Raw genomic sequence first — 115,343 nt, 5'->3', positions numbered from 1 at the left:
CCCTGATACAGATGCGATCGTAGCAGCTAAAGCATATGCATACCTTCAAAATGCATTAGGTAACGAAGTAGAAGCGGTTGCTTTAGGCGAACCAAACGAAGAAACAAAATTTGTGTTAGACTATTTTGCTGAATCAGCACCACGGGTGATCACTAAAGCAAGCCCTGAAGTAGCAGCTGTAATGCTTGTGGATCACAACGAAGAACAACAAAGTGTGGATGATATTGCAGAAGTTACAGTAACAAATGTGGTTGATCACCACCGAATCGCTAACTTTGCGACTGCTGCACCATTGTATTACCATGCTGAACCAGTTGGTTGCACAAGCACGATCATTTATGGTGAATTTGTGCAAAATGATGTTGAAATCCCAGCTAAATTAGCTGGCTTGATGCTTTCAGCTATTATTTCTGATACATTATTGTTCAAATCACCTACAACAACTAAAAAAGATGAAGTAGCAGCTAAAACTTTAGCTGAAATTGCTGATGTTGATCTTGAAAGCTATGGTTTAGAAATGCTTAAAGCAGGTACAAACTTGGCAAGTAAAACAGAAGAAGAATTGATCACAGCTGATGCTAAATCATTTGAAATGGGTGGTAAGACAGTGCGGGTCGACCAAGTTAATACGGTTGATTTGGATGAAGTCTTTGCTCGTGAAGATGCTTTACGCGCAGCCATCACTACACAATGTGAAGCTGAAGGCTATGATTTATTCTTATTGATGGTAACTAATATTTTAGATTCCAATACTCGTTTATTAGTTGTCGGCGAACCAAAAGAAATGGTAGAAAAAGCTTTTGATAAGGCTTTAACAGCTGATAAAGTTGATCTTCCTGGTGTGGTTTCACGTAAGAAGCAAATCGTACCACAACTTGAAGCTGCTTTTAACTAGAAAGTACTTTATAAAAATGAGTCCTGCGGGGCTCTTTTTTAGTGTGCTCTAAAGTAAGGAAAGTTAATGATGTTAGTTTTAGTTTATAAGCACTTTTAATTATATATATGTAACGGTATAATGAATTTAGAGAATAATTTAAGAGGTGCTGTTCGTATGAGTCAGGAAAAAAGAATTGAATTGATCAAACAATTGCTAGAAGAACGTCAAGAACTATCGACCAAAGACATTATGCAAGAGTTTGGGATCTCACAAGATACAGCACGACGTGATATTGTGTTGCTGACTAAAAAAGGTGAAGTGAGACGAACACATGGGGGAATCTTACCGCTTGATTTTGGTAGAAGTGTCCCTAATTTTCAAAGTCGGTTGACTCGTTTTACTAAGCAAAAGACACAAATCGCATTAGCGGCCGGACAATATTTTAAACCTCATCAAGTCTATTTTGTCGACTCATCGACGATTTTGCTCAAAACTTGTCAAAATCTCAATATGCCATTAACGATCGTAACCCATTCGTTGGATAATTGTATGGCATTAGCCGAGCATAACAAGGTTAAAGTTAAAGTCTTGAGTGGAACTTTAAATCATGAAAATCGATATTTTTACTCCAATTTAGCAATCGAAGAATTACAAAATATCGTTTTTGACACAGCCTTTATTGCAGCTTCGGGTATCGATGCAAATGGAGCCTATTTACTTGATCAAGATGATGCTCAAATTGTGGGGATGGCGGTAAAGCGGGCGCGTAAAGTCATCTTAGTGGCAGAGCACCATAAGTTTGTTAACCAATCCTATTACCGGATTTGTCCGTTAGATAAAATATCGCTATTTATCACAGATGAGGAACCAACACCGGCACAAAGAGCAATGTTTTCACCTGAAACTGAGATAATTATCACTGCCGAAAAAGAAGAGGTCAAAGAGTAAAAAATAACAGGCAAATTGCCTGTTATTTTTTTATGGCTATAGTTAACCTTTGTGATTGTTTAGGTTGACAAAAAGCTGGGTAAAAGTTATGCTTGAGAAGATAAATTGGTATGTAGGAGAGAAATTTTTAATGAAAAATCGTTTATTTTATTTGTCTTTATCTGGCGTAATGTTAGCTTTATTGATTATTTGTTCGCAATTGACGGTGCCATTTTTTATGATTCCATTAACACTTCAGACGCTAGCAGTTGGCTTGATCGCTACGCTTTTGCCTTTGAATTTTGCGCTTGAAACGATCCTTGTTTATTTATTGATGGGAGCTTTGGGGTTACCAGTCTTTGCAAACTTTAGAGGGGGAATCAGTGTCTTTCTCAGTAGCACAGGGGGCTATCTTATTGGTTTTATTTGCTATGTAGTAGCATGTGGCTTGCTTTTAAAGCAAAAGAGCTTTAGCAATATTTTACTGGCTAATCTCGTTGGGGCAACGATCCAATTGCTGCTAGGATCTCTCTGGCTGATGATCGTAAGTAATTTAACGCTAAGCCAGGCGTTGTTGATCGGCACGGTTCCTTTTATTTTACCGGGACTTATCAAAGTTTTACTAGTTGGGATGTTAGGAAGACCGTTATCTCGACAACTACAAGTCAAATTGAAAAATTAATGGAACTAAACTTCTCTTTTTGGTGTTAGACTGCTATAATAGAGAAAATTTAAAAAAGTGAGGTCTTGTGTGATGAAAGATAGATTCAATAAAAAAGTTCAAGTGATTGCTGTTTCTGATATTCGTCAGTTTGACTCTGAAGTAAGCCAAATCGATGGAATCATTAAACTCACACTTGGAGAACCAGATTTTAACACCCCTGAACATGTAAAAGAGGCTGCTATTGAGGCAATCAAAGCAGACCAATCTCACTATACACCTAATTCAGGGATCATGGAGTTACGCCAAGCTGCTGCCGATTATTACAATGAAAAATATGGTCTATCTTATAAACCACAACAAGTCATCACTACGGTCGGTGCTACTGAAGCGATCGCTGCGAGTTTACAAACAATTCTCAACCCCGGCGATACGGTCTTAATGCCCACGCCAGTCTTTCCCATTTATGCTCCGATCAGTGAGCTAAATGGGGCAAACGTAATGCAGATCGATACGAGTGCCGATGGTTTTGTTTTAACACCAGAAAAATTAGCTCAAGTTTTACGCGAAAACAGTGCTAAAAATATTAAGGCATTAGTTTTAGTATACCCAAGCAATCCAACCGGAAATACGTATTCTAAAGAACAGTTGGAAGCTTTAGCAAAAGTAATTAAAGAATATGATATTTGGGTCTTGTGTGATGAGATCTATGCGGAATTAACTTATGAAAATGATCATACTTCAATGGCAAAATTTATTCCTGAAAATGTAATTGTTATCAGTGGGTTATCCAAATCACATGCGATGACAGGCTGGCGCTTAGGTTTTATTTTAGCCCCCGATGATTTTAGTGAACAAGTGGTCAAATCGCATCAATATATGGTTACAGCACCAACAACTAATGTTCAATATGCTGCTTTGGAAGCTTTAACTAATGGTAAAGATGATGCTGCTAAGATGCGAGTCGAATATAAAAAACGGCGTGACTATATGAAAGATGTTTTGCAAGAGGCTGGTTTTGAAGTGGTTGACCCTGCAGGAGCTTTTTATCTCTTTGCTAAGATCCCTGAAAAATTTGGAACAGATTCTTGGAAATTTGTGCGGACCTTGGCTAAAGAAGCAAAAGTAGCCTTGATCCCAGGTGTTTCCTTTGGCGCTGGTGGGGAAGGCTATGTTCGGTTAAGTTACGCCGCTTCCCTAGATGAACTAAAAACAGCTGGTGAACGTATCAAGGAATTTGTAAAAAATTATTAAGGCTATTTCTCATCGACAAAAAGTGTTACAATAAGTAATTGTGAATAATGTAGTAGCAAGAGATGAGGAACGAAAATGACTAAAAACAAGGCTTCGGCTCCAATTGGAGTTTTTGACTCTGGTCTTGGTGGCATTAGTGTTTTACGTGAGATGTATAAATTAATGCCAAATGAAGATTATTACTTTTTTGGTGATTCTAAAAATGCACCATATGGAACTAAATCTGTCGCCCAAGTCCGGCAATTAAGTGAAGACATCGTTCAGAAATTTATTCAAAATGATGTAAAAGCTATCGTGATTGCTTGCAATACTGCAACTAGCGCAGCCGCAAGTTATTTGCGTGAAAAATACCCAGACCTTCCGATCGTTGGTTTGGAACCAGCAGTCAAACCAGCTGTATTGCATCAAGAAAATTCACGTGTTTTGGTGATGGCAACTCCATTGACGTTAAAGGAAGAAAAATTCAATAATTTGATGGGTCGTTTTAAAGATCAAGCACAGATCATTAAGCTACCTGCCCCAGAAATCGTTGAATTTGTTGAACGTGGTGAGTTAAATACACCTGAGCTTTATACTTATTTAGAAGAGATCTTAGCTCCGTATAAACAACAAGTTGATTCTGTTGTCTTAGGATGTACGCATTTTCCGTTTGTAAAACGGGCAATTCAAAATGTAATCGGTGAGAATGCTTATATTGTAGACGGTGGAGCTGGAGCAGCACGAGAATTGAAACATTTATTAGATATAAAGGACTTACGTAATTTACGACCAGAAAATGGAACGATAACATTTGAAAATAGTCGTGATACTGCGGCCGAAATTAAGTTAAGTAGAGAATTGATGGACTTATCAGATTAGGTAAAGGTGCTTTTTTAGCACCTTTATTTATTTTTGATAAATATTAGTTAGCATAAGAGAGGAATAAGATGACAAGGCAACAAAAATTATGGACGTTACTAACGATCATTTCAACTATTTTGTGGGGGATCGCTGGATTATTTGCTAAACAAATTTTTCTAAGCGCGCCTAAGCTTACCCCAATGTTATTGACACAGATCAGAATGATCGTTGGCGGAACGATGCTACTCATATTTTCAACTATTAGAAAAGAAAATACCTTAGCGATCTGGCACAATAAAAAAGATGCCCTGACTGTTATAGCTTATGGGCTAGCTGGGATGATTCCTGTACAATTCTGTTATTATAAAGCGATACAATTAGGGGATGCTTCGATCGCGACGATTTTGCAATTCGTGGGGCCATTCTTCATTATTTTTTATTTGGCGCTATTTAGACGACAAAAACCCAGTCGGATCGAAGTTATCAGTACACTGATCGCGTTTTTAGGCGTTATTATTTTAGCGACCCATGGTGACTTGACCCAATTTGCAATTACGCCGGCAATTTTGATCTGGGGATTATTATCAGCGGTGGGGAGCGCTTCAAGTGCTTTGATCCCACAAAGTTTATTGAACAAATATTCAGCGATCGCAGTCACAGGTTGGGGCTTGATCACAGCTGGGATCGGATTGATCATTTTGCAACCAACATTTGTGAAGATAGATTTAAATTTTGAAACGATTTTATTACTATTAGGTGTCATTGTTTTAGGAACAGTTATTCCTTTTTACTTATTTACTAATGCACTTAAATATATCAGTGCAACTACGGCAAGTATGTTAGATGCGTTTGAACCGATCTCAGCTACAGTAGGGTCGATCATATTTTTTGGTATGACGTTAAGTCGCTTTGATCTGATCGGGTCACTTTTAGTGATCGGAGCAGTCTTGTTATTAAATTGGCAACCTAAGCGACCTAATTTTGAAAATAGGTCCGAATAGCAGTAGAATATACCTATACTTATAATAAGTGTAGATATTTTTTGTATAATAATAAAACCGTTTACAATCAGCATAGCTAAAAGTTATAAAAAATGATAGTATAATAATATAAAATAAGGTCCGGGGGTGACATTTTGTTAGAAAAAATTCGTTTTAGACGTAGCTTGAATGAGTCAGTAAGTATTGGGGACGTGATATATTACCGACAGGCTAATTTTGTAGTCATCAATATCATTAGTGTTAATGTTGCGTTAAAAGCTAGTGGTAATATTTTATATGATTGTCTTTGTCAACAAGTCCAAACACCGGATCTTTCTGCTGAATATATGACAACGCAAGCAGAGATCGTATATCAACCACATGAATTTAATGAGATCTCTGAGGTGGGAGAATTTATTTACGATGAAAGTACGGGTATCTGGGTCCAAATCAATGCGATTATTAGTGTAAGATTTGAAGATAATAATATACACGTGAAATATGAATTTACGCCAGTCGTTGAATGGTCCGATAACGAGATCAAAGTCGCACTTAATAATAAACGACGTAAACAAATGAAATTATTAAAGTCAACTAAAGATCATTTAGCAAATAATAATTAGGCGTAAAAGAGATGGAGTTTTCGAATTTGAAAATAGCAGTTATTTCTGATATTCATGGTAACTTAACCGCTTTAGAAGCGGTTGTTGCTGATATTTTAGCCAAAAAAGTAGATGAAGTTTGGGTCTTAGGAGACTTAGTCATGCCAGGGCCAGGAGCAAAAGAAGTTTTAGAACTATTATTTGGATTACGACCTACAGTTTTTATTCGCGGAAATTGGGATGATCTTTTGCTAAAAGGGGTAGCGGGGAAAATAGCCCTAGCTAAACCGAGCCATGTGTATTTTTCAAAGCTAGCTCTTTTTAGTGGGCAACAACTGACACAAGAAACCTTAGATTTTTTAGCAAATTGTCCGATTCAAAAGACACTTAAAAGAGGACCATTGACTCTCAGCTTAACGCATAATTTACCTAATTTAAATTATGGTCAAAACCTTTATCCAACTGGATCGCAAGTTGATCTTGATGAAATTTTACAAAATATTTCAGCTGACGTAGCGATCTATGCGCATGTTCATCATCAACTCATGCGCTATACTACAAACGAACAAATCGTTTTAAATCCAGGATCTGTTGGGGAGCCTTTTTGTAATTGGCAAAAATTTCAAGCAGATTTGCGTGCGCAGTACTTGTTACTTGAGATCGATGAGGTAGGGTTAACTAACATTGATTTTTGTAAAGTAGATTATGATCGTAAAAAAGAGCAAAAAAGGGCCCTAAGATCTGATCTGCCATACTTAGATTTATATCTAGAACTGTTAAAAACAGGTAAAGTTCATACTCATGATCAAAAATTATTGCGCAGTTATAATGAAAAATACGGTTATACAAAAGAAATTGAACGCTATCGCCAACAATGTAATGTAGATAAGACTTAACGTTTGATATTTTTTTATAAGTATTATAAATAATAAAATGTTACTTTAACCAAAATAATAAATCACGCCGCTCAAAAAACGAGCGGCGTAACTAAAACAGATCAATTTCTAGGATAGGAGCATGAATAACTATGGACTTGATCAACGCTTCCAGTCAACCACTAATTACTGTTGACAGCAACTATTTGGAGCAATTTATCAATTTTATTGACGCATCACCTAATACGATCAGAACATATAAAGCATCATTAAAACAATGGTTCAATTACACTTCAGCACAAAACATCACTCGCCCAACACCCCAAAATGTTAAAGCTTACCGTGACTATTTGCTTGCAAGTGGACGTCGCCCGACCACAGTACAGAGTTATTTGATGGCGGTCAAGCAATTCTTTAAATGGACCGAAGAAATGGGATATTATCGTGATATTGCGAAAAATGTCAAAGGTCTAAAATTAGGGACTGGGCATAAAAAAGATTATTTGACTTCAAAACAGGCTGCTGCAATTTTACGTAATATTGAACGGAAAACATTAAAAGGAAAACGAGATTATGCGATGCTATCTTTAATGTTGACCATGGCATTAAGAACGATCGAGGTCAGTCGGGCTAACATTGAAGATATGCGGATCAGTGGTGAGGTGACAGTTCTTTATGTTCAAGGTAAGGGACATATTGAAAAAGATGCACCGGTAAGAATGCCTGAACATGTTGAAGAAGCGCTCCGCGATTATCTTCGTTTACGGCGCGAGCTGAAGAGTTCAGCACCGTTATTTGCCTCAACTTCAAATAATAATTTAGGTAAACGTCTGTCAACACGAAGTATCCGTGGGATCGTAAAGCAATGCTTTATTAATGCAGGATATAACAGTCCACGTCTAACAGCACATAGTACTCGTCATACAAGTGCAACTTTAAATTTACTGAATGGGGCGACTTTAGAAGAAACTCAACAACTTTTACGGCATACAAATATTCAGACAACTGAGATCTATGCTCACCATTTGAACAGTTTAAATAATAAGAGTAGTGATCGAATCAGTAATGCGATCTTTAAATAGACGTTGATTTAGAACCAGCGTCTTTTTGATAGCATAAAATATGACTAAAGGAGTGTGAAGCTATGACAGCTTTCAGAGTGGAACGCATCCCGAAGATTAGAACTACTTTCTTGCGGCACTGGCCTCACTGCCTTTATCGCTGGTCTAAAAGCCTTGAAGTCATATTGTGGTACTGGTCTTTTTGCTATGATCATTCACCCTATTACATTCTACTATTCACCTTTCCTTTTAGATATGGTTCTATCAGTTAGCCAATTTGGGGAGATAAAATCCTGACCTTTACGTTATGTCAGTATGAAAGTATCTTATGAGCGCTCCTCTGAACAAAAAGAATGACATTTATCTGTATGAACTAATGATACTTTGACAAGGCTGGTGCAAAGGAAACAGGAGATTTTGTTAAACAATCTATTACGGTGTATTGGTAAAAAAGCAGGTGTATCAGTGGCTTTTTGTAGCAGTTAATACAGCTAAATCGATCACTAACAATACAAGTAAAAATAATTTAGGTGATGTAATTAAGTTGTCCGAGTGTACTAGCACCGGTCAAATTCAGCATGAGTTTGATATTATACAAGACAAATTCGGACGGGAGGTTTTCTCCCAAAGGTATATCCTGTTTACCTTTATCTTTGTTAGTAGCTAATTATGCTGATCAAGAGCTTTCAAATGAAGATAGAGAATTGATCAAGCAATATAATACAGTTGAAATTTATTTATTATACGAAATTTAGAAATTTCCACTTATCGTACAGAACAAATACATCATCAAAGAGCCAGACGCACGGCCGACAGACTTGTAAGAAATCACAGTTTGTCGGCTTTCTTTATGTAAAAAAATTAAGTTGTTTCTTTCTATCCTAAAAAGTGTTGTGTATTATAAATGTCAATGATATACTAGAATTGGAAACGGTTACCAGCGTTATAACACAGTGGTAATTTGGATATCTAACGTAACTATAGCTTTAAGATATAAAAGGAGTGTATTAAAATGGAAACCAAGCTGCTGACGTTGGAATGACAAGTTAAGAATTTTAGTTGTTACTCTTATTTCAATTGTGAGTGTAAAATCTTCTCAAGATTTAACGAATAATGAAATGAATACTTCTGAAAAAAGCGTTTCAACCGGAGATAGATATCCAAATAGTGGGAGAATCAATCTATGACAAAATATCTAAGGATCATTGATAAGTGGATAGTTACTATAATATTTGCTCTTATAATGCTTGGAATAATACGTCTACTAAACATCGATTTTAATGGAAAACGATATATTGGTATGGTGTTAGTATCTGTATTGGTATGGGCTCTGATCGATATTATAAAAATAAAACGGTCTCGATAGATTTCATTGGGTTTAAATTTTCATGCTAACTTTGTAGACAATACAGTAGATGGTGTAGTTAGCTGGCTACACTATTTTTGTGCCTTAAAATTCAACTTCCGCAAATTAACATTTGCGGAAGTTGGGTAAGAAAATAGCCGGGTTTCCAATAATCTGACTATTAAAATTTCAAATTTGACATTTACTGGTCAAATTTGACAAATCATGTTAGAATAATATACGAAAAAGGAGTTATCGAGGCCAGTCGATAACTCCCACCGTGGATAAGACTATTAGTTATTGGAAGCTAATCGTGATTTTTAAAATCATGGTTAGCTTTTTTTATTATCCAGTAGGCATGGGCAAGGCTTAAAGCAAGCTTTCCCAGTGCCAGGATAATTACGGCCAACGCCAAACCAAAACCTCCAGTCTAATACTAATTTCCATACTACCCACTCCCTCCCGTAGATAATGGTGAAAAGAGGTGCGATAGTCTTCATTAGATCCACTAAGCTAAGCATCTAAGGGAGCGACCCTGCAATGCTAGCCTACCACCATTATGCTAGGTGCTAAAAATAAATTCAAACAATAACACTGGTAACATCTACTTAATCTTTGTATAATATAGAATGTATGTTCGTATGTATGATATCATTTGATATTTTGCAGTTAGATTGATAATCTATTAAGTAGGATGCGAACGCTGCGTTTAAATGCGTTTCTCAGCGTCGCAAAAAAGGAGGAAATAACTGTTAATAAAAAATAATATACAAATGTAAGTTATAATAAACCGCAGAAATAGAAAATGTAGGTGGTTTATTATGACGATGATGAAACCAAGTGAAATGGCTAAAAGTTTAGGCGTCACAGTTAGAACTTTACAAATTTGGGATAATAAAGGTATTTTAAAAGCTCATCGAACTCCCATTAATCGAAGATATTGCTCATGTTAGAGTATCAACTAATGAGTAAAAAGATGATTTGAAGAATCAAATTGACTTTATTAGACAATATGTTAATGCTAAAGGTATCATCTTAGATGAAGCGATTACTGATATCCAAGCATAAACTCGAAAACGATAAATCTTTAAAAGCTGGTAAAGAAGATGGTGCTAAGAACCCAAAAAGTTAGACTTTATCCTAATAAAACCATGCGCAAAGTCTTGGATGCCTTGTGTGATTATCGGCGCTACTGCTAGAATGAAGGTTTATCTTTATGGAATGACATGTATGCAGAATCATTGATTTTAGGGGACAAGTGTCTTAAACCTAATGAGTATAAGGTTCGCAATGAGTTAGTGGCTAATAAAGCTGACTGGCAATATCGTTTTTCAGCCCGTTGTTTACAACTAGCGATCAACGATTTAAACAAAGCTTGGAAAAACTTTTTCAACAAATCACTACCTGATTGGGGTAAACCACAGTTTAAATCGAAGAAAGCACCTAGACAAGGTTTTAAAACTGATAGAGCAAAGATCGTTAGTGGTAAGTTACGTTTAGATAAGCCCAGAGAAACAGGCTATCAGTGGTTTGATATTCGCTTTAAAGGCGCTGAGAGTATAGATGGTGATTTAAAGACTATCTCTGTTTATCGTGAAAATGGTAAATACTGGGCGAGCCTGCCTTTTGAAGTTGATATCGAAAGAAAAACTAAAACTAACCATGTAACGGCTGTTGATGTCAATGTTGGGCACATTAACTATACGGGAGGTAAGATCAACACTTTACCAGCTAACCTGAAACGTTTATATAAGCGTATCAAGCATTATCAACGCATGTTAGCTAAAAAGCGTGTTGTAAATGGAAAACGAGCTACTAAGAATGATAATTATGTTAAGACGAGAGCCAAGTTACAACGTGATTATCGCAAAGTAGCAAATATCCAACATGACATTATGCAGAAGTTTACAACCAAGTTAGTAACTCAATATGACAAGATCGTAATTGAAAACTTGGCCGTTAAAGAAATGCAGATGACTCATGTCGCTTCCAAAGGTCTACAACGTTCAATGTTTGGCTATTTCAGACAGATATTGAGCTATAAGTGCGATCAGTACGGTAAGAAACTTATCTTAGCGGATAAATTTTATCCAAGTACGCAGCGCTGTTCTAAGTGTGGTCATGTTAAGACTGGTTCAGAAAAAGTCGGGCTTAATGGTAACTTAAAGCATGGAACTAAGCATAACGAATATATCTGTTATGAATGTGGTTTTAATTGTAATCAAGACGAAAACGCAGTGTTAAATTTATTGGCACTGATATAAAAATAACGGGGTGGGCTACACCCTTAAGCTATCAGAGTTAGTCAATGTCGTTACCCTCTAGTTAGGCTGTGAGAATACTAATGTTGACAGTAGTAAATAAAATTAAGAAAGGAAAAACTATATTCTTTCTAACAATATAGCAGTATGTATTGGAACTTCTATATTATTCTACATTTTATATAGCAGGCATTTGATGTCACGAACAGAAACTGTTGAGTTAACAAATATGTGTTTATTACGTGAAGGTGACAAGGTATTAGTTGAAGACCGCCAGAAAAAAGAATGGCCTGGGATAACTTTTCCTGGTGGCCATGTTGAACCAGGAGAATCTTTTCATCAAGCGATGATCCGAGAATTTTTTGAAGAAACAGGTTTGACGATAAAAGATCCAAAACTCTGTGGGATCAAACAATTTTTCTTAAATAATACTCGCTATCTCGTATTGTTATATGAAGCAACTAAATACTCAGGAAAAATCAAAGCATCTGATGAAGGTGCTGTTTTCTGGTTACCGGAAAAAGATCTACTACAACAAGATCTCGCATATACATTTGATGAAATGTATAAAGTTTTTGTAGATGAAAATCTTTCTGAGGTTTATCACGTAGCTAACAACATTGATTTATATTGATACTAGTGAGTAAAATGCGTTATGATAGATAACGTGACTTTAAATTTGATAAAGGATTTGAATATATGAGTAAAGTAAAATATAGTGATGATTCGATCCAGGTTCTAAAAGGATTAGAAGCAGTTCGGAAAAGACCAGGGATGTACATTGGCTCTACTGATGGGCGCGGATTGCATCACTTAGTGTATGAAATTGTTGATAATGCGGTTGATGAAGCTTTGTCTGGATACGGAAAAGAAATTGATGTAACGATCCATGAAGATAATTCGATCACAGTAGTTGACTATGGTCGTGGAATGCCAGTCGGAATGCACTCGATGGGAATTCCCACGGTGGAAGTTATTTTTACGGTATTGCATGCTGGGGGTAAATTTGGCCAAGGTGATTATAAAACTTCTGGTGGGTTACACGGGGTCGGTGCCTCTGTTGTTAATGCTCTTTCAACAAGTTTAAAAGTTAACACTGTCCGCGATGGCGTCGAATATGAAGAAGATTTCGAAAATGGCGGTCAACCAATCGGAACGCTTAGAAAAATTGGTAAGACTAAGAAAAATAGTGGGACAACGGTTACTTTTAAGCCAGATCCAGAAATCTTTTCAACTACAAAGTTTAACTACGATACGTTAGCCGAACGGTTACGCGAATCAGCCTTTCTTTTAAAAGGTGTTAAGATCGTCTTGACCGATGAAAGAACAGATACCCAAGACGTTTTCTTTTTTGAAGAAGGAATCAAGGAATTTGTTTCCTATTTAAATGAAGATAAAGACTCCATTGGCGAAGTCATGTATTTTGAAGGTCAAAAAGATGGCGTCGAAGTTGAAGTTGCAGGGCAATATAATGATGGCTATTCAGAAAATATCATGTCTTTTGTCAACAATGTGAGAACAAAAGATGGCGGGACACACGAAGCTGGGATGAAGGCAGCTTGGACTAAGGCTTTTAACGAATATGCTCGTAAAGTCGGTTTGTTAAAAGAAAAAGACAAGAATTTAGAAGGTAGCGATGTCAGAGAAGGCCTATCGGCAATCGTTTCGGTGCGCATCCCTGAAAAATTATTACAATTTGAAGGCCAAACTAAAGATAAGCTTGGTACCCCTGAAGCACGTGCGATCGTTGATGCAGTAGTCAATGAACAATTGACATACTACTTGATGGAAAACGGTGATTTTGCTAAGGACTTAGTAAAGAAATCTTTAAAAGCAAGGGAAGCAAGAGAAGCTGCCCGTAAAGCGCGGGATGAAAGTCGTAACGGCAAGAAGCGCCATAAAAAAGATCGTTTGCTTTCTGGTAAATTAACCCCAGCGCAGTCGCGTAATGCCAAGAAAAATGAACTTTTCTTAGTCGAGGGTGATTCGGCGGGCGGTTCTGCTAAACAAGGGCGCGACCGTAAATTCCAAGCGATCCTACCGTTACGTGGTAAAGTTTTGAATACGGAAAAAGCGAAATTACAAGATATCATGAAAAACGAAGAGATCAATACGATGATCTATACGATCGGTGCCGGTGTAGGGGCTGAATTTGATATTGAAGATGCTAATTATGATAAGATCATCATCATGACCGATGCCGATACTGACGGGGCTCACATTCAAACGTTACTCTTAACGTTCTTTTATAAATATATGCGTCCGATGATCAATGCAGGCCGTGTTTATATTGCGTTGCCACCATTGTATAAATTGCAAAAAACAGTTAATAAGAAATTGCAAGTTCGCTATGCTTGGACTGACGAAGAATTAGATAAGCAAGCTAAAGCAATGGGAAAAGGCTATACGTTGCAACGTTTCAAAGGTTTAGGTGAAATGAATGCCGACCAACTTTGGGAAACAACAATGAATCCGGAAACAAGAACCCTAGTTAGAGTTAGGATCGATGATGATGCTTTAGCAGAAAAACGTGTGACAACTTTAATGGGTGATAAAGTCGAACCACGACGTAAATGGATCGAAAAAAATGTTAAATTCACCCTTGAAGAAGATGGTAGCTTGTTAGATACGACCTTAGCCAATCAAGCTCATCAAGACGAAAAAGTAGAGTTAGGAGAATAATATGGCAGAACAAAATATCCAAGAATTATCATTGGAAGCTGTTATGGGAGAACGTTTTGGGCGTTATTCCAAATACATCATTCAAGAACGTGCACTTCCAGATATCAGGGATGGTTTAAAGCCGGTGCAACGGCGTATCTTATATGCAATGCATGAAGACAAAAACACCTTTGATAAACCATTTAGAAAATCAGCTAAGTCTGTTGGTAATGTTATGGGTAATTATCATCCCCACGGAGACAGTTCGATTTATGAAGCCATGGTGCGCATGAGTCAAGCTTGGAAATTACGTGAACCATTGATCGAAATGCACGGTAACAATGGTTCGATGGATGGTGATCCACCAGCAGCTATGCGTTATACAGAAGCTCGTTTATCTGAAATTTCGGCTGAAATGTTAAAAGATATCGATAAAAAGACTGTTGATATGGTGTTAAACTTTGATGACACTGAATATGAACCTACTGTTTTACCAGCGCGTTTTCCGAATCTTTTAGTAAATGGTGCCACAGGGATCTCTGCCGGTTATGCGACCGAAATTCCGACACATAATTTAGATGAAACGATCCAAGCTACCATTTATTTAATGAAACATCCTGAAGCTACCTTAGATGAATTAATGCAATTTGTTAAGGGACCGGATTTCCCTACCGGCGGGATCTTACAGGGACTTGATGGCATCAAAAAAGCTTATGAAACTGGCCGTGGGCGCACAATGTTACGTGCTAAAACAACGATTGAAGCTTTGCGTGGTGGTAAGTCTCAAATCGTTGTTACTGAGATTCCATATGAAGTAAATAAGGCAATGTTAGTCAAAAAGATCGATGAAGTTCGCTTATTGAAAAAAGTTGAAGGTATTGCTGAAGTTCGGGATGAAAGTGACCGTGACGGTTTACGGATCGTGATCGAGTTAAAGAAAAATGCTAATGCTACGGGGATCTTAAACTATCTTTTCAAAAATACTGATTTACAGATCTCATATAACTTCAATATGGTTGCAATTGATCATAAACGTCCTGAACACGTGGGCTTAAAGCAGATCTTAACATCTTATTTAGAACACCAAAGAACCGTTACTACTAAACGGACAGAATTTGATTTGGATAAGGCTAAGCAAAGAGAGCATATCGTGTTAGGTCTGATCAAGGCTTTGTCGATCTTAGATCAAGTTATTAAAGTTATTCGGGGTTCCAAAAATAAAAAAGATGCTACCAAGAACTTGATGAGTAACTTTGATTTTACCAAAAAACAAGCTGAAGCAATTGTTTCTTTGCAATTATATCGGTTAACTAATACCGATGTGACTGCATTAGAAAAAGAAGCTAAGGATTTACAAAAGCAGATCGCAAGTTTTGAAAAGATCTTGGGTGATCCTAAAGAATTAGATAAGGTCATTCGTAAGGAATTACAAGCAATCGCTAAAAAGTATGCTTCACCGCGGAAAACAGAGATCCAAGAAAAGATCCAATCGCTTAAGATTGAAACTGAAGTTATGGTCGCACAAGAAGAAGTTGTTGTTCAAATCTCGCGTGAAGGTTACGTTAAACGCTCTTCTTTACGCTCATTTAATGCTTCGGATGCTAATGATAATGGGCTACGTGACGATGATGAACCAATCTTACAAGATACGGTAAATACACTAGATCATCTCTTCATCTTTACAAATAAAGGAAACTTGATCTATCGTCCGATCCATGAGATCACCGAAGCTCGTTTCAAAGATACTGGCGAACACCTTTCCCAAACAGTTGGGCTAGATAATGATGAACGAGTTATTGCGGCTAAAGTCTTTAAGAGCTTAGATGAAGCTGGTAACTTTGTTTTTGCAACTAAAGAAGGCTATATCAAACAAACTAGTTTAGTTGACCTAAAACCAGGACGTACTTATAAATCACGCGCAAGCCGGTATATCACGCTAAAAACTGACTCAGACGAAGTAATATCATTGTATTACACACAAGATCAGGCTAAAGAACTTGTCTGTGTCTCATATAATGGGTATGGTTTACGCTATAACTTAGATGAAGTACCAGTAACTGGCGCAAGAGCAGCTGGGGTAAAATGTATGGATCTACGGGATGATACTTTGAAGGCTGTTTTGTTGACCGATGAAGCGGGTGCAGTAGGTATCTTAACGACCCGTGGTTCATTTAAAAAGATGAAAATAACAGAGATTCCACTTACTTCAAGAGCACGTCGTGGAGTACAGATCTTAAGAGAATTAAAGACTAAGCCACATCGAATTGCGTATGCCTTTTTAGTTGAAGCTGGTCAAGAAATGTATATCAAGACAACCACTGATAAGGAATTTAACTTTGACCCGGTAGACCACGGATTTAGTGAACGTTATTCAAATGGTTCATATATCTTTGATGCTAAAAATGACGGTGAACCACAAACAGTTAAATTGTTACAAACTAAAGAAGTAACAAAATAAAAAATAAGAGCTAAGCAGGTCAAAAACCTCTTGGCTCTTATTTTTTATTGATGCATTTTTTCTACTAAAGTTTTATCAGGAGTAACATAAAGCGTTTTTTGACCTTCATAGATCACATAACCTGGCTTAGCTCCATTAGGCTTTCTAATGTGACGCACTTGTACATAGTCAACTGGGACATTAGCGGAAGCACGTGCTTTTGAATAGTAAGCTGCTAAATTAGCTGCTTCGAGTAATGTTTCTTCAGTTGGTTCATTTGAGTGAACGATCACATGTGATCCAGGGATGTCTTTAACATGAAGCCAATAATCATTTTTATTAGCCGTTTTTAACGTTAAACGGTCATTTTGTAAATTGTTTTTTCCAACGGAGATCTCGGTCCCATCAGAAGCCAAAAAGTGTTCGGGCTTGCTTAGTTTTGGCTTTCTCTTTTTATTTTTTTGTGTTTCTTTTAAATAGCCTTCACTGCGTAATTCCAAGGCGATATCGGTTAGATCACTTGGGGCTGCAAGTTCGAGCTGAGTTTGAACACTTTCCAAATAATCGAGCTCTGCTTTAGTCAGTCGTAATTGTTCGTTGATATGAGCAATTGCATTTTTTAGCTTCTGGTATTTTTTAAAGTATTTTTGCGCATTTTGTGCGGGGGATAATTGTGGTGAGAGAGTGATTTCAACAGGACGTTCTTCATCATAATAATTTGGCAATGTCACCGTAGTATCACCAGGTTTTAGCTGATAAAGATAGGTCGTCAATAATTCACCTTTTATGCGATAACCGTCGGCCTTTTTAGTTGTTTGCAGATCTTTTTCTAGGCGTGAAAGCTTAGTTTTGTTTTTAGCTAACTCCTTTTTTACAACATGAATCAATTTGGCGCCTTGGTGAGAAACGCGGTCATGTTCAGCTTTTTCTTGATAATAATTATCTAAAAGCTCGCTTAATGTCGTAAAAGTGGCAACTGTTTTAGGTTGGGCAAAGATCCCAAAAGCTAACTTTTTTTCTATTTCAAAGATAGTTGGCGTTGGCTGTTTAGTTTGTGCTAAAAACTCGGCAAAAGAAGCTGTTTCAGCTTGGTCTTGGTGTAAAAAACTTGCTAAAACAAGGGCGCTTTGACGCGAAAGACCTTGGTAAGTTCGCATCAATTGAGTAGCTAAAACGTCTTTATTAGGATACATTTGGACTAATTCTAGATACTTTTTCTCAGGATCGTTAAAGGGATCGCGCTTATCTTGTGCTGGTGGAGTACGATAACTTGCCCCAGGTAAAAGTGTCCGATAGCGATTTTGATCCATCCCAACATGTTTAACAGTATCTAGGATCTTATTGGTAGCTTGATCGATTAAAATAATATTGCTGTAACGTCCCATGATCTCAATGCTTAATTTTAAGGGGAGACGATCACCTAATTCATTACGTGTTACAAACGATAAGTAAAGCACCCGATCACAGCCAAGCTGTTCGGTCGCCACTAATTTAGCACCTTCTAAATATTTACGTAAAACCATGGTAAAATTAGTCGGAACTGGGGGATTAGTATAAGGGATGTTTGTGATTTGAACGCGAGCATAATTAGCATGTGCCGATAATAATAGGGGATAATTATGCCGATTTTTGCGAATCGTCAAGATAACTTCATTTGGATAAGGTTGTGAAATTTTCATTACACGTCCGTCTAAGAGAAGCTCGTTTAATTCGTTAGTCATTGCACGGGTAAAAATACCATCAAATGCCATGAAAAAGCCTCCTTTTATAAAAAATACTATACTTAATATTGTAGCTTGTCTTCTATAAAAGTGCTACTGTTAATCTAAATCATCAAGTAAAGAGCTTTCAAAAGGAACTGTGCTAGTATCATCGGCTTTTGTGTGTTATGATAAGATTTGCAATAATATTTAAAGTAGGTGTAATTTTATGAAAATAGCTGTTGTTACCGACAGTACAGCCTATCTAAGTCCTGAACAAATCAAGGAAAACGACATTCATATCGTGCCGATTCCATTTATTGTTGACGGTCAAAGCTATGATGAAGGTATTGATATTACTACTGAAGAGTTTTATGAAAAATTAAGAACCTCAGAAACATTCCCTAGCACCTCACAACCGCCAGTAGGTAAATTGATTGAATTATATGAATCTCTAGGCGATCAAGGTTATGATGCAGTTATTAGTATTCATTTAGCAGGAACCATCTCAGGTTTAGTGCAAACATTAAACTCACTCAAAGATACAGTTGATAATATCAAAGTTGTCCCTGTTGATTCCGAAATAACTGTTATGCTCATGGGAACGATGGCGATCGCTGCTTCCCAGATGGCTAAAGCCGGAAAAGATTTAGATGATATTTTAGCGCGTTTAGAAGAATTAAAGCAAACTACAAATGAATATTTTGTGGTAGATGATCTCCAAAACTTAGTTCGTGGTGGGCGTTTATCAAATGCAGCAGCTTTTGTTGGTAGTGTTTTAAAAATCAAACCGATCTTAACGTTTGATGATGAAACTGATAAAATTGTTGCTTTTGATAAAGTTCGTTCCACTAAGCGAGCTTTAAAACGGGTCGAAGATCTTTTTGAAGAAGATACTAAAGATTTAAATTACCCAATCAAAATGTTTGTGATCCATGCTAACAATGAACCAGCAGCCAAAGATTGGGCTGAAAAACTTGCTAAGAAGTTTCCTAATAATTCGATCGAAATTTCTTATTTTGGACCAGTTATTGGAACTCACTTAGGTGAAAATGCGCTAGCTCTGGGCTGGATACAAGATATTGACAAATAAACTAAAACTGGATCGGTATTACCTATCCAGTTTTTTTAAGGAGAGATGTTTTAATGAAAAATATTGACTTAGGGCTAAAAGCAAGTTCTGATGAACAACAAATTGCTGACCGCCTTAAATATCACCCAAATGTTTTTGAATTTTATACATCTGAGACCGATTTCTCCAGGGATGGTTTAAAAAAATTAGCTTATGCGATCGATCAAGTTAAAGATTTCGGTGTTAAACAGGTGATTTTACATCATCCAATGCGTTACCAAGAATATTTCACAGAGCTATTGACGCCAGAAGATAAACTTCCTCAGTTATATCGTTTTATCGAACAAAGCTCATTAGATTTATTACAACTTGGTTTTGATAAAGATGTCCAAGTTCTGATCCATGGCTCTTATTCCCGCCAAACCAATGAATTTTTAGCTCTATATCCTAATTTATCGGCTGCTGAGGAGTATGTTTATCAACGCTTAGATCACTTTCAAGAACTCGGTAAAGAACATGTGATGTTTGAAAATTCGATCTCGCCGATTTTTTATTACGGGGATGCTAAGATCGATGATTATATCTTGGCTAAAAATTACCGCTTAGCCTTTGACACTTCCCATTGTTTTATTAAATGGCAGGGTGATAACGAAAAATTAGTAGCTGCATTAACACATTTACGGAAAAATGTTGTACACTATCATTTGGTAGATTCATTAGGTGCGACCCATGATAGTTTAGAGGTCGGCAAAGGTAAGATCGATTGGCAACGAGTCTTACCACTACTTAATGAAAATGCGACAAATATTTTTGAGATCGTTTTAAAGGATCAAAATGATGCTATTGAGCAAGTGAATAGCTATAAATACTTGCAAAATTTGAAAGGAGAATAGTATGTCAACCTTTAAAAATATTATGAGTTGGGTTTGGCCGATCGTTGTGGGTTTATTGATCGCTAAACTTATCACGATGTTTGTTTTATCCATTGTTAGAGTCGATGGGCTTTCAATGTACCCTAATTTACAAAATAATGAACGCGTTATTATGCTGAAGATGGCTAAGATCAAACGAAATTCAGTCGTCGTCTTTAATGCCCAAGGGGTCGATAATCGTTCAGGTGTAACTAGCAATACTAAATATGTTAAGCGGGTGATCGGCTTGCCCGGTGACAAGATCGAATATAAAGATAACGGAAAATTATATGTGAATGGTAAATACCAATCACAAAGTTATATTACGGAAGAACAACGAAAAGAAGGGACCCTTAATTTAGTTAAATCATCGGCTAAGGGCGTTACTTTAGGTACAGGTAAGACATTTACTGTTCCTAAGGATAAATATTTTGTTCTAGGTGATAATCGTGAAAACTCCAATGATAGTCGTTACTATGGATTTGTTCCGCGTAGTAAGATTTTAGGGGTCGTTAAAGTACCTTTCTGGAAATCAGGGCATGAACTGATAAATTCATACGGTAGCTAAAAAAACTCGACTTAGGCTTTGATATAGCTTAAGTCGAGTTTTTTTATTGAGTTCGTAATTTTTGACTTTTAACTGGCAAGCTTTAAAATAAAAAGCAAATATCACATAGTAGGGGGAAAAGACATGATTCCAGCACGCCTTAAAACAGGGGATGAAATTAGGATAATTGCGCCCAGTGCTTTTAGTGGCAATACAGACAGTAATTGGTGGATACACTTCTAGCTAAAATATATAGTTAGTATATAATGCTAACTATATATTTTAGCTACCAAAACTACTTTATATAATATAGATTATGTAAACTAGAATACATCGGGCGAATGTCAAGAAAAAGCGCAACAAAAAAGTCGACCCACTCTCCTGGTCGACTATGGATATATTATTCAAATGTGATCTCTGCATCAATAGTTATACTAGAGTCACTGGAGCTATGCGATCCATAATGTTGTTTGGCGTGCAAATTCCTAAAAGAACTGTAGTCAACATTTTCGTTTTTTACTAATTTAAGATGTTTATCAACGTACTCGTAATTGTCGTTTGTTAAATCTACGGTAACACTGCCTTTCTCATCTAAACAATAAATTATATCAACTAACTCTGGATCTTTAATATAATCAAAATTAAATTTAAAATACCCTTCTTTATCTGATGTGGTAAAGTCAACAACATTATCATTAGCGTTATCCGTTGCAGCGGAAAGAATATCTAATTTTACTTTCTTATTAGGAGCAGTTTTGCCTTCTATGATAATCGTACCATCATCTTGTGGCATAATTTCATCATTGGGAGCATTATAAATGTCTATTGGATCAAATTTTATAGAACTACTACTTACTTTTTTGTTACTTGCTTTTTTACTGCTAATTTCTGCTGTAGCATTGCTGTTTTCGCCACCAGATTTATTTGAAGATAAATAATTAACTAGTAATACGATCATTGCTAGGACACCTATAATAATTAACGCAATCGCTTTCTTTCTTACTTTGTCTGGCTTGTTATCCACTAATTATTCCAACTTTCTCTCTTTCTCTATAATTCTTTCAACTGCTCAGCCACGTGTATACATTCAAGCTGAACATCTTTTACAGTCCAAGCAGCGCTACCTGGGATCTTGTCTATGTCATGAACAGTATCAAAACCCAGATAACTTCCACTAAAATTACTATCATTGCATCTTATGTACCCACTAAAGCTAAATCGACCATGCACGTCTAAACTCCAGTACAGTTCATTATCGACTTCTTCTGGTAAATTATCTGGTCTTTCAATATAACCATTCAACGAAAATTCTGATTTGAGTATAATATAACGCAACCCTTCAACTACACCATCTTCAAGAATATCATTTACAGAAATATCTTTAACCAACTGCATGTTAAATTTCCTCCAAAAATCGTTTTTACTAAATACCCAACCCCCAACGAATAAGTGCAATAGCTACAAAAAATAATATACCGTACCAAATTAAACCGAATAAACAGCCAACTGCGCTTGCAAAAGACTCTATTGCACCATAAAAGAATCTCATTACATTTCACCACCTTTAACACCTATACGGAATCCTTTAAGACTTGATTTAGCATCATCATCAGTGATCCCGATATATCTTTTGGTTATTTTTTCGCTACTATGATTAAATAGATACATCAGCGTAGCAATATCATGCGTCTTTAGATAGTAAAATCTTCCGTACGTTTTTCGCAGTGTGTGGCATCCTATATCGTCTCTACCTAGTTCATGTCCTATTTTGATATACAATTTGTATACGGTATTAACTGTTATATGTCCACCCTGTCTGGACGGAAACAAATAATCATCATCTTTCATATCTTTTATGTATTCCTGGACAATATCCTGGATTCCGTCTAAAAACAGTCGTTTCTTCTTACCTGTTTTCTTTTCAGTAATAATTGGCTCTGGTTTATTTATGTCTCCCACCCTAAGTTTGACAATGTCTGACATACGCAAACCTGTATTGAGTCCAAATAAGAATAGAAAAACATCTCTTTTTGAATTTTTGGTTCTCCGTAAAAAAAATAAAAAATCATCGATCTCTGTTTCTGATCTAAAAGGCTGAACATTATAAGTAGATTTTCTTGCCATAATTTTTCACTATCCCTTAAATTACCTAAAATTTTATAATTATATTACCTCGGTTCTAGTTCCTTATTACATATATATAATAACATAAAAAGGAACTCACATCCATAGTAGATTTTAAATACTATAAAATAAGGTTTTTGAGTTCCATATTTTACATAAATATGGAACTCGATCAAACCATAATAAAGTTTATACTTTGTATATATAATATACATACATAAAAAAACAAAGTATTTAACATTTAATTCGTGCTACATTGTCATACCAATGTGATATAATATATCTAGAAAGTGAGGGATTTTAAAATGTCGGTTATTAGTATCAGACTTAACCAACAGGAAGAAGAACTCTTCCAAAGTTATGCAGCGATCACTGGAGAGAATTTATCTACTCTCTTCAAAGAAGCTCTTAAAAAAAGTATTGATGATGAATATGATCTTCAAGTATATAAAGAGGCGCACGAAGAATATCAGCAAGATCCAGAAACAATTTCACACGCTGATTTTAAGAAGGAGCTAGGTCTTTGAAAGAATATCATGTTGAATACTCAAAAAGAGCACAAAAACAAATCAGGAAATTAGACAGACAGATTCAACGTCTATTATTTGCCTGGATAGATAAAAATCTCGAGGGTGTATCTGATCCACGTTTGCACGGTAAGGGGTTAACTGGAAACCATGCTCATGAGTGGCGATATAGGATCGGAGACTATCGACTCTTATGTGATATTCAGGATGATAAAATGATAGTCTTGGCTTTGGAATTTGAGCACAGAAGATCTGTTTATAACAAAAAATAACACCACCCTATTTTCGGAGTGGTGTTATTTTTATTCTAGTTTAGTTTCATTTTCTAATTTAGCAAAGCAATTGTGATCTTTTACTTTCTTATATGCCAGATCTAATTTGTCTAGACTTTGTTTCAATCTTTTTTTACCATCGGGCTCTCCAACTTCTTTTTGTAAATCACCAAGTGGTTTCTGGCTATGTTTATTAAGTTGTTTCATTTTCCTCAAAATATTTTGGTAGCGATAAAGTTCCCGTAAAACTAGTTGATACTGCATTGCAAATTCGCTATGTATCCAGCATCTTTACAATTAAATAGGAGCTTAATATTTGACCCCATTCGACTAATATTATCTAGCTCAATTAATAAATTCATATGCTCCGATGAATTTATTGGTTTATCTATAACTTTAGAAATATCTTTAAGCTCTGGAGCATTGGTTAATGACAAAAATTTGAACTTTACCGCAAAGTCTGGACTTTTGTTATTAAGATATTCATCAATAATGTCTGCTTTATTGTCACCATATATGTTAAATAAATTTCTAGCATAGCCCATAACCTTTATACGTTGATCGAAAAGTGCTTGTTTATTTGATTTACGTATTTGTACCCAGGTCATCCAAATTCCAATAATAGCTGTTACTGCCGTTACAAACGAAAAAATCATTTCCCAATCCAATTTTCTACCTCCTAATTACATGTTATAATAACTATTGGAAAAGTTGAGATGGTGACTTCTGGACTGAAAGGTCGTGATGCTTATGGTGTAAATACTATAAACTCAGATCCCACAGAAAGGAAGAAAAACGTGTCTATTTCAGATGCGTTACAACTAATGCTAGCGTTTGGAACTTTTATCCTTACGTTTATTGGCTTAGTTGTTGAGTTAATCAAACTGATTAATAAAAAATAAACCATCCTTAACTTTGACGAGTAAGATGGTTTATAGGTTATTTAATAAACTGTCTAAAAGTCACCGTCTTTAACGGTTTCCACAGGAGATGGTGTTGGTAGCACTATCTCTTTTCTTTTATCATTATAACACTTAAATGGTTAAGTGTATAGAAAAGATCTTAAATCTTCGAATATGTAAAAGCCCCAAGGAGCTGTAATCTTCTTGGGGCTTTAGCGTACAAGCGTACTATCTTTTCAACGTCCTATATATCCTAGATAGAGATTTTATCCTTAATTTTTCTCAATAACCATTCATCATGATACGTTTTTAAATCTCCCAACTGTTTATCGAGATGTAAAAAGAAGTAACTATTTTGTTGAATTGAAAACAGTATTTTATTTTCCTCTTTAGCTATATCGATTAATTCTTCCAGGGTTCTAGGTGTATAATTCATGTATGGCATCATACACCCGACATTTAATGACAGATTTTTATTAACAGTTTTTTTATGATACATACGAGCAAGTTTTGAAAGTTGAAAGAGCTTCTCTTCTTGAGAATTATGAACATGTCCATACAAATGAATGGTTCGTTTATTGTTTGAGTTAAAAGTATTCTTGTTTGCCAGCATTGGATAGTGGCTCAATATAACTTCCCAACCATCGATTTTAAGAACTTCAGTATTTTTATAGGATAGAATCTGAATAATTGATTCATCTTCACAATGGTGTAGCATTCTTGTAAGCCATTCACCACGCATTTGCTCAACAGTCTCTTCATGATTACCTATAATATAGTACTTTTTACCATTTAGTTGTGACAAGATACTTTCAGCTTTTTCTACGGAAACACTCTTATGAAACATATCCCCTAGAATATAAACCTTATCATTATCAGATACTCGCTTATTCCACCTTTGTATCATTGTCTTTTCCATCTCATCAAGTGTCTCAAATGGTCTTTTATCATATTTGCTCATAACACTTTTATCGCCAAAGTGCATGTCTGAAATAAAAAAAGTTGTCATATTCTCTCCTTCAATTAAACTTCAAAACTATATTGTGTCCTCTGCCTTTATAACAATGGTGATTACCACGTTTTTGTTAGCTCTTCTAAAAAATATGCCACGTTTGCAAGGAGCTAGGGTGAATAGCCTGGCATACTTTTTACAATGTAATGGATCACCATTATTATAATTTTAGTGCTGAGAGACGTCTTTATTTGCTGCGTTCATATATTAGAATAGTAAATTGTAAATTAATAAACTGCACCTTCATAGAAGTTGAATTCTGGTTTGTTGAAATCAAAATTTTCCAATTCCGACATCTTAATAGATTTATCAGCAACACCCCAACTCATCAAATTAATCGGTTTGCCGTAATCTTCATCTGGAATAACTACCACAATATATTTTCCTAGACTCTTAGCTAATCCAAGTTCAACACCATACCCAATATCTTCTTCATCTGGAATGTACGTGCAAAGAAAAATATCAGAACTCTTAATTCCCAAACAATCACCATTAAATGTAGCAGTTGCCCATTCCTTGTCTCCCAGTAGTTCTGGATGTTCATCTACACGCAAGCCTTTATATTGGTGTTCCAGGGGAACATAGCTATTTTCTCGATCGATAGTTGGATTCTTTTCGATAGCATCCATAGCTAATTTATAAGCTTTATTTTGCTTATCTGTAAACCATCCTGCTGCAAAATAAACTGTTTTAGCTACATTATTTGTGTTAGGGGGATATTGTACATATACGAAGTCCCCTGGTACTACCGTAGGTTTAGGTTTGTTATGGGGATCTGGAAGTTTACCCTTGTTCTCATAATAAATGCCATCTTTTCTTCTACGTATTCTAGCTAAGCTTTCATCTAGAGTATTCTGGAAGCTTTTACGAACAGTCTCTAGATAGTCTTCTTTAGTATTATTATAATTTTGAAATCGCATACTATCTTCCTTTCTTAATATCACTAAACTCTTCTTTTGTTAAATTACCTAGATCGACAAGTTTGGCTTCGATCATATTCAATACTTTATTGTGGTCTTCTTCATTATTTACGAAATCATATTTATCTCCGTCAATAACTAATAGCGGAGATGCATCATATTCTTCCTTCCATGAATCATAATAGTGCAAGAGACGCTGATAATACTCAACTAATGCCGGATCGTTTTCAACTTGTTCGTATTCTCGACCACGTTTCTGGATACGCTTAATCATGGTGTCGTATGATACATAGATCATAACCATAAGGTCAGGTGATTTCTTATGAGCAGCGTATGGTAATTCTTCTAACATATTATCCAGTAATTTTTGATAAATATCATACTCAACCTTAGTAGCGTTCCCCATGTCAGTGTTCATCTTCATGAAAATTGCATCTTCGTAAATAGACCGATCAAGCACATTATTGTCTTCTTGCATAGCTTGCTTAATCATTTTAAATCTTCTATTTAAAAAGAAGGTCTGTAATAAGTAGGCATACGGATTGGTGGCTTCCTTATCACCCTCTGCACGTTTCTTCGCAGCGATTTCATTCCCCTTATAAAATAATGGTAAAACGGGATTATCTTCTACTGGTTCGTAGAAAGCCTTTGTTCCCAACTCTTTTGATAAAATTTCTGTCAGACTCGACTTTCCCGATCCAATAATCCCAGCTAATGTAATCAAAATTTTGATTCTCCCCTTTTCTTATGCTTATATGTAACGATTGCCAGCCTTAACCTGTCGTAATTTTCCATCCTTTTCTAGGAGTTGGCTGTTTAAATCCTTTATAGTATTCTTTTAACCCTCATTTTCAATACTAAGTCGGTTTTTATTTCTAGGTATTTTCTCTATAAAAAGAGCCAAGTTGATAATAGCAACTTGACCGAAATTATTTATAAAACTAAGATTTTATAATGCAAATAGACGTTCTTATTTGCAGCGTTCAGTTTTAATGTTATGACTAGTATATTTGAAAACAAAATAATAAATAAAAATAAGCACCTGACCAGTATTTTTCCAATTAGGTGCTTATTTACTATATGAATTGCCGTTCATGTAGTATTGGTGCAACATGGTATCAAAAACCTCAACCATATGATTATGATATAGTAATCTGTATGAACGAGTCAACTACAAGTATTTACATTATATTTTTAAAGTATATACCTTCTTTTTATAAATGATAATCACTAGACAGATAATATCTAAAACAAAATGATATCTTAATCTTTTATTCAGTTTAGCCACGATATGATATCCTCTCCCCATAAAAGGTATACTACTAAAACGATATAAAAACCTGCATGGAGAGTTTCAAATAAATCCCAACCTTTTAACCTATCTCTAAATATAAGATACATAATTGGTAATGACAAAATAGCAACTAACATTTTATCACCTCTCTGATGTAATTCTATCATCGTTACACGAATCTGTAAACGGTTCCGAGATATGCGACATCCCTACTTAATTTTAAAAATTTATCGTTTTTATTAGTAAATATTTGTCGGAATTCACAAAAAGTGCCATAATGAAGGTACAGTTAATGTTTTTTAGGAGATGGTTTATATTGAGTTCACGTTTATCTTTTGCAATTTCATTATTAGTTAGTGTGGTTTTACTGATCATCGGTAATCTCACTAAAATACCAGTCTTTGCGCTAATCGGCTATTGTGTCATGAGTGTCTTGTTCTTATTAGCCGGCTTTAACTTAGCGGTTTTAAGACATACAGCTTCGCTTACTGGCAATGATGAAAATATTGCTTGGGATGAAGCTCCCGGCGAACTTAAAGCTTTGACCATAGTTATCGGGATCGGTTTCTTATTAGCAGGTCTTTTTGTGATTTTTGCTTACGTTCTTTAGTATTACAAATGTAAATAGGTTTAAATGGTGTTGAAACCTATTAAAAAAATGAGTACAATAAAGCGTATCGTTTTTTTAGGAGGCGTATTTATTGTCTGAAACATTAAAAATAGCAATTATGCTAGTTATCGGATATCTTTTAGGTTCCATCCCTTCTGGCGTTTGGGTCGGAAAGTTAATGTATGGTAAGGATGTTCGAGACTATGGTAGTGGGAATATGGGGACTACGAATACCTTTCGTGTCCTAGGTAAAAAAGCAGGTATCATCGTTTTAGTGATGGACATGCTTAAAGGAACGTTAGCAGCCCTACTACCATTTGTTTTTCATTCGAATGCTAATGTTTTATTGATCGGGCTATCAGCTATTATTGGGCACGTTTTTCCAGTATTTGCTAACTTTAAAGGTGGTAAGGCAGTTGCAACTAGTGTGGGGGTCTTGTTAGTATATAATCCCCTATTCTTCGTGATTGCCTGGGCGATCTTTTTGGTCACACTATACCTTTCCAGTATGGTCAGTGTTGCAAGTATGTTAGGTTTTTTGCTCATTACGATCGTATCACTATTTTTCCATGACGTGATCCTTTCCATCGTAGCAGCAGCTTTAACAGTCTTTGTCTTTATTCGCCACTTTGGAAATATTGAACGGATCAAAAATGGGACTGAAAATATGGTACCATTTGGTCTTGGATATAAAAGAAGACAACAACGTAAATAAGCTTGTTTGACTAGAGCAAGCTTATTTATTTTTGCTATAATCTTAGGGGGAATGCATCCCTAAATAAATATATTGAAAGGACGCTAAAACATATGGCAGTTATTTTAGAAAATGGTAAATTACGTGCTGTGATCAATGAACATGGTGCAGAATTAGTAAGTTTACTTGCAAAAGATACACAAATTCAATATATGTGGAGTGGTGACAGCAAGTATTGGGGACGTCACTCCCCTGTCCTTTTTCCAATTGAAGGACGAGTAAAGGATGATACATACCAAATTGATGGAAAAAGCTATCACCTTACGCAACACGGCTTTGCGCGTGATATGGATTTTATGGTGATCGAGCAGACAGAAACGAGTGCTTGTTTTGAATTACGTGCTACAAAAGAGACCAAGCAAAAATATCCTTATGATTTTGTGTTGCAATTAGCATATCAGCTTGATGATAATGGGATTTCGGTGACTTATCGTGTTGTTAACCCAATGGAAGAAACGATTTATTTTGGAATTGGCGCTCATCCTGCTTTTTCAACTAAATTAGAACTAGCTGATCAATATACTGATTATGAAGTTCAAATTTCTCCAGCAAAGAAACGCCTTCATATCCCATTAAAAGATGGTTATCTTGATCTTGACCAAACTGCTTTAAAAGATACGGATTTAGCAGTTTCGCATGAATTATTCAAAGATGATGCTATTATCTATAATTTGGAACAAGAGCCTGCAGTTATTACACTAAAGAGCAAAAAACATGGTCATGGCGTAAGCATTGAAGCAGATGATGCTAAAGCAGTCGGAATTTGGTCTTGCTATCCTGCTAAGGGCGATTTTGTCTGTCTTGAACCGTGGTGGGCATTATCCGATCCAATCACGGCTGATGGTGATTTTAAGCACAAATACGCAATCAATGAATTAGCTGCTACTGGTGAATTTAAAACTGGATTTAAAATTAATGTCTTTTAAGACAAATAAAAAGATGCTTTTCAATTACGAAAAGCATCTTTTTTGTTTATTTGCGAACAAATATTAGTTTTGAACACTTTATTGTTCGTTAGATTATCAAATTTTTCCGAGGCTAGACTTTTAAGGAAGTCAAAATTGTTCGGATTAAAGGATATATTGACTAAGATCCTTATCTGCCACGATCTTACCGACTTTTTCTTCTACATAAGCTTCCGTGATCGTGATCTCACCCATTTGCATATCTGGACCTTCAAAGAGTAGGTCTTCGAGTAATTTTTCAAGGATCGTGTGTAATCGACGAGCCCCGATGTTATCTGTTTCATGGTTAACTTTATAAGCGATTTCTGCAATTTTTTCGATTGCTTCGATCGTAAATGTTACCTTGATATTATCTGTGCCGATAATCGCAATATATTGTTTGATCAAAGCATTATTTGGTTCAGTTAAGATCTTAACGAAATCATCTTTGCTGAGATCTTCTAATTCGACGCGAATCGGGAAGCGCCCTTGTAATTCAGCGATCAAATCGCTTGGTTTTGTTTGAGCGAAAGCACCTGAAGCGATAAATAAGATATGATCAGTCTTAATGATTCCATATTTAGTTTTGATCTGTGAACCTTCCACGATTGGCAAGATGTCTCGTTGGACCCCTTCACGTGAAACTTCACCAGCATTTTGTTTTGATTTTGATGTGATCTTATCAATTTCATCGATAAAGATGATCCCAGTATTTTCAGCACGTTTGATTGCAGCATTAGCAACGTCAGCTGTATTCATCAATTTTTCTGATTCTTCACGAACCAAAACTTCACGTGCTTCTTTAACCGGCATTGTTCGTGTTACCATCTTTTTAGGTGAAAGTGCCCCTAATGTGTCAGAAAGATCGATCCCCATTTGCCCTAACATCCCATCGGAACCTTGGAATTTTTGTGCTGGGTCTTCCATTTGGATCGTAACTTCTTCATTTTCAAGTAAGCCACGTTGAAGTTTTTCAGCTACACTGAGACGTTTTTGTTTTACGTCTTCAGTCACGTTTTCTTCTTCTGCTTGTGCACCAGGCATTTCAGGTAATTTACCGTTTTGCAGATCACGCATTAATTTCATAAAGTTTTCTTGGTTATTTTGACGATTTTGCTGTTTTTGTGCAGGCACAAGTAACTTAACTAAGCGTTTATCAGCTTTTTGAACTGCTTGGCTTCGGACTTGTTTAAATAATTCATCTTGTTCCATTTTATATGAAACTTCAACAAGATCACGAACCATTGATTCAACATCACGACCAACATAACCAACTTCAGTAAACTTGGTTGCTTCGACTTTGATGAATGGAGCATCCACGATTTTTGCTAAACGCCTAGCAATTTCAGTTTTACCGACCCCAGTAGGTCCGATCATCATCAAATTCTTAGGGGTGATCTCTTCTTGCATTTCTTCTGGTAGTTGCATTCGACGGTATCGATTACGCAAAGCAATAGAGATCGCGCGTTTTGCTTGATCTTGACCGATAACATAATTGTCTAATTCAGCAACGATTTGTTTAGGTGTCTTTTCACTATGTTTCAAAGTCTTCACTCCTTAGTTAAAGTTCTTCAACAATAATATTGTGATTAGTAAAGATATCAATATCTCCAGCGATTGAAATTGCATTTTGGGCAATCTCAGCTGCACATAAGTCTTTAGCGTAAGCTGTCATTGCTTTAGCTGCAGCAAAGGCGTAATTACCACCAGAACCAATCGCAAGAACATTGTCATCAGGTTCGATAACTTCACCAGAGCCCGAAACTAATAGGAGATTATCTTTATCCATCACGATCAATAAGGCTTCAAGCTTTTGAAGGGCTTGATCACTCCGCCATTCTTGGGCTAATTCAACGGCAGCCCGTTGGAGATTACCGCTGTATTGGTTGAGCTTTTTTTCAAAACGATCTTCGAGATTAAACGCATCTGCTACGCTTCCAGCAAAACCAACAACGACTTTATTATCGTAAATGCGTCTAACTTTACGTGCAGAGCCCTTCATAATAACTTTTTCGCCCATGGTTACTTGGCCATCCCCAGCCATAGCTGTATGTCCATTGTGTCTAACAGCACAAATTGTAGTAGCATGAAATGATACTGGCATATTTATTCCTCCTAAAATTACGCCCGTGGAAAATACTTACGATAATCACGTTGTAAGTGTTCTGGCGTGACATGTGTATAAATTTGAGTTGTCGATAAACTACTATGCCCCAACAATTCTTGCACTGTTCTAAGATCTGCCCCATTACTTAGCATATGTGTTGCAAAAGTATGGCGTAATTCATGGGGATGGATCGAGCTAGAAAGTGAACTACGCATTAAAATTTGGTCTAAGACATATGAGACTCCCGCTGGTGTGATCGGTTCACCATGATGATTAACAAAAACATATTCATGCTCATGGTGATATTTTTCCATAAGTGGCTTACGTGCTTTAGTTAAATAGCGTTTGAGCGCTTTATCACAATATGAGCCAAAAGGTACATAACGATCTTTGCGCCCTTTACCATGAAGAAGCATCGTTTTTAATTCAAAATCAATGTCATTGACTTTTAATCCGGTGCACTCACTGACCCGCATCCCAGTTGAATATAGTGTCTCTAATAAAGCATTATCGCGGATAGAAAGTTTATCGTTTCCATTTGTTTCCTCAAATAATAAGGTCAGTTCTTTTTCGTAAAAAAAACGTGGAAGTCGGCGTGGATTTTGTTTGATTTGAACATAAGCAAATGGATCTTGTTTTACATAGCCATTGCGCATCAAAAAATGAAAAAAGGCACGTAAACTCGATACTTTACGAGAAATACTCGTCATCTTTAAATTACGATCGTATAACTCACTCATAAAGACATGGACATCAAACTTAGTAATTTCTGTAAATGACTTAGTTTTACCAGTCTCGGTTAAAAAATCACAAAATTCAGTGAGATCTTCTAAATAAGCTGTGATCGTTTTAGGCGAATATTGGCGTTCAACACGTAAATATTCTTTGAATTCATTGATCCATTTTTGTTCCATTTACCTGGCTCCCTTACCTATATAAAGCTATTTTCTAACATTGGTCAATATTAGTCAAGATACTAACCCTATGAAATTTTGGCTTAATGGTTATAAAAAAGTCAACTATACTTTTCAAAAAAGCAAGTTGACCTACTTATAACTATAATTCTGCTTTTATTTTAAAAGTTTCTAAAACGTCTAACGCACGATTTGAGAGCGCTAAGTTACGTTCACGCTTATCGCGGATCCGTTTGTCTAGTCGTGGAATGATCCCAAAGTTAGCATTGATCGGTTGGAAATGCTTTGGACTAGCATGCGTGATATAATATGCCATTGCTCCCATCATCGTTTCTTCTGGGAAAATGACCGGAGCTTTGCCTTGAGCGATCAAAGCAGCATTGATGCCTGCGTAAAGCCCACTAGCAGCACTTTCAACATAACCCTCGACCCCAGTCATCTGCCCTGCAAATAAAAGATCTGAGCGTTTTTTCGTTTGATAAGTTGCGTTTAAAAATTCAGGTGAACGCAAGTAAGTATTACGGTGCATAACACCATAGCGCACAAATTGAGCATTTTCTAAACCAGGGATCATTGAAAAGACGCGCTTTTGTTCACCCCATTTAAGGTGTGTTTGGAAACCGACTAGGTTATAAAGATTACCTGCTGCATTATCTTGACGTAATTGAACAACGGCGAAAGGCTCTTTGCCTGTCTTTGGATCTTCTAGACCAACTGGCTTTAATGGGCCAAAGAGCATCGTTTTTTCACCACGTGAAGCCATTTGCTCGATCGGCATACATCCCTCAAAGAACTTTTGATCTTCAAAATCATGTAATTCTGCCATTTCAGCGTTGATTAATTCATGATAGAAGTTATAGAATTCTTCTTCTGTCATCGGGCAGTTGAGATAAGCCGCTTCTCCTTTATCATACCGCGATTTTAGATAGATCTTATCCATATCAAGGGATGATTTTTCAACGATCGGCGCAGCTGCATCGTAAAAGTAAAGACCTTCATCATCAGTCAATTTTTTGATTGCTTGTGCTAATGGATCAGAAGTCAATGGACCAGTAGCAATAACCGTTAATCCTTCAGGAATCTCAGTTAATTCCTCTCTGACAACTTCAATATTAGGATGATTTGTCAATTTTTCCGTGACTGCACTTGAGAAAGTCTCGCGGTCAACGGCTAAAGCGCCACCAGCAGGAACATTATGTTTATCTGCTGCTTCCATGATAATTGAATCTAAGCGACGCATCTCTTCTTTTAACAAGCCAGCACCATTTGTTAATTGGTTTGCACGTAATGAGTTAGTGCAGACCAATTCAGCAAAATTTTGTGTATGGTGAGCTGGGGTCTTTTTTTCAGGCCTCATTTCGTAAAGTCGAACTTTGAGGCCACGTTTTGCAATTTGCCATGCGGCTTCACTACCGGCTAAACCGGCACCAATAACATTAATGCTAGTAGTTGTCATTTAAAACTCCTTAATTCTTATTTTTGAATAGCTTCTTCATAATCGCCATTAGGACACTTAACTTGTTGTCCTTGTTTAGTCTTTTTATAAACTAGGTAATGGTCACATTTTGGACAATTACGCCCTACAGGTTTATCCCAGGAAACAAATTCACATTCAGGATAGCGTGAGCAACCGTAAAAGACACGGTTTTTCTTTGATTTGCGTTCAACCACTTCACCACGACCACAAACCGGACATTTTACCCCAATTTGTTTAATGATCGCTTGAGTGTTACGACAATCTGGGAAACGGCTACATGCATAAAATTTACCATAGCGCCCCATCTTTACGACCATAGGTGCGCCACAGATCTCGCAGTTAAAACCAGCTGGTTCATCTTTGATCGTGACTTTGGCTAATTTTTCTGAAGCTTCTTTAACTTCATTTGAGAATGGTTGGTAGAATGCATCGATGATCGAGACCCATTCTTGTTTTCCTTCTTCGATCTCATCGAGTTGCCCTTCAAGATTAGCCGTGAAATCAACATTTAAGATATCAGGGAAACATTCTTCGATCATCGTATTAACGATCTCACCCAATTCAGTTGGTTCAAATTTACGTGCAGCTAGTTTTACATAGTAACGTTTTTGAATGACATTTAATGTTGGCGCATAAGTTGAAGGACGCCCAACCCCATTTTCTTCAAGCGTTTTGATCAAAGTAGCTTCTGTGTAACGAGCTGGTGGTAAAGTAAAGTGTTGGTTTGGTTGATTTTTGACCATTAAAACTTCATCATTTTCCACTAACTCAGGCAAGACATTATCTTTGCGCTTAGATTCAGCGTAAACCTTAGTAAAACCATCAAATTTCAATTTTGAACCATTTGCGCGATAAGTAACGCCATTTTGCGTTAAGTCAACACGCATTGTATCAACGATAGCAGGTGTCATCTGACTTGCAACAAAGCGTGACCAAATCAAAGTGTACAATTTTAATTGGTCTTTAGTGAGATATTGTTCAATTGATTTTGGTGTACGCATTACAGATGAAGGGCGAATTGCTTCGTGAGCATCTTGGGCACCTTCAGAAAGCTTAGTTTTACGTGGTTTTAAGGCTGCGTATTCTTCCCCAAACTCTTCATGGATAAAAGTTGAGGCTTCATGTTTAGCAACCGCAGAGATTCGGGTCGAGTCAGTACGCATATAAGTGATCAATCCAACCGTCCCACTTTTACCTAAACTGATTCCTTCATAGAGCTGTTGAGCGACCATCATAGTCTTTTGTGTCTTGAATTTCAGTGTGTTATTAGCGGTTTGTTGTAAAGTTGAAGTTGTAAACGGTGGCTGTGGCATCCGTTTTCTTTCTTTTTTATCAACTTTAGTAACATTAAAAGGTTGTTTAGTATTGATCTTAGCTAAGATCTTTTGCACATCTTCATTATTTTTGAGTGCTTTTTTCTTACCATTGATTCCATAAAAGCTAGCTTCAAATTTTGCTCTACCCTTTTTAAATTCAGAATCGATCGTCCAATATTCTTCTGGAACAAAATCTTTGATCTCGTTTTCTCGTTGAATGATCAAGTTAAGCGCAATTGACTGCACTCGTCCAGCTGAAAGTCCTTTTTTGATCTTAGCCCAAAGTAAAGGTGAGATCGAATATCCTACTAAGCGGTCTAAGACGCGTCTAGCTTGTTGAGCATCAACTAAATTCATATCGATCGCACGTGGATTCTTGAATGCATTTTTAACGGCATCTTTAGTAATCTCATTAAAGACCACGCGATTTTTATCTTTAGGATCTAGACCCAATAGATAAGATAAATGCCAAGCAATTGCTTCTCCTTCACGGTCCGGATCGGCTGCAAGGTAAACGTGATTGGCTTTTTTAGCTTCTTTACGTAATTCTTTGATCACATCACCTTTACCACGAATGGAGATGTAATGGGGCTCATAGTTGTTTTCAACATCAACTCCCATTTTACTTTTAGGTAGATCCCGAATATGACCTAAACTAGCCATAACTTTATAACGAGAACCTAAGTATTTCTCAATTGTTTTAGCTTTTGAAGGTGATTCCACGATCACCAAATTCTTTTTAACTTTTCGTTTCGTTGTTTTTTTCTTAGTGGCAGTCCCTGTAGACCTAGGCATACCAACAACTCCCTTGATTTAGTATTTATATAAAGTAGATAATTCAAAACGATAACAAGATCGTCATAAAATCGTAACTCATGTTATGCTATTTAAACGTACTTTGTCAAGCGCTTTATATTATAGCACTTATAAGACTACTCAATCTTTAAACGGTAAGTGAGTTAATAATTGAACTCTTCTAAGATATCTGTGCTAGCCAAAACAGGTTTAGCCCCAGCCAAGATCAGCTCGTTACATCCCTGTGATAAAGGATCAGTAATCCGCCCTGGTAAGGCTAAAACATTGCGATTTTCTTGCAGTGCAAGGTTAGCTGTAATCAAACTGCCACTCTTATGTCGTGCTTCAACTACAAAAACACTTTGCGATAATCCTGCGATGATTCGATTACGCAATGGAAAATGGTATTTTAAAGGCGCAACATCAAGTGCATACTCGCTCAAAATCAATCCTGAAGTTTCTAATTCGTGTTGTAATTCTAAGTTACAGCGGGGATAACAAATATTTAAGCCATTTCCAATAACAGCAATAGTCTGTCCGCCATGTTGCAAGGTGATTTGGTGCACCATTCCGTCAACACTTTTAGCTAAACCGCTGACTAAAGTAAGCTTGTGAGTGAGCACTTGTGGTAATAGTTCGGTCAAAACACGGGTTGCATAAGTACTACATTGTCTTGAGCCAACGATTCCGAGCTTTTTAGCACTTTCAAGCAGTCCAATATCACCTCGATAAAATAATACAACTGGTGGCTGATAGATCTCACGTAAATTTTGCGGATAACGCGCATCTAGGATCGTTAAAACATTACTTAGTGCGAGATTATACTTGAGTTTTTGTGCGAGTTCACGTGATTGTAAAGCATCAAATAGCTTTTCGATTCGACTCTTACTGAGAGATAAAAGCTCAAAAAATTCCGCTTTGCTCGGACAATGCTTAAATTTTGTTAAATACTCAGCTAATAACAGTTCATTTTTAAGATCTAACCCACATAAATGTAGCTTTAATAAAAAGTAGTCTAATTCGTTCATGTTAAAAACACCTCTTGCTATATAAATACGCAAAAAAGTGTTTTATTTGTTTAAATAATGCATGACCGGTTCAAAAGTTTTTCGATGAATCGGGGATGCACCTAATTTTTTAAGACCAGCTAAATGATTTTTTGTTCCGTAGCCAGCATTACTAGCAAGGTCATATCCAGGGTAGCACTTATCATAAAATTTCATTAAATGATCACGATTTACCTTAGCCACAATACTTGCAGCAGAGATCGAAGCCGACTTAGCATCCCCTTTGATCAACTTAGTTTGCGGGATCGAAGTATCGATCTGCATTGCATCGATCAATAAGTGTTGGGGCTTGTAAGGTAAAGCTTCAACCGCTTCTTTCATCGCGATGCGCGTGGCTTGATAAATATTTTCTTGATCAATCACATTATTATCAGCTACACCGATCGCAACCCCTACTGCTTGCTCAAGGATCTGACCGTATAAAGCCTCACGCTTTTTTTCTGATAATTGTTTTGAATCATTGACATCAATCAAAGCAAAGTCATGCGGTAAAATAACAGCCGCACTGACAACTGGCCCAGCTAATGGTCCCCGCCCGACTTCATCGATTCCAGCTACATATTCTAAGCCATCATCCCACAATTGGCGTTCTAATTGTAATCTTTTAGCAAATTCTTGCTTTTTTAAGGCAAGTTTTTCTTGTTTGCGATAAAAAGAAGCTAACGCAGCTTGGACACCTTTGCGTGGATCAGATTTTAAAGTGGCTAATTGTTCTTTGGTGGGCGAATTTTTTAGAATTTCTTTGATCTGTGCGATCGTTTGTGCCATTGTATTGGCTCCTCTCTTAACAATTAAGAGGGGCGTGCCTAATTGCAAGTCCCTCTTAGATTATCTGTATTTAAACTTTAGCCGGGTCTTTAGGAACGCTATCTAGCGTATAACGCCCTAGCTTCCCCTTACGACAATCAAAGATCAAGCGTTCACTTGCACGGTCGTAATCGTCTCTAAAGCCAAGTTTTTTAGTTATCTCTAATAGAACTTCAACTGTGGGAAGCTCTAAAGTTTCTGGCGTCAACTTATAGCGTTCGATCAAAGCTTGTGGATTTTTGGCGTTAAATTCTTCGATTTCATATAACGCAACATCGTCTTTAGCATATAGTGTATCTTTGATGGCACCAGTTAAGGCTAGCTTTTTACCGACGATCGGATCTTCAAATTTAGGCCACAAGATACCCGGTGTGTCTAAAAGTTGCAGATCTTTACCAGCTTTTAACCATTGTTGTGATTTAGTTACCCCTGGGCGGTTACCGACTTGAGCAACATTTTTCTTAACAAGGTGGTTTAATAAGGTTGATTTGCCAACATTAGGGATGCCGATACACATAACTTTGATGCGCTGTGATAAGATCCCACGAGCTTTTTTATTTGCTAACTTCTCAGCTAGTACTTCTTTTATTTTTTTATCAATAACTTTTAGCGAACCTTGGACGCTGTTGATCGCAACAGCTGGTTGTCCCATACTTTCGTAGTATTCGATCCATTTCCGCGTTTCTTTTGGATCGGCTAAATCCATTTTTGTTAGGACGACAATGCTTGGCTTATCTTCTAAAAGATCTTTTAATTGTGGATTTCGAGAAGATTCAGGTAAGCGTGCGTCGACCAACTCTAAAACAATATCGACTAATTTTAAATTTTCTTTGACCTGACGCAAGGCTTTGGCCATATGCCCAGGAAACCATTGAATAATTGCCATTTTATCAAGTCCTTTCATAATAAGTTTTTAAATTGTATTTTGCTAATTCCTCAAGTAGGTGCCAAAATTTAATAATAAAAATTATGTAATATTGTATCTTATTCAAATAAATTATGGTTTTTAGCATGTATTGTTTAACTAGAAATATCAACTGTTTTCAATTATAGCATGATTCCTGCCACTTTACCGCTCTCTTTTGCTTTCAGCGTAAAAATTTCAAACTTTATAGTAAAGTCTGTAACTTCTTTATTTTATTGATCCTAATTAACAAAGGATTTCAAAGTTGAAAAGTAAAAAGAGGACATTAAGTATCCTCTCTTTAAAATTTTTTATAATAATAAGATATATTTTTTCGATATCGAGTATAAATTGATACAGTTAAAAAAATGAAAATTAACAATACTATTAAACTACCCTCTATTCCAAAGTCTCCGCCGGTATAGAATTCATGACCAGATATTCTTAATTTGAAAATACTAAACGGTATTTCAATGCCACTTACATTAATCCCTAAAAGTAATGACGGTAAACAGTTCCAAACAAAATGAAATCCACTACTAAGGAAGAGATTATTCACTATTATTCTAAACAAAACCATCAGTAATCCAAAAAATATAAGTGTCAAAAACAAAATAACTGAAGCGCTACCATTTAAGAGATGGACAAATGAAAAAATAATTGCTTGAATAAAACAACTTTTAGTTAACGTAAAGCTACCTAGTAAATTATCAAAAACACATCCTCTAAATAATAACTCTTCCGCTATACTCTGAATATAAAACCTACTGCTAATAGTAATAAAATTAACGCAATTTCTTTATTTAAATTTGAATTATAAATCATAAAGCTTGAAACATTTAAAATAAAAATTAGCCTAATAAAAAATACTATGGTGCCTATAATCATCCCAATAAGATAGCTAATAACTATTCGAAAAAATTTTTTATACTTATATGTCTCAAATCTGTAGTATAGTATCCAAAGCAATGAAACAACAAGAAGATTTGAATATTGAAAATAAATAATATCAACTAAACTTGTCCTAAAATTACTAAATAAAATGGAATAAATTAGTCCACTTAATATCTTAAGGATACTGATATACGTTAACATTGATATAATACCTAGTAATGATTTTTTGTTTCTCATTTCTTCATGTTTTCTTCAATAATATCGTCTTTTTGTACCCTGTTTGCTAAACTCTTCAGCAAAATTATAATAAATACCAACACAATCATTGAAAGCAAAATAATAATGATATTATTTATCTGATACAAATTAGCTAAAAAATTACCCAGAATTGCAACGACAATGATAGCAGCGATAATTGAAGTATTGGTTGACTGGTATAGTTGACCGACAAATGTTGAAATTAGAGCTAGTGTTAATGAAAATAGAGTTGAAAATACTACAATACACACCACTTTAAAAAAAACTAGCAGTTTTAAAGTCAAGCAATTGAGCAGAATAGTAAAATATAATATTTATAAACAATAACACGGGAAATAAGCTGAGAGCAAAGTGAATGCATAAGGCATATAATTTACTTATAAATATTTGTGAACGTCCTCCAGGAAAAAGGTAAGTGATTTCTCTGGAGTTTTTAATATATTCTTTCAATAGTAATCGATTGAAAATTAGTACTCCATAAATAATTGCAATAGAAATTGTTACGGTAATCGATAAGGCCACCACACCAAGTGGATCTTTTAAAATGGAATTAGCTTCTGTAGAGGTATCAAATTTACCAACTAAACTAAAAAATATGAGAGAAACAGCGTTAATAAGTGTATTTGCTAGCAATATTCCTTTAAAATAAGCAGTTTGTTTTTTTAATTCATAAGTGATAGAGCTTACCATATTACATTCCCCCTTTATTTTGTTTATAAAAATCATCTAACTTTTTAAAACCTTGTTGTTTCATAGTTTGGATGCTTGACTGTGCAACTATTTCTCCATTTTGAATCATGATAAGCTGGTCAACCACACTTTCTAATTCTCCAAAGGAATGACTTGAAAGAATAACAAGCTCACCTTTCTCCAATCAGACCATAAATCTGTTTAGTTTGCAAAGAGAGATTTATATCTTTTAATAGAGTTTTATTTCTAGTTACTTTTGTCAAATTTGATATTGTTGTATGCTAATTGTTTCCAATGAAAAAAGAGATGCACGAATTATCTGACTTGAAGGCACAAATGGGAGATAACGATAAAGATTTCCTGTCCAAATAGGGAGTCGATCTGCTGAATAAATAATTGGTGAAAATAATAATCCACCAATCATAATTAATTGTGTTACTAAAGAAACGATATTTGCTGGGAGAATATAGGCAATTGCAAATCCAACAGAAAGTAATGAAAAGACGATCAAAAGAACTGAAAGTAGTGACATAATACTAAAAGAAATATTTAAATCAAACCCAAATTTACTGATAAGTAAGCTAGATATTATACCTGGTAAGCATAATAATCCCCAAATCAATAAATCTGATAATAGTATCCCTACTCTTGAAACAGGTAAAGTTTTTTGATAATCATAAATTCCATTTTGCTTGGCTTCACTAATAATTTGTGGCGCTAATACACAAGTAACGGCAATGATATTAATAGCTATTGCACCTGTACAAAGATATGATCGAGAAACAGTATCACTTGCATTAGTAATAAACAAAAAACCATAAATCACCGCAAAAGAAAGAATAATTTGTACAGCAATAAAAACAGGAATATAAAATTTAGTTTACTTAAAGCACTTTAAAGTCTCGTAAGGGCCAATAAATCATTAAAGCTCGTCCTTGGATCCACTCTTCTTTGATCATCCCTAATGTACGTGAGTCTTCACTGATTCGGCGATTGTCGCCTAAGACAAAATAATTTTTAGCTGGGACTTTTGTCAGTGTGCTAAAATCGGTAAGCGAAAAATCAGCTGTATCAGGCGTATACCCTTGTTTGTAAAAAGATTCAGGGACTTTTTTTTGATTAACATACAGTATACTATTTTTATATTCGATCTTATCGCCTGGCAGACCAATGACACGTTTAATATACGTTTTTCCATTAGGTAATTTGAACGTTACGATTTCAAAACGCTTGATCGTACCATAGTGTCTGATCAAAACCTGATCTTTATTATGGATCGTTGGTGCCATCGAATTTCCTGTGATCTCTAAAGGAGTTATTAAAAAGCCGCGAATAAAAAGAGCGACACTAAAAGCTAACAATAATGGCCAAAACCAATTTCTCATTAGCATTTTTAGACTATTTAAATTCATGTTATTTCCTTTTAGCCATTTTACTCAGAATGATATATCTATTCCATTATACATCTGATGCACCTAGATGTCTGTTCAAGCATTTTGAAACATAAAAAAACGCTAGTAACAATTTGCTACTAGCGCTTAAAGTTATTTTTGTAATTGTTCTAAGGCTTTCTTATACGCATTATCGGACTTAGAAACCTTCTTAGCTACTTGTTTTTCGATACTTTCGACGGTTTCTTTATTTGCCGTGCCAGTGACCGTTAAATTATTATCGGTTTGATATTGTTCAATAACACTCTTAGTCTGATCACCAAAGTAACCAGTTTTTTCGCTTAGATCATAACCTAAATAGATCAACATCTTTTGAAGATTCTTGATTTGTTTAGAATTTTGGCCTTCGCTATAGGTCTTCTTGGTGCTGATTGCTGGTAGATAAGCTACTGAAGGGTAATCAGCCTTGACATCAGGTGACAGGCCCTTACTATGGATCCAAGTTCCGTTAGGGGTCAACCACTTAGCGATCGTTAATTTCAACTGCGTATTATCAGTAAATGGTAAGGTGTTTTGGACAGTACCTTTACCGTATGATTTAGTTCCGACTAAAGTAACATTAGCTGATTGTTTCAAAGCAGCTGCAAAGATCTCAGATGCGCTTGCTGAACTACCATTCATCAAGACCACTGTTTTTTCCGTGACTTTAAAATTATCATCTAGTTCGTTGCTTGCTTTATAGACAGTTGGTTTACCATCACGCCCAACGACTTGTACGATCGTCTTACCATTCTTCAAGAACATCGATGACATAGCTAAAGCTTGATCTAACAGGCCACCAGGGTTATTACGAACATCAATAATAAATGAGGTTGCCCCTTTTTTGCGTAATTTCTTGATCGTTTGTTTGAATTCTTTAGCTGTATTTTCAGAGAACGATGAAACGACTATATAACCAACTTTTTTATCCTCTTTAGCCAAACTACCTTCAACAGTCGTAACCGGAATCTCAGCTCGCGTTAAGGTCTTAGTAAAGGTTGAGCCATCACGTTTGATCGTAAGTGTGACTTTAGTTCCGATCTTACCACGCATCAAGGAGACAGCTTTATTTAATGAATAACCTGATATTGATTTACCATTGATCTTGACGATCACATCATTAGCTTTTAAGCCGGCTTTGGCTGCTGGGGTTCCACTAATAGCCGCAATGATCTTGATCTCATTACCGCTCTTTTGAACTTGCGCACCGATCCCACCAAAACTACCAGAGATCGAATCATTTAACTCTTGCGTTTCGGTCGCATTCATATATTCGGTATAGGGATCACCTAAAGATTCGATCATCCCATTGATTGCACCTTCGACTAATTTTGTTTTACTCAAGCTCTTGTAGTAATTATTATATAATGCATTATAGACCGTGCTGATCTTGCCCATTGCTTGATTAGCTTGTTTTAAAGCGTTCATCTGGTGATTCATTACTAAAAAGACACTACCACCAGAAACAACTACAGTACACAAAATCGTCACAAGCAGCGTAAGCCAACTAAACTTTTTTTGCGTGAGCTTTTTTTTAAGCTCGGCTTTTTTGAACCATTTTCTCTTTTTCACCTAAACCACCTCTTCTAAATAGCTTTGCCACGCATCATCAAAAAAATACTCATTGATGTTAAATAACTTGCATTCAACTCTAAATAATGCGAAATTTCGTGATAATCGGTCGAATGCTTAGGAAATGCCTGGTCAAAGAAGGCTGCATTAGCAAAGCCAGCCAGTTCATCATGTCCATCTGGATTTCTTTTTGTCATCAGATAACGATAAAAGCTTTCTTTCATTTTTTTCTCCTTAATTAGATGTATCAAGTGGGAAAGCTACGTTGAAGCGTAGTTTATCATTTGTTAAATCAAGTGTCTCCCCTTTGATCTTGATCCCCTGTTTTTTTGTCAATTGGTTTAAATTAAGTGTGATCGTTGATTTTTTGGAATCGATCTTAGCCCAACTACCTAGATCATAATTGTTTTTGATATAACCTAAAACAAATGTTGGTGGAGCATTGAGCGATCCGATCGCTACCGATTTAGCATTTAAGACAATATTACCATTTTTATCGAACGTTGGCTTAGCATAAAGCGTAAAGGAAACGTTTTTACCTAAGATCTTCGTTGTTCCCATTAAAATGGCTGACTTATTTAAAACAAAACGATACTTGATCGCACCTTTCTTTTGGTTTTGTTGTAAATAATAATTAACGGCAGCACTGAGTTGTTCTTTATTTAATTCAACACTAACATTAGCTGAATTTTTTGAATTTGTCGTTGCTTGGGAAATTTGCTGCTGATCTTCATTAGGTGTCGTCACCGCAAACCAAACATAACCACTAAAGCAAAGAATCACGCCTACTAAGATAATAAACGCCCATTTCCAAGGATTTCTTTGCTTTTTTTCTGCTTTTTCCATTTGTTAATTTTCCTCCAACCAAGTTTTTTTATGTGCCATCATCACTTTATATAGTTGCGAAGTCATATACCGGTATCCTTTATTATTGGGATGAAAATGATCTTCACTTGAAAGATAATCATTTTTTTCCTCTGTGTCGCTAAGCATCGTCTCTAACTTTCCATCTGAAACATTGTTTAGATCCGTAGTAGTACTATTCTTTAAACTACTCTTTGATTTTCCATAATATTGACCTTCGGATAATTGTTTATTGATATCAACAAAATAAATTTTACTATCTGAAGCGATCACTTTCTTGGAAACTTCATTCCATTCGTCCGTATACTGTTGGATCTGCGTCAAAGTTGGAAAATAAACATAAAATGGATTATAGACGCTAAACATAAAAATTGGTGCATCTTTGTTATATTTGCGGATAGTTTTGAGCAAAGACGTCAATTTTTTAGCATATGATTTCTTAGCAGATGGCATCGTACTACTCAAAGTATTATTCGCCAAATATAAGAAATTTTTTTGTAAAACCTGCATTAAGTCATTTCCACCAACAGTTAAGGTGATCACATCAGCATTTTTTAAGTTTTTTTGGATCGTTTTAGATTCAAGAACTCGTTTTTCGATTTGCTCACTACGATCACCAGTCTTACCGTAATTATAAGTTGTGACTTGTAGTTTGTTTTGTTTTACTAATTTTTGTTTGATCAAGGCAACATAGCCACCTTTATTGGTCGTATCACCTACCCCATAGGTCAATGAATCGCCAACTGCAGTTAAGGTGATTTTTTTCTTTTGTTTTATGGCTTTAGAGGTTGCAGTTTTTGTAGTGGTATTTGTTTTTAAAGCCGAATTAGTTTTAGGCTGTAAGGCAAAGTAAAAAACAGCAGCTAATGCAAGAAATACCCCTAAAAAAACTGCTATCTTTTTTGATTTTTTCAAAAATGAAACTCCCTTCAAGTTATAATATTATCTATTATTTAAATAATTAATAGTAGCGAATTCATTATATCACGTATTTGCTCCAAACAAAGACCACACTTATATTATTGTGTTACAATAATATTGAATAAAAATATTTTTATAGAAAGTCTTAAAATGAATATCGCTAAATATTCTGTTAAAAATTTAGTCGGAAGTGCCATTATAACTGGGATCAATTGTCTGTGTTATGGTAGCTTGATGATTTGGGCACTCATCCATACTAACGCTCAAGCGGGGATGGTTGTGGCCTTATCATTAGCCTTAAGTGTCGGAATCAGTTACTTGATCTTAAAAGTCATTGCCCTTGCTTTATTTAATACAAAAGCTAAGCGTCCCTTAGATACGATTGCTCACTGCTTTGGGTATTTAACGCTAATGTGTCTTTTTTATCCTTTGTGTTTTGGGGTAAAAAGCTTTGCTAGCGGTTGGGTCGCATTTGGCATAGTTACTTTATGGGCTGTTTTAGCTTTGATTTATGAAAGCATTTTTTATACTAAACATTGGCGCATTGTTTACGCTGTAAGTTTGGTTTGTTTGATCATTTGTCTGATATTAGTAATGACAGGAATTTCCATCAATTTATTTTTAGCCTATGGCTTTATTTTTGGAATTTTTGCCTACTGGTGCCAACGTTATATGCCAAAAACTTTATGGATCGCTTGTTTGTTAGAATTTTTGGCATTTAGCTTTTGGATCATTGGACTATTGCAATATTAAATAAAAAAGCCGGTACACAGCCGGCTTTTTTATTATTTTCTTTTTTGATAGACGTAAAAGGTATATGGGTATTTGTTTTTGTCGTCAAGTTTACCAGATTCTTTTTTTACTAGTTCAAAGGCAGCATAATCAAGCTCTGGCATCTTTGTATCCCCTTTAAACTGGGAATGGATCTTAGTGACAAACAATTGATCAACTTGATCTTTAAATTGTGCAAATAATGAAGCACCACCAATGATAAATACCAGCTCGTCATGTTTAGCAAGCCAGGCTTTGAGTTGTGAAAGGTCATCAAACACCATGAGGCGATCCTCGCTCAAAGCAGCTTGTTGCAACTGTTTATCATGCGTTAAAACGACATGCAATCGTTTGGGTAAAAAGCCAGGAAAACTATTGAAAGTATTTTTCCCCATGACCATCGGATGGCCCAATGTCTGGGCTTTAAAATAAGCTAAATCAGCAGGTAAGTGCCATGGTAGTTTACCTTCATATCCAATGTGACCGACTTCATCTTCGGCCCAAATAAATGCCAGCATCTTTTTTCCTCCTTAAACCGCAACTGGAGCTTTGATCGCACCGTGTGGGTCGTAGCCTTCAACTTTGATATCTTCCATTTCAAAATCCATTGCCGAAGTCTTAGCTGGATTGAGCCATAATTTAGGGACATGTTTAGGTGTGCGTTTGAGCTGTTCTTTGACTTGTTCTAAATGATTAGAGTAGATGTGCGCATCCCCTAATGTATGCACAAACTCACCCACTTCAAGTCCAGTTTCTCGCGCAATTAGGTGCGTTAAAAGAGCATAACTTGCGATATTAAATGGGACCCCTAAAAACACATCCCCACTACGTTGATACAATTGGCAGCTCAATTTATTATCATTGACATAGAATTGGAATAACGTATGACAAGGTGGCAAAGCACTTGTTGGTACATCTTCTGGGTTCCAGGCAGTAACGATCAAGCGCCGTGAATCCGGATTTTCTTTGATTGTTTTAATAACATCTTTGATTTGATCGATCGTTTCGCCAGTACTTGTCTTCCAGTGACGCCACTGTGCCCCGTAAACATCACCTAAATTACCGTATTTAGCTGCAAATTCATCGTCAGCAACGATTCTTTCACAAAACTTGGCTTTTTGTTCTTGGTATACTCGATTGAATTTGGCATCCTTTTGTGATCTTAACCCAAAATCGGTCATATCCGGTCCAGTGTATTCAGCGCTTTGGACCCAATTTTTAAAAGCCCATTCATCCCAAATGTGGTTGTTATGCTTTAAAAGGTACTGAATATTAGTGTCGCCACGTAAAAACCATAACAACTCACTTTTGATCAAACCAAAAGGCACTCGTTTAGTTGTTAGTAATGGGAATCCTTGACTTAGATCAAAACGCATTTGATAGCCAAATAAGCTATATGTTCCCGTATTAGTACGGTCATTTTTTTGATGTCCTTTTTCCAAAATATCACGCATCAATTGCAAATATGGTTCTTCAAGTGCTGTCATCTTATTCCTCCGGTAAATTTAATTATCTCAATCATTATAAAGTGATTTAAACAAATTGTCCAAGCTCTTCCCACCGCAACATTTTTTCTTCATTGATTGCTGTTAATTCGTCGATTTGTTGCTGTAATTCAACTAATTTAGGGTAATCATCGTCGGAAACTTCATTCATTTCAGTCGTCAAGTTTTCCAACTGTTCATCGAGTTTTTCGATTTCTTTTTCCAACTTATCAAATTCAAGTTGTTCAGCATAAGTTAGTTTCGTTTTTTCTTTTTTTGGTGCCGGTTTAGTTTCAGAAACTTGCTTTTTAGGAGTTTCTTTCTTATGTGTTAAATTTGCTTCATTTTTCTTTAGATAATCGGTAAATAAGCCAATATAGCGATCGATCTTAGCATTTCCTTCAAAGATCAATAAAGAATTTGCCACTTTATCTAAAAAGTACCGATCATGTGAAACAGTGATCACAGTTCCTTGGAATTTGTCTAAATAATCTTCCAAAACAGTTAATGTACCGATATCTAAGTCATTTGTCGGTTCATCTAAGATCAAAACGTTTGGTTGCATCATTAATAATTTCAATAAATACAAGCGCCGTTTTTCGCCACCAGAAAGTTTTCTGATCAAAGTTCCGTGCATAAAACGTGGAAATAGGAATTGTTCCAATAATTGTGTGGTGCTGATATGTTCGCCATCTTTATTGGTAATATTTTGACCAACTTCATTTAGATAACTGATAACACGCTTGTCTTCGGGTATGTCTTCTGTTTGTTGTTGGTAATAAGCGATTTTAACGGTCTCACCGATAATCAATTCACCTTTGTCTAGCATTTTTTTACCGGCTAAAACATTTAGAAATGATGACTTCCCTGCACCGTTGACACCAGTGATCCCGATACGGTCACCAGCTTGGATCAAGAGATCAAAATCTCTGATAATGGGATGTGTATCAAGAGTCAAAGAGCCATTTTTGATCTCAAGCACTTTTTTCCCTAAACGCTGTTGTCCTAAATTAATGTCAACTTTTCCATCAACTTGAACTTTATTGAGCCCTTCTTTTAATTTATTGAAATTATTGATTCGGGCTTGTTGTTTGGTCGTTCTTGCTTTTGCTCCAGTTCGCATCCAGGCGAGTTCTTTTTTATACAATTGTTGTTGCTTATGCTCAGCAGTTAATTCACGTTCAACGCGTTCAGCTTTTTGAGTCACAAAATCTTGGTAGTTTCCCGTGTAGAAATAAAATTTACCAAACGATAATTCAATGATCTGGTTAGCGATTTGATCAAGAAAATAACGATCGTGAGTAACAACAAGTAATGCACCTTTATAAGATGCTAAATAACTTTCTAACCATGCGATCGAATCAAAATCTAAATGGTTGGTTGGTTCATCTAAGATCAAAAGGTCCGGCTCTTGGATCAAAACTTGGGCTAGACCGACCCGTTTGATTTGTCCCCCAGAAAGAGTCTTGATTTTTTGATGCCAGTCTTTAATGTGAAGTTGCGTTAAAATTGTTTTGATATCACTATCAGCACTCCAAGCATCTTCTTGATTCATTTTTGCTTCAGCGTTGTCATAGCGTTTTTGGAGTTTTTCATTTTCTGGGTCAGCACTATAGGCAACCAAAGCTTCTTCATATTGTTTGATCGTTTGAAATACTGGACCAGCCCCGTCAAAAACTGCTTCCATGATCGTTTTTTCTGGATCCAATTCAGGCTGTTGTTTTAAATAGCTGATCCGGTAATTATTGGGTGCAACTAGTTTCCCTGAATCTGCTGGGTCTAAACCACTAATTGCGTTTAAAAAGGTGGTTTTCCCAGAGCCATTTGTACCGATCAGACCAATTCTATCATGTTCGTTGATAATGAAATTAGCATCTTCAAATAGTGTTTTATCTCCGTATGTTTTAGTTAAATGTTCAATTCTAAGTGTCTGCATGTTGATTAATCCTTACTCAATTCTTGTGCGCGTTGCAATAATACTTCTGATTGGTTAGGCAGATTGCCTAAAACAACCTCATGTTCAAGTATATTCAATACTTTACCTAAAATAGGACCAGGTTTAAGGGATAATTTTTCAATTAATACCTTACCGTTAATGGTCAATTGTGCTTTATCTTTGATTGGTAATTGTTCATAGGTCGTAATTAATGTTTCTTTTGATAATTTGAGCTGTAAAATCTCAGCTAAATCAGCCGCAGTCTGTGTGGCTTTTTCTTTTGCTTTGTAACAGCTAAATGGATCGATCGTAGGTTCATCAGCGTGTTTTAAAAGCGTTAAAACATTTGTAACTTCTGTAATGATCTCATTGGAAGTTTTCCAGGATTTTAAAAATTTCTTAGCATCAGAAATTGAAAAATCACAAAGATAGCATAATAAACTCCAGCAAGCTAACTCATCAGCTAATTGAAATTCGTCAAGTTCTAACAGCTTGGCTAAATTTTCTTTTTGCTGTGCTAAACCAGGACAATAACGATAAAGTTCTGTCTTTAAAAATGCCGCAACTCCTTGTTTTAGGTCTTGTCCCAAAAGTAATTTGACCCATTCAACGTGGATTCGTTCGACCGCAATTTTTTCTAATAAATGAGCATTTTTAGCAATTGCAGCAAAAGTATCAGTCTCGATCGAAAATCCTAATTGACTTGCAAAACGTACGGTCCGCATCATTCGTAAAGCATCTTCAAAAAAACGTTCCTCTGGTTGCCCGACAGCACGTAAGACTTTGTTTTCAAGGTCGGTGATTCCAGAAAAAAGATCAATGACTGTACCATCAGGCGCTAAAGCGAGCGCATTGATCGTTAAATCACGTCGTTTCAGATCTTCTTTTAGTGAGCGAACAAATTCAACTTTGTCAGGTCGCCGAAAATCTTGGTAGCCACTTTCAGTTCTAAAAGTTGTGATCTCATAGCCATTTCCATGGTCTAAAACCATCACGGTACCATGCTCGATTCCTGTATCAACAGTACGTTCAAAAATATCTTTGATCTCAGCTGGGTAAGCACTTGTGGCAATATCAACATCATGGATCGGTAAGCCTAAAAGAGTATCGCGCACACTCCCACCGACGAAATAAGCTTCAAAACCAGCTTGTCTGATCTGTTCTAAAACAGGTAGAGCCTCAATAAATTCTTGAGGTAAGTTTTTTACTTGCATAATTATCTTCAACCTAACTTAATAAATAATTTAGTAATATTATACGCTGATTCTCTAAGTTGAGACAACCAACGGAATTATAAGAATTTTTTCTTGGGGCGATCGTAGGTAAAACCTTCACCAACAGCTTCAGTTACATCTAAAACTGAAATAAATGCCTTGGGGTCATAGCGTTCAACGATTCGTTTCAAGGCGGTCAGTTCACGGGGACTAATAACACAATAAACAGCCTTAAAATCTGTTTCTAAAAAGGCTCCTTCACCTTTTAAATAACTTACGCCACGTTCAAGTTCGTCCATGATTGCATCAGCAATTTTTTCAGGAGAATTTGAGATGACGATCACACCTCTAGCAGCATAGGCTCCGTCTTGAATAAAATTGACCAATTGAGAGAAAACAAATGAAGCTAACAACGTATACATCATTTGCCGTAAATCAAGATAACTAAGTGATAAAGTCAATACGATTGCATCCAAAGCTAGAAGAGTTTTTCCCATTTGGATCCCTTGTTGTTTTTCTAAGATTCGGGCAACAACATCGGTCCCACCAGTGGTTCCACCAAATTTATAAACTATCCCTGAGCCTACCCCACCAAAAATACCAGCTAAGATACCGGCAATGAATAAATCATGGTGAATATTGATCGGAATATATACTTTTTGCCAAAACCAGATCCAAAATGATAAAGCTAAAGTTCCATAAATCGTGTAAACTAATGCCTTTTTACCTAAAAATCTATATCCGATTGCAATCAGCGGAATGTTGATCGCAATCGTTGAAAAAGCAGGATTGATATGTAACCAGTAGCGTAAGATCAAAGTAATACCAGTAACGCCACCTTCTGCCAGGTTATTTGCAATGTTGATCGAAACAAGCCCTAACCCATAAAGTGCACACCCTAAAGTGATCATAAGCAGATCAAGTATACTAATTTTTTCATTATGCATAGATAACACCTCACCAATAGTTTAAATGTATCATAGCATATTTAAGGATGCGTATACTGAAAAAGGAACTTCCCGAAAAAATGTTTTGTTAACTGCGCCGGTTTTTGGCGCAGTTTTTTGTTTTTATGATAAAGTTAAAGTAACTTTTTATTATTTATGTTGATAAGATGTTTGATTTTTGTTAAAGTTAAAGTAACAAATTATTCTTTTGGAGGTGTTCTTCCCAATGGATTTTCCTTACGCTGACCGTTTTAAACGCTATCTACAAAATGACCGCATGATCGAAACTCAGACAATTGCTGATATTTGTCGTGATGTTGCTGATTTATTTAATTACTTGCGTCACTTTAACAGTATTTATCAAAGTAATCCTGATCTTTCTCAATTAGAAGAGACTGATATTAGAGACTATTTAAATATGCTTCAAGTAAAACGTGAGATCAAAAACACTACCTATAACAAGGTCTTAACACATCTAAATGTTTATTTTTCCTTTTTATTTAGCGAAAAGCTTTCAACTAGTATGCCTACTTTAGCCCTTAAAGGACTTAAACGAACAAAAAATGAATTAGTCCCCTTAGACTGGCAAAACGACTTACCATCACTTTTGAGCAACGAAAATTTGTCTTACTACACTCGCTTATCGTTACTACTACTAGCCCACTACTACTCGGTCAGTGAATTTTTGCAGCCTAGTTTTTATCCAGTTTTGGCTACTGAAAAATTTACTATTGAAGAGGAACAATTTTTAGCTGATTTTCAAACCTATATTACTCCTTTACAACAAAGGCAACATAGTAATGATCTCTTTTTAAAACAACGCTTAAACTTAGCTGAACCCACGCTTAGTTTGCCTGGATTGCATAAATACTTAAAAGCTGATCAACCAAATTGCTTCTTACCGCTCACCCCACGCAAACTTTATCAAGCAGCGGTCTTTAATTTCTTGTTAAACAACCAAGGATTAAGTGATCAAGATCTTTGTGAAGCTTTGCGGATCGATGGCACTTCGCTTAATTATTACCGCCAAGAAATGCTGAAATATGAATTACTCTAGTAAAAAAGACGGCCTAATAGCCGCCTTTTTAGTTTAATATTGTAACTCGTCTAACAAGTCTTCCACTTCGTAATCAGTCGGAGTTTCTTTTAAATATTTTTCTGCGTTTTGGATCGCTGCTTCACGTTGTCCTGCATTTCTAAAGAAAAAGGCTGAATCTCGCAAATAGTCCGTATTATCGTTTAAATATGGATCAGCAGCTTGATAATTCTTCAACGCTTCATCATACTGATCTAGCGCAGCGTAAGAACGCCCCAAATTCCAATAGATTTGAGGATCGATCTCATCAGCTGACAAATATTCTTTTAAAAGATCAATATTTTCTTGGTGTGCTTGCGTAGCGATCAACTGGTTGCTTAGCTCTAAAACAAGCGTTAGATTGCTAGGATCAAGCTCTAATGCTGTCTTTAAGTAATCGATTGCCTCTTTTGTTTTACCCAATTTAGCTGCTAGAGCACTAGCTTTTTGATAAAGATATTCATTAAATTCATCAACTGCTAGCCCTTCTTGTGCTGTGATCAAAGCTTGGGCAAATTGACCCTCTTTTTCATAAATATCAGCTAAATATGGATATAATGTGGCATAGTCAGGCGCTTTTTTACGTAATTTTTCAAAATTAGCAGCGGCATTTTCAAGATCAGCTAATTCCATTTGCGTGAACGCCAATTGGAACAGTGTATCGTTATCCAATTGTTCTTCTGGAATCTGTTCTAAGTAGCCTAAAGCCGTCTCAAACTTACCATAACCAGCATAAGACACCCCTAGTCTAGCCACTAAATTGACCCGCGACAACTCTAAAATACCTTGTTTGATTAAGGAAAGGTAGAATTTAGCTGCTTTACGATATTCTTTAATATTGAAATAAAGCTCAGCTAACGCAAATTCGATCACTGGTTCATCAGGTGCTAGTTTATAGGCAGTTAATAACTTTTGTTCACTTACGTCAAAAGCTCCTTGTGTTTGATATAAATCAGCGCTGACCATTAATGCTTCCAAATAAGCATTGGAGTCTTCCGTGATCTGCGATAAGATCGCTAATGCTTGTTCGTCGTTTCCTTCACCGATCTCGATTTCAGCTAACGCGGTTTTTAAATTATCTTCTGTTGGATAGCGCTTGATCAAAGTTTGATAGGCCTGCTTAGCCATTTCGGAAAAACCTAACGAATAGAGTTCTTCGGCTAAGCTATAGATCATTTCATCATCATCGTGTAATAAAGCTTGTTCAAAATCTTTTTTAGCTTTTTCAAATTCTCCGGTCGCTAATAGATCAAGCGTTTTTTCTGCATAAGTCACGCCTACATCATCCCTTTATCTAAAAACTTCTTTTTTATCATAACACACCTAAAGTGGCTTTGATACTTTAGAAATAAAATAAAAGCCAGCAAAAATTGCTGACTTTTACTCATAGCTAACCTAAGTATGGATCTTCTGGTACACGAACTAAATCATTTTCTACTAAGCGTTCTGCAATTTGCACCGTATTCCATGCAGCACCCTTTAACAAGTTATCAGAAACGACCCACATGTTAAAGCTACCTGGATTTTCTTTATCAGCTCTGATCCGACCAACAAAGGTATCACGCTTTCCTTCTGCCATGAGAGGTTGCGGATATACTTGATTTTTAGGATCATCTTGTAACGTTACCCCCGGCGCATCTTTTAAGAGTTCTTTGATGTCTGTAGGAGTTACAGTTTGATCTTTTGTTGTGAAGTAAACTGATTCGCCGTGCCCGATGACTACTGGAACTCGAACGCAAGTTGCCGTAACTTTAAGCTCGGGTGCATCCATGTCATCCAACATGATTTTTTTAGTTTCATGGATCATTTTCCATTCTTCATGTGAGTAGCCATCTTCTTCAAAGACATCAATTTGTGGCAATAAGTTAAATGCCAAAGGATAGTGTTTTTTATCACCTTTAACAGGGAACACTTTACCTTCCATTGGTTCATTGTTTAAATAGACTTGTGCTTCGGCTAACATTTGTTCTAAGGCTGATTGGCCCGCACCAGAAGCTGCTTGATAAGTCGAAACGATAATTTGGTCTAAGCCATACTTTTGTCTAATTGGTTCTAAAGCTACCATCATTTGGATCGTTGAACAGTTAGGATTTGAAACGATACCACGATGTGAAAAGAGTGCCTTTTCATTTACTTCAGGAACAACTAAAGGTACTTCCGGTTCCATTCGAAAAGCACTTGTATTATCGACACAAACGGCTCCACGCTTAACCGCCTCTGGTAAAAGCTTTTTAGAAACGCCACCCCCAGCAGAAGCTAAAACTAGATCAACTCCAGTAAATGCTTCGGGCGTTGCTTCTTCAACGATCACCGGTTTCCCCTTAAAAGTGAGCTCTTTGCCAGCTGAACGCTTAGAAGCTAAGAATTTCACCTTTTTAACTGGGATCGTTGATTGTTCAAGTTGTTCGATCAAACGAGTTCCGACTGCACCGGTAGCACCTAAAATTGCGACTGTATATTCCTTCATGTTTACCTTACCTCTTTTTTACTTATAAAATATTTTCTAAACCAACAAACAACTGTGTCAACGTAGGCGCTTTTTTCACGGCTAGTTGTACTCCATTCATAAATGACGCCCGATCAAATGAATCTTGGCGAATCGTTAGTGCCTCTCCTGGGCCACCAAATAAAACTTGTTCATGTGCTACATACCCTGGTAAACGCACTGAATGGATCTTGATACCCTCATAATCACCACCACGAACATGGGCCAAGGTCTCTTGTTCATCAGATGCACCTTGGACGTGCGGGATGCGATTTTTAGCGATTTGCTTAGCAGTATTCAAAGCTGTCCCTGAAGGAGCATCTTTTTTATTATCATGATGCATTTCAATGATTTCAACATCAGGAAAATACTTAGCTGCCTCTTTAGCAAATTTCATAAGCAACACAGCTGACATCCCAAAATTAGATGCAATCAAACCACCCACATTTTTAGTAGTTGCTAAAGCCTGTAAGACTTCGACTTGTGCATCGGTCAACCCAGTGGTGCCAACCACCGGATGGATCCCATGTTCCAATGCAAACTTGACATTTTCAAAGACTGCACTTGGAGCCGTAAAATCGATCCAAACATCGGCGTCAGTTGAGATCTGTGCCAAGGAATCAAAGATCTTAACATCTTCGGCTAAATCTAGCCGTTTCCGGTCTTTTTCAGTTGCGTTCAGTGCGAAAACACCGACTAATTTAAATTCAGGTGTACGGTCGATCAACTGTAACACTTGATTTCCCATCGAACCCGAATAGCCTGCAACTAGTATCTTAATCATACGTAAAATCCCCCAATTCTAGCGACACTCGTTAGTATGTAAAGCATCTTTAGCTAAACCTAATGCTTGTGCTAATTTTTGTTTTTTAACTTCATCTAATGAAACGATCGGTAAACGCGTTTGGCCAACAGCAAATCCTTGCGCATTTAAAACTGCTTTAACCGGACTTGGTGAAGGATACATAAACAAAGCTTGCATTTTTGGTGTTAACTCACGTTGTAACTGACCAGCTTTAGCTAGCTCACCTGTTGCTAGCGCATGATACATGGCCGAGATCTCCTTACCATAAAGATGAGAAGCAACCGAGATCACGCCATTAGCGCCTAAAGTCTTAGCTGCTAGCGCTTGGGTATCTTCTCCCGTGTACACTGCAAAATCATGCGTATTTTCAATGATATAAGCTAATTCGGTCAAGTCTGCACATTGCTTGATCCCAACAATATTCTCAAGTTTTGCTAGTTCAACGACCGTTTCTTTTTCCATCTTGACCCCAGTTCTGCCAGGAATATTATAGATGATCAACGGTAAATTTGCGTTTTTAGCTAAATACTCAAAATGTGCTTTCATACCATCTTGGTCGGGCTTATTGTAGTAAGGAACTACAGTTAAAGCGTAGTCTACCCCATCGATTTTTGCAACTTCATTGATCAAGCGTAAAGTTTCTTTAGTATTATTACTACCACATCCTGCGATCACAGGCACACGGTGATCAATGATCTTAGCAAAATTTTGATATAATTCGAGTTGCTCAGTTCGACTCAAAGTTGGAGTCTCTCCCGTTGTACCACCGATCACAAAGCACTGAGATCCTGTTTCTAATAGGTGAGCGGTCAAATTTTTTAACACTTCAAAATCGATCTGATCATTACGATCAAATGGTGTTACGATCGCCGTTATTAATTGTGCTTCAGTTAATTTCATGCTCCTACACTTCTTTCTTCATTCGTACGACTAAAAAGCCGGTAATTGCATTGATCCCCTTTAAAATAGCTCCTTGATCAGGAGTAAAACATTCGCTATGTAAGGAATGCGTATCATTTACTCCTAGCCAAAACATCGTCCCCGGAAATTTAGCTAGCAAGTAGCCAAAGTCTTCACCGGTCATTGCTGGTGTAGTTTCGATAAATTCAACATCAGGTGCATTTTTCATGTATTCAATGAAAAACTTAGTCAATTTATCATTATTTTCAACTGGTAAATAGCCACCTTGATTTAATTTTAGATCGATCGTTGCATCATAGGTTTGCGCCACTCCAGCACAAATCGTTTTTAACCTTTGTTGGATCAGTTCGATCATTTCTTGGGTCAAACCTCTGATCGTGCCCTTGATCAGTGCTTCACCAGCAATCACATTTCTGATCGAACCAGCCTTTAATTCACCAAACGTCAATACTCCACCTTTAGTTGGATCAACGTTACGTGAGACGATCGTTTGCGCTTGCATGATCAACGCACTGGCACAAACGATCATGTCATTGGCATTTTGCGGAAAAGCGGCATGCCCACTTTTGCCGTGTAAATAAATATCTACTTCTGTCGTTCCCGCAAACAAGGTTCCTAAATTACACCCGATCGCACCGGTCGGTAAATCAGGATTATCATGTAAGCCATAAAACTCATCAGGACGCCATTTTCCACTAAACACCCCGAGCTCATAAGCTAACTTACCGCCATTTTCACTTTCTTCAGCTGGTTGGAAGAAAAAGAGTAAGTTATCTTTTGGTTGTTCCGTGGCAAAATAAGCTAAGACTCCTAAAGCTACAGTCATATGCAGATCATGCCCACACGCGTGCATCACGCCGTTATTTTTAGAAGCAAAGCTCAAGCCTGTTTGCTCCTTAACTGGTAAAGCGTCGATGTCACAGCGATAACCGATCGTTCGCTTAGGTGCAAACCCCTTAACGCGAACTAAAAGTGCCGTCGGTAATTCTTTGATCTCTCTATATTCTAAAAATTTTTGATTAAAATTTTTGATTATACTTAATAGGTAGTCTTTTGTTTTAAATTCCTGTAAAGCTAATTCAGGGATCTGGTGTAATGCTTGATAGATCTCGCTTAAATCGTTTTTGGCTAACATTTAGATCACAACTTTCTTAAATCTTCTTCTAAACCAGTTTTTTGCTGCGTTTTTTCATCGGTATATTTGATAAATTTAGCCGGTACACCAGCCACAACACTATATGGTTCTACGTCTTTGGTAACGATCGCACCAGCAGCAACCACAGCACCTTTACCGACTCTAACACCTTCTAAAACTACTGCATTTGCTCCAATCAAGACATCATCTTCAATAATCACTGGCGTAGCAGAAGCTGGTTCAACGACCCCAGCTAAAACTGTCCCAGCACCAATATGACAATTTTTACCTACAATGGCTCTACCACCTAGAACTGCCCCCATATCGATCATTGAGCCTGCTCCGATCTCAGCTCCAATATTGATGATCGCACCCATCATGATCACGGCATTATCGCCGATCAAAACTTGGTCTCTGATCAATGCACCTGGTTCGATCCGCGCATTGATATTTTTTTGGTCTAGTAGCGGAACAGCTGAATTGCGCATATGATTTTCTAGCTCGTAATCTTTGATCTTAGTTTTATTTTCAGCTAAAAATGGACCAACTACTTGCCAATCACCAAAAATGACCGCATTTTTTTGATCACCAAAGACCTTAACTTCGCTAGGATAAGTAAGGTCATCCAGTTGACCAGTCAAATAAACTTTAACTGGGGTCTTTTTTTCAGCATTTGCAATAAAATCAATAATTTCTTGCGCATTTAATTCTGACATTGTTAATTCCTCACTTTTTCTTTCTATATTATAGGTATGGTTGATCTAAATGAGTTAGATCAGCATAAGTTTCACGCTTAACGACTAATTTGGCTTGACCATTTTCAACAAAAACAACAGCGGGCCGGGGATTGCGATTATAATTTGAAGCCATCGAATAACCATATGCCCCAGTAGCAAGCATCGCAATGATATCTCCTGGCTTTGTTTTTGGTAAAGCTAATTCATCGATCAAGATATCCCCTGATTCACAATACTTACCGGCTAAATGGACTGTTTCTTGTATTTTTGCCTTAGGGTCATTAGCCAAAACAGCGGCATATTTAGCTTGATAAAGCGCTGGGCGGATATTATCACCCATCCCACCATCAACTGCTAAATATGGTAAATGACCTGGAATATCTTTTCTTGCCCCAACGGTATATAAGTTATAGCCTGCCGGACCAACAATTGAACGTCCCGGTTCGATCCAGATCGCCGGTAAGCTAATCTCAAGTTCTTTAGCTTGCTTTTTAACGACTTGAATGATCTTTTCAACAAATTTTTCTGGGGCAAGTGGTGTATCTTCGGCAGTATATTTGATGCCAAAGCCACCGCCGACATTTAAAACTTTTGTTTCGTAACCGAATTTATCTTGCCAATGTTTAGCGATCTGCATCAATTTTTGTCCTACTAGTTCAAAACCGCCTAATTCAAAGATCTGTGACCCAATATGAGCATGTAGTCCTAAAACTTCAATGTTTGGTTCGTTTAATAACTGTTCAAGTGCTTTGTCAGCTTGACCTGAATCAATGTCAAAGCCAAATTTACTATCAACTTGACCGGTCTGATCATATTCATGCGTATGCGCCGAAATTCCTGGAGTCACACGCAAGATCACACGTGTATTTTTATTTTGTTCGCGTAAGACTTTAATCAATAACTCGATCTCATAGAAATTATCAACAATGATCACTCCTACATCCGACTTAACTGCATATTCTAATTCGGCGATCGACTTGTTATTACCATGGAAACTGATTTTTTCGGCTGGAAAACCTGCTTTTAATGCTGTGGCTAATTCTCCACCAGAAACAACATCGGTATGACAGCCTAAAGTATTGATCACTTGGTAGATTGCTGTGGCACAAAAAGCTTTACTAGCATAGCTCACTTCATACGCAACTTGTTGTTCCTCAAATACTCGTTTAAAAGCATTGATCTGTGCTTTGATCTGCGCTACGTCATAGACTACTAACGGCGTTTGATACTTATGTGCCAAATTAACGGCATCGATCCCGCCGATCGTTAAATGTCTGTTATCATTTGTTGTTACTTCCATTTTCCAACCCTCCAGTTTTTGGCCACAAAAAAAGGATCTTTTTAGTGCGTTCGCCTAAAAAGATCCTGCTAAAATAATTGCAAAAACTCTATTAGATCGATAGCACTCCGCAAATCACTTTATTTGCGACAGTCTGCAGTCTCTTAAACTACAACCCAGCCAAGTAATAGCTATACCTATCACTCACTTCGGCAACTTCCCCTTTCACAAGACTCTCAAACGCTCTTATAGTAGCTTGAGCCTCTTACTCATGTCGGTTGCGCCTCTTCGATTTAACACCATACTATAATTTTTCTTCGCATTCGTCAAGGCTTTTTAATTTTATTTTTTTTATTACTATATATGCCCTCGCTAAATCCCTCATTACCACTGATTTTTTAGTTGATAATCAAATTAAAAATGATACAATGCAGTTATTAAATTTATTAAAGTAAAATTACTTGCGAAGGAATGATCGTGATGAAAGTTGCAAAATTTGGTGGGAGCTCGCTAGCAGATGGAGCTCAATTAAAAAAAGTGATCAAGATTATCGTGGCTGATGATAAACGCCAGGTGATCGTAACATCTGCCCCTGGAAAAAGAGATAAAAACGATACGAAGGTGACAGACCTTTTGATCACCTATGCTAAACAGACCTTGCAACGCCAAGATACATCTGCGATCTGCCAAGCAATCTTTGACCGTTATCTAGCGATTGCACAATATTTTGCTTTACCTGAAGAGAACTTAACTGAATTACATAAAATACTCTTTGAATTAAAAGATCATGTATATCCAGACGCAAAATATTTAATGGCGGCTTTTAAAGCACATGGGGAACGTTTAAATGCATATTTGATCGCAAAGATCTTAAACCATTTAGGGATCAAAGCCCGCTTTATCAATCCCAAAGAAGTTGGTTTTCTAGTGACCAGTGAACCTAACAATGCCACCGTTTTACCACAAACATATCAAGCACTAGCACAGCTACCAGTAGGCGAAGAACGCTTGATCGTCCCCGGCTTTTTTGGATTGACTAAGGAAGGTCAAATTGCTACTTTTTCGCGTGGTGGCTCAGATATTACCGGAGCAATCTTAGCTTGTGCTTTAAAAGCTGAATGTTATGAAAACTTCACTGACGTTGATGCGATCTATGTGGCTAATCCTAAGATCGTCACTGATCCAGCTGCGATCACTACAATGACTTACCGCGAGATGCGTGAATTAGCCTACGCTGGCTTTTCGGTCTTTCACGACGAAGCGATCATCCCTGCGATCCAAGGTCAGGTCCCGATTAACGTTAAAAACACTAATCATCCAGAACTCCCCGGTACTTGGATCGTACCAGAAACTGATTTTATGCCGACGCAAACAATTACTGGTGTCGTTAATTCTAACCATTTTTCGGCACTATACTTGCACAAATATTTGTTAAATAAAGAAGTCGGTGCTACGTTAAAATTACTTGAGATCATGTATAAATATCAGATCTCATACGAACACATGCCATCTGGGATCGATGACTTAACGATCATCTTTGATAGCGACCTTTTGACTCCAGAAACAAAACAGCTGATGTGTGAAGATATTCAAGCTGCTCTCCAGCCCGATCAACTCGAATGGATCGACGATTATGCGATCATCATGGTCGTGGGTGAAGGTATGCGTGATCACAAAGGAGTAACACAAAAAATCATCGATAGTGTTTCCGAACATGACATTGGGATCCATATGATCAATCAAGGTGCTTCGCGGATCTCGCTGATGCTAGGAACAAAGCGCGCCGATGCAGCCAATGCAGTCAAATACATTTACCAAACTTTTTTTGAGGAGGAAAACAAATGAGCACCCTACTTAAAGTCCACGGTTCACAAAACAGCTTTTTTATCTTAGACCAAACGCTACTTGAGCAGCCCCTAACTGACGCTGAGCTAGTAAAATTAACGACCACTTTGACTTCCCCAAAAACCGGGATCTTAGGTGGTGCCGATGGAATTTTGGTGGTCAATCACAGCGCTAAGCCAGACACATTAGGTAAAATGCGTGTCATCAATGCGGATGGTAGTGAAGCTTCAATGTGCGGTAATGGGCTTAGAACCGTAGCACGTTATTTAGCACAAAAACATGGCCAAGATCAATTCAAAGTTGAAACGCTCCAAGCAGACCTTTTAGTTGCTAAAAAAGCTGATTTTGCTTCAGGCGTACCGACCTTTGGTGTTGAGATCTCACCCGTCCATTTTGATAAAAAGTATTTACCGTTTGATAATCTTGGTGCAGATAAGATCGTCGGAAAAACGCTAGCTGTCTTTGATCCAGATGAAAAAATCAATTTTTCAATTTTAGCTGTTCCTAACCCGCATCTGATCGGTTTTGTACCTGATATCAAACGAGCCAAAAGCCAACTGGCTACGTTGGGACAACAGCTAAATAGCCCTAACCCTTATTTCTCCGATGGGGTCAACATCAACTTTGCTCAAGTTTTAGGTAAAAACAAGCTTTTTGTGCAAACTTACGAACGCGGCGTTGGCTTTACTAATGCTTGTGGGACAGGAATGTCAGCTACTAGTTTAGCTTTTTATTTGACCCAACCTGAAAACTGTGATTTTGAACAAGACATTACGGTCTATAATCCTGGTGGGATGGTCAAAACCCATCTCAAGCGCCAAGCCGAGCAATTTTCGATCGAATTGATCGGAAATGCTACCTTTACCCATGAAATCAAGGTAACAGAAGATGATCTACATGCTAATAACGTTGATGAAAATAACTGCCAAATTACAGAGACTGGTGAACAAGATGCCTATCTGAAATTTATTGAACAACTTAATTAACTAAAAAAACTAGTCCGCTAAATTTATTAACGAACTAGTTTTTTATTAACTATCACTTACTCATTTTGTAAAAAAGAAACGTTTTCTTTTAAAGCGACAGATGGATCATCTACTTGACAATGAAGCGAACCACCTGTTTTTTCGTCGAACAAACTACTAGTGACGCTTCGCGCATTTACCAACTCATTTTCGATGTCTAATAAGCGTTCTTTGGGGACGAACATGTCTTTACTCCCTGCCAGCAAAAGACAATCTTGGTTTACATCTTGCAAATACGGAGCTATAGAATGTTTTGAAATATTTTTGATGAGATCATAGGGGCTATTTTCTCCGGTAATATCTGTCCCGTGCTGAAGTATCCATTTTAAACTCAAATCTTGTTTTGCCCGAGTGGTTATAATTTTATCAATGAGCTCTTTTTGTTCCAACTGCAAAGATTGTTTCAAAAAATCATATTCTGAGGGGGTAATTTGCAATTTTAAAGCATCTAATCCTGAATAGAAAATATCAAAACAGATGCAACGCTTTAATCGTTTTTCAAAGGCTGCTGCTCTAAGAATAAAATAACCACCCCATGAAACGCCGATCCCATCGGCTTCATCAACTTCAAAATAATCTAATACTGTCGAAACCACTTTTTCGTAATCTGATGTAAAATATAACTTTTGAAATGGTGTAGAGCCTTGGCCAGGACCATCAAACAAAATGATATTAGCGTCTAACTGATCTTTTATTGGATAAAACCAACTGACTAACTCTTCAGCAAAAGAATCAAAACCAGACATTATGAGCAAAGTCTTTTTAGATTCTTTTTTAGGAATATAAATTGCTGGTAATTTACCATACTCATATGGAACATTAAAGTATTCAAAGCCATCATTTTGGTAGTGTCTCTCAAAACACCTTCTAAATGCTTGATAAGCAACTAATTTCCGCTCATCTGTAAAACTCAGATAAAACAAAGATGCACGATGATAAGCCATGGCTATTTCAAATAGTTTTTTATGCTCATAAAAATTAGCTTTAGTATGCCACCACTGATACCAAGTTTCAAAATCTTTGACCTTCTCCCCGATTTCAAGCAAATCTTGGCGTACTTCTAAATACTTTTAACTTAGTTGCCCCGTAAAACGTAAAATCTGAAAATCGAACTGTTGGATCCTTGTATAAGCTTGATTCATAGTATCCCTCCTAGCTAATCGAAATGTGCTACAATAAGAGCACATCTTCAGGATAACTAAGCCTACTAGTGAAAACAAGTTTAAGCTCAGAAGTGCTATAAATTAGCTATAAAGTGGCATTTATTGGAGGAATTTTACATGAATGGTAAAGAGGAACAGATCCTTAGATCAAAAACAAAAATCATTAATGCTATGTTTGAATTACTAAAGACAAATACATTTGATGAACTGACCCTAAACGAGATTTTGGATGAGGCCACGGTATCACGCCGAACTTTTTATCGTTACTTTACAAATAAACAAGACATTCTCAATTACTACTACAACGACTTTATTGCAAAGTATCGTTTATTAGAAAAGACGATTTTAAAGCAACGCTCACTTAGTGGAGTGATATTAGTTACACTTAATTATTTTTATCAAAATCAACCAGAGCTTGCATTGCTCATTAAAAATCAAAAATTTCATTTATTGCTTGAAAATTCAATCAGGTAGCTTTTTCAATTTATCGCTCGATCAACGCTCCTTGGCATATAAAAGAAGAAGCACTGTCACCTAACATTGGTGATAGTCTTTATTTCATCATTGGTGGTTATTCCAACGTTATTTCTCACTGGCTAAGCGAAGATGAACCGCGCACACCAAAGGAAATCGCACAAAATATCAACACATATTTTGGTAATATTTTCGAAAATCTAGTAACTGAAAGTGAATAGCTACCACATTTCTTTTCATTGAGTATTTGCTTTTAGGGAAATACTTAAATTTGAAATTATATGTAACCGTTTGCTATAAAGAACTTAATCATGATATGCTTAGCTAAAGGAGGGGAGCTAGGTATGCTTTTGCTATTTTATCAATACCAGTATCGTATCTGATTTTTCGTAAAGCATTAAAGGGCTTTGATCTATTCAATGCTATCCATATCACTTTTTATGTCGTCTTATGTGTCTATCCCCTGTTGGAAGATTTATTATAAAACTACACTTTGCTTTTACAAAAAAATTGATGATAAACTTATCTAACTATAATTATCCTAATTTAACGTTTTTATTCCTTAAAAATAATTTGAGAATCTTATACTTCTTAAGGTAAAATTAATATATAAATAATTTTCAAATAAAAAGGGGTAGTTTTATGGATAAGTTCTTTCTAGTTATATTTTTAGCTAGTTTATTTGGAATCTGGCACTATTGGCGCCGTAATCCTAATAAACGGCTGTTGATCACAACGATCACCACTGCAATCATTTCACTTTTATTATTTGGAGCTTTTAGCGGTTCTACTAATGACGTCAACGCTAAAAAGTCACAAGATTCAAGTATTGCCAAAAAGGAAAGTAAAGCTAAGTCCAAAAAAGAATCTGAAGCAAAAGCCCAAAGTGAGTCTAAGGCAAAAGCCGCCTCACTTGCAAAAGCTAAAGAAGAATCAAAAGCCAAGGCTGAATCTGCTTCAAAAGCTGAATCAATTGCTCAATCAGAATCAAAAAAAGCAGCCAGTGAAAGTGCTGCAAGCGAAAGTTTAGCTCGTGCTCAAAGTGAAAGTATCGCCCAAGAAGAAGCAAGACAAGCTGAAAGCCAAAGTATTGCTGCAGCCGAACAAGCTTCCAGACAAGCCGCTGAACAAGCTCAAAGTCAGGCACAAGCACAACAAAATACTGATAACTCTAATAGTGGTGGTGGAAATAACACACCACCTACCAATAACGGTGACCTAAATACCGCTGATGCCAACGCACAAGGTGTGATCGTTGGTAATTCTAGAAGTATGATCTATCATGTTCCAGGCCAACGTGGCTATCGGATGAATTCTGAAAATGCGGTCTATTTCAATTCCGAAGCAGAAGCTCAAGCAGCTGGTTACCGTAAATCATTACGCTAATAAAAAAGTCTCCTAAGTTCACTAGTTGAAAACTTAGGAGACTTTTTTAATTAGCTAAGGCCCAATTGATCGCTTCTTCTACTGACTTAAAACGATGTTCTTGCTCGGCTGCGGCTTGCGCCAATGAATCGTCCTCTACTTGATCAACATCAGCTCCACCTAAATCTACAGCATAGATGGTACCATCTTCACTTCCGATGATATCGTAAGTAGTTCCACTTTGGCGCCCAGTAACCCTTACATGACCATTTTGACTATCTACATTTGGATCATCAAGTAAATCCGTTTCTTGTTCTGCTTCAGAAGTACTCTGCGCCTCACTAGTAGATTCACTTTCTGTTACTTGGGAAGATTCACTACTAGCTTCAGCCGTTGTTTCTTCGGCTTCACTTTCTTCGGTTTGGCTTTCCGAAGTTGTTTCTTCTTCTGAAGATGAAGTTTTACTGGAACTTTTTTGCTTATTTTTTTGTTCTGATTTAGCTTTTTCGATTTGTGCTTGCTTTAATTCTTGTTGACTCTGGGAGATTTTATCGCCAGAATTGAGCCAATAGATGATCCCGGCAACTCCACCAATTATAATGGTTGTCCCAAAACTAATCATCCCTGCTTTCCATGCTTTCATTTTCTCACCTACTTATTGGTTTTTGCATGTGCTGTGTATTTCCCTACATTTTAACATATGCTCTTAGTAAATATGTAGCTATAACACACGCTAAGAAAATGAAATTTATCTAGTTCTATTTACCTTTAGTTACGGAACGTAGATTATATAAAATAAAACAACTGATCGCTGCATATATCATGATCATAATGATCAATGAGATCTTTGCCGTCGTTAAAGTTGCAGTACGCTGACTCACTGCCGTATAGAAATTAGCAATTTGAAGCGTATTAATATAACCATAGATGACTTTTACCAAACTAAGTACGAAATATGCCAAATACAATAATAAACTTTGGCGGTAATTAACTGACCAAGAAGCTAGTGCCAAGATCAAGATGATCAATAAAAGTCCAACCAGCAACTTGTTGTAAGCATTCGTGGAAAATAGATATTGTTTGTCAAGCACCACTTTTAGGTCATTTAATAATACGTCTGCTTGTGAATCGCCAGTCGAGGACAAATCTAATGACTGCTTTTTTCCAAAACAAGTCGCATAAAATCCAATCACTGTTCTAAGTAAAGAAACACATAACAAAAAGAACATCCAACCTTTTTTAGTCCCTGTTTTCATCTTGCTCCCCCTGTTTTTAATAATTGCTAATAAACTTAATCTTTGATTTCATTGAATAAACCCATTAAATCTTTCTCCGTTACCTTACCTTCAAGTTGTTTTTGTAAGCGCCCAGCTGCAATAAAAATAACCTTATTGCATAAGTCAGTCACAAAACTCAAAATATGTGAAGAAAAAATCACCACTGTTCCTTGCTTAACTAATTTCCTGAGTAGTTTTTTAATACCATGATCTGCTTAAGGTCTAAGCCGTCAAAGGGCTCATCTAATAAAAGTAATTTAGACCGATGCAAAATCGTAACGATAAAGTTGAATTTTTGACGCATCCCCTTAGAAAGATCTTTTAACCTTGTTTTTAGCTGGTCAGCTAATTCTAACTCAACTAACAATTCTGCTAGGTAACGTTTGGTCTCATCATTTTCAAGTTCTCTAACTTTTAAAACAAAATCAATATTTTCTTGGAGCGTCAAATAATCGTATAAATCCAATTTATCTGGCAAATAATCGACTTCAGTTGTAAAAAATGTGCGCTTAGCAACTTTGCCATCTACTAAAATTTGGCCAAAATCAGCTCGTTCAATTCCAGCAAGCGCATTCAATAATGTCGTCTTTCCCACACCATTTTTACCGATCAGGCCAATAATATCACCTTTATTTGCGCTAAAACTGATATTTGCTAAATAAAAATCAGTTAGATGTTTTGAAAGTTGTACAATTTCATAGTGCTCCATAAATTTCCCACCTAAGATTCATATTCACGGGTCTTATTTTTAATAAGTCGCAAACTAACGGCGATAACAAGCAAGTCAAATATCACGGCTATCACTAATTGGGCACTCACTTAGTAGCGTTTTGGTAAACCAAACATAATAAGCACTAGCTAAATTTACTAACGTGCTCAACACTACTCCCATGGCTAAAGCTTGATTAGATAATTTTTGGCTAATATCAAACATTGAACGGCGATAATTAGGAAAATACATACTACCCAAATAAAAGAACAGCGGGTGGGCTAGAAAGCAAAGAATATAGGCAATCAAATACTGGATAAGATCATCATCGGGATAAAGAAGTGAAAAAGCGACTAAAAATACGCTATCGGGCAAGATACTTAAAAGGTAGGCTAATTTAAGCTTGGTTTTGACCTTGTAGCTGATAAAATTTCCTAAAACTTTCAAAGTATGCATTCGCTGACCTTCAAAATCATAAGCATAGTAATAACTCAAACTGGTTTGGACATTATACAAAACAGAAGTTGGCAAAAAAACATACAATAATTCCCTGATTTTTCCAGGATCATTACTAGTTTCAAGATAATGCCCAGCAATAACAAAATAAAGTAGATATATTGCTATAGCTAAAAAGAGTCCTAGCATAAAGAATTGGCTGACTAACGGATAACTGGATTCAGTGATGGCAAGGGACAATTCTTTTAATAAATTGTGCCTTGGCCGAATAAAAGCATAACGTTTGTAAAGTCTTTCACCGTTGGACACTAGTAATAACAAAATAATAAAGATGCTTGTCAGCATTATTAATTCAAATGAAAAATATTTGAGATTTGCTAAAAGTACTGCCACCATAAAGACTGGATAATTGATCACGGCAAATATTCCATCAGAGATAAAAGATAACTGAAATAGCTTTGACCGCGCTAAATAGTTTATCGGTAAACATAAAATCACCAAAAGTAAGAGCCCTAAACTTACTAAAAATATTTGGTGATAGTGAAAAAAAGTGAGTCCCACTAGCATGAGACTATACAATAGATTTGATAAGATTCGTGGAAACGTGATAAATAGATCAGTTCCCAAACGGTATTCGGCTGGGGTATAGCCAAAAATCTTAAAAGAATTTTCGCGGTGTTTGTCTTTTAAAGCTTGTTGCACCAAATTGATGCTTGCACATAGGTTGTAAACCACGATCAATATAAGGGCTGTGTAGAGCAACCAATTATTTGGTGCAACCACAAAAAATAAAATGGAAAAGATGAACGGCTGAACGAAGATATCAAAGAATTCAAATATCAATGCAATTTTTTCGTAAAAGCTAAACTACGAAACTGATTCTTGCTTGATACCAACTCAACCTGATTATCTTTTTAAGCTTCATTTATCATCTCTCCATTCAAAAAGAAGTGATCAAAGCAATATGATCACACTAACAAGAAAAGTAAGTTAGTAATCCTTGGAGCAACGTGATCAGTTATCAAAAATCATTGGATAAGTCGCAACTAAATGTGCTGAAGAGAGCGTTTCAATAAAATACAGATAGTTGCAAACTAGTGGAAAAGCAATTACCGCCAACAACCAAGTAGCATTATTCGTTTCCACGACCATCCTCTTGATAATAACGTTTTGACCACTTCTTTATCGCAATACTATATTACTTTAATTATAATGTCAACACTATAGTTATAAAACTCTTTAAAAAAGCCATGCGATCGAGCATAGCTTTTAGTTTATTTACTTGTTTCACAATTTTTGATAATTGCTACGGCACGACTTTTAAGGGAATTATTGTTAGTCAGATCACAAATATTTATCACTTTTTGGCAATTGGTTTTTGCTTCAGTAGCCATACCTTGTTCAGACAGTAATTTGGCAAATAACAAGAACGCCTCACCTAAGTTATAGAGCGAGTTTTGCGCCAATAACGTATCGATCTCAAGCGAAACATATTCTGAAGCTCGGGTTAGATCACCAAGTTTTTGATACAACTTCGCCAAACCATGTAACCCAAGTGCCTTAAATTCGACACTTTCTGAAGACATGATCTCATCTATGATCTGCGTGTATAGTTCTAATGCTATTCTAAGTGATAGTTCATATCTGCTAGTGTTTGGATAATGCGTTCTTTTAACTTAATTGGACAATCTGCTTACATAACAGCTTTGTAGACTGTCTCTAACGCTTTAAGACCTGCTTGTTGTTCTTTTTCATAATAAAAGGTCACTTCTGCTCTTAACCAATCATAATAATATTTATTATCAACCGGTAATTCATCATAATCAAGCAAATGCTCTAAGAAAAATTTAATAGCTTGATAATTGCGTTCGTAGTAAAGTTGCCGGTATTCTTTGGCAAATACATTTTCACTACCAGTTAATGAACGTTTGACCTCTAAAAATTGTAAAATACGCTCACTGGGGATCGCTAATCTTTGACATAATGCTGAAAAGATGTCGACTAATGGATTAGTGATCCCCTTTTCGATCTTACTGATGATTGCTTGTGTGCAGATCCCCTCTGCTAACTCTTGTTGCGTTAATCCTCTTTTTTTGCGATATTCTTTGATTAACTCCGAAATTTTTTGTTTCATTCCCAATACCTTTTTATCTGCGAAATTTTAACCTCAGCGTAACTATGTTGCTAAGATTAAGTAGACTTACAAACATCAGCAATTTTTTGGTCCCTTAGCAGCAAAAATATTTGAAGTTCCTACACAAGAGACACAAAGTTTTTTAAAGAGTTGGAACCAAATCAATCTTTATTCTAAAACCCGCGGTGTAAATCGGTTCGTAGGCTTAGTAATGACACTCAAAGCACACGGTATCACAGGAATTCAAAAACTTGATGCTTGGGTTCAAACTACTCCTGAATTTTCTAATCAAGCTTTAGCATGCGAAATCGATAAATACCAGACTGATGATTTAAAAAAAGCACTTCAGTGGTCAAAAGAAGTTAATGCTGAGATCCACCAAGCAAAAGGACCTGATCAGCCCTTTGAAAATGCACTTGCTGGTCTAAAAGCCTTGAAAAAGCGTGGAAAAGTTGTTGTAGTTAGTTCGGCCAACCGTGATGCAATTGAAGCTGAATGGAAACGTCACGGATTATTAGTGGCGATTGATGAAGTATGGTGCCAAGATCGAGGTAAAAAAGCAGAAATCATTCGCCAATTAAAACTTGAAGGCTATCCTAAACAAAACACTTTAATGATCGGTGATGCTGCCGGAGATCTTGCAGCAGCAGAACAAAATAATGTTCACTTCTATCCGATCTTAGTCAACCATGAAGCTCGATCGTGGCACGAATTACAAGAAGTTTTCTTACCACAATTTTTAATTCACCAAAGTAATGAACTTGAAACTGACTATCTTACCAAATTTTGGAATAACCTTGATCAAACAAAGGAAAGGAGAAAAAACATGCCAACTAAAGTTGATTTAACTAAAAAGCCTTATAACCTAGATCAAACCGCAATCGATTGGGTAGAACATACAATTGCTACCATGAGCACCGAAGAAAAAATTGGTCAATTATTTGTTAACATGGGATCTAGTCGTGATAAACAATATTTAACTGATATGGTTGAACGCTATCATATTGGAGCTGTTCGTTATAATCCAGGAACAGCAACAGAAGTTTACGATCAAAACTATATCTTACAAACAGAAAGTAAGATCCCTTTACTGATTGCTGCCAACACAGAAGCTGGTGGGAACGGTGCTTGTACTGATGGAACCGAAGTTGGGGTCGAGGTCAAAAGCGGTGCAACCGCTGATGAAAAATATGCTTATGAAATGGGACGTGTTTCGGGCGTAGAAGCGTCAGCCATTGGTTGTAACTGGAGCTTTGCACCAATTGTCGATATCAATCGCAATTGGCGTAACCCGATCATTTCCAGTCAGTCGTTTGGACAAGATCCTGACAAAGTCTTGGCCCTAAGTCTAGCCTATATGAAAGGAATCCAAGAAAGTGGCATTCTACCGGCTGCTAAACATTTTCCTGGTGATGGTATCGATGAACGCGATCAACATCTCTCGTTTAGTATCAATAGTCTTTCAACTGAAGAATGGGATAAGACCTTTGGTAAGGTATATTCTGGCTTGATAGATGCAGGTTTACCTTCGATCATGGCTGGCCATATCCACATGCCAGCATATGCTAAGCATTTTAACCCTGAGCTTAAAAATGAATATCTCTTACTCGCACCCCTTTCTAAAGAACTGATCACCGACCTTTTGCGAGGTAAATTAAAATTCAACGGTCTAGTCGTAACAGATGCTAGTCACATGCTCGGTTTGACCGGAGCAATGAAACGTTCTGAACTCTTACCAACTTCAATTGCGGCTGGTTGTGATCTTTTCTTATTCTTTAATGATCCAGATGAAGATTTTGGATATATGCTAGATGGCTATAAAAACGGGGTCATTACTGATGATCGTCTCCACGATGCTTTACGTCGGATCCTTGGTTTAAAAGCCAAACTTGGATTCCATCAAACACCAAAAGAAGAAATTCTGCCACCTAAAGAAATTGCTATAAAACAGATCGGTCTACCAGAAAACAAAAAGTTATTCCGTGAAGTAGCTGATGAAGAGATCACTTTAGTAAAAGATAAACAAGATATCTGGCCGATCACACCAGAAAAATATCCACGAATCTTACTAGTTGACGTTCATGGTGTCAAAGGTGGTTTTGGAGAACTTGTTGCTGGAAATCGATCACAAGCGATTGATTTATTAAAAGATCTCTTGCGTGAAAAAGGCTTTGAAGTTGAGAAGCACGTTTCACCTGAAGATTCACTTAAAGGTCTTTCAGCTGAAGAAAAAATCAAAAATATTGCAGGGATCTACGCTACTAAACGTCCGATCAAAGAATTGACTGATAAGTATGATTTGATCATAAATGTGGCCAATGTTAATCCTGGAACGGTTCAACGTATTGTTTGGCCCGCAAGTAAAGGGACGCCAGATATTCCATTTTATATTCATGAGATCCCAACGATTTTTGTCTCAGTTCAATGTCCATTCCACTTAGCTGATGTACTACAAGTTAAAACCTATATCAACACCTACGATGGAAAACAAGAAACGCTTGAAAGCTTAGTAGCTAAGTTGATGGGAGAAGACAATTTTAAAGGTACAAGTCCTGTCGATGCATACTGTGGGTTAAATGATACTATATTTAAGTTTAGTTAGTTAAATACTTTATCTAGCTCTCTAGAATAAAAAACTGCGCTGACCTCACCCGAAGTTAGCGCAGTTTTTCTAATTCTCTATAATTTTTCCTTTAGAATGATATCCATTCAACAATTCTAGCCCTTGAAATACTGCTTCTTTATAGGCAATCTCCGCATTCCATTCAACGGTTTCAAGGATACAGGTGGCATGATGCAGATCATCAGTGGTGATCAGTACACCATGACTATTTAACAAAAAGATATTATTAGCGGCTTTATCGCCTAGAGCAATCAAGTTTTCATGCACCATATCGGCGAGTTCTTTTGAACAAGCAGGACGATATGGCAAACATTTGATCTCACCTAAAGCTAAATCGTTGCTAGTTGCCTCGGTCACATTTGGCATATCTTTTCCGATCGTTGCCCAAAACATTGAATTAAGGGCATGCGAGTGGTAGACCACTTTGATATTTTTATTTGCTTGATAAGCTTCTTGGTGCAGATTTACTTCGCGAGTCAACCGCCCGGAGCCATCAAGTTGCTCGCCAGTCTCTAGATCAACAACTAAGATCTGACTGGCTTCAAGCTCGCCAAACCATGCCTCTGACATAAATGTCGGTGTCATGATCATATAATCATGCCCTTTTTTAAGCTTAACATGCCCATACGCGATATCTTTTGATGCCGTTATTTTTTGTGAAATGTTTCCACCTGCAACATTAGTTAATTTGCGTTCAAACATCTTTCTTGCAACTTTGGCCATATCACGCCGCTGTGCTTCAAATATAAATGATTCAGTCACTCTTTTTTCCTCCTATCATCAAATGCTTTTTGTAGTTTCTGGCGCTTGAGCTCACGTTTTTGATTATATTCGGCAAACAAGACGTCATCTGCTAAAAAATACGTTATTGTTGCTACTATACCTGCACCTAACAAGAGCCACAAATTTTGTTCAACTAGACTTGCCAAAAATAAACTGACTGCTACCAATAAACAGATCGACCAAAATATCTTTGACCGTAACATCATTTCACCTTCTTTTTTGGCTAAAATCCATCCCATCCACTGCATTTAAGTCAACATTTCGATAATTATCGTTTTTCTTTTTGGTGCCACCGATATGCTTACCATCCAAGGCATTTAAAGCAACATCTTGGTAATTAGCCGTTGCTTTTGTAGCTACTGCACTAGGTGAACTGACCGGCACTAAAGTAGCATAGCGTTTACTTGGTAAGGCAATTCTTCGTTGATCTTTATACAGCCAAACAAATAATCCAGTCCAAAGGATGGCAGCAATGATCGCCCACCATTTTCCGGCAAATGCTTGGCCAAAGAACAACCTAAAATCCGGACCTTCAAAAGTTGACCAAGACAATTGTTGACCCGCAGGAACCTTAAAACTTCCAGTTTGTCGTGCTAATTTAGTGATCATTGGGGCAAAATAAGTACCCCCGTATAAAAAGATCGGCGTTGAAATGATCCCTAAAACGATCATCCGCAACAAATTAGCTCCGGTCAATAATAGCGCTGCCACTGCAAAAGAAAGGTTGATGATCCCCGCAAATGGTAAAATATTATTGTTAGGTAAAACAATCGCCAATAATAATTCGACAGGCACTAAGACGATCACGGTTACCCAAAATTCACTACGTCCAGCTAAAATTGGCCAATCTAAACCAATGTAGACTTTGCGATCTTTGAAGTGCTTTTTCATAAAATTTCCCATTGCGTCTGCGATTGGATTTAGCGCTTCCATAAACAATTTAGAGATCATGGGAAATAATGTCATCGCCGTTGCTGCTTCAACAGCTAGCATCAATGATTTAGACAAACCATAACCAGCTCCAAAGCCTAGCAAGATCCCGATAATAAAGCCCATCACCTTATTTTCACCAAAGATCCCGATTTTCTTTTGAATCGCTTCAGAATCAAATGGTTTATTAAAAAGCGGAATATAATCTAACAGCTTATTGAGTGGATTTAAAATAACGGCAAAAAAAGTGATAAAGTGTGGTACAGTCACGCCTTCCATCCCCGTCAGATCCTCAATGTGGCGTTGCCAAACATCCCCAATCTTAAGTTCAAAGATGATTTGAAACGCTGCCACGATAAACCCCAAAAACATATTATTAGTAAAGTAATACACGATAACATAAGTAAAAATCTTGTTCCAAACATTCCACATATCAACGTTAAGTGTCTTAGTCCAGTTAAAAGTCAGCATCACAAAATTGATCGCTAGCAGTAACGGGAAGAACAAAAAGGCAACTTTATATGACCAAGTGATCGCGGCCACCCCGGTCCAACCAGCATCGATGACATTTAAAGTTACTCCAAGAGATTTTGACATTGCCTTACCAGCCGGTGCGATGATCTCTTGCATATAGTTAACAACTAAGTTCATCCCTGAAAAAGCAACTCCTAAAGTAATGGCTACCAGCAATGATTTTTTAAAGGACAATCCTACAACTAACGCGATTATAAACATGATCAAAGGAACAAAGACTGGTCCACCTAAATTCAACACAAAATTGACGACTGCTTTTAAAATTTCCATTGCGTTCACACCTACCTCTTTTAGCTCGTCATTTGTTGTAACGCCCAAATGATCTTTTTGAACGAATCGTCGGCGTTATTTCCCGTTAAAATGTTGACACCATTAACATCCACAATTCCTTGACTATCACAGATATCTTGGATCTCTTTGGTTGGTTTAGCGATCCAAACGTAAATATCATATTTGGCTAAAACACTTGCTAAACCTTTAAAATCAGTGGCTTCTACTTCTACGCCACTAATTTGATGTTCATCTAAAAAATTATTGATCAAACCAACAACAGTTTCTGAAGTGGCTACTCCACTGCCACATGCGACTACGATCTTTGCCATTTTTTCTACCTCCTATTATTTGCCAAATTCCTGTTGTAAAAATTCAAACATTTCGTCTGCTTTACTGATCGTGGTCACCCCCTTCACAAATGCTTTGCGTTGCAAGAGTTGCATAAATTTTTGCAACAAGATAACTTGATTTTTGGTAGCGGTAATTCCTAAAAAGAAGAAATATTGGGTTTGCATCGGTTCATTTAAGCCCATTTGTAAAACATCTAACGCCGTCGCATTTTTCACCATACAAATAAACGCCTTATCAACGTATTCCGGATCGGTGTGAGGTAACGCAAGCGCTAAATACTTTGTCACTAAACCGGTAGGAAATTCTTGTTCCCGTTTTTTTAGTGCATCAGCGTAGGTATTTTGGACATACCCCAATTTCTCCAAGCGTTGAGCAACTTGTTCAAATAATTCAGCCTCATTTTGGTCTGTTAAATCTAGAAAAATAAGCTCTGGGTGTAACATCGACTGATAATCAACTGACATCGCCATACCTCCTAACTAAAACGTTTTCATCTCTTTGCACCATAATTGTATTACTAAAATATCTGAAAAAATAAATATTATTAAAGATATGACAAACATTCAGAAAAGTTTTATTATATTGTTCAAAAGTTCAAAATTTGTTCAAATGGGGTGAATATCATGAAAAGGCAACAACAAAGAATCGAAAAAATGTTAGCTATTTTAGAAGAAAACCAACACATCCATATTAAGAAGTTAGAAGAATTAGTGGGGACTTCAACGTCCACTCTTAGACGTGATTTGATCGAATTAGAAAAATCCGGCATGGTCAAACGAACATTTGGTTTTGTCACGCTGTTAAAAAAGAACAATATCGAATTTACAACAACTTATCGTGAAGCTCAAAATGCCGAAGAAAAAAATAAGATCAGCTATTTTGCGACTAAATTGATCAATAGTAGCGATGCAGTTTTTATTGATACTTCAACCACTTGCCAGTACATTTTGGAACATTTGACTAAACAAACTAACCTAAAGATCATCACTAATAATTTAGCCATTGCGCAAAAAGGACGTCTCCAGTCTAATCTCCATATTTTTTTGGCTGGTGGCGCCCTTATGCCCTATTCAAATTCTTTTCTCGGGACTGATACCCTAAAATATCTTGCTAATTTTCATGCCCGACTCGTATTTTTCTCATGTAATTCTATCAGTGAAAAAGGAATATTCATGGCTGACATGGAACAGACTCGTTGTAAGCAAATTATGCTCGAAAATGCCGACATTTCAGTCTTACTCGTTGACCACACCAAGTTTCGGCAGGACACTGATTTTATCAAAATGGCCCCACTGCACAAATTAGATGTCATCATCACTGATCAAAAACCAAAGGAATCGTTCCTAAAACTTTGCCAAAACAGCGATGTTAAAGTGATTTACTGAAAAAGCTTTTATATCAAAGTAAAATTACTATACTATGAATCTAAAAATCAGAGCCATTATTTTTAACAATCGCTGTTTACTAGTACTCAGAGTCAAATTTCACATTTTTACTTGACTCCAATTTTTCCTTTAAAGTTATACACCTGCTACTAATTAGTAGCAAACGTTAATATGGGGTGCTATAATCAACGTAGAAATAAGTAGTAGGGGGATAGTGATGGATGTTACTGAAGCATTAGCAAGATTAAAATTTCTTGTAAAGCATAATCAATTTCAAATGGTTCGACGTAAAGATAAAATGGCAGTACCCGTTTCAAATTTACTAGCCAAAGAATTAGTTAAACAATTATCTGTCAGTGATTTCGTTAAACATGAACCCAACCGTAATGATCCTTTACAATTTGCTTGGGTATTTAAGACCAGTGACGGACAAACCTACTACATCAAATTTGTTTTTACTGATAATTGTCATAAAGTGATATTTATCAGTTTTCATCTTGACTATTAAGGAGGAAGTTTAAATGGTTTACCAAAAAGATTTCACAACAACTTATACCATCAATGGACGTGAGTACACAGTAACTGCACCGGCTCTTTTTGACAGTACCACTGATGAACTGCTTCCAAATAAAGAGTTGGATGATAAAGCAGCAGAGATAGCAAGACAGCTATACCGTGAAGAAATGGGTCTAATTACACCAGAAGAGTTAAAAAAGTATCGTGCAAAAATTGGTTTATCTCAGAGAAATTTAGCAGAGCTGACAGGATTAAGTCCTAATACAGTTGCATTATACGAAGCTGGTGCATTCCCAACAACTGCAAATAACAAGTTACTAAAAGCTTTAATCAACAATGATAAAATATTACAACAGTATATAATTGATGACTCTGGAAACTACTCTGACGAATTAGTTTCAAAAATTAATTTCTATTTTCAAAATGAAAATGATGTTGTTACTACACAAAACGGCGAGCCGAAGTACACGGCTATTCAACTAGCTAATTGGTTCCGTGTAGAAAATTATTTTGAAAGAGAATTTGACTTAAATATTGAACCGATTACCCAAATGAAGGTCATAAAATTACTATACATGGCATATGGTAGATATTTGGCTATGACTCGTAATAGACTATTTTCATCACCAATTATCCATATGCAATATGGTCCGGTAATTACTGAAGTCCATGATGCATTCAAAAGTTTTACAGTACTGGATCAAGATAAACCTTCTAAGGTAGCACTAGATGACTACAATACTGTATCTCAAGATAGTGAAATATCCGAACTTTTAAATAATGTAAACCAAGATTACATTACCTACAATGCAGCGAGGTTAAGTAAGTTGACTCATCAGCCTGATTCTCCATGGAGTCTGACTCCAGATAGAATGATAATTAAAGATCAGCTAATTTTTGATACTTTTAGCCGTGGAGTCGAAAAATAAACTTTTCATTTCCTAGTGAAATTCAAAAAGCTTAGAATTACGTTATTGAAAACGTTAATTCTGAGCTTTTTTACATTGTAAATATCGTTACTTGTGATATTAGTATAACTGAGATTACTATATTTTCATCTTGTACTTTTATTATAAATGGCGCTATATTGGCTAATTCTAAATACAAATAATAAAAAAAGGAAGTCAGAAACATCCGACTTCCTTAGGTGTAAACCGAAGTAATACACCCCAATTAGATAATATTATCTTATCACGTTGATAAATGTAATGCCAATCATGCATGATTTACTGACGTTTTGCACCTACTCTACAGTAACTCACGATTTCCTTTAAAATCGAGTTGCCAGCGAGTACATATACTAGCAAATAAATTGGTAAAAAAAGGCACAAAGTATAGACTAGTGGTTGCCCTAACCGCAACCAAAGTCCGGTAGTGATCGAATCCGTGATAAAGTAACTGATTCCTAGTACACCAAATATCCCATTTAGTAACCCCAGTAACAATGGTGGTAAAAAAAGCCACGTATTTTCAGTAAAAATAACTCGTCTGAGATCTTTTATTCTGTAACCGAGTTTCGCTAAAGTATCATATTCTTTCACTAACGATAGTTCCTCGATTCGAGCAGTAAAATACAACACTGTACTGATCGCAACAAAAAATAATATTGAAACAAGTGTGATCATTAAAAATGTCGGACTATTAGCATTAGTGATCGTTTGGTCTCTCTCTTGGGCACTGATATAGGCCACATTTGTCTTTTTTTTAAATGCTGTAACAAAAGCTTGATCGTCTCGTAAATTAGCCCCTTCAAAAGAGATGATCCAGTATCTATCAGCTAAATGCCTGGTTTTATATTGGTTAAAATCCGCGTCATTTACCACAACTGTCACTACACTGTTAGCAAAGGCAAATGGATTGTTATTAGTTGTTCGTTTAACCATTAATGGCTCTGCTTCATTTTTTAAGCTAAATTGCTGATTTATCGTTTGCTTACTAGCATAATAATTCACAAGTACACCTTGGTGGGCAGAAATCGCAGTCAATGGTATTTGCTGTTGTAATTTCATGAGTCTGTTGTAGCTTTTCAACGAGATCAAATCGAGATGATCACTTGCATTTTGGTTTGAAAAGTACCATTTCTCATTTAATTTAGTTCTTAAAATTTCTGTTTGAACAACTGTAGCATCAAAATCACGCTCAAGTTTACTTAGTTGTTGCTTAGTTAAAGTGCGTTTTTGGCTAGCCACCGTCTCAAGTGCTACTGGAACGATGCGCTTGGTCGCTTCATACGGATAAAACAGCGTTAAAATTGTGACCCCTAGTAACATTACCGAGCCAGTCGTCAAAAGCGTCAGCATTGTTAGTAAACGTCCCTTATTTTGCAAGCGATGTCGCATCCGTGGTAAAACTACAATTCCGCTAGTTCCATATAAAATATGTTTTTTATTTAGCAAAAAATTAACTAGGTATGGCAATGAAAATAAGATAAATAAAATACTTCCACTACCTAACAAAGCAACGGTCAAAGCTAACACTGGCATATATCCTATTTTGAGCCACAATGAATTTGCACCAGCCAATAAATTTAAAAATAAACCATCGGCGCTGATGATTCCTAACAACCCTAAAAATGCTAACCATGGATGTAATTTGCCCGTTTTATCTTGTTGTTGCTGCAAATTCAAAATATCAGCTAAGTTCTTTTTAAAAATCAAACTTAATTCCAAATAAATCAACAAAACAATGCTTAAAAATAAACCCAACATTGCCAAAAAGGCAGTACTATCAATTTTAAAGCCCCATAGTGGTAACGCCAATTTTAAAAATTTGATCAGTCCCGTTCGTAATCCCAAATAAAAAACATACCCTAAAGCTAAAGAACACAAGCCTGCTAGAAATAAAAGAATGACATTTTCAACTAAAAAGAGACGCACGATTTCTTGACACCGAAAACCTAGGATCGAATAAATCCCTAATTCTTCGGCTCGTTGACGAATAAAAAACTGATTGAAATACAAAAAATAAAAAATGATCGCAACCATAAAGAAGAGACTGATCGTCTGGATCATGGTCTCAATATTAGTATCTTCCGCCAAACGGTCAACGATCACCTGATCACTTGAAAAGCACTGCAAAACAAAAAATAAGCTAAAGAGCAATAACTGTGTCAAAAAATAGACCCGATATAAGTTACGGTCATGTTTCAAATTTGAGAGACCCACCTCAAGTAACATCCCATTCACCTCTCTAATTCCAGCATCATTTCAGACAAACGCTTTTGATAGGTTTGATTGGACTCTTGTTTTTCTAATACAGCATGAAAATGCCCATCCTTTAAAAAGAGTACCCGATCAGCAAAACTGGCTGAATACGCATCATGTGTTACCATTAAAATTGTCGTCTGCAACTCTTGATTGATATATGCCATTTGTTGCATGATCATCTTAGTTGAATTAGAATCCAAAGCGCCTGTTGGCTCATCAGCGATCAATAATTTGGGCTCTTTGACTAAAGCTCGAATGATTGCAACTCGCTGTTTTTGACCCCCGGAAAGTTCATGGGGATAATGATCTAACACCGCTTCAAGCTCAAACTTTCGACTAAGAGTGGCTATCTTGTGTTCAATCATTTTGGAATCTTTTTGCAATAGTGATAAAGCTACTGCGATATTTTGACGGGCAGTTAAACTAGCTAATAAACGATAATCTTGAAAAATAAAACCTAAGTTGTCACGCCGAAATATCGTTGCTTCATCGGCTGACATTTTAGCAACGTCTACTCCTTCAAATAAAATCTTGCCTTTACTAGGAACATCAAGTGTTGCAATACTATTGAGTAACGTTGTCTTGCCCGACCCAGATGTGCCCATAATGGCAACAAATTCTCCGGCTTTAATTGAAAAGTCGACTTTGTCTAAGGCCAAAACATCACTGTTACCGTAACTTTTACTGACAGCTTCAACTGTTAATAGTTTCATTATTTTTCCTCAACTTTCTTACCGGTAAACATTTCTACATATTAATCCTTTAGTAACAACGTCTCTTTTTCTCTGATAAATTAAGCATAACCAGATATTTTAAGGAATCCTACTTACAAAATAAGCGCCCAACTTACGATTTTGTAAGATGGACGCTTATTTTTCCTGTGTAATTTTCCTCCAAAAGCCTATATCCTTTCTTTGAGATGATCTTTATTATTATTTACATATTTATATGGTTTCTTGATTGAACTAAATATTAATGCACCTAGAATCATCAAGCTCACATAAACCATGAACCCCCACTGTGCTCCAACATGATCCATTATCTTACCGACGCTATAATTTACCCCAAATTGGAAAATTAGATTTACAAAGTTCCAAAATGAAACCACTGCTCCTAATAAATTACTAGGCACAAATTCCATTGCCCTAGTGTAGATAACAGTCCGAATTGCAGGTCCCACCAAACCTAGTAGGAAAATATAACTCGCTCCTAGAGTTAAGCTTCGATTAATACTAAAAATACTCCTAAAATTGCAGCAATGAGAAACAATGGCAAAATAAGATGATCTTTTTGGATAAATTTTGCAATAATTTGGGAGTAAAATACCAGCTAAACATGCCCCGATACCATACATTGTATCCGTAAAACCATAACTGATGGAATTTCCTGCTAAATGTTCTTGTATATATCCCGGTAACGATGTATTGATTATATTCGCTCCTATAAAGGGAATGTATAAAACTAACCCCAGTAAAATTAACCACTTTTGTTCCAATAGATAAGAAATAATCTTAGTTTTATCTTCCAAATCAGTCTCAATTGGTTCATTATATTTAATAAGCGTAAAAATAAAAAATGAACCTATAAATAATAATGTTCCTATTATCAAAATATTTATAAAGCCAATATAGTGGTAAAGTATTCCCGAAACCAAAGCAGAAGAAAACAGTCCAACCTGCATTGAAATTTCAGCAAATGAATTTATTTCTAAAACATTTTTCTCCAACGTAAAACTATTCAAAATATCTTTTGAAGCTGGAAAATATAAGTTCCATCCAATTCCGTTACTTAACGCTAATAAGTATATGGCCATATGATTTTTAACGCCTACACTAAACAATAGTAGTGGCAATACTATAAAGATAATTCTAAAACAGTAGGAAATCATCCCCACTCGTTTTAAATTTACTTTTCTTAATAGAACAACTGCAATGATTGAAATTAATAGTCCTGCCACCACATTAATATTAGCGAAAGTGGCTATTAATGTATTTGATCTATACATATCAATAATGTACCAATTCATGGCAGCTAGTACTATACCTGCACTAAATTGTGAAATAAAGTCACTAACAATAAATAGGACAAAACTTTTTTCATAAATTATACCTCGCAAAAAATTTTTTCTCTTTATCAGATAGTTTTAGTTGAACACCTTTGCGTTGAAAAAATTCTATGGCGGCAATTTTTAAATCACATTCAGGAATTGAGTGAAAGCATTTATCAATGAATTTGTTATCCATATCTCGTAGATAAGCATTATAGGTGAATAAAAGTTGAAGCCACACCCTAAACATTGGATCTTCAATCTCTGAACACATTTTAGAATATAAATTATCATCAATTTTATATTTCATTTGGGTATATCGTTCTGATAAGTTCACCAAATTTAATTTATGATTTACAGTAGCTTTATAATTAGCAAATTCATCTTCCCACCGATTAACAATAACTATGTTCATAACGCACCTCCTATTAATTTAGACTTATTATACTCGTTATTTTTAATTAATCAAACAGTTTTTTAATTTTGATTATAATTATTTTTTAACATAAAACTCACCACAAGTTATAACCCCTTTAAAATGAAAGTTTATACCGCTTTCAACAATAGAAAAAAATTCCAGAACATATTAATTTATATCTAATAATAAATTTTAAAAATCCGTTATGTAATAATATATTTTTTTATAAATAAAACTTGAATATATTTATTTAGTCCATCCATAGTTATCCTAATCTTTGAACGATTAAGTATTCGTAAAAACTAGATATATAAATCTACTCTTACTGATTTAATTCCATACAAAAAAGCCTGATATGTAGCTACATATCAGGCTTGCTTTGATATTTTGAAGATATACATAAATATAATCGAAAAAATATTTTTTCAAAATTGCTAGAATACTGATGACCTAGGAGAGACCAAGTGTCAGACATTTTAGAGTTTAATTTTCTTTCTCGCTATATCTCCCCAAATTCTTGGGCTATCTTCTTTGCAGCTTTACTGGAACCTTTAGCCAATTCACCTTCCATTGCTTGGGGTAAGATCTCAATATCATGCTCAAGATTTGTTTTAGTTTCAGTTGCATACGAATGGATCGTAGTTTCACCATTTTGATAAAGTTCATCTTTTTTACGTTTTCCACTAGAAGCAACAAATACCCTGATCATAAGTTGTTGCGATAATTTTTTGATCTGCTTTTTTGCATTTGCTACTAAGACAGGATTGTTTGCTAAAGTAGCCTGGTATACAAGTTCTGTTTGATACCTTATCGCCGTGTAAAACCCCGCAATATCCATTATTGATCTCTCCTATATTTTGAAAATTTTTCTGCCAGCATATCTTGTTTTTTACGATAAGCAACTTGATATTCTTCCCACTCTAAATCTAATTTTTTTCGTTGTCTACGATACACTTCTTGTGAGCTCTCAGATAGTCCTGCATTGATTTGTTCTAATTTTGAAAAGCTTGAATTCTCAGCCTCCAATTTTCCTAAAACTTGGCGCGTTACACCTGTTGTTTCCGCATAAATATTATTTAGCTCATAGGCAATTCTAGCGATGTTTTCTTGTGACTGTTCATATTGCTTTTTTCGACGAAGGTACTCATTTTCAAGCTCTTCTTGTTGTTGATATAGTTTCTTTTCAAATTCCGTTTTATCTACCATATTTCCCCCATATTGTAATTATTTCACTCAATATTTTACTAACCTATGCCAAATTCCTGTGCTAGTTCTTGATCATCAGCTATCCTTTTTTCGATGCGCTCGGCTAATGACTTGTCATAAGTTGCAAGCTCACTTTTGATTTTCTCTAAAGGCTTTATTTTCTCAGCTAATTTTTCTGCCGGTTCTTCATACAAATTACTTTTGGCTGCTCCTGCACTTTTGAGAACTGCTAGTATTTCTCCTGCTGATAATTCAGTCCCAACTTGCTTTGCGGCTTGTAACGTATTTTGCCAATTCATTTCTAGCTTATTTTCTTCTTCCTTTTCGGTCTTTTGGATCACCTCTATGCCAGCTTGACCATGTGCCTTGATGGCATCTTTAAGTGTACAAGCTAAAGCAGCATCTAGCTTGATCTTACCACCTTTTACACCATATTTTTGTCCATAGCTTTGCTTTAAGCCTTGGAACTTTTGTAATCTTGTTGCTAATGTTGAATCGGCCGTTGATACTGTGCTTTCAAAATCAGCTTGTGTCTTAGGAACAACCAATTTCCCTTGCGCATACTTGAAATTGCTATTTTCATCAAACCAACCAGATACATCATAATTTTTATTTAAAATATCCCATAATTCATCTTTACTTAGTGGAATCGTTTGACCATTTTTTAAGACTAATTTTCTTTGTGGTAATGCTAGTAACGTTTTTAATAGATCAATGTCACCGAATCCAGTTCCATTTTTATAATAATGTTGAAAACTGCCACTTAATTTTCCACCAAAAATCGTATAGCTATTGTTATAATTTCCAATAAGATCATCGGCATTCAAATAACTAGCAACTTTAGTCGGGTTCTTTAAAATATATTCTTGGTCTGCTTTACTCATTCTGTCCTTTGGTATTGGAGCATTGAAAGTGACCGTCTTTAATTTTTTCTTTGCCCCGACAGTCAAAGCAAGAGAACCTCCCAGAGAATGCCCTGTTACAGCTAATTTGGCTTGCGGGTATTTTGCTTGAATATAGTTTGCATATCCAAGTGCCGTATCAAATTGACTCACTGGTGGTTCAAAGACTTCAAGCATCTTTTTAGTTCGTGAGAGTGACCCATCGACATCAGCCACATCAAAAGCATCTGTCAATAAATCTAGTCCATCTTCGGGATTAGTTCCAGCGTAGGCAATCGTGATTTGACTATAGTCAACAACACCATCTTTAATTGGTGCTACCGCCATAGCTTGCATGTGATTGGGAATACCATATTGATTTTTATCACCGTATGTGCCGTTACGGGAGATGTCGAGGATTTCATACTCTGTATCTTTACAATCTAACTTTTTTCCAATATAGTATTCTAATCCTTTTTTAGGATCTACTAGATATACTTCTTTAGCCACATTATTGTAAGTAATAAGAGCGTCCATTTTCTATTCCTCCCAATATTTTACTGCTACTCCATCTAATGTCTTTTTACTATTAGAAACATGTTTGACCTCATCGCCATGCATTGCATTTCCTTCAGGTGTACCATCTTTTGCCACACTTATTCCGTCAATAACATACTTTTTATTATTATTAATCATCACTGATGTAGCTCTACCACCTGCTCCAACAATGCCATAAGTCTTTATTTTACCTACTTTTATTTCTTCTATTGGTTCTGCTACTTCATAATTTTGGACTACCCACAAAGCAATTTTTTGTCTTGCTTCTGCTTGATCTGCAACTTCTTTTTTACTTTCCCTAATTGACTCAGCCTTCTTTTGTTTTTGACGTTCGATGCGCAAGTGTTGTACCCCCTTAATGATTGCCATACCAGCTCCTCCTATCAAACTCAAACCAAGTATTGTGATTACAACTATCTTTACTTTTTTATTTTTTAACATAATTTGCTCCTATGTAATTTAGTACTACTATCCATTGCTTGCATGTACCTTAGAACACCATATTGATTTTTATCACTTTAAATTTCTTAGATTTAGATTCATTCATTATTCCCCCAATAAATTACTTCCACACCATCTAAAATTGTATTATTAGTTTTATTAGAATATTTATATATATCATCCATTGGTTCTATAAATGTATCCTCGGGTTTTCCATCGCTCAATAAAATACTACTAATTACATAATCACCATTTATTCTTACATCAACCGACGCACTACTTGATTCTAAAAGTCCGTGTTTTTTTATTTTTCCTATCTCTATCTTCTTAATTGGTTCTGGTCCTTCAAAATGTTGCACGACCCATAATGCAATTTTTTGTCTTGCTTCTGCTTGGTCTGCAACTTCTTTTTTACTTTCCCTAATTGACTCAGCCTTCTTTTGTTTTTGACGTTCGATGCGCAAGTGTTGCACCCCTTTAACGACTGTCATCCCGATTTCGCCAACTAATAATACTCCAGCGATCACCATGACTATTAATCTTATTTTTCTATTGCTAAACATGGTGCCCTCCATTGGATTATTATCTAAATAACTTAACTAGCGTCATTAAAGTATGGTAATTTTTACGTAAACTAATATTTTCTTATTTTGACTCGTTTTTCTCCTGTTTACTTTCACTATTTGACTCATCTTTTTGCTGTTTTTGATGTTCAATTCGTAAGTCGCGGATCTCTTTAATAACTGCTTCGCCTATAATGACTGCTCCACTAAGTAACAAAACACCTAATACTGTGATAACGATGATTTTGAGATTTTTTCGCATGTTTTTTCACCTTTCCCTCTTTAAATTTTTATTTTATTCAGCATTTGTTTAAGTTTGCCTTTCGATTTAAGTAACTACTACAAATTATTTAAACCTAGGATCATTACGTTGATAATCACAGAAACACTTCGACCTCCTGAAGCTAAAATTCCATAAGTATAAATTTTTCCTACTTCGATCGTCTTGATTGTTTTTTATCCATCATAGTGTTGTACTACCCACAATGCGATCTTTTGCCGAGCTTTAACTTGGCGAGAAGCTTCTTTTAATGACTCAACTCTCTTTTGTTTTTTTCGCTCAACTTGCAAATATGTTACACTTTTAACGGCCACTATACTCACACCACTAAATAGTGATATTCCTAAGGCTATGATCACCACGATTCTTACTTTTTTATTACTCCACATACTCTTCTCCAAAATACACAAGTTGCCAAACTGTATTTTGAGTGTTTTTTAATTAAATACTAACTTTTTCCAATTTGATTTTTTGCAACAAAAATAAACAGACCCACACTAGCACTCAACGTAGCTCTGTCTTTGCTTATCAATATCTTTCAAAATTGTTACACTTTACTATGAGTGATCACTGATACCTAGAATCATTTTTGTATCTTACATCCCTTTGTTTTCCTTCCCAGTAAATCACTTTAATTCCCTCCAAATTTCTGTCAGTCATCGCTTTTTCTATATAATTGTACTCGTTATCATCAAAATAGCTTCCTGAATCGGTTGGATTATTTGTCCTATCCATACTTATGCCTTCAACAATATTTTGCTTCTTTGTATTAATAATTATCGAAACACTTCGACCACCTGATTCAAAAATACCATGAGTATATATCTTTCCTACTTCAATCGTCTTAATTGGTTTAGGGCCATCAAAATGTTGTACGATCCATAATGCGATTTTTCTTCGTGCCTTAGCTTGTTTTGCAACTTCTTTTTTGCTCTCTTTGATTGATTGCCGTTTTTTGTTTTTGATGCTCAATTCGTAAATATCCCACTCCCTTTACAGTTACTACACCTGTGATCACTAATAGAAATCCGCCTAATATCACAATAATTACTAATTTGAGCCTTCTTTTCATCCTTTTCACCTAAGATATTCCAAATCTTTGCGCTAATTCTTGATCGTCGGATATACGTTTTCTAATACTCTTACTTAGTGCCTTATCATAGTCGCTAATTTTTCTTTGAATATCTTCTATAGATTCTACTTTTTTACTTAATTTTTTAACTGGTTTAGTATCTAGTGCTTCTTTATCTGCACTAGCTTCATGAAGAATTTGCAAAATCTCTACTTCGGATAACTCACTTCCAATTTGTCTAGCAACTTGAAAAGTCTCACGCCAGTTATTTTCTAGTTCACTTTCTACTTGTTTTTTGGTTTCTTTTATCACTTTAATACCTGCTTGACCATGTGATTTTATTGCATTTTTAAGTGCTAATGCAGTTACGGCATCAAGTTTTATCGTCTTACTGTAGTTATGAAAACTAGAACTAAATTTTTTGATTTTACCTAAATCATAAACGAATCTCTTATCAATTCGACTAACTTCTTTTTTAAAATTTTTTTGTGCGTTAGTGATTGGAATGTATTCGTCTTGGTAACTAAATTTTCCATTTTCATCAAACCCGTTTTCAATTTTGTGATATTTCATAAGTTAGCTTCTTGCCACGCTAAAGGTACACTTTTTTCTAAAGTTCCGATTGGTCCCACACTCTTAGCTAAAAAATGTCCAACTACTTCGATAAAACTAAGTTTATTTGGATCTATTCCTTGTTGTTTTAACCACTTTACAAAGGAATTTTTGCCGTAATAACGTTGAAAATCGCCTTTTAGTGGATTTAATCCATAGCTATTGTTATAGTTTCCGATTGGATCACGTTAAAGCAGATAAAAAAGGAAATTTTTCTTTTGAAACAAGCTCTGCTAATAATTCTAAAGCTATTTACTATGTCTCAACAGATAAAACATTAAAGAAAAAATCTTCAAGTGATACATTCAATGTAAAGAAAATTAAATCAAAAGTGAAAGTAGTTTTACCGGTAAACTCTCAAACTCAAGCAGAAGAATCTTCAAGTAACGATTCCGAAAAAACTACTGAAATTGATACATCAAAATTTGAAGGCATGAACTATGAAGAGTACTTACGTAATCCTAAACAATACCAGAAAAAACTAATTACATTAACAGGTACTGTATTCCAGTACGATGATGAATCTAGATTTTTACTTGTATCGTTTAATGGCGATCCAAGCCAATTAGTATATATTGATATCGCAAAAAGCGTAAATACTGATCAACGTTTCTTAGATGATGATACAGTCACAGTATACGGTGGCTTTAAAGGCGTAGATTCATACACTACAGTAGAAGGTAGAGATAATTATGTTCCTGTCGTATATGCAGTTAAAATCGACAATCAAGGACAATAATTAGATAAAAATAAATCTATAGTAATTTTTATTAAATTACGTAGTCCATAAATATCAAATCTAAAAAAGCAATCACTAATTTAAGATTCATTAGTAATTGCTTTTTTACTTACTTTCAAAAATACTAATTGTATGCACTAAACTTCCATAAATTTAAAAATACCATGAACAAGGTTCTATTACACTTATTTATTTCTAAGACGCTTTATTTCATTTTGATAAAAAGATATTTTATCATCTAATTTGGTCATGTGATCCTGTAGTACTTGTATTTGCTTATTTAATTCCTTTTTATGCTTTACTAACATTTCCATTCTTTCATCCAAAGTTTCTTCTCCTATAGAACGTAACATCGCATATTTTTTTATTTCTTTGATAGGCATTCCCGTTCCCTTTAAACGTTTAATAAAGTCGATCCACTTTATATCATTGTCTGAATAACGCCGCTGATTAGCGCTATTACGTTTGGGAGCTATTAAATTTTCTTGTTCATAATAACGCAAAGTATGAATTGTTAAACCGGTAAGCTTTGAAAATTCTCCTATTGAATAATTCAAAAAATATCTCCTCACTCTTTACCTAGAGTTAACTCTAGGTTGTATAGTTTTATTGTATCAGATAAAAAGGAGGAACTAATAATGTTAAGCGATACACAAAAATATACTGTAATTACTGGGGCAAGCTCTGGTATTGGATACGAAACGGCCAAAAAATTTGCTTCGCGTGGTAAGAATCTAATCATTATTGCACGCCGTCAAGAAAGACTTGAAAATTTAAAAAAAGAAATTTCAGAAAAGTTTCCAGCAGTAGACGTTATTATCAAAAATGTTGATTTAACAATTACACAAAATATCTATCAACTGTACGATGACTTAAAAACATATGAGTTGAAAACATGGATTAATAATGCTGGTCTAGGTAATTATGGTCACGTTGCAAATCAAAATCCTAAAAAAATAGAAACTATGATCCATTTAAATATTGAAGCGCTAACGATCCTCTCCAATCTTTTTGTTCGTAACTACCAAAATATTGAGGGAACACAACTGATAAATATTTCTTCAGCGGGAGGATATACAATTGTCCCAGAGGCTGTTATTTATTGTGCCACAAAATTTTATGTAAGTTCATTTACAGAAGGATTAGCTAGAGAATTACGAAATTCTGGTGCTAAAATGCAAGTTAAAGTTTTAGCACCAGCAGCTACAAAAACAGAATTTGGGAAAATTGCTAATAATTCGAGTGACTACGATTACGATAAACATTTTGGAACATACCATACGAGTAAACAAATGGCAGATTTTTTACTACAACTTTATGATAGTGAAAAAATTATTGGAATTGTAGACCGAGAAACTTTTGATTTCAAATTACTAGATCCATTGTTTAATTATGCTAAGTAATTCACCCAGCACTCAAAATAAGTTTACTGATAAATCTCTTGAGTAATTTCAAGAGATTTTTTGCTTACTCAAAAAAGTTAAATTTAATTTTGCTAGCACGATGCCATAAAATTGCACAAAAAAAGAACCCCTGATAAATCAAGGGTTCTTGAGCTAAAATAAGTCAATCTTATTTAACAGCGTCCTTAAGAGCCTTACCTGGCTTAAATGCAGGAACTTTGCTTGCTGGGATTTGGATTTCCTTACCTGTTTGTGGGTTGCGACCCTTACGAGCTGCACGTTCACGAACTTCGAAGTTACCAAAGCCGATCAATTGAACTTTTTCGCCTTCTTTAAGGTAGTCTTGGATAGAACCAAAGACTGCGTCAACTGCAACAGTTGCGTCCTTCTTTGTCAAACCTGTCTTTTCAGCAACAGTTTCGATCAATTGTGCTTTGTTTGCCATGTGTTTCACCTCCTCAAGTGAAGATAAAGATATATTATAAAATATCTTCTAGCCCGTCTCTATATAAAAATATAAAGACCATGAAACAATGACTAACAAATCATTGCTCAGTTAATAAGATAGCATAGAAAGCCTAACATAGCAACGTTTTTACCCAATATTTTTATAAAAATATTATAAAGTTCAACATTGTTTTTTAGTTTGATCTTCAAATTATTTTCTACGCCGTTCAATGATGTGAATTGGTGTCCCTTCAAAGTCAAAAGCTGCTCTGATTTGGTTTTCTAAGAAGCGTTCATAAGAAAAATGCATCAATTCAGGATCATTGACAAAAATAACAAATGTTGGTGGCTTTGTCGCCACTTGAGTCGCATAATAGACCCGTAGACGTTTGCCATTATCTGTTGGCGTCGGATTATGCGCAATTGCATCCATCACCACATCATTTAAGACTGCTGAAGAGATGCGACGTTCATGGTTATGATTTACCCGCTTGATCAATTCTGGTAATTGTTCTAAACGTTGATGCGTCTTAGCAGAGACAAAGACGATCGGTGCATAGCTAAGATATTGGAATTCTTGCCGGATCGTTTGTTCAAACTCTTTCATGGTATGGTTATCTTTTTTCAAAGTATCCCATTTATTGACTACGATAATAATCCCACGTCCTGCTTCGTGTGCATAACCAGCAACGTGCTTATCTTGCTCACGAATTCCTTCTTCAGCATTTAAGACCATGCAAACAACATCTGAACGATCGATTGCTCGCATTGCACGTAAAACTGAATATTTTTCCGTAGTTTCATAAACTTTGCCTTTTTTACGGATCCCAGCAGTATCGATCATCGTAAATTCAGTACCTTCTGGATCGACAAATTTAGTATCGATTGCGTCACGCGTTGTACCTTCAACGTCAGAAACGATCACGCGGTTTTCACCTAAAATTGCATTGACAAGTGAAGATTTACCAACATTTGGCCGTCCAATAAAACTAAATTTGATCGATTCGTCTTCTTCTTTAGCACCATCTTTAGGAAATTCTTGACAGATTTTATCTAAAAGGTCCCCAGTACCAATACCGTGAGTCCCGGAAAGTGGCATTGGATCTCCAAAACCTAATGAATAAAAGTCATAGATTTCACTACGAAGCTCAGGGTTATCCACCTTATTAACTGCTAAAATAACTGGTTTATCAGTTTGATATAAAATCTTTGCGACCTTTTCATCAGCATCAGTGACCCCTTCTTTGACACTCGTCACAAAAACAATCACATCCGCTTCATCGATCGCAATTTGTGCTTGCTCTGTAATCTGTGCTAAAAACGGTTCATCCCCCATATCAATACCACCAGTATCAATGATATTAAACGGTTGCCCCAACCATTCGCCTTGAGCATAGATCCGATCACGTGTTACCCCAGGAGTATCCTCAACAATTGAAATTCGCTCGCCCGCGATTCGATTAAAGACCGTCGATTTACCGACATTTGGGCGTCCAACGATCGCAACGACTGGATTTGCCATTATGATTCCTCCTTAATTATAAATGTTTTACCAAAAAAACTGACCCAAAGACTCTTGCCTGGGCCAGTCAAATAAATCTCAGTTAACAGAGATTAATCTTCATTCTTTAATTCGTCGCCGACTAAGTCTCCCAATGTGAAACCTGTATCTTCTTCAGGAATTTCTACATGTTCTTCTTCGACAACTTCAACTTCTTTTTTGTCAGCTGCTGGCTTTTCTTGTAAAGCTTTGATAGACAATGCAAGACGACGATCAGCACCATTTACGTTCAAGACTTTAACTTTTACATCTTGACCAGAAGTTAACACTTCATTTGGTGTAGCAATGTGCTTGTGTGAGATTTGAGAAATGTGTACCAAACCTTCAACACCAGGGAATACTTCCACAAAAGCACCAAAGCTTGTCAAACGTTTAACAGTACCATCAAGTACATCACCTTCAGCAACTTTTTCTTCGATGTTATCCCAAGGTTGTGGCAATGTTTGTTTGATCGAAAGTGAAATACGATCTTTTTCTGGGTCAACAGCTAAAACTTTGACCTTAACATCTTCACCAACCTTTAAAACATCAGAAGGCTTGCCAACACGTTCGTAAGAAATTTCAGAAACGTGTACTAAGCCATCAACGCCACCTAAATCAACAAAGGCACCGAAGTTTGTTAAACGAGCAACTTTACCGTCTAAAACATCGCCAGCTGCTAATTTAGCCATAACTTCTTGTTTCTTAGCTTCGCGTTCTTGTTGCACGATTTCTTTGTGAGACAAGATCAAGCGGTTTTCGCTTGGTTCGATTTCAACGATCTTAAGTTCAAGTTCTTTACCCTTGTATTCATTGAAGTCTTCAACAAAGTGGTCTGAAACCATTGATGCAGGGACAAAGCCACGAACGCCAGCGTCAACAACTAAGCCACCTTTTACGATTTGAGTTACAGGAACAGTAATTGTTTCACCTGCTTCAAATTTCTTTTCAATTTCATCCCATACTTTGCGGGCTTCTAGGCGACGTTGTGATAATAAGTAGCTACCGCCTTCTTTATCAGAACCGATTTTTGAAATAACAACTAAGTCAAGCATATCGCCAACTTTGATTTCATTTTCGATATCTTCAGCTTTTGCGCTTAATTCGCGTGCAGGAACAACACCTTCAACACCAGTGCCTTCGATCCCTACAATAACTTGCTTCTTATCATCAAATGCTAACACTTCGCCTTTGACAACGTCTCCGACTTTAACTGTCTTAACGCTGTTTAAAGCTTCTAATAAATCCTTGTTTTCTGATTCACTCATGGACTTTGTCCTCCTTAACGACTATCTAGTAACTATTTTAACTGAAAGCGCAGTAAAATGCCAGTTAAATTACCTATTTCTCTTCAGTTTTAACAATTTTCATAATTTCAGCAGTAACCTGCTCAATATCCAGAGATGTTGTATCTAATAATACAGCATCTTTGGCCTGTGTCAACGGAGAAACCTTGCGGTGAGAATCTTTATAGTCTCTTGCTTCGATTTCTTGTTCTAAAACATCTAGTGGTGTTTTGATACCTTTTTGTTGATTTTCTTTAAAACGACGCAAGGCTCGCTCATGTACACTGGCTACTAAAAAAATCTTGACTTGAGCATTAGGTAAAACCGTAGTCCCAATATCGCGACCATCCATCACAATTCCACCATTGCTTGCAATCTGTTGTTGCCGTTTGGTCAAATCGGCGCGGACACTTGGTTGCGCTGAAACTAAAGAAACGTTATTAGTGATCTCTGGTAAACGGATCGCCTTAGTTACGTCAACTCCATTTACAAAAACTAATTGTTCTGGATCACTTGGAATAAATTTTAATTCCATTTGAGTCAACATTTCACCTAAAGCTTGATCATCGTCTAAAGCGACCCCTTCTTGTAACGCATACCATGTAGCAGCCCGATACATCGCTCCAGTATCACAATAAATATAATTTAATTTTTTTGCTACTAATTTAGCAACAGTACTTTTACCCGCAGAAGCTGGGCCATCGATCGCGATTTGTAATTTTTCTCGCATAAATATCCATTTACTGCCCTAAACGCATAAAAATGCGTCCAAAGTTAGCTTGGGACACATTTTTTGAGGACAGTTTTCCTCTCTTTTTATTTGATTTAGTAACTAGGTGTTCGACTAAAGGGGCTAAACTTACCCTATCTTTCAAATTTAGCTTTGCATCTTACGCAATAACCACAGCCCAATTACTTGATTCTGATTTGTTGACCAGGTGAAATGCTTGAATTTGCACTAAGCCCTGGATTCAATTCTAACAATTGGTTAAGTGTCAAACCATTGTTAACTGCGATCCGATATAAACCTTGACCAGCAGGAACAGAAATGTATTGAGCCTCTTCTGATGAAGATGAGGCTTCACTTTCTTGTGAACTTTGCTCAGCTTGTGAACTAGTTTCTGCTGCTTGTGATGAACTTTCAGCTACAGAACTTGTTTCTGCTTGACTTTCGATCGTATCAGTTGAACTAGTTGCTACTGAACTATTTTCACTCGTATCTTGTGCAGTTATTTGACTATTTTCAGTCGAACTTGAGGCTTTACTAGAACTCTTCTTTTTGCTACTAGAAGATTTCTTCGAAGACTTACTGCTGGAAGACTTTTTCTCACTTGAAGAGACAACCTCGATCGAATCGTCATTGCTAGTTGGTTTTGAGGCTAAATTTTGAGAAACAAAGTAAAAAAGGATCGTACTCAAAATAATAATTACAAAAACGATCAATAACGCGGTCGTTAAAAAGGTATTACGTTTATTGCTTTGACGGCTTGCTCTACGTGAGTAATTACCATCATCATCTTTGTTTTCTTCAAAAGTTTTTTCCCATGGTTTTTTAGTGTGGTCGTTATTTTTTCGACTCATCTATCACTTACCTACTATATAAACCAACCCTTCAAAACATCATCCCTATGTTTAGTTGGCGTAAAACAATATAGCTTTTCCTTTCTTAAATTTATATATCAACTTCAGCTCCTCTGTATCCCTAAAACATTCGGTCGCAAAGTTGGTCGACATGGTGTAAAGGAGATATCAGTGGTGTTATATTAGATGATGTGTTTATTAACCATTTCATCTTTAGTATGATCCAAATAAACAAATGCTATTTGGCTTTTATAAAACTAACAGTTCCTGAATCACTCCTCGACTGATATTATGAAATATCATAGCATAAATGCGCCTAAAAATATATAAATAATCATCAGTATTCTTATTTTAACTCATAATCCTTAAATAATTTTGCCAAAATTTTTTGATAATCACTAGTCTTTAGTGATTCTTTTTTCAAAATTTTATGATTTTTAGACTTTAACTGTGAAAAATCAAAAGGTTCATCACGATCACAACAATTTTTAATCCGATGCTTAGGTGCTTGATCTTTGAAATAGGTGGCAATAAATTGGCGCCGACATTCTTTAGTTTCAATATACTCCAATAGCTTAAACAACGCTTTAGTTCGCTTTTTTTGGCGTATTTGGACTAATTCTAAAATCTGTGTTGCCGAATATCCATTAGCAAATAACCGTTTTAAAAGTTCTAGCTCTTCTCCCGAAAAATTCTCTAGCAACGCCTTTTGCTTTGCAAAGTAATTGATCTGCTGCCGATCAGGAAGGCTCTTTTGAATAATAAATTCTTGGCGTTTCAAATCTTGTGGTTCATAAAGTAAAAGCGCCACTCCCAAAGCTCCATCGCGTGAGCAACGCCCGATCTCTTGAACGTAATCTTCAAGATCATTTGGCATATGGTAATGGATCACATAGCGCACATCAGCTTTATTGATTCCCATGCCAAAAGCACTCGTCGCGCAGATCACATCTAATTGTCCCGTTAAAAATTGTTGCTGCACTAAAAAACGTTCAGTCAAGGAAAGATCTGCATGATAAACTGCAGTAGAAATTTTTTGAGCGATCAATTGTTGTTTGATTTTTTCTGCTTGCTTTTTACTAGAAAAGTAAATGATCCCCGCTCCGTGCAATTTTTGCATAATGCTAAAAAGATATTCATCTTTTTGAGCTTGGTCAGTAAACTTTTCAACCGCTAAAAAAATATTTGGTCGATCAACCGGATATCTGATCAGTTCAGCTTGCTTGATATCAAGTTCTTTTATAATATCTTGCGCTACATTTTCAGTTGCAGTCGCCGTTAAGGCCAATGTCAAGGGATCGCCTAAAAAATGCCGAATCCTACCTAAATTTAAATAATCTGGGCGAAAATCTGGCCCCCACTTAGAAATACAATGCGCCTCATCGACTACAAACAAGCCCAAATCTAAAGCTTGTAAGCGTCCTAAAACTTCATTTGAACTTAACATCTCAGGTGAAATATAGATATACTTAAATTGCGTTAAATTATTCAAAACAAAACGTTTTTCAGAATAAGATAGACTTGAGTTAAGTGCGACCGTAGCTTTTTGTCCCTGATAACGTAGCTGTTCGACTTGATCTTGCATCAATGAGATCAAAGGCGACACGATCAAAACTGGCTTGTTTAAGTATTGTCCGATAAATTGGTAACACAATGACTTTCCAGTGCCTGTTGGTAAGATCGCTAATGTATCTTTATGCTCCAATAAGGATGTGATCGTTTCTTTTTGTCCGAGTTTAAAAGCCTCGTAGCCAAAATTTTGCTGTAAAAATCGTTCAAGTTCTAACTCCATCTTGAATGATCCTTTCTATCTGATATAAACGATATTCAAAGAATGAAATATCTGGTAAAGTTGCCTGTAGTGTTTTAAAATCCCACTCTAATATTGGAGTTTCACCATAAAAACTTTTTAGTTCACTCGTTAATTTGCTTGATAGCACTTGAGCAAAGGGAAAATCTGCTAATAAGAGCGCCGCATTTAATAAGTGTTCTTGGATCGTTCCTAGCTTTAGTCCCCTTATTTTAGCGATTTCTGTGAGTTTTTTTTGCGCTAAAAATAGCTCGTAAGTCTTTTGATTACTTTCGGAAAGAAGCGAATTTCGCTTATAAAAATGCACTAATTCGCTTAAAGCTTGTCCTTTAGTCAATAAAAACTGGGCATAACGACTACACATGTCTAACCATAAAACTTCTAAATCAGTTAAAGAATAATCATATATCGTAGCCAGTTGATTTCTTGTTTTTCCAAGCTGGTTATGTCCCGTCAATTGTTCACAAAAAAGGGTTGCCAGCTTTGGGTCTTCTTGACTCAAAAATTCTGCTAATGAAGTTTGTACTTCGCTTAATAAGCGTTCTTTACCATATTTTTTCAACCACTCTTTAAAACGATATTGGGTCCGCAAGTCATTTGCGATCACAAAATAATTGCTGTTTTGATAGCTCAATTCAGAAGCAACTTGAACCATCAATAAAAACATTTTTTCCCAATTCTTCCAATCAAAGCCATGGAAAAAAGCAGGCATGCCAAATTGAGCATGATTCATCAGATCAACTTGGACTACTTTTGTACCTTTTTTCGTTAATAACATCCCTTGTGCTGTTTTTTGTAAAAAACCTTGTTCACATAAAAGTGCTAGTTCAGCCTCAAAGTTAGCTGTCGAAATCGGCAAAGCAATGTATTCTAATAAGTCATATGCTTTTCCCCAAAATAAAGCAGATGTTGTGAGATGATTTTCGAGTAATTGTTTGAGCACAGCTGGTCTTCTAGACTGTGTAGGTGAAAAATACTTTAGCCATTGTCTTGATTCTACTGTCATTTCCTTAGTGCTATCTCAAATATCAGAGACATAGCTCACCTTTCGTTTTAGTTTATTGTTGCTAATATTTACACATGAACACTATACAAATAATATACGCTAAAAAAGCATTTTTTTTAAGTTATTTAGAAATGAGTTTTTTAACTATATCTCTAGTGAGAATAACAATTTTGGTTTACCAAAAAATAAATTTGTAAGGTATGCCTAAAAATACTTTTAATTTCCCTTAATAAGGTGTACAATGTCAAAGTACCTAGAAAAGGAAGGACGGTTTTTATTTTGGATAAAAAACACGAAAAGCATAAACTCGTCGAGTATGCTAATGGTCCCTCATTAGAGGAAATCAACGGTACTGTTACGGTACCTAAAGGAAAGGGCTTCTGGAGAACGCTATTTGCTTACTCTGGCCCAGGGGCTTTAGTCGCTGTTGGGTACATGGATCCTGGTAACTGGTCGACTTCGATCACCGGTGGACAAAATTTCCAGTACTTACTAATGTCCGTTATCTTGATGTCAAGTTTGATCGCGATGCTTTTACAATACATGGCTGCCAAACTTGGAATTGTGAGCCGGATGGATCTTGCCCAAGCAATTCGCGCTAGAACAGGGAAGGCTTTAGGGATCGTTTTATGGATCTTGACTGAGTTAGCTATCATGGCAACCGATATCGCTGAAGTTATCGGGGCAGCGATCGCCTTATACTTATTATTTGGTATTCCGCTTGTCTTTGCCGTATTTATTACAGTTTTTGACGTTTTACTTTTGCTTTTATTAACTAAAATTGGTTTTAGAAAAATCGAAGCGATCGTTGTTGCCTTGATCTTAGTTATCTTATTTGTTTTCACTTACCAAGTTGCCTTATCTAACCCAGATTGGGGCTCAGTTTTAAGTGGCTTTATTCCAACTACTAAAACTTTTGCTAGTTCACCAGAAGTTCATGGAATGACTCCAATCAGTGGTGCACTTGGGATCATCGGGGCTACAGTTATGCCTCACAACCTTTATCTTCATTCAGCTGTTTCTCAAACTCGTCAAATTGATCATAACAATCAAGACGAAGTTGCAGAAGCTGTCCGTTTCTCGGCTTGGGATTCAAACATCCAATTGAGTTTTGCTTTCATCGTAAACTCACTTCTTTTGATCATGGGTGTTGCAGTCTTCAAGAGTGGTGCTGTTAATGACCCATCATTCTTTGGTCTTTATGAAGCACTATCCGATACTTCAACCCTTAGCAACGGTGTGTTGATCTCAGTTGCTAAATCTGGTATTTTATCAGTGCTTTTCGCAGTTGCCCTTCTTGCTTCTGGTCAAAACTCTACGATCACAGGTACTTTGACTGGACAAGTTATCATGGAAGGTTTCGTTCATTTGAAAATGCCATTATGGGCACGTCGTTTGATCACACGTTTGATCTCAGTTATCCCTGTTTTGATCTGTGTTTCCTTAACAGCAGGTCAAAGTGCTCAACAAGAACACCAAGCATTGAATACTTTGATGAATAACTCACAAGTCTTCTTATCCTTTGCTTTACCGTTCTCAATGATTCCACTTTTGATGATGACAAATAGTGAAGTTGAAATGGGTAAACGTTTCAAGAACTCCCTTTGGGTGAAAGTCTTAGGTTGGATCTCAGTTATCGTTTTGACGGTTTTAAACTTCAAGGGTATGCCTGATGCTATTAGTGATTTCTTCGGTGATAACCCAACAGCTGCTCAAATGCAACTTTCAAATATGATTGCTTATGTTTTGATTGCAATCATCTCTGGCCTCCTTATTTGGACTATTTATGAGCTTTATAAGGGTGACAAACATTATGCTGAATTACAAAAAGCTAAGAAAAATGCATAATTAAACTACTAAAAAATCGCAGGTCTCAATTAACTTTGAGATCTGCGATTTTTTGTTTACATTGATAAGTAGTTTTTTTGTTCTAGCCAGTGATTTAACTTGTGATAAATCAAGCAAAATACGACGCCCAGCAAACAGCCCTTGATCAAATTAAAAGGCACCACGCCCCAAAGAACCATCTGATTTAAAGGGATCGATAATTTCATCCCTAAAAGCGACATATAAAGCGGTAAGGTAACCAACCAGTTTACCAGCGATAAAATAACTGTTAGCGTAAGGGTTGCACCGAGAATGGCCATTACACTGCGTTTAAATGAGAATTTATGATGTGCTAGCAAATAATAAAATGGCAAACAAAAAGCCAAGCTAGCTAATAAACTCAAACTTACCCCGATCAAGTTAGGTAGCGTCGGTCCAGAAATAATAAAATACAATACTGAACGTAACAACGCAACCTCAATTCCACCAAGCGGTCCTAAGATAAAGAAAGCTAGTAAAATCGGGATATCCGAAAAATCAACTTTCATAAACGGAACGATCGGAATGATCACAAACGAGATAAACATTAAAAGATATGAAATTGCGGCTAAACAAGCTGCAATTGTCCAACGCCTTACTGCCACGGTAAATTCCTCCTATGAGGTTCATCTCACAGCAGATTTTATACTAAAAAATAGACCTGCATTGTCCATCCTGGGCAATACAGGTCTATTACAGCACAAAAAAGTTATACTTTATCTGTAATATAAAACCTATCTTCTTTCATCCAGACTATACTGTCGGTATCGGAATTTCACCGATTCGGTCTAAGAGGAGTCGCGGACTATCACCGCCGGTCGGGATTTACACCCTGCCCTGAAGATAAACCAAAATTATTTTCTAAAGTATTTTAGCACAATATTTATTCAAATACAATCATCGCCGTTTATTATCTAAATCGTACAAAGCTTTGACTTCATCACGCGTCAATTCACGGTATTGTCCAGATGTTAAACCATCAAGTGTTAGGAAACCATAAGTTTCACGCTTTAATTTCTTCACTGGATGTCCTACCGCTTGAAGCATGTTTTTAACTTGATGATTTCGCCCTTCATGAATCGTCAATGAAACGATTGAGGTATCATTTTTCTTATCAAAAGACAAAATCTTAGCCTTAGCACGAGCACTCTTGCGACCATCTTTTAAGCGTACACCTTGACGTAATTGTTTTAATTCATCGTTTTGAACGATCCCCTTGACCTTAGCAACATAAGTCTTATTTACTTTATAGCGTGGGTGCATTAATTTATTGGCAAGCTCACCATCATTTGTCAATAATAAAAGTCCAGAGGTATCATAATCCAATCTTCCAACTGGATAAACTCGTTCATTAAACTGAGTAAAGTAATCTGTCACGACCTTACGTCCCTTATCATCTTTGGCCGCACTAATTACTCCACGTGGCTTATATAATAAATAATAGACCTTATTTTCACGTTCGATCAAGTGTCCATCAACTTCAATAATATCGTTTCCATCAACCTTGACACCTAATTCCTTGGTAACTTTTCCATTTACCTTAACGCGCCCTTCTAAGATCATTTTTTCACTCGCACGTCTAGAGGCAACCCCTGCGTTTGCCATGACTTTTTGAATTCTCTCTGCCATTCTTAGCTACTATATAAATATGGTATTTAGCTTTTTTCCAAACATAGAAAGAAATATAGTTGGCCTCCCTTATTTATTTTAAAAATAGCTAGCACCATATTTTATCTTTCTAACTAGCTACTATTTTTTACGCATCCTCATCAGCTAATGCATCGTTGAATAATGATAATAAATCATCGGTATTTTCGATTTTATCATCATCTTCTTTAGGTAGTTCTGGCAATTGTGATAAATCGTTGATGCCAAAGTAGTTCAAAAAATTCTCCGTTGTGGCATACATGATCGGTCGTCCCGGAGCATCTAACCGTCCAGCTTCTTTGATCAAATCAAGGAGTAATAATTTTTGAATCATCCCACTTGACTGCACCCCTCTGATCTCATCGATCTGGACTCGCGTAACTGGTTGACGATATGCAACGATTGCCAAAGTTTCTAAGGCAGCAGCCGATAATTCTGTCATTGCTGGTGATTCAAAGTATTGTCGCACTAGACCAGCCACACCTTTTTTTGTCACCAAACGATAACGTTCATCCGCATGGATCAATTTTAAAGCTGTCGTTGCATCTTTTTGATATTTTTCCGTAAGTAAAGCTAATTGTTCTAAAACAGCTGGCTTCATGATCCCCGTTAATTGTGATATTTCACGTGCCGTGATTCCATCATTTCCACTCACAAATAACAAACTTTCAATTTTGGCTTGATTTGATAGCATTTAATTCACCACTCACTAATTCTATTGGCCCCAAATTTTCTGATTGTGTAGCCTTGATCGCCCCTTGTTTTACTAATTCTAGTAGTGCCAAAAATGTTGTCACGACCAATTCTAACTCAGCTTCAGGGGCAAAGATCTCACTAAATTCGATCGGTCTTTTGGCGTTAAAGACTAATTTTTCAAGGTAATTGATCTGATCTTTAAGAAAATAACGTTCCGGTTGAATTTTACGGACAACGGGACGCTCAACTTTCCGTTTAGCTAACAAGCGCGCAAATGCCTTTTGAAGTTGGGCTAAGTCCGCACCATCAGGATCTAATTTCCCTAATTTAGCATCTTCTGGGAGTAATGCTGGCTCACGCGGGTACAACTTCATTCGTTCATCTGCATATCCCCGCATATTTTGAGCCGCTTCTTGAAAAGTTTGGTGTAAAATCAATTGTTGCACCAATTCATCCCGTGGATCTTCACTTTCTTCCACTGTTTCATTTGTTGCTTGCTCATTTGGCAATAACATCTTACTTTTTATATTGACCAACATTGACGCCGTGACTAAATATTCACCTGCTACATCAAGTTGTAATTCTTTTAATTGGTGTAGATATTCAATATATTGGGTAGTTATTTCCGCCATTGGGATATCATAAATGTCCATTTGATTTTTCTTGATCAAATGAAGTAACAGATCCAATGGTCCCTCGAACGCTGGAACTTTAAATAATAATTCATTAGTTGGTGACAGTTTATTTTCCATCATCATGTTGCTCCCACTTGGCAATCAGCGCAGAGGCTTCAATATTTCCCATAATTCGCTTGTCTGGATAAAGATCTGCTAAATCATCTAGCATCAAAAAGCTAACCCCTTGGCTTCTTTCAGCTGGTGAAACTGAAATTTGACGTACCATGATAAAGTCATCATTTATCTCAGTCCCAATGATGCCAACAAAATCTCGGTTCTCATTTTTCCACAGATATAAAACTCGTTCATAACTCGCATCATACCACTCGAGTTCTGTTTGGAGGTTAGCGATCTCCTTTAAGTCCGGTACAAACGATAACAGACCCATAGCTATTTTTTCATAATCGCTTTTATATTTGTATAGCATTTGACCTTTCTATATAAATCGTGAACAAATGTGGTGTCTAGCTGAGCACATTTGAGCAAGAAATATATTTTCCTTTCCTAAGTTTTATCTATATCTTATAGTGGGTTAGTCAAGCAAATATTCATTTTTAAGTATATTTCATGACTAAGAACACTTAGATGAGTTATTACTAATTATTTTAGAGTAACACAAATCAATGGCAAACACAATCAAGCATGCGGGTGCGTTTCTTGATAGATCTTAGCTAAACGTTTCTTAGAAAGATGCGTATATAGTTGCGTTGTTGAAATATCCGCATGACCTAATAACTCTTGAACGATTCGCAAATCAGCTCCGTTTTCCAAAATATGGGTTGCAAAGGAATGCCGCAAAGTATGGGGCGTAACGTTTTTTTTGATACCTGCAGCAAGAACATGCTTTTTCAAGTTTTTCCAAATTCCTTGTCGCGTTAATTGGGCTCCATGAAAATTAACAAACAAATAATCACATGTTGGTTTAGCTAACTTGGGACGGGCATCTTTTAAATACTTTTTCACCCACTCACTTGCCGTATCACCGATCGGTACGAGTCGCTCTTTTTGCCCCTTACCAATAGTTTGAATAATTCCTAATTCTAAATGCAAATCAGCTAATTTTAAATTGATCACTTCACTAACACGAAGTCCAGTGGCATACATTAATTCTAAGATCGCCCGATCGCGTAGCCCTAATGGCGTTGTGACATCAGGAGTAGCTAGTAAAGTTTCAACTTCTGTTAACGATAAAACATCTGGTAGATGTTGTTCTTTTTTCGGTAATTCGATTAGTTGCATTGGATCAGTTGTGATGATATTTTCTTGCATTAAATAGCGAAAAAAGCGTCGCAAACTAGTAATACTTCGGGTAATTGATGTCTTTTTCTTTTGTTCTTTAACCTGTTTATCTAGATAAGCAATAATAGTGGTACGATCAACTTTGCTCAATTGAGTGAGCTTTTTTTCAGTCAAAAAAAGGTGAAATTGCTTGAGATCCATCCCATAACTTACGACCGTATTTTTAGAAAGACCACGTTCAACGGTCAAGTAGTGTAAGTAATCAGCAATCGTTTCTGAAATTTTATCCACTAGCTTACCCCCCTGGTCTTACTTTTCCGAATACAATCTTGGCAGATTCCCAAAAAAGTTAAGCGATGATCGGTAATTTCAAAATGATATTGATGTTTAATTCGTTGCTCAACATCAAAAAGCATATCTTCATGAATCTCGATCACCCGACCACAATTGTTGCAAACAAGATGGTGGTGAAAATGTTGGCCGTCATCGGTCTTTAAGTCAAAGCGCGCCACACCATCTTCAAAATTTATTCGATTGACGATCTCAATTTCCGTTAAAACATCTAAAGTCCGATAAACTGTAGCTAAACCTACTTCAGGATGCTTTTTTTGCAATAAAGAATAGACTTCTTCTGCTGAAAGATGACTTTCCTTATGCTCCAACAAAATGGCGATCGTTGCACGACGTTGCGGAGTCAACTTAAACCCTTTAGCGTGTAATTTTTCCTCGATCTTATCTAAACTATCCATTGAAGTTTTTACCGTACAAATGTGACCAAATAGCTAAAGTACTTGGGAAAGAAATACAGAATTTCCTTTCTTTTATGCTAAAAATAGGCTTATTCACATTTACTCTTTCTTTTACGCCTACCTTGCATTATTTAGATAACTTTAAAAAATCATCTTCTTGAATAACTAAGCCAGCTTTCATTAAGTGCCCAACAGCACGCTTAAATTGTCCTTTACTGATCCCAAAATAATTTTTAATATCGGCTGGATCACTCTTATCCGTATATGGTAATTTACCTTCAGGGCTATGTTGCAAAGCAGCTAGTAACATTTGAGCATCGTCACTAATTGCTTCGTAAGCACGTGGCTTTAATGATAAATTCAAAGTACCATCTGGTCTGACCCCAATCACACGTGCCTTAACAACTTCACCTAGACGGGGTTCACGCTCACGTTCAGAAGGATGAACAAATCCTAGTTGATAATCTCTCGTGATCAAATATGAACCGACTAATTTTAATCGATAAACAGTGGCTTCAACATCACGGTTCATCATTTTCTTAGTAGCAGCATCACCAACTGCTTGTACCATTTCCATCGTTGCTAATTCACCCCAAAGGCGTCCTTTATCGTCAATCTTTAGTGCCACCAATAAGCGATCGCCTTGCTTAGGCCATAAATTTTGTAATTCAGGTAGATCATCGATCGAAACAACGATATCTTTATTTGGTAACCCAACATCGACAAAGACACCTAAACCACGTTGAACTCGTTTAACTGTTCCCCAAGCATAGCGATCAATGCCACTCTTAGGTTCTGTTTTAGTCATTTGCAATTCATGGTCTTCGTTTTCATAAGCAAAACCCGTAATCATTGCACCTGCTTGTGGTAATTTAAGTAATTCACTTTTAGCGATCCTAAAAGTTAAACCTTCTCTTTGTGCAAAAACATACTTATCATTTTCATCGATCACCATGGCGGTAATATTTCTACCAACTAAATCTTTTAACATCTATTATTGACCTCTAATCATTACTATTTAAAAATTCTATTCTCTCTTATTTTACCTAAAAATTAAGTAAATTGCGAATTTTGTAAGACTTTATCGCCGTACTGTATTGCTACCTTACCACAAATAAGTTTGATAACCAACTTTTAGCTCACAAAGAGCATAATTATTTGCCCACCAAACGCATTTTTACTCTATGTACAAAAAAAGAACCCTTGATATATCAAGGGTTCTAGCGTTAATATCAGCTAAGATTATTTAACTTGGCTCATAACTTCTTCAACAAAGTTATCAGCTTTCTTTTCGATACCTTCGCCAACTTCATAACGAACAAATGTCTTAACTTTACCGTCTTTAGAAGCAACGAATTTAGCAACTGTCAAGTCTGGGTCTTTAACAAATGCTTGGTCATCCAATGCTACTTCAGCAAAGAACTTGTTCAAACGGCCAGCAACCATCTTTTCGATGATGTTTTCTGGCTTACCTTCGTTCTTAGCTTCTTCAGTTAAAACAGCTTTTTCATGTTCAACTTCGCTAGCTGGAACTTGGTCACGGTTGACATATTTAGGGTTGATAGCTGCAACGTGCATTGCAACATCTTTAGCAACTGTTTCATCAGCGCCTTCAACTACTGTTAACACAGCAATCTTACCACCCATGTGTAAGTATGCACCAAAGTTTTCGTTATCAGCTTTTTCAACTAATTCAAAACGACGTAATGTGATCTTTTCACCGATGACTTGTGTAGCTTCGATGATTTCGTCGTTGATCGTACCTTTGTCAGTCTTGATTGCTAAAGCAGCTTCTAAATCAGCTGGCTTGTTTTCTGCGATCAAACCTGCAATACGTTTTACAAGGTCTTGGAATTGTTGGTTTTGAGCAACAAAGTCTGTTTCAGCGTTGATTTCAACAACTGCAGCTGTGTTACCAACAACTTCAACGTCAGCTAAACCTTCAGCAGCAACACGGTCGCTCTTCTTAGCAGCCTTTGCCATACCTTTTTCACGTAAGAAGTCGATTGCTTTGTCCATGTCACCATCAACAGCAACCAAAGCTTTCTTAGCATCCATCATACCAACGCCAGTTTTTTCGCGTAATTCTTTTACTTGAGCAGCAGTAACTTTTGCCATAGCCTAGTGGCCTCCTTAGAGTTATTAATTTGAACTTCTCACACCGAGATTCTAACAAATGAAAACTCATCTATTAAGGCGCGTTCCCACCTAAAAATTTAAAAAAGGCTATCTCAAGACTAAGGCTAAAATGCCTACCTAACCTGAGACAGCCTAAGTTTATTAACTATTCAGCATCTGTATCGTTGTTGCCTTCAACAACTTCAACGATTTCTTCGATAGATTCAACTTCTTCGCCATCAGCAGCTACAAAAGTTTCTTCTGTAACAGCTGCATCATCTTCACCTTGACGGCCTTCGATGATAGCATCTGCCATCTTAGAAGTGATCAAACGAACGGCACGGATAGCATCGTCGTTTGATGGAATCTTAACATCGATTTCATCTGGATCAGCGTTTGTATCGACCATAGCAACGATAGGAATGTTAAGTTTTTGAGCTTCCTTAACAGCAATACGTTCCTTGCGTGGGTCTACGATGAACAATACATCTGGGATACGTGGCATGTCTTCGATACCACCAAGGAATTTTTGAAGTCGGTCGCGTTCTTTGATCAATAAAGCAACTTCTTTCTTAGGTAACACTTCAAATGTGCCATCTTCTTCCATTGCTTTGATTTCTTTCAAACGCTTGATACGTGTTTGGATTGTGTTCCAGTTTGTCAAAGTACCACCTAACCAACGATGGTTTACGTAGTATTGACCTGCACGTTTTGCTTCTTCTTCGATTGCGTCTTGTGCTTGTTTCTTTGTACCTACAAACAAGATAACACCATCGTTAGCAGCTGCATCTTTCATAAAATCGTAAGCATCATCGATCAACTTAACAGTTTTTTGTAAGTCGATGATATAGATACCATTACGTTCTGTAAAGATGTATTCTTTCATCTTAGGGTTCCAACGACGTGTTTGGTGACCGAAATGTACACCAGCTTCAAGTAATTGTTTCATGGAAATAACAGCCATTACAATTAACCTCCAAAATAGTTTTATTATCCTCCCCTATGTTCAACGAATAAAAGACTCAACTGAGCACTCTCTTAGCCATCGCACAGGGTGTGAATTGTACCTTTCTAGGCACTCTTGATATTATACCGCAACCAAATTTTAATTGCAATATTTTATAGTAAAAAAGGTAACATTAGCCTAAATCAACTAAAGTATCAGCTTTACCAGTCATAATCACATCTTTAGCGGAATCAAGTGAGATATTGACCATATTTTCAACTGCTGTTTCAGTATAAAAAGCAATATGTGGTGTCATGATCACATTATCAAGTGCTACCAACTCATTAAAGAGTTCATCTTTAACACCAGTTTGTTTTAAGTCATGATTAAAGATCGGTGTTTCGTATTCATACGTATCTAACGCTGCCCCACCTAACTTGCCACTCTTTAACGCAGCTAATAGAGCTTTGGCATCAATCAAAGAACCACGGGCTGTGTTAATGATGTAAGCACCATCTTTTAAGTTAGCGATCATCGCTTCGTCGATCAAATGACCGTCTTTATCTGACCCTGGCATGTGCAAGGTCAAAACATCGACTTGACCACAAAGCTCTTCTAGACTATCGACATAGATTCCTTCACTTTCAAGTTTGGGATCATGATAAGGATCATAGGCTAAAATCTTAGCACCAAAGCCCTTATAAATTTCGATCGCAGCTTTACCAATTCGACCAGTACCAACAATTCCGATCGTCAAAGCTCTAATTTCTTTACCCACAAATGGCGCCCACCGGTAATCATTTTCAGCCATCCGCTTACGGAAGATATTTTGTTGCCGTAATAGTTGCAATAAGACTGTAATTGAAAACTCAGCAATTGCGTTTGGTGAATAAGCAGGCACATTAGTTACAGCAATACCATATTTTTTAGCTGCTGTAAGATTTAGATTGTCGACCCCAACGTTTCTGATCGAAACATCTTTTACTCCAAATTCAGCCAATTTATCAAAAAAATCAGCGGGATAAGTGCCGGTTTGAAAACTGATCACTGCATCATATCCCTTAGCTAAGGCTAAATTATCACTCTTAACTTCATCAGCGATCAATTTCACCGGAATATCTTGCTTAGCTGACCAATTTTCAAAATACTTACGTTCATCTGGGCGTACATTATAAGCAATAAATTTCATATTCTTTTGCTATATCATGTGAGCAACTGATACTTTACTCAGTTGTAAAAATATAGCCTGTCCTTTCTTAAGTTATTCAATCTAGTATCACAAATCGTGATCACAAAATTTCACCATACCACTGTTGAACTCACATTTTCTTTTATTCCAACATTAATGTATGTGTTAAAAATTTATAATTAATTTTATAATAATTATAGCATCATTTATTACTAATGCTTTGATTCTTACTTAATCTTAAAATTATTTTAGCAGAAATTCTTCACTTACTCTATGTTCACGTAAATAATCTTCTTTTTGCTTGCGCGTCAAATGCTTGAAGGCATATTCTTTTTTTAAAGCTTGGCTCTTTGTTTGAAATTCTTCATAATAAATCAACTCAACGGGTCTTCTATTGCGGGTATATTTAGCACCTTTACCTAAATTATGCGTTTTGACACGCTTAGTTACATCGGTCGAAAAGCCAGTATAAAAGGTGGCATCCCTACAACGTAAAACATAAAAATAATATTTTTTACTCTGTTTTTCCATATAAAATTTTCCGAACCATGGGTGTATAATTTTGTTCTTCATAAACAACTATTGGTGGTAAAAAGCGGACACCACCATCGCGTCCATCTTTAATCGCTTCAACTAAGATCATATTGGCTTCGCGCCCTTCTTTGGGGTAAACTAACTGGATCTTTTTAGGTGACAAGCGATATTTTTTCATCAATTCCGTTAGCTCTAACAAGCGTTCCGGGCGATGAACAAAATAAGCTTTACCTTTAGTTTTCAATAAATCACTAGCCTGTTTGATAGTTTGTTCTAAAGTCACAGTGATCTCATGTCGTGCTAGCGCTAAATATTGATTAGGATTTTTTTTACTTGTGGGTAGAACTGAAAAATATGGCGGATTGCAAGTCACTGTATCAACACTGTCTTTTTTCACAAATTCAGTGACATTATTTAAATCAATGTTTAATACTTCCATTTGTGCAGTCAGTTGATTTAAATCAATGCTTCTTTGTGCCATATCAGCCAAACGTGGTTGAAGCTCAACTTCAATGATCTTAGCTTTTGTTTTAGCAGTTAAAAATAGGCCAACAGCGCCATTTCCAGCACATAAATCGACGACCGTCCCAGTTTCTTTTTTAGTTGGTTCGGTAAAATTTGCAAGTAAAACAGCATCTAACGAAAAAGAAAAGACTTTCGTACTTTGAATTATTTGAATATCATTAGCATATAATTGATCAATGCGTTCATCTGCATGTAATTTTACGGTTTCCAAAATAGACCACACCTTTTTATTAATATCAGTAACTTGCAATTTTAACATAGATTAAGCATACTAAAAATGTATAATAAGTACAGAGAGGAATCAACTATTTATTAGTTCACTTATCACAATAGACAAATTAGGAAGAAAAAATATGTGTCTGTTTATCGTGATACTTGGTCACTTTGACTACTTTCCTCTGGCGTCATCAGACGTATTTAAATAAACTTTTATGAAGGGAAAACTATACCCTTTCTAAATCAGCTAACTGGTCACATATTTGGTATAGTACTGTACAATGTTTTATTCATTTATCCGTGGTTTGGTGCGAGTGTTAGTCTATCTCATTAATGGTAAGCCCCAAATTGAAGGCAAAGAGAACTTACCAGCGGGAAACTATATTTTAGTTGGACCACACCGCACTTGGTTTGACCCATTATATTTTGCTTTAGCTGCATCACCTAAAAAATTTAGCTTTATGGCCAAAGAAGAACTTTTTAAAAATCCAATTTTACGGTTTATTTTGGTCCACGCGAATGCATTTCCTGTTGATCGTCAAAATCCTGGTCCTTCAGTCATCAAAACACCCGTTAAATTGTTAAAAAACACTGATCTTTCCTTGATCATGTTTCCTTCTGGCACAAGACATTCACAAGAAATGAAGGGTGGCGCAACCTTAATTGCTAAAATGACTGGTGTGCCACTTGTGCCCGCTGTTTATCAAGGGCCACTAACTTTTAAGGAACTTTTCAGTCGTAAAAAAGCTACTGTTAGCTTTGGTAAACCAATCTATATCGAACGTAAAACCAAACTAACAGATGAGATTCAAGCTAAGATCATTAATGAGATGGAAGATGAATTTAAAGCTTTAGATCATGCGATCGATCCAAACTTTAAGTACGTTGACCCAAATCCTAAAAGCAATAAAAAATAGGTTATGCACCGTGGCATAACCTATTTTTTAGTCCTAATTTTACTTCTTAGACATGTTTGCTTTCATTGAAGCCATCATTTGATGTAATTTCTTTTCAGATGGTTTTTGCCCCATTTGAATCATCATCGTCCGTAACATTTGTTCATTGATCGGAGGATTTTTCTTCAAATAGTCTTCCATATATTTACGAGCAGCAAAGAAACCACCGACAAAGCCAAGGATAAGCGCTAAGACTACAATTACTATCCAAATTCCAGTAGACATTACAGCACCCCCTTCTAATTAAAGTTCATTCAATACCTAATTTTACACAAAATATCAGTAAAAATAAAGCGCAAACCTTTAGTTATCACGCAATCCACGTTCACGTTGGATCTTTTTAACTTTTTCTGGTGTTACTTCATTACCGTCTTTATCGTAAACTTGCAACATTTCAACATGACTCCGGAAATTTTCCTTAAACATTGCTAGGTATGTTTTACGTAATTCTTGACGTTCTTGTTGTTCTGCTTCAGTCAAAGTACCTTCTTTGTTTTTCTTGGCCAATTCATTGATACGATCGATCAATTCTTGAGGAATTGCGCCTTTCTTAGTTTCATTTGTTACTTCTTTGTTATTTTCTTGTTCACTCATTATGAATCCTCTTTTCATAAATATAGTCTACCCTTTACATTTTATCTCAAACATTTAAGAAAGTCATTAGATATTCCTGTTTTTCTACATAAAGCAAACGTTTGTTTGTAAGGGATATATTTATATGTTATAATCACCATATAAATATACAATGAGGTGTTTACCATGACAAAAGCATCCGAAAAAAGACAACTAAACATTTTACGTTTCATTTATAATACGGTCGAAAATAAGGGCTATCCGCCAACAGTTCGGGAAATTTGTCAAGCAGTCTCACTTTCATCAACGTCTACGGTTCACGGACACCTGGCCCGTTTAACTAAGAAAGGTTTTTTAAAAAAAGACCCAACTAAGCCACGGGCAATGGAGGTTACTCCTGCTGGACTCGAAGCTTTGGGGATCAAAGAAGAATTAAACGAGATCCCAATGGTCGGCACTGTAACCGCTGGTGCACCGATCTTGACCGTTGAAGAAACCACTGACTATTTCCCACTCCCCCCAAATCTAAAGGATGCTAACGATCTTTTCATGCTTAGTATCCGGGGCGAAAGTATGATCGAAGCTGGCATCTTAGATGGTGATCAAGTTATTGTCCGTAAACAATCAGCTGCAGATAATGGTGACATTGTGATCGCAATGACTGAAGATGATGAAGCGACTTGCAAACGTTTCTTCAAAGAAGATGGACATTTTAGACTTCAACCTGAAAATGAGACTATGGCACCTATTATTTTAGACAATGTTGTAATTTTAGGTAAGGTTATCGGACTTTATCGTTCAATGATCTAAAAAACGGATCACTGTAAATTTTAGCAGTGGTCCGTTTTTTAGTTAGCTATTTTTTGTTTGCCATTTTCAATAATTCTTCGGCATGTTCAAGGGTCAGCGTCGTGATCTCAGCACCTGACAACATCCGAGCCAGCTCTTCTACACGCTCTTTCGTATCTAGAATCGTCAAAGTTGTTTCCGTCCGCCCGGCTGTTACATGCTTAGCAATAAAGTAGTGATGCTCTGCCACGGCCGCTACTTGCGGTAAGTGCGTAATACATAAAACTTGCGAATTATCGGCAATTTGACTGATTTTTTCAGCAATTGCTTGCGCCACGCGTCCACTAACACCTGTATCGACCTCATCAAAAATAATACTTGTAACGCCTTTATTCTTGGCAAAAATCGTCTTTAAGGCTAGCATAATCCGCGAAAGTTCACCACCAGACGCAATTCGTGCTAAAGCACCCATTTCTTCACCTGGATTAGTTTGAATATAAAACTCGACC

The 115,343-nt window shown here is 36.3% G+C and carries 123 protein-coding genes, 5 pseudogenes and 2 riboswitches (1 of these 130 only partly in view); of the genes and pseudogenes, 39 read left to right on the top strand and 89 right to left on the bottom strand.

Going from position 1 to position 115,343, the window contains the following annotated elements; translation table 11 throughout:
- From FC32_RS08125 to parC, 14 genes and pseudogenes are all read left to right on the top strand, one after another.
- On the top strand, positions 1 to 895 hold the 3' portion of the coding sequence (locus tag FC32_RS08125) for a manganese-dependent inorganic pyrophosphatase (protein WP_025087408.1). Its footprint begins 29 nt before the window's first position; only the last 895 of its 924 coding nucleotides appear in the window; the start codon falls outside the window, past its left edge; the stop codon is at positions 893 to 895.
- 156 nt (positions 896 to 1,051) lie between these two features.
- Positions 1,052 to 1,825 (top strand): DeoR/GlpR family DNA-binding transcription regulator, encoded by a 774-nt coding sequence (locus FC32_RS08120; protein WP_025087407.1) that lies wholly within the window; start codon positions 1,052 to 1,054, stop codon positions 1,823 to 1,825.
- Between the two features lie 130 nt (positions 1,826 to 1,955).
- Positions 1,956 to 2,486, top strand: a complete 531-nt coding sequence (locus tag FC32_RS08115) for a biotin transporter BioY (protein ID WP_025087406.1) — start codon at positions 1,956 to 1,958, stop codon at positions 2,484 to 2,486.
- A 72-nt stretch (positions 2,487 to 2,558) separates the two neighbouring features.
- A complete protein-coding gene (locus tag FC32_RS08110; RefSeq protein WP_025087405.1) occupies positions 2,559 to 3,719 on the top strand; it encodes a pyridoxal phosphate-dependent aminotransferase in 1,161 nt (386 codons plus the stop codon).
- A 75-nt stretch (positions 3,720 to 3,794) separates the two neighbouring features.
- Positions 3,795 to 4,577: a glutamate racemase gene (gene murI / locus FC32_RS08105; RefSeq protein ID WP_025087404.1), complete on the top strand. Its 783-nt coding sequence runs from the start codon at positions 3,795 to 3,797 to the stop codon at positions 4,575 to 4,577.
- A gap of 68 nt (positions 4,578 to 4,645) precedes the next feature.
- Entirely contained in the window at positions 4,646 to 5,560 is a 915-nt protein-coding gene (locus FC32_RS08100; RefSeq protein WP_056957380.1) for a DMT family transporter, read from the top strand.
- 134 nt (positions 5,561 to 5,694) lie between these two features.
- Complete coding sequence (locus tag FC32_RS08095; RefSeq protein ID WP_025087403.1) at positions 5,695 to 6,162, top strand: hypothetical protein; 468 nt, start codon at positions 5,695 to 5,697, stop codon at positions 6,160 to 6,162.
- Between the two features lie 11 nt (positions 6,163 to 6,173).
- Entirely contained in the window at positions 6,174 to 7,037 is an 864-nt protein-coding gene (locus tag FC32_RS08090; RefSeq protein WP_025087402.1) for a metallophosphoesterase family protein, read from the top strand.
- Positions 7,038 to 7,168: 131 nt separating this feature from the next.
- Positions 7,169 to 8,098 carry a tyrosine-type recombinase/integrase gene (locus tag FC32_RS08085; RefSeq protein ID WP_056957379.1) on the top strand — a complete coding sequence of 310 codons (930 nt, stop codon included), beginning with the start codon at positions 7,169 to 7,171 and terminating at the stop codon, positions 8,096 to 8,098.
- A 2,145-nt stretch (positions 8,099 to 10,243) separates the two neighbouring features.
- Positions 10,244 to 10,481, top strand: a pseudogene (locus tag FC32_RS10445) (MerR family transcriptional regulator); the annotation flags it as partial.
- Positions 10,482 to 10,573: 92 nt separating this feature from the next.
- Positions 10,574 to 11,686: pseudogene (locus tag FC32_RS08070) on the top strand (RNA-guided endonuclease InsQ/TnpB family protein).
- 193 nt (positions 11,687 to 11,879) lie between these two features.
- On the top strand, positions 11,880 to 12,317 hold the full coding sequence (locus FC32_RS08065) for an 8-oxo-dGTP diphosphatase (RefSeq protein WP_056957378.1): 438 nt from the start codon (positions 11,880 to 11,882) through the stop codon (positions 12,315 to 12,317).
- 65 nt (positions 12,318 to 12,382) lie between these two features.
- The gene (gene parE, locus FC32_RS08060) at positions 12,383 to 14,365 is read left to right on the top strand and encodes a DNA topoisomerase IV subunit B (protein ID WP_056957377.1); all 1,983 of its coding nucleotides are present in this window, start codon (positions 12,383 to 12,385) and stop codon (positions 14,363 to 14,365) included.
- 1 nt (position 14,366) lies between these two features.
- Entirely contained in the window at positions 14,367 to 16,802 is a 2,436-nt protein-coding gene (parC, locus tag FC32_RS08055; RefSeq protein WP_056957376.1) for a DNA topoisomerase IV subunit A, read from the top strand.
- 44 nt (positions 16,803 to 16,846) lie between these two features.
- On the opposite strand, the gene FC32_RS08050 is transcribed toward parC, so the two are convergent.
- Positions 16,847 to 18,532: an Rqc2 family fibronectin-binding protein gene (locus FC32_RS08050; RefSeq protein WP_056957375.1), complete on the bottom strand. Its 1,686-nt coding sequence runs from the start codon at positions 18,530 to 18,532 to the stop codon at positions 16,847 to 16,849.
- A gap of 178 nt (positions 18,533 to 18,710) precedes the next feature.
- Between FC32_RS08050 and FC32_RS08045 the strand changes: the two genes are divergently transcribed.
- Genes FC32_RS08045 through lepB (FC32_RS08035) form a run of 3 tightly spaced genes read left to right on the top strand, consistent with a single transcriptional unit; the run spans position 18,711 to position 21,032 of the window.
- Complete coding sequence (locus FC32_RS08045; protein ID WP_025087398.1) at positions 18,711 to 19,574, top strand: DegV family protein; 864 nt, start codon at positions 18,711 to 18,713, stop codon at positions 19,572 to 19,574.
- Positions 19,575 to 19,627: 53 nt separating this feature from the next.
- The gene (locus tag FC32_RS08040; protein ID WP_056957374.1) at positions 19,628 to 20,446 is read left to right on the top strand and encodes a TIM barrel protein; all 819 of its coding nucleotides are present in this window, start codon (positions 19,628 to 19,630) and stop codon (positions 20,444 to 20,446) included.
- Between the two features lies 1 nt (position 20,447).
- Complete coding sequence (gene lepB / locus FC32_RS08035; protein WP_025087397.1) at positions 20,448 to 21,032, top strand: signal peptidase I; 585 nt, start codon at positions 20,448 to 20,450, stop codon at positions 21,030 to 21,032.
- Positions 21,033 to 21,411: 379 nt separating this feature from the next.
- Here the strand turns inward: lepB (FC32_RS08035) and FC32_RS08030 are convergent, their stop codons facing one another.
- The 3 genes from FC32_RS08030 to FC32_RS08020 form a co-directional block, all read right to left on the bottom strand.
- Positions 21,412 to 22,035, bottom strand: a complete 624-nt coding sequence (locus FC32_RS08030; RefSeq protein WP_025087396.1) for a hypothetical protein — start codon at positions 22,033 to 22,035, stop codon at positions 21,412 to 21,414.
- 26 nt (positions 22,036 to 22,061) lie between these two features.
- Positions 22,062 to 22,406, bottom strand: a complete 345-nt coding sequence (locus FC32_RS08025) for a hypothetical protein (protein WP_025087395.1) — start codon at positions 22,404 to 22,406, stop codon at positions 22,062 to 22,064.
- Positions 22,407 to 22,559: 153 nt separating this feature from the next.
- On the bottom strand, positions 22,560 to 23,135 hold the full coding sequence (locus tag FC32_RS08020) for a tyrosine-type recombinase/integrase (RefSeq protein ID WP_056957373.1): 576 nt from the start codon (positions 23,133 to 23,135) through the stop codon (positions 22,560 to 22,562).
- 305 nt (positions 23,136 to 23,440) lie between these two features.
- On the opposite strand from FC32_RS08020, the gene relB reads away from it, so the two are divergent.
- Both relB and FC32_RS08010 read left to right on the top strand, forming a co-directional pair.
- Positions 23,441 to 23,662, top strand: coding sequence for a type II toxin-antitoxin system RelB family antitoxin (relB, locus tag FC32_RS08015; protein WP_025087394.1), 222 nt, complete (start codon positions 23,441 to 23,443; stop codon positions 23,660 to 23,662).
- Positions 23,659 to 23,934 (top strand): type II toxin-antitoxin system RelE family toxin, encoded by a 276-nt coding sequence (locus tag FC32_RS08010; RefSeq protein ID WP_025087393.1) that lies wholly within the window; start codon positions 23,659 to 23,661, stop codon positions 23,932 to 23,934. Before relB ends, FC32_RS08010 begins: the two co-directional genes overlap by 4 nt.
- A 30-nt stretch (positions 23,935 to 23,964) precedes the next feature.
- On the opposite strand, the gene FC32_RS10595 is transcribed toward FC32_RS08010, so the two are convergent.
- Positions 23,965 to 24,198, bottom strand: a complete 234-nt coding sequence (locus tag FC32_RS10595; protein WP_035459915.1) for a hypothetical protein — start codon at positions 24,196 to 24,198, stop codon at positions 23,965 to 23,967.
- Complete coding sequence (locus FC32_RS08005) at positions 24,183 to 24,602, bottom strand: hypothetical protein (RefSeq protein WP_025087392.1); 420 nt, start codon at positions 24,600 to 24,602, stop codon at positions 24,183 to 24,185. The genes FC32_RS10595 and FC32_RS08005 overlap by 16 nt, the downstream gene beginning before the upstream one ends.
- A 48-nt stretch (positions 24,603 to 24,650) precedes the next feature.
- Between FC32_RS08005 and FC32_RS11080 the strand changes: the two genes are divergently transcribed.
- Positions 24,651 to 24,836: a putative holin-like toxin gene (locus tag FC32_RS11080; protein ID WP_155891471.1), complete on the top strand. Its 186-nt coding sequence runs from the start codon at positions 24,651 to 24,653 to the stop codon at positions 24,834 to 24,836.
- A gap of 253 nt (positions 24,837 to 25,089) precedes the next feature.
- Here the strand turns inward: FC32_RS11080 and FC32_RS07995 are convergent, their stop codons facing one another.
- From FC32_RS07995 to FC32_RS07985, 3 genes and pseudogenes are all read right to left on the bottom strand, one after another.
- Positions 25,090 to 25,845, bottom strand: coding sequence for a metallophosphoesterase (locus FC32_RS07995; protein ID WP_056957372.1), 756 nt, complete (start codon positions 25,843 to 25,845; stop codon positions 25,090 to 25,092).
- Between the two features lie 230 nt (positions 25,846 to 26,075).
- A pseudogene (locus tag FC32_RS07990) lies at positions 26,076 to 26,540 on the bottom strand (nucleoside 2-deoxyribosyltransferase); the annotation flags it as partial.
- A gap of 229 nt (positions 26,541 to 26,769) precedes the next feature.
- The gene (locus FC32_RS07985; RefSeq protein ID WP_035460306.1) at positions 26,770 to 27,492 is read right to left on the bottom strand and encodes a deoxynucleoside kinase; all 723 of its coding nucleotides are present in this window, start codon (positions 27,490 to 27,492) and stop codon (positions 26,770 to 26,772) included.
- A gap of 886 nt (positions 27,493 to 28,378) precedes the next feature.
- Between FC32_RS07985 and FC32_RS07980 the strand changes: the two genes are divergently transcribed.
- The 3 genes from FC32_RS07980 (at position 28,379) to FC32_RS07970 (ending at position 30,352) form a co-directional block, all read left to right on the top strand.
- Entirely contained in the window at positions 28,379 to 28,672 is a 294-nt protein-coding gene (locus tag FC32_RS07980; protein WP_025088044.1) for a hypothetical protein, read from the top strand.
- Between the two features lie 118 nt (positions 28,673 to 28,790).
- Positions 28,791 to 29,387, top strand: a complete 597-nt coding sequence (gene plsY / locus FC32_RS07975; protein ID WP_035460310.1) for a glycerol-3-phosphate 1-O-acyltransferase PlsY — start codon at positions 28,791 to 28,793, stop codon at positions 29,385 to 29,387.
- A gap of 92 nt (positions 29,388 to 29,479) precedes the next feature.
- Positions 29,480 to 30,352 carry an aldose 1-epimerase family protein gene (locus FC32_RS07970; RefSeq protein WP_056957371.1) on the top strand — a complete coding sequence of 291 codons (873 nt, stop codon included), beginning with the start codon at positions 29,480 to 29,482 and terminating at the stop codon, positions 30,350 to 30,352.
- A 144-nt stretch (positions 30,353 to 30,496) separates the two neighbouring features.
- Here FC32_RS07970 and hslU read toward each other — a convergent pair whose 3' ends face one another.
- From hslU to FC32_RS07890, 17 genes are all read right to left on the bottom strand, one after another.
- The gene (gene hslU / locus FC32_RS07965; protein WP_025088046.1) at positions 30,497 to 31,915 is read right to left on the bottom strand and encodes an ATP-dependent protease ATPase subunit HslU; all 1,419 of its coding nucleotides are present in this window, start codon (positions 31,913 to 31,915) and stop codon (positions 30,497 to 30,499) included.
- Positions 31,916 to 31,931: 16 nt separating this feature from the next.
- On the bottom strand, positions 31,932 to 32,474 hold the full coding sequence (gene hslV / locus FC32_RS07960; RefSeq protein WP_056957370.1) for an ATP-dependent protease subunit HslV: 543 nt from the start codon (positions 32,472 to 32,474) through the stop codon (positions 31,932 to 31,934).
- A 17-nt stretch (positions 32,475 to 32,491) separates the two neighbouring features.
- Positions 32,492 to 33,391, bottom strand: coding sequence for a tyrosine recombinase XerC (gene xerC, locus FC32_RS07955; protein WP_025088047.1), 900 nt, complete (start codon positions 33,389 to 33,391; stop codon positions 32,492 to 32,494).
- A gap of 142 nt (positions 33,392 to 33,533) precedes the next feature.
- Positions 33,534 to 34,847: an FADH(2)-oxidizing methylenetetrahydrofolate--tRNA-(uracil(54)-C(5))-methyltransferase TrmFO gene (trmFO, locus tag FC32_RS07950; protein ID WP_025088048.1), complete on the bottom strand. Its 1,314-nt coding sequence runs from the start codon at positions 34,845 to 34,847 to the stop codon at positions 33,534 to 33,536.
- A gap of 17 nt (positions 34,848 to 34,864) precedes the next feature.
- A complete protein-coding gene (gene topA / locus FC32_RS07945) occupies positions 34,865 to 36,979 on the bottom strand; it encodes a type I DNA topoisomerase (RefSeq protein WP_056957369.1) in 2,115 nt (704 codons plus the stop codon).
- A 164-nt stretch (positions 36,980 to 37,143) separates the two neighbouring features.
- Positions 37,144 to 38,007: a DNA-processing protein DprA gene (gene dprA / locus FC32_RS07940; RefSeq protein ID WP_025088049.1), complete on the bottom strand. Its 864-nt coding sequence runs from the start codon at positions 38,005 to 38,007 to the stop codon at positions 37,144 to 37,146.
- A 42-nt stretch (positions 38,008 to 38,049) separates the two neighbouring features.
- A complete protein-coding gene (locus tag FC32_RS07935; RefSeq protein WP_025088050.1) occupies positions 38,050 to 38,814 on the bottom strand; it encodes a ribonuclease HII in 765 nt (254 codons plus the stop codon).
- Positions 38,815 to 38,884: 70 nt separating this feature from the next.
- Positions 38,885 to 39,739, bottom strand: a complete 855-nt coding sequence (gene ylqF / locus FC32_RS07930; RefSeq protein ID WP_025088051.1) for a ribosome biogenesis GTPase YlqF — start codon at positions 39,737 to 39,739, stop codon at positions 38,885 to 38,887.
- 319 nt (positions 39,740 to 40,058) lie between these two features.
- Positions 40,059 to 40,514, bottom strand: a complete 456-nt coding sequence (locus tag FC32_RS10440) for a CPBP family intramembrane glutamic endopeptidase (protein ID WP_338033180.1) — start codon at positions 40,512 to 40,514, stop codon at positions 40,059 to 40,061.
- A gap of 650 nt (positions 40,515 to 41,164) precedes the next feature.
- Positions 41,165 to 41,599: a hypothetical protein gene (locus FC32_RS11000; protein WP_235722583.1), complete on the bottom strand. Its 435-nt coding sequence runs from the start codon at positions 41,597 to 41,599 to the stop codon at positions 41,165 to 41,167.
- Position 41,600: 1 nt separating this feature from the next.
- On the bottom strand, positions 41,601 to 41,783 hold the full coding sequence (locus FC32_RS10590) for a hypothetical protein (protein ID WP_155891488.1): 183 nt from the start codon (positions 41,781 to 41,783) through the stop codon (positions 41,601 to 41,603).
- A gap of 75 nt (positions 41,784 to 41,858) precedes the next feature.
- Positions 41,859 to 42,440, bottom strand: a complete 582-nt coding sequence (locus FC32_RS07915; protein ID WP_257576183.1) for an ABC transporter permease — start codon at positions 42,438 to 42,440, stop codon at positions 41,859 to 41,861.
- Positions 42,441 to 42,483: 43 nt separating this feature from the next.
- Positions 42,484 to 43,011: a signal peptidase I gene (gene lepB, locus FC32_RS07910; protein ID WP_025087682.1), complete on the bottom strand. Its 528-nt coding sequence runs from the start codon at positions 43,009 to 43,011 to the stop codon at positions 42,484 to 42,486.
- A gap of 132 nt (positions 43,012 to 43,143) precedes the next feature.
- The gene (locus tag FC32_RS07905) at positions 43,144 to 44,601 is read right to left on the bottom strand and encodes a S41 family peptidase (protein WP_025087683.1); all 1,458 of its coding nucleotides are present in this window, start codon (positions 44,599 to 44,601) and stop codon (positions 43,144 to 43,146) included.
- Positions 44,602 to 44,615: 14 nt separating this feature from the next.
- Entirely contained in the window at positions 44,616 to 44,825 is a 210-nt protein-coding gene (locus FC32_RS07900) for a YozE family protein (RefSeq protein ID WP_420835864.1), read from the bottom strand.
- Between the two features lie 10 nt (positions 44,826 to 44,835).
- Entirely contained in the window at positions 44,836 to 45,447 is a 612-nt protein-coding gene (locus FC32_RS07895) for a YpmS family protein (protein WP_035460105.1), read from the bottom strand.
- Between the two features lie 3 nt (positions 45,448 to 45,450).
- The gene (locus FC32_RS07890) at positions 45,451 to 46,380 is read right to left on the bottom strand and encodes an SGNH/GDSL hydrolase family protein (RefSeq protein ID WP_056957367.1); all 930 of its coding nucleotides are present in this window, start codon (positions 46,378 to 46,380) and stop codon (positions 45,451 to 45,453) included.
- Between the two features lie 156 nt (positions 46,381 to 46,536).
- On the opposite strand from FC32_RS07890, the gene FC32_RS07885 reads away from it, so the two are divergent.
- Positions 46,537 to 47,139 carry a hypothetical protein gene (locus tag FC32_RS07885; RefSeq protein WP_025087684.1) on the top strand — a complete coding sequence of 201 codons (603 nt, stop codon included), beginning with the start codon at positions 46,537 to 46,539 and terminating at the stop codon, positions 47,137 to 47,139.
- 32 nt (positions 47,140 to 47,171) lie between these two features.
- On the opposite strand, the gene FC32_RS07880 is transcribed toward FC32_RS07885, so the two are convergent.
- The 5 genes from FC32_RS07880 to FC32_RS07860 form a co-directional block, all read right to left on the bottom strand.
- Complete coding sequence (locus tag FC32_RS07880) at positions 47,172 to 47,675, bottom strand: dihydrofolate reductase (RefSeq protein WP_025087685.1); 504 nt, start codon at positions 47,673 to 47,675, stop codon at positions 47,172 to 47,174.
- 12 nt (positions 47,676 to 47,687) lie between these two features.
- The gene (locus FC32_RS07875; protein ID WP_025087686.1) at positions 47,688 to 48,644 is read right to left on the bottom strand and encodes a thymidylate synthase; all 957 of its coding nucleotides are present in this window, start codon (positions 48,642 to 48,644) and stop codon (positions 47,688 to 47,690) included.
- Between the two features lie 46 nt (positions 48,645 to 48,690).
- A complete protein-coding gene (locus FC32_RS07870) occupies positions 48,691 to 50,577 on the bottom strand; it encodes an ABC-F family ATP-binding cassette domain-containing protein (RefSeq protein ID WP_025087687.1) in 1,887 nt (628 codons plus the stop codon).
- Positions 50,578 to 50,582: 5 nt separating this feature from the next.
- Positions 50,583 to 51,791, bottom strand: coding sequence for a CCA tRNA nucleotidyltransferase (locus tag FC32_RS07865; RefSeq protein ID WP_025087688.1), 1,209 nt, complete (start codon positions 51,789 to 51,791; stop codon positions 50,583 to 50,585).
- Positions 51,792 to 51,868: 77 nt separating this feature from the next.
- Complete coding sequence (locus FC32_RS07860; RefSeq protein ID WP_025087689.1) at positions 51,869 to 52,738, bottom strand: YitT family protein; 870 nt, start codon at positions 52,736 to 52,738, stop codon at positions 51,869 to 51,871.
- Positions 52,739 to 52,964: 226 nt separating this feature from the next.
- On the opposite strand from FC32_RS07860, the gene FC32_RS07855 reads away from it, so the two are divergent.
- Entirely contained in the window at positions 52,965 to 53,795 is an 831-nt protein-coding gene (locus tag FC32_RS07855; RefSeq protein WP_025087690.1) for a site-specific integrase, read from the top strand.
- Between the two features lie 33 nt (positions 53,796 to 53,828).
- Here FC32_RS07855 and FC32_RS07850 read toward each other — a convergent pair whose 3' ends face one another.
- From FC32_RS07850 to lysA, 7 genes are all read right to left on the bottom strand, one after another.
- On the bottom strand, positions 53,829 to 55,088 hold the full coding sequence (locus FC32_RS07850; protein ID WP_025087691.1) for a tetratricopeptide repeat protein: 1,260 nt from the start codon (positions 55,086 to 55,088) through the stop codon (positions 53,829 to 53,831).
- Between the two features lie 115 nt (positions 55,089 to 55,203).
- Positions 55,204 to 56,280 (bottom strand): aspartate-semialdehyde dehydrogenase, encoded by a 1,077-nt coding sequence (locus FC32_RS07845; RefSeq protein WP_025087692.1) that lies wholly within the window; start codon positions 56,278 to 56,280, stop codon positions 55,204 to 55,206.
- A 22-nt stretch (positions 56,281 to 56,302) separates the two neighbouring features.
- A complete protein-coding gene (gene dapB / locus FC32_RS07840) occupies positions 56,303 to 57,082 on the bottom strand; it encodes a 4-hydroxy-tetrahydrodipicolinate reductase (RefSeq protein ID WP_025087693.1) in 780 nt (259 codons plus the stop codon).
- Between the two features lie 18 nt (positions 57,083 to 57,100).
- Complete coding sequence (dapA, locus tag FC32_RS07835; protein ID WP_025087694.1) at positions 57,101 to 58,003, bottom strand: 4-hydroxy-tetrahydrodipicolinate synthase; 903 nt, start codon at positions 58,001 to 58,003, stop codon at positions 57,101 to 57,103.
- A 4-nt stretch (positions 58,004 to 58,007) separates the two neighbouring features.
- Entirely contained in the window at positions 58,008 to 59,159 is a 1,152-nt protein-coding gene (locus FC32_RS07830) for an N-acetyldiaminopimelate deacetylase (RefSeq protein WP_025087695.1), read from the bottom strand.
- Positions 59,160 to 59,164: 5 nt separating this feature from the next.
- Positions 59,165 to 59,875 (bottom strand): 2,3,4,5-tetrahydropyridine-2,6-dicarboxylate N-acetyltransferase, encoded by a 711-nt coding sequence (gene dapD / locus FC32_RS07825; protein ID WP_025087696.1) that lies wholly within the window; start codon positions 59,873 to 59,875, stop codon positions 59,165 to 59,167.
- Positions 59,876 to 59,903: 28 nt separating this feature from the next.
- Positions 59,904 to 61,196, bottom strand: coding sequence for a diaminopimelate decarboxylase (lysA, locus tag FC32_RS07820; protein WP_025087697.1), 1,293 nt, complete (start codon positions 61,194 to 61,196; stop codon positions 59,904 to 59,906).
- A 92-nt stretch (positions 61,197 to 61,288) separates the two neighbouring features.
- Positions 61,289 to 61,471, bottom strand: a riboswitch (Lysine riboswitch).
- A gap of 184 nt (positions 61,472 to 61,655) precedes the next feature.
- Between lysA and FC32_RS07815 the strand changes: the two genes are divergently transcribed.
- On the top strand, positions 61,656 to 63,020 hold the full coding sequence (locus FC32_RS07815; RefSeq protein ID WP_025087698.1) for an aspartate kinase: 1,365 nt from the start codon (positions 61,656 to 61,658) through the stop codon (positions 63,018 to 63,020).
- Positions 63,017 to 64,006: a diaminopimelate epimerase gene (gene dapF, locus FC32_RS07810; protein WP_035460108.1), complete on the top strand. Its 990-nt coding sequence runs from the start codon at positions 63,017 to 63,019 to the stop codon at positions 64,004 to 64,006. Before FC32_RS07815 ends, dapF begins: the two co-directional genes overlap by 4 nt.
- A 56-nt stretch (positions 64,007 to 64,062) precedes the next feature.
- On the opposite strand, the gene FC32_RS07805 is transcribed toward dapF, so the two are convergent.
- On the bottom strand, positions 64,063 to 65,091 hold the full coding sequence (locus FC32_RS07805) for an alpha/beta fold hydrolase (RefSeq protein ID WP_235722586.1): 1,029 nt from the start codon (positions 65,089 to 65,091) through the stop codon (positions 64,063 to 64,065).
- Between the two features lie 234 nt (positions 65,092 to 65,325).
- Here FC32_RS07805 and FC32_RS10995 point away from each other — a divergent pair, with 234 nt between their 5' ends.
- The gene (locus FC32_RS10995) at positions 65,326 to 65,682 is read left to right on the top strand and encodes a TetR/AcrR family transcriptional regulator (RefSeq protein ID WP_235722588.1); all 357 of its coding nucleotides are present in this window, start codon (positions 65,326 to 65,328) and stop codon (positions 65,680 to 65,682) included.
- Between the two features lie 642 nt (positions 65,683 to 66,324).
- Positions 66,325 to 67,068 carry a sunset domain-containing protein gene (locus FC32_RS07795; RefSeq protein WP_025087699.1) on the top strand — a complete coding sequence of 248 codons (744 nt, stop codon included), beginning with the start codon at positions 66,325 to 66,327 and terminating at the stop codon, positions 67,066 to 67,068.
- A gap of 46 nt (positions 67,069 to 67,114) precedes the next feature.
- On the opposite strand, the gene FC32_RS07790 is transcribed toward FC32_RS07795, so the two are convergent.
- The 8 genes from FC32_RS07790 to FC32_RS07765 all read right to left on the bottom strand — a co-directional run bounded on the left by FC32_RS07790 (position 67,115) and on the right by FC32_RS07765 (position 71,623).
- Positions 67,115 to 67,690, bottom strand: a complete 576-nt coding sequence (locus FC32_RS07790) for a hypothetical protein (RefSeq protein WP_025087700.1) — start codon at positions 67,688 to 67,690, stop codon at positions 67,115 to 67,117.
- 115 nt (positions 67,691 to 67,805) lie between these two features.
- A complete protein-coding gene (locus FC32_RS07785) occupies positions 67,806 to 68,303 on the bottom strand; it encodes a hypothetical protein (protein WP_025087701.1) in 498 nt (165 codons plus the stop codon).
- Between the two features lie 35 nt (positions 68,304 to 68,338).
- Positions 68,339 to 68,485: a hypothetical protein gene (locus FC32_RS10585; RefSeq protein WP_155891489.1), complete on the bottom strand. Its 147-nt coding sequence runs from the start codon at positions 68,483 to 68,485 to the stop codon at positions 68,339 to 68,341.
- 17 nt (positions 68,486 to 68,502) lie between these two features.
- A complete protein-coding gene (locus FC32_RS07780) occupies positions 68,503 to 69,033 on the bottom strand; it encodes an ATP-binding cassette domain-containing protein (RefSeq protein ID WP_051533672.1) in 531 nt (176 codons plus the stop codon).
- 75 nt (positions 69,034 to 69,108) lie between these two features.
- On the bottom strand, positions 69,109 to 70,191 hold the full coding sequence (locus tag FC32_RS07775) for a hypothetical protein (protein WP_155891490.1): 1,083 nt from the start codon (positions 70,189 to 70,191) through the stop codon (positions 69,109 to 69,111).
- A 312-nt stretch (positions 70,192 to 70,503) separates the two neighbouring features.
- Positions 70,504 to 70,635, bottom strand: a complete 132-nt coding sequence (locus FC32_RS11075; RefSeq protein WP_257575961.1) for a hypothetical protein — start codon at positions 70,633 to 70,635, stop codon at positions 70,504 to 70,506.
- A 128-nt stretch (positions 70,636 to 70,763) separates the two neighbouring features.
- Positions 70,764 to 71,075: a hypothetical protein gene (locus FC32_RS07770; protein ID WP_025087703.1), complete on the bottom strand. Its 312-nt coding sequence runs from the start codon at positions 71,073 to 71,075 to the stop codon at positions 70,764 to 70,766.
- Between the two features lie 107 nt (positions 71,076 to 71,182).
- Positions 71,183 to 71,623, bottom strand: a complete 441-nt coding sequence (locus FC32_RS07765) for a helix-turn-helix transcriptional regulator (RefSeq protein WP_025087704.1) — start codon at positions 71,621 to 71,623, stop codon at positions 71,183 to 71,185.
- Between the two features lie 211 nt (positions 71,624 to 71,834).
- On the opposite strand from FC32_RS07765, the pseudogene FC32_RS10990 reads away from it, so the two are divergent.
- Both FC32_RS10990 and FC32_RS07760 read left to right on the top strand, forming a co-directional pair.
- Positions 71,835 to 72,281, top strand: a pseudogene (locus FC32_RS10990) (HAD family hydrolase); the annotation flags it as partial.
- A 168-nt stretch (positions 72,282 to 72,449) separates the two neighbouring features.
- Positions 72,450 to 74,225: a glycoside hydrolase family 3 protein gene (locus FC32_RS07760; RefSeq protein ID WP_025087705.1), complete on the top strand. Its 1,776-nt coding sequence runs from the start codon at positions 72,450 to 72,452 to the stop codon at positions 74,223 to 74,225.
- A gap of 69 nt (positions 74,226 to 74,294) precedes the next feature.
- Here the strand turns inward: FC32_RS07760 and FC32_RS07755 are convergent, their stop codons facing one another.
- Genes FC32_RS07755 through FC32_RS07735 form a run of 5 tightly spaced genes read right to left on the bottom strand, consistent with a single transcriptional unit; the run spans position 74,295 to position 77,581 of the window.
- Positions 74,295 to 75,008: a class II aldolase/adducin family protein gene (locus FC32_RS07755; protein WP_025087706.1), complete on the bottom strand. Its 714-nt coding sequence runs from the start codon at positions 75,006 to 75,008 to the stop codon at positions 74,295 to 74,297.
- Positions 75,005 to 75,232: a hypothetical protein gene (locus FC32_RS07750; RefSeq protein ID WP_025087707.1), complete on the bottom strand. Its 228-nt coding sequence runs from the start codon at positions 75,230 to 75,232 to the stop codon at positions 75,005 to 75,007. Before FC32_RS07750 ends, FC32_RS07755 begins: the two co-directional genes overlap by 4 nt.
- Positions 75,233 to 75,236: 4 nt before the next feature.
- A complete protein-coding gene (locus FC32_RS07745; RefSeq protein WP_025087708.1) occupies positions 75,237 to 76,763 on the bottom strand; it encodes a PTS galactitol transporter subunit IIC in 1,527 nt (508 codons plus the stop codon).
- 20 nt (positions 76,764 to 76,783) lie between these two features.
- Positions 76,784 to 77,095: a PTS sugar transporter subunit IIB gene (locus FC32_RS07740; protein ID WP_025087709.1), complete on the bottom strand. Its 312-nt coding sequence runs from the start codon at positions 77,093 to 77,095 to the stop codon at positions 76,784 to 76,786.
- Positions 77,096 to 77,110: 15 nt separating this feature from the next.
- On the bottom strand, positions 77,111 to 77,581 hold the full coding sequence (locus tag FC32_RS07735) for a PTS sugar transporter subunit IIA (protein ID WP_025087710.1): 471 nt from the start codon (positions 77,579 to 77,581) through the stop codon (positions 77,111 to 77,113).
- A gap of 159 nt (positions 77,582 to 77,740) precedes the next feature.
- On the opposite strand from FC32_RS07735, the gene FC32_RS07730 reads away from it, so the two are divergent.
- The 3 genes from FC32_RS07730 (at position 77,741) to FC32_RS07720 (ending at position 79,947) form a co-directional block, all read left to right on the top strand.
- Complete coding sequence (locus FC32_RS07730) at positions 77,741 to 78,502, top strand: DeoR/GlpR family DNA-binding transcription regulator (RefSeq protein WP_025087711.1); 762 nt, start codon at positions 77,741 to 77,743, stop codon at positions 78,500 to 78,502.
- Positions 78,503 to 78,719: 217 nt separating this feature from the next.
- Positions 78,720 to 79,010 carry a type II toxin-antitoxin system MqsR family toxin gene (locus FC32_RS07725; RefSeq protein WP_025087712.1) on the top strand — a complete coding sequence of 97 codons (291 nt, stop codon included), beginning with the start codon at positions 78,720 to 78,722 and terminating at the stop codon, positions 79,008 to 79,010.
- Positions 79,011 to 79,023: 13 nt separating this feature from the next.
- Positions 79,024 to 79,947 carry a type II toxin-antitoxin system antitoxin SocA domain-containing protein gene (locus FC32_RS07720; protein ID WP_025087713.1) on the top strand — a complete coding sequence of 308 codons (924 nt, stop codon included), beginning with the start codon at positions 79,024 to 79,026 and terminating at the stop codon, positions 79,945 to 79,947.
- A gap of 297 nt (positions 79,948 to 80,244) precedes the next feature.
- On the opposite strand, the gene FC32_RS07715 is transcribed toward FC32_RS07720, so the two are convergent.
- The 13 genes from FC32_RS07715 to FC32_RS07655 form a co-directional block, all read right to left on the bottom strand.
- Entirely contained in the window at positions 80,245 to 82,194 is a 1,950-nt protein-coding gene (locus FC32_RS07715; RefSeq protein ID WP_056957366.1) for an ABC transporter permease, read from the bottom strand.
- A gap of 5 nt (positions 82,195 to 82,199) precedes the next feature.
- Complete coding sequence (locus FC32_RS07710) at positions 82,200 to 82,937, bottom strand: ABC transporter ATP-binding protein (protein ID WP_056957365.1); 738 nt, start codon at positions 82,935 to 82,937, stop codon at positions 82,200 to 82,202.
- A 188-nt stretch (positions 82,938 to 83,125) separates the two neighbouring features.
- Entirely contained in the window at positions 83,126 to 84,340 is a 1,215-nt protein-coding gene (locus FC32_RS07705; protein WP_025087716.1) for an MFS transporter, read from the bottom strand.
- Positions 84,321 to 84,686 carry a hypothetical protein gene (locus tag FC32_RS07700; RefSeq protein WP_025087717.1) on the bottom strand — a complete coding sequence of 122 codons (366 nt, stop codon included), beginning with the start codon at positions 84,684 to 84,686 and terminating at the stop codon, positions 84,321 to 84,323. Before FC32_RS07700 ends, FC32_RS07705 begins: the two co-directional genes overlap by 20 nt.
- Positions 84,687 to 85,188: 502 nt before the next feature.
- The gene (locus tag FC32_RS07695; RefSeq protein ID WP_025087786.1) at positions 85,189 to 85,527 is read right to left on the bottom strand and encodes a hypothetical protein; all 339 of its coding nucleotides are present in this window, start codon (positions 85,525 to 85,527) and stop codon (positions 85,189 to 85,191) included.
- Positions 85,527 to 85,895 carry a hypothetical protein gene (locus FC32_RS07690; protein ID WP_025087785.1) on the bottom strand — a complete coding sequence of 123 codons (369 nt, stop codon included), beginning with the start codon at positions 85,893 to 85,895 and terminating at the stop codon, positions 85,527 to 85,529. The genes FC32_RS07695 and FC32_RS07690 overlap by 1 nt, the downstream gene beginning before the upstream one ends.
- Positions 85,896 to 85,933: 38 nt before the next feature.
- Positions 85,934 to 87,313 (bottom strand): lipase family protein, encoded by a 1,380-nt coding sequence (locus tag FC32_RS07685; protein WP_025087784.1) that lies wholly within the window; start codon positions 87,311 to 87,313, stop codon positions 85,934 to 85,936.
- A gap of 3 nt (positions 87,314 to 87,316) precedes the next feature.
- The gene (locus FC32_RS07680) at positions 87,317 to 87,775 is read right to left on the bottom strand and encodes a hypothetical protein (RefSeq protein ID WP_025087783.1); all 459 of its coding nucleotides are present in this window, start codon (positions 87,773 to 87,775) and stop codon (positions 87,317 to 87,319) included.
- 98 nt (positions 87,776 to 87,873) lie between these two features.
- Entirely contained in the window at positions 87,874 to 88,338 is a 465-nt protein-coding gene (locus FC32_RS07675; protein WP_025087782.1) for a hypothetical protein, read from the bottom strand.
- Between the two features lie 82 nt (positions 88,339 to 88,420).
- Positions 88,421 to 88,600 (bottom strand): hypothetical protein, encoded by a 180-nt coding sequence (locus FC32_RS07670; protein ID WP_025087781.1) that lies wholly within the window; start codon positions 88,598 to 88,600, stop codon positions 88,421 to 88,423.
- Between the two features lie 194 nt (positions 88,601 to 88,794).
- Positions 88,795 to 89,007: a hypothetical protein gene (locus FC32_RS07665; RefSeq protein WP_025087780.1), complete on the bottom strand. Its 213-nt coding sequence runs from the start codon at positions 89,005 to 89,007 to the stop codon at positions 88,795 to 88,797.
- A 178-nt stretch (positions 89,008 to 89,185) separates the two neighbouring features.
- On the bottom strand, positions 89,186 to 89,590 hold the full coding sequence (locus FC32_RS07660; RefSeq protein WP_025087779.1) for a hypothetical protein: 405 nt from the start codon (positions 89,588 to 89,590) through the stop codon (positions 89,186 to 89,188).
- A gap of 109 nt (positions 89,591 to 89,699) precedes the next feature.
- Complete coding sequence (locus FC32_RS07655; protein WP_025087778.1) at positions 89,700 to 90,263, bottom strand: hypothetical protein; 564 nt, start codon at positions 90,261 to 90,263, stop codon at positions 89,700 to 89,702.
- Positions 90,264 to 90,480: 217 nt separating this feature from the next.
- Here FC32_RS07655 and FC32_RS07650 point away from each other — a divergent pair, with 217 nt between their 5' ends.
- On the top strand, positions 90,481 to 91,041 hold the full coding sequence (locus FC32_RS07650) for a hypothetical protein (protein WP_025087777.1): 561 nt from the start codon (positions 90,481 to 90,483) through the stop codon (positions 91,039 to 91,041).
- A 185-nt stretch (positions 91,042 to 91,226) separates the two neighbouring features.
- On the opposite strand, the gene FC32_RS07645 is transcribed toward FC32_RS07650, so the two are convergent.
- Positions 91,227 to 91,598: a MerR family transcriptional regulator gene (locus FC32_RS07645; protein ID WP_025087776.1), complete on the bottom strand. Its 372-nt coding sequence runs from the start codon at positions 91,596 to 91,598 to the stop codon at positions 91,227 to 91,229.
- A gap of 81 nt (positions 91,599 to 91,679) precedes the next feature.
- On the opposite strand from FC32_RS07645, the gene FC32_RS07640 reads away from it, so the two are divergent.
- Positions 91,680 to 92,444, top strand: a complete 765-nt coding sequence (locus tag FC32_RS07640; protein WP_035460147.1) for an SDR family NAD(P)-dependent oxidoreductase — start codon at positions 91,680 to 91,682, stop codon at positions 92,442 to 92,444.
- Between the two features lie 169 nt (positions 92,445 to 92,613).
- Here the strand turns inward: FC32_RS07640 and FC32_RS07635 are convergent, their stop codons facing one another.
- The 7 genes from FC32_RS07635 to FC32_RS07605 form a co-directional block, all read right to left on the bottom strand.
- Entirely contained in the window at positions 92,614 to 92,889 is a 276-nt protein-coding gene (locus FC32_RS07635) for an HU family DNA-binding protein (RefSeq protein WP_004047651.1), read from the bottom strand.
- Positions 92,890 to 93,102: 213 nt separating this feature from the next.
- A complete protein-coding gene (gene der, locus FC32_RS07630) occupies positions 93,103 to 94,413 on the bottom strand; it encodes a ribosome biogenesis GTPase Der (RefSeq protein WP_056957364.1) in 1,311 nt (436 codons plus the stop codon).
- A gap of 92 nt (positions 94,414 to 94,505) precedes the next feature.
- On the bottom strand, positions 94,506 to 95,699 hold the full coding sequence (gene rpsA / locus FC32_RS07625) for a 30S ribosomal protein S1 (protein ID WP_025087775.1): 1,194 nt from the start codon (positions 95,697 to 95,699) through the stop codon (positions 94,506 to 94,508).
- A gap of 73 nt (positions 95,700 to 95,772) precedes the next feature.
- Positions 95,773 to 96,447 (bottom strand): (d)CMP kinase, encoded by a 675-nt coding sequence (cmk, locus tag FC32_RS07620; RefSeq protein WP_025087774.1) that lies wholly within the window; start codon positions 96,445 to 96,447, stop codon positions 95,773 to 95,775.
- Positions 96,448 to 96,629: 182 nt separating this feature from the next.
- Positions 96,630 to 97,298, bottom strand: coding sequence for a LysM peptidoglycan-binding domain-containing protein (locus tag FC32_RS07615; protein ID WP_025087773.1), 669 nt, complete (start codon positions 97,296 to 97,298; stop codon positions 96,630 to 96,632).
- A gap of 346 nt (positions 97,299 to 97,644) precedes the next feature.
- Positions 97,645 to 99,090 (bottom strand): RecQ family ATP-dependent DNA helicase, encoded by a 1,446-nt coding sequence (locus FC32_RS07610; protein ID WP_025087772.1) that lies wholly within the window; start codon positions 99,088 to 99,090, stop codon positions 97,645 to 97,647.
- Positions 99,074 to 100,114, bottom strand: a complete 1,041-nt coding sequence (locus tag FC32_RS07605) for a helix-turn-helix domain-containing protein (protein WP_025087771.1) — start codon at positions 100,112 to 100,114, stop codon at positions 99,074 to 99,076. Before FC32_RS07605 ends, FC32_RS07610 begins: the two co-directional genes overlap by 17 nt.
- 279 nt (positions 100,115 to 100,393) lie before the next feature.
- Here FC32_RS07605 and FC32_RS07600 point away from each other — a divergent pair, with 279 nt between their 5' ends.
- Complete coding sequence (locus FC32_RS07600; RefSeq protein ID WP_056957363.1) at positions 100,394 to 101,962, top strand: Nramp family divalent metal transporter; 1,569 nt, start codon at positions 100,394 to 100,396, stop codon at positions 101,960 to 101,962.
- Positions 101,963 to 102,018: 56 nt separating this feature from the next.
- Here the strand turns inward: FC32_RS07600 and FC32_RS07595 are convergent, their stop codons facing one another.
- The 13 genes from FC32_RS07595 to FC32_RS07535 all read right to left on the bottom strand — a co-directional run bounded on the left by FC32_RS07595 (position 102,019) and on the right by FC32_RS07535 (position 112,559).
- Entirely contained in the window at positions 102,019 to 102,585 is a 567-nt protein-coding gene (locus FC32_RS07595) for an ECF transporter S component (RefSeq protein ID WP_025087770.1), read from the bottom strand.
- Positions 102,586 to 102,712: 127 nt separating this feature from the next.
- Positions 102,713 to 102,829: riboswitch (FMN riboswitch) on the bottom strand.
- Between the two features lie 48 nt (positions 102,830 to 102,877).
- Positions 102,878 to 103,609, bottom strand: coding sequence for a pseudouridine synthase (locus FC32_RS07590; RefSeq protein ID WP_025087769.1), 732 nt, complete (start codon positions 103,607 to 103,609; stop codon positions 102,878 to 102,880).
- Positions 103,610 to 103,736: 127 nt separating this feature from the next.
- Positions 103,737 to 104,321 (bottom strand): SMC-Scp complex subunit ScpB, encoded by a 585-nt coding sequence (gene scpB / locus FC32_RS07585; protein WP_025087768.1) that lies wholly within the window; start codon positions 104,319 to 104,321, stop codon positions 103,737 to 103,739.
- Entirely contained in the window at positions 104,296 to 105,081 is a 786-nt protein-coding gene (locus tag FC32_RS07580; RefSeq protein WP_025087767.1) for a segregation and condensation protein A, read from the bottom strand. The genes scpB and FC32_RS07580 overlap by 26 nt, the downstream gene beginning before the upstream one ends.
- Positions 105,065 to 105,427: a GNAT family N-acetyltransferase gene (locus FC32_RS07575; protein WP_025087766.1), complete on the bottom strand. Its 363-nt coding sequence runs from the start codon at positions 105,425 to 105,427 to the stop codon at positions 105,065 to 105,067. Before FC32_RS07575 ends, FC32_RS07580 begins: the two co-directional genes overlap by 17 nt.
- Before the next feature lie 209 nt (positions 105,428 to 105,636).
- A complete protein-coding gene (xerD, locus tag FC32_RS07570) occupies positions 105,637 to 106,521 on the bottom strand; it encodes a site-specific tyrosine recombinase XerD (RefSeq protein WP_035460153.1) in 885 nt (294 codons plus the stop codon).
- A gap of 8 nt (positions 106,522 to 106,529) precedes the next feature.
- Complete coding sequence (fur, locus tag FC32_RS07565; RefSeq protein WP_025087764.1) at positions 106,530 to 106,988, bottom strand: ferric iron uptake transcriptional regulator; 459 nt, start codon at positions 106,986 to 106,988, stop codon at positions 106,530 to 106,532.
- A 127-nt stretch (positions 106,989 to 107,115) separates the two neighbouring features.
- On the bottom strand, positions 107,116 to 107,979 hold the full coding sequence (locus tag FC32_RS07560) for a CvfB family protein (protein WP_025087763.1): 864 nt from the start codon (positions 107,977 to 107,979) through the stop codon (positions 107,116 to 107,118).
- Positions 107,980 to 108,230: 251 nt separating this feature from the next.
- Positions 108,231 to 109,106 carry a translation elongation factor Ts gene (gene tsf / locus FC32_RS07555; RefSeq protein WP_025087762.1) on the bottom strand — a complete coding sequence of 292 codons (876 nt, stop codon included), beginning with the start codon at positions 109,104 to 109,106 and terminating at the stop codon, positions 108,231 to 108,233.
- A gap of 166 nt (positions 109,107 to 109,272) precedes the next feature.
- Positions 109,273 to 110,070, bottom strand: a complete 798-nt coding sequence (rpsB, locus tag FC32_RS07550; RefSeq protein ID WP_025087761.1) for a 30S ribosomal protein S2 — start codon at positions 110,068 to 110,070, stop codon at positions 109,273 to 109,275.
- A 175-nt stretch (positions 110,071 to 110,245) separates the two neighbouring features.
- Entirely contained in the window at positions 110,246 to 111,241 is a 996-nt protein-coding gene (locus FC32_RS07545) for a D-2-hydroxyacid dehydrogenase (RefSeq protein ID WP_025087760.1), read from the bottom strand.
- A gap of 243 nt (positions 111,242 to 111,484) precedes the next feature.
- On the bottom strand, positions 111,485 to 111,772 hold the full coding sequence (locus tag FC32_RS07540) for a GIY-YIG nuclease family protein (RefSeq protein ID WP_025087759.1): 288 nt from the start codon (positions 111,770 to 111,772) through the stop codon (positions 111,485 to 111,487).
- Positions 111,756 to 112,559, bottom strand: coding sequence for a tRNA1(Val) (adenine(37)-N6)-methyltransferase (locus FC32_RS07535; RefSeq protein ID WP_056957362.1), 804 nt, complete (start codon positions 112,557 to 112,559; stop codon positions 111,756 to 111,758). Before FC32_RS07535 ends, FC32_RS07540 begins: the two co-directional genes overlap by 17 nt.
- Positions 112,560 to 112,797: 238 nt before the next feature.
- Here FC32_RS07535 and FC32_RS07530 point away from each other — a divergent pair, with 238 nt between their 5' ends.
- Positions 112,798 to 113,433 (top strand): lysophospholipid acyltransferase family protein, encoded by a 636-nt coding sequence (locus FC32_RS07530; RefSeq protein ID WP_025087758.1) that lies wholly within the window; start codon positions 112,798 to 112,800, stop codon positions 113,431 to 113,433.
- A 39-nt stretch (positions 113,434 to 113,472) separates the two neighbouring features.
- On the opposite strand, the gene FC32_RS07525 is transcribed toward FC32_RS07530, so the two are convergent.
- Together FC32_RS07525 and FC32_RS07520 are read right to left on the bottom strand one after the other, a co-directional pair.
- Positions 113,473 to 113,697, bottom strand: a complete 225-nt coding sequence (locus tag FC32_RS07525) for a YneF family protein (RefSeq protein WP_025087757.1) — start codon at positions 113,695 to 113,697, stop codon at positions 113,473 to 113,475.
- Between the two features lie 78 nt (positions 113,698 to 113,775).
- Entirely contained in the window at positions 113,776 to 114,066 is a 291-nt protein-coding gene (locus FC32_RS07520) for a DUF896 domain-containing protein (RefSeq protein ID WP_056957361.1), read from the bottom strand.
- Positions 114,067 to 114,231: 165 nt separating this feature from the next.
- On the opposite strand from FC32_RS07520, the gene lexA reads away from it, so the two are divergent.
- Positions 114,232 to 114,855 (top strand): transcriptional repressor LexA, encoded by a 624-nt coding sequence (gene lexA / locus FC32_RS07515; RefSeq protein WP_025087755.1) that lies wholly within the window; start codon positions 114,232 to 114,234, stop codon positions 114,853 to 114,855.
- A 46-nt stretch (positions 114,856 to 114,901) separates the two neighbouring features.
- Here the strand turns inward: lexA and FC32_RS10985 are convergent.
- Positions 114,902 to 115,343: pseudogene (locus FC32_RS10985) on the bottom strand (DNA repair protein RecN); the annotation flags it as partial.

This window comes from Ligilactobacillus apodemi DSM 16634 = JCM 16172 (genome assembly GCF_001434405.1).
Lineage (GTDB): Bacteria > Bacillota > Bacilli > Lactobacillales > Lactobacillaceae > Ligilactobacillus > Ligilactobacillus apodemi.
Note: the sequence above shows the minus strand (reverse complement) of the source record. Positions and strands in the feature narration are given on the sequence as shown.

Excerpts from the sequence above, each read along its gene's own strand:
- FC32_RS08120 (WP_025087407.1), top strand. The coding sequence starts at position 1,052 with ATGAGTCAGGAAAAAAGAATTGAATTGATCAAACAATTGCTAGAAGAA.
- FC32_RS08115 (WP_025087406.1), top strand. The coding sequence starts at position 1,956 with ATGAAAAATCGTTTATTTTATTTGTCTTTATCTGGCGTAATGTTAGCT.
- FC32_RS08110 (WP_025087405.1), top strand. The coding sequence starts at position 2,559 with ATGAAAGATAGATTCAATAAAAAAGTTCAAGTGATTGCTGTTTCTGAT.
- murI (WP_025087404.1), top strand. The coding sequence starts at position 3,795 with ATGACTAAAAACAAGGCTTCGGCTCCAATTGGAGTTTTTGACTCTGGT.
- FC32_RS08100 (WP_056957380.1), top strand. The coding sequence starts at position 4,646 with ATGACAAGGCAACAAAAATTATGGACGTTACTAACGATCATTTCAACT.
- FC32_RS08090 (WP_025087402.1), top strand. The coding sequence starts at position 6,174 with ATGGAGTTTTCGAATTTGAAAATAGCAGTTATTTCTGATATTCATGGT.
- FC32_RS08085 (WP_056957379.1), top strand. The coding sequence starts at position 7,169 with ATGGACTTGATCAACGCTTCCAGTCAACCACTAATTACTGTTGACAGC.
- FC32_RS08065 (WP_056957378.1), top strand. The coding sequence starts at position 11,880 with ATGTCACGAACAGAAACTGTTGAGTTAACAAATATGTGTTTATTACGT.
- parE (WP_056957377.1), top strand. The coding sequence starts at position 12,383 with ATGAGTAAAGTAAAATATAGTGATGATTCGATCCAGGTTCTAAAAGGA.
- parC (WP_056957376.1), top strand. The coding sequence starts at position 14,367 with ATGGCAGAACAAAATATCCAAGAATTATCATTGGAAGCTGTTATGGGA.
- FC32_RS08050 (WP_056957375.1), bottom strand. The coding sequence starts at position 18,532 with ATGGCATTTGATGGTATTTTTACCCGTGCAATGACTAACGAATTAAAC.
- FC32_RS08045 (WP_025087398.1), top strand. The coding sequence starts at position 18,711 with ATGAAAATAGCTGTTGTTACCGACAGTACAGCCTATCTAAGTCCTGAA.
- FC32_RS08040 (WP_056957374.1), top strand. The coding sequence starts at position 19,628 with ATGAAAAATATTGACTTAGGGCTAAAAGCAAGTTCTGATGAACAACAA.
- lepB (WP_025087397.1), top strand. The coding sequence starts at position 20,448 with ATGTCAACCTTTAAAAATATTATGAGTTGGGTTTGGCCGATCGTTGTG.
- FC32_RS08025 (WP_025087395.1), bottom strand. The coding sequence starts at position 22,406 with ATGCAGTTGGTTAAAGATATTTCTGTAAATGATATTCTTGAAGATGGT.
- FC32_RS08020 (WP_056957373.1), bottom strand. The coding sequence starts at position 23,135 with ATGGCAAGAAAATCTACTTATAATGTTCAGCCTTTTAGATCAGAAACA.
- relB (WP_025087394.1), top strand. The coding sequence starts at position 23,441 with ATGTCGGTTATTAGTATCAGACTTAACCAACAGGAAGAAGAACTCTTC.
- FC32_RS10595 (WP_035459915.1), bottom strand. The coding sequence starts at position 24,198 with ATGCAGTATCAACTAGTTTTACGGGAACTTTATCGCTACCAAAATATT.
- FC32_RS11080 (WP_155891471.1), top strand. The coding sequence starts at position 24,651 with ATGGTGACTTCTGGACTGAAAGGTCGTGATGCTTATGGTGTAAATACT.
- FC32_RS07995 (WP_056957372.1), bottom strand. The coding sequence starts at position 25,845 with ATGACAACTTTTTTTATTTCAGACATGCACTTTGGCGATAAAAGTGTT.
- plsY (WP_035460310.1), top strand. The coding sequence starts at position 28,791 with ATGCTAGTTATCGGATATCTTTTAGGTTCCATCCCTTCTGGCGTTTGG.
- FC32_RS07970 (WP_056957371.1), top strand. The coding sequence starts at position 29,480 with ATGGCAGTTATTTTAGAAAATGGTAAATTACGTGCTGTGATCAATGAA.
- hslV (WP_056957370.1), bottom strand. The coding sequence starts at position 32,474 with ATGCCAGTATCATTTCATGCTACTACAATTTGTGCTGTTAGACACAAT.
- xerC (WP_025088047.1), bottom strand. The coding sequence starts at position 33,391 with ATGGAACAAAAATGGATCAATGAATTCAAAGAATATTTACGTGTTGAA.
- trmFO (WP_025088048.1), bottom strand. The coding sequence starts at position 34,847 with ATGACAACTACTAGCATTAATGTTATTGGTGCCGGTTTAGCCGGTAGT.
- topA (WP_056957369.1), bottom strand. The coding sequence starts at position 36,979 with ATGCCTAGGTCTACAGGGACTGCCACTAAGAAAAAAACAACGAAACGA.
- dprA (WP_025088049.1), bottom strand. The coding sequence starts at position 38,007 with ATGAACGAATTAGACTACTTTTTATTAAAGCTACATTTATGTGGGTTA.
- FC32_RS07935 (WP_025088050.1), bottom strand. The coding sequence starts at position 38,814 with ATGGCACAAACGATCGCACAGATCAAAGAAATTCTAAAAAATTCGCCC.
- ylqF (WP_025088051.1), bottom strand. The coding sequence starts at position 39,739 with ATGGCAATTATTCAATGGTTTCCTGGGCATATGGCCAAAGCCTTGCGT.
- FC32_RS11000 (WP_235722583.1), bottom strand. The coding sequence starts at position 41,599 with ATGGTAAGCTCTATCACTTATGAATTAAAAAAACAAACTGCTTATTTT.
- lepB (WP_025087682.1), bottom strand. The coding sequence starts at position 43,011 with ATGAATTTAAATAGTCTAAAAATGCTAATGAGAAATTGGTTTTGGCCA.
- FC32_RS07900 (WP_420835864.1), bottom strand. The coding sequence starts at position 44,825 with ATGAAAGAAAGCTTTTATCGTTATCTGATGACAAAAAGAAATCCAGAT.
- FC32_RS07895 (WP_035460105.1), bottom strand. The coding sequence starts at position 45,447 with ATGGAAAAAGCAGAAAAAAAGCAAAGAAATCCTTGGAAATGGGCGTTT.
- FC32_RS07885 (WP_025087684.1), top strand. The coding sequence starts at position 46,537 with ATGAATATCGCTAAATATTCTGTTAAAAATTTAGTCGGAAGTGCCATT.
- FC32_RS07880 (WP_025087685.1), bottom strand. The coding sequence starts at position 47,675 with ATGCTGGCATTTATTTGGGCCGAAGATGAAGTCGGTCACATTGGATAT.
- FC32_RS07875 (WP_025087686.1), bottom strand. The coding sequence starts at position 48,644 with ATGACAGCACTTGAAGAACCATATTTGCAATTGATGCGTGATATTTTG.
- FC32_RS07870 (WP_025087687.1), bottom strand. The coding sequence starts at position 50,577 with ATGCAGACACTTAGAATTGAACATTTAACTAAAACATACGGAGATAAA.
- FC32_RS07865 (WP_025087688.1), bottom strand. The coding sequence starts at position 51,791 with ATGCAAGTAAAAAACTTACCTCAAGAATTTATTGAGGCTCTACCTGTT.
- FC32_RS07860 (WP_025087689.1), bottom strand. The coding sequence starts at position 52,738 with ATGCATAATGAAAAAATTAGTATACTTGATCTGCTTATGATCACTTTA.
- FC32_RS07855 (WP_025087690.1), top strand. The coding sequence starts at position 52,965 with ATGGATTTTCCTTACGCTGACCGTTTTAAACGCTATCTACAAAATGAC.
- FC32_RS07845 (WP_025087692.1), bottom strand. The coding sequence starts at position 56,280 with ATGAAGGAATATACAGTCGCAATTTTAGGTGCTACCGGTGCAGTCGGA.
- dapB (WP_025087693.1), bottom strand. The coding sequence starts at position 57,082 with ATGATTAAGATACTAGTTGCAGGCTATTCGGGTTCGATGGGAAATCAA.
- dapA (WP_025087694.1), bottom strand. The coding sequence starts at position 58,003 with ATGAAATTAACTGAAGCACAATTAATAACGGCGATCGTAACACCATTT.
- FC32_RS07830 (WP_025087695.1), bottom strand. The coding sequence starts at position 59,159 with ATGTTAGCCAAAAACGATTTAAGCGAGATCTATCAAGCATTACACCAG.
- dapD (WP_025087696.1), bottom strand. The coding sequence starts at position 59,875 with ATGTCAGAATTAAATGCGCAAGAAATTATTGATTTTATTGCAAATGCT.
- lysA (WP_025087697.1), bottom strand. The coding sequence starts at position 61,196 with ATGGAAGTAACAACAAATGATAACAGACATTTAACGATCGGCGGGATC.
- FC32_RS07815 (WP_025087698.1), top strand. The coding sequence starts at position 61,656 with ATGAAAGTTGCAAAATTTGGTGGGAGCTCGCTAGCAGATGGAGCTCAA.
- dapF (WP_035460108.1), top strand. The coding sequence starts at position 63,017 with ATGAGCACCCTACTTAAAGTCCACGGTTCACAAAACAGCTTTTTTATC.
- FC32_RS10995 (WP_235722588.1), top strand. The coding sequence starts at position 65,326 with ATGAATGGTAAAGAGGAACAGATCCTTAGATCAAAAACAAAAATCATT.
- FC32_RS07795 (WP_025087699.1), top strand. The coding sequence starts at position 66,325 with ATGGATAAGTTCTTTCTAGTTATATTTTTAGCTAGTTTATTTGGAATC.
- FC32_RS07790 (WP_025087700.1), bottom strand. The coding sequence starts at position 67,690 with ATGAAAGCATGGAAAGCAGGGATGATTAGTTTTGGGACAACCATTATA.
- FC32_RS07785 (WP_025087701.1), bottom strand. The coding sequence starts at position 68,303 with ATGAAAACAGGGACTAAAAAAGGTTGGATGTTCTTTTTGTTATGTGTT.
- FC32_RS07780 (WP_051533672.1), bottom strand. The coding sequence starts at position 69,033 with ATGGAGCACTATGAAATTGTACAACTTTCAAAACATCTAACTGATTTT.
- FC32_RS07770 (WP_025087703.1), bottom strand. The coding sequence starts at position 71,075 with ATGTCTTCAGAAAGTGTCGAATTTAAGGCACTTGGGTTACATGGTTTG.
- FC32_RS07765 (WP_025087704.1), bottom strand. The coding sequence starts at position 71,623 with ATGAAACAAAAAATTTCGGAGTTAATCAAAGAATATCGCAAAAAAAGA.
- FC32_RS07760 (WP_025087705.1), top strand. The coding sequence starts at position 72,450 with ATGCCAACTAAAGTTGATTTAACTAAAAAGCCTTATAACCTAGATCAA.
- FC32_RS07750 (WP_025087707.1), bottom strand. The coding sequence starts at position 75,232 with ATGTTACGGTCAAAGATATTTTGGTCGATCTGTTTATTGGTAGCAGTC.
- FC32_RS07745 (WP_025087708.1), bottom strand. The coding sequence starts at position 76,763 with ATGGAAATTTTAAAAGCAGTCGTCAATTTTGTGTTGAATTTAGGTGGA.
- FC32_RS07740 (WP_025087709.1), bottom strand. The coding sequence starts at position 77,095 with ATGGCAAAGATCGTAGTCGCATGTGGCAGTGGAGTAGCCACTTCAGAA.
- FC32_RS07735 (WP_025087710.1), bottom strand. The coding sequence starts at position 77,581 with ATGTCAGTTGATTATCAGTCGATGTTACACCCAGAGCTTATTTTTCTA.
- FC32_RS07730 (WP_025087711.1), top strand. The coding sequence starts at position 77,741 with ATGAAAAGGCAACAACAAAGAATCGAAAAAATGTTAGCTATTTTAGAA.
- FC32_RS07725 (WP_025087712.1), top strand. The coding sequence starts at position 78,720 with ATGGATGTTACTGAAGCATTAGCAAGATTAAAATTTCTTGTAAAGCAT.
- FC32_RS07720 (WP_025087713.1), top strand. The coding sequence starts at position 79,024 with ATGGTTTACCAAAAAGATTTCACAACAACTTATACCATCAATGGACGT.
- FC32_RS07715 (WP_056957366.1), bottom strand. The coding sequence starts at position 82,194 with ATGTTACTTGAGGTGGGTCTCTCAAATTTGAAACATGACCGTAACTTA.
- FC32_RS07710 (WP_056957365.1), bottom strand. The coding sequence starts at position 82,937 with ATGAAACTATTAACAGTTGAAGCTGTCAGTAAAAGTTACGGTAACAGT.
- FC32_RS07700 (WP_025087717.1), bottom strand. The coding sequence starts at position 84,686 with ATGAACATAGTTATTGTTAATCGGTGGGAAGATGAATTTGCTAATTAT.
- FC32_RS07695 (WP_025087786.1), bottom strand. The coding sequence starts at position 85,527 with ATGGATATTGCGGGGTTTTACACGGCGATAAGGTATCAAACAGAACTT.
- FC32_RS07690 (WP_025087785.1), bottom strand. The coding sequence starts at position 85,895 with ATGGTAGATAAAACGGAATTTGAAAAGAAACTATATCAACAACAAGAA.
- FC32_RS07685 (WP_025087784.1), bottom strand. The coding sequence starts at position 87,313 with ATGGACGCTCTTATTACTTACAATAATGTGGCTAAAGAAGTATATCTA.
- FC32_RS07680 (WP_025087783.1), bottom strand. The coding sequence starts at position 87,775 with ATGTTAAAAAATAAAAAAGTAAAGATAGTTGTAATCACAATACTTGGT.
- FC32_RS07675 (WP_025087782.1), bottom strand. The coding sequence starts at position 88,338 with ATGTTTAGCAATAGAAAAATAAGATTAATAGTCATGGTGATCGCTGGA.
- FC32_RS07670 (WP_025087781.1), bottom strand. The coding sequence starts at position 88,600 with ATGCGAAAAAATCTCAAAATCATCGTTATCACAGTATTAGGTGTTTTG.
- FC32_RS07665 (WP_025087780.1), bottom strand. The coding sequence starts at position 89,007 with ATGTGGAGTAATAAAAAAGTAAGAATCGTGGTGATCATAGCCTTAGGA.
- FC32_RS07655 (WP_025087778.1), bottom strand. The coding sequence starts at position 90,263 with ATGAAATATCACAAAATTGAAAACGGGTTTGATGAAAATGGAAAATTT.
- FC32_RS07640 (WP_035460147.1), top strand. The coding sequence starts at position 91,680 with ATGTTAAGCGATACACAAAAATATACTGTAATTACTGGGGCAAGCTCT.
- FC32_RS07635 (WP_004047651.1), bottom strand. The coding sequence starts at position 92,889 with ATGGCAAACAAAGCACAATTGATCGAAACTGTTGCTGAAAAGACAGGT.
- der (WP_056957364.1), bottom strand. The coding sequence starts at position 94,413 with ATGGCAAATCCAGTCGTTGCGATCGTTGGACGCCCAAATGTCGGTAAA.
- rpsA (WP_025087775.1), bottom strand. The coding sequence starts at position 95,699 with ATGAGTGAATCAGAAAACAAGGATTTATTAGAAGCTTTAAACAGCGTT.
- cmk (WP_025087774.1), bottom strand. The coding sequence starts at position 96,447 with ATGCGAGAAAAATTACAAATCGCGATCGATGGCCCAGCTTCTGCGGGT.
- FC32_RS07615 (WP_025087773.1), bottom strand. The coding sequence starts at position 97,298 with ATGAGTCGAAAAAATAACGACCACACTAAAAAACCATGGGAAAAAACT.
- FC32_RS07610 (WP_025087772.1), bottom strand. The coding sequence starts at position 99,090 with ATGGAGTTAGAACTTGAACGATTTTTACAGCAAAATTTTGGCTACGAG.
- FC32_RS07605 (WP_025087771.1), bottom strand. The coding sequence starts at position 100,114 with ATGACAGTAGAATCAAGACAATGGCTAAAGTATTTTTCACCTACACAG.
- FC32_RS07590 (WP_025087769.1), bottom strand. The coding sequence starts at position 103,609 with ATGGCAGAGAGAATTCAAAAAGTCATGGCAAACGCAGGGGTTGCCTCT.
- scpB (WP_025087768.1), bottom strand. The coding sequence starts at position 104,321 with ATGCTATCAAATCAAGCCAAAATTGAAAGTTTGTTATTTGTGAGTGGA.
- FC32_RS07580 (WP_025087767.1), bottom strand. The coding sequence starts at position 105,081 with ATGATGATGGAAAATAAACTGTCACCAACTAATGAATTATTATTTAAA.
- FC32_RS07575 (WP_025087766.1), bottom strand. The coding sequence starts at position 105,427 with ATGCTATACAAATATAAAAGCGATTATGAAAAAATAGCTATGGGTCTG.
- fur (WP_025087764.1), bottom strand. The coding sequence starts at position 106,988 with ATGGATAGTTTAGATAAGATCGAGGAAAAATTACACGCTAAAGGGTTT.
- FC32_RS07560 (WP_025087763.1), bottom strand. The coding sequence starts at position 107,979 with ATGTTAAAAGATTTAGTTGGTAGAAATATTACCGCCATGGTGATCGAT.
- tsf (WP_025087762.1), bottom strand. The coding sequence starts at position 109,106 with ATGGCAAAAGTTACTGCTGCTCAAGTAAAAGAATTACGCGAAAAAACT.
- rpsB (WP_025087761.1), bottom strand. The coding sequence starts at position 110,070 with ATGGCTGTTATTTCCATGAAACAATTACTTGAAGCTGGTGTACATTTC.
- FC32_RS07545 (WP_025087760.1), bottom strand. The coding sequence starts at position 111,241 with ATGAAATTTATTGCTTATAATGTACGCCCAGATGAACGTAAGTATTTT.
- FC32_RS07540 (WP_025087759.1), bottom strand. The coding sequence starts at position 111,772 with ATGGAAAAACAGAGTAAAAAATATTATTTTTATGTTTTACGTTGTAGG.
- FC32_RS07535 (WP_056957362.1), bottom strand. The coding sequence starts at position 112,559 with ATGTTAAAATTGCAAGTTACTGATATTAATAAAAAGGTGTGGTCTATT.
- FC32_RS07530 (WP_025087758.1), top strand. The coding sequence starts at position 112,798 with ATGTTTTATTCATTTATCCGTGGTTTGGTGCGAGTGTTAGTCTATCTC.
- FC32_RS07525 (WP_025087757.1), bottom strand. The coding sequence starts at position 113,697 with ATGTCTACTGGAATTTGGATAGTAATTGTAGTCTTAGCGCTTATCCTT.
- FC32_RS07520 (WP_056957361.1), bottom strand. The coding sequence starts at position 114,066 with ATGAGTGAACAAGAAAATAACAAAGAAGTAACAAATGAAACTAAGAAA.
- lexA (WP_025087755.1), top strand. The coding sequence starts at position 114,232 with ATGACAAAAGCATCCGAAAAAAGACAACTAAACATTTTACGTTTCATT.